This is a genomic window from Burkholderia paludis (assembly GCF_000732615.1).
In the GTDB taxonomy this organism is placed as follows: Bacteria; Pseudomonadota; Gammaproteobacteria; order Burkholderiales; family Burkholderiaceae; genus Burkholderia; species Burkholderia paludis.
Genome location: NZ_JPGL01000028.1, coordinates 1 through 111,177 on the forward strand (window position 1 = coordinate 1; position 111,177 = coordinate 111,177).

115 protein-coding genes, 5 tRNA genes, 1 rRNA gene and 1 riboswitch are annotated in these 111,177 nt (G+C 64.7%); of the genes, 11 read left to right on the forward strand and 110 right to left on the reverse strand.

The annotated features are described in order from the left end of the window. Positions 1 to 380: 380 nt before the first annotated feature. The 8 genes from GQ56_RS0118530 to GQ56_RS0118565 form a co-directional block, all read right to left on the reverse strand. Entirely contained in the window at positions 381 to 1,565 is a 1,185-nt protein-coding gene (locus tag GQ56_RS0118530) for a tyrosine-type recombinase/integrase (RefSeq protein ID WP_031400073.1), read from the reverse strand. Between the two features lie 196 nt (positions 1,566 to 1,761). After that, positions 1,762 to 1,837, reverse strand: a tRNA-Thr gene (locus GQ56_RS0118535). A gap of 19 nt (positions 1,838 to 1,856) precedes the next feature. Continuing rightward, positions 1,857 to 2,381 carry a ClpXP protease specificity-enhancing factor gene (locus GQ56_RS0118540; RefSeq protein WP_031400074.1) on the reverse strand — a complete coding sequence of 175 codons (525 nt, stop codon included), beginning with the start codon at positions 2,379 to 2,381 and terminating at the stop codon, positions 1,857 to 1,859. A gap of 71 nt (positions 2,382 to 2,452) precedes the next feature. Then, positions 2,453 to 3,064 (reverse strand): glutathione S-transferase N-terminal domain-containing protein, encoded by a 612-nt coding sequence (locus tag GQ56_RS0118545; RefSeq protein WP_006400565.1) that lies wholly within the window; start codon positions 3,062 to 3,064, stop codon positions 2,453 to 2,455. A gap of 93 nt (positions 3,065 to 3,157) precedes the next feature. Beyond that, positions 3,158 to 3,916, reverse strand: a complete 759-nt coding sequence (locus GQ56_RS0118550) for a cytochrome c1 (protein ID WP_031400075.1) — start codon at positions 3,914 to 3,916, stop codon at positions 3,158 to 3,160. A gap of 21 nt (positions 3,917 to 3,937) precedes the next feature. Next, a complete protein-coding gene (locus tag GQ56_RS0118555) occupies positions 3,938 to 5,320 on the reverse strand; it encodes a cytochrome b (protein WP_152601784.1) in 1,383 nt (460 codons plus the stop codon). Then, complete coding sequence (petA, locus tag GQ56_RS0118560; RefSeq protein ID WP_031400077.1) at positions 5,317 to 5,937, reverse strand: ubiquinol-cytochrome c reductase iron-sulfur subunit; 621 nt, start codon at positions 5,935 to 5,937, stop codon at positions 5,317 to 5,319. Before petA ends, GQ56_RS0118555 begins: the two co-directional genes overlap by 4 nt. 218 nt (positions 5,938 to 6,155) lie before the next feature. After that, complete coding sequence (locus tag GQ56_RS0118565) at positions 6,156 to 6,902, reverse strand: Nif3-like dinuclear metal center hexameric protein (protein WP_031400078.1); 747 nt, start codon at positions 6,900 to 6,902, stop codon at positions 6,156 to 6,158. A gap of 21 nt (positions 6,903 to 6,923) precedes the next feature. Between GQ56_RS0118565 and GQ56_RS0118570 the strand changes: the two genes are divergently transcribed. After that, the gene (locus GQ56_RS0118570) at positions 6,924 to 8,129 is read left to right on the forward strand and encodes a Do family serine endopeptidase (RefSeq protein ID WP_031400079.1); all 1,206 of its coding nucleotides are present in this window, start codon (positions 6,924 to 6,926) and stop codon (positions 8,127 to 8,129) included. A 190-nt stretch (positions 8,130 to 8,319) separates the two neighbouring features. Here GQ56_RS0118570 and tatC read toward each other — a convergent pair whose 3' ends face one another. From tatC to GQ56_RS0118715, 29 genes are all read right to left on the reverse strand, one after another. Further along, the gene (gene tatC / locus GQ56_RS0118575) at positions 8,320 to 9,108 is read right to left on the reverse strand and encodes a twin-arginine translocase subunit TatC (RefSeq protein WP_031400080.1); all 789 of its coding nucleotides are present in this window, start codon (positions 9,106 to 9,108) and stop codon (positions 8,320 to 8,322) included. Between the two features lie 41 nt (positions 9,109 to 9,149). Beyond that, entirely contained in the window at positions 9,150 to 9,680 is a 531-nt protein-coding gene (gene tatB / locus GQ56_RS0118580) for a Sec-independent protein translocase protein TatB (RefSeq protein ID WP_031400081.1), read from the reverse strand. Between the two features lie 26 nt (positions 9,681 to 9,706). Further along, positions 9,707 to 9,943: a Sec-independent protein translocase subunit TatA gene (gene tatA, locus GQ56_RS0118585; RefSeq protein WP_031400082.1), complete on the reverse strand. Its 237-nt coding sequence runs from the start codon at positions 9,941 to 9,943 to the stop codon at positions 9,707 to 9,709. Between the two features lie 93 nt (positions 9,944 to 10,036). After that, positions 10,037 to 10,402 (reverse strand): histidine triad nucleotide-binding protein, encoded by a 366-nt coding sequence (locus GQ56_RS0118590; RefSeq protein WP_031400083.1) that lies wholly within the window; start codon positions 10,400 to 10,402, stop codon positions 10,037 to 10,039. 31 nt (positions 10,403 to 10,433) lie between these two features. After that, complete coding sequence (locus tag GQ56_RS0118595; RefSeq protein WP_031400084.1) at positions 10,434 to 10,826, reverse strand: DUF4870 family protein; 393 nt, start codon at positions 10,824 to 10,826, stop codon at positions 10,434 to 10,436. A 71-nt stretch (positions 10,827 to 10,897) separates the two neighbouring features. Then, positions 10,898 to 11,263: a phosphoribosyl-ATP diphosphatase gene (locus tag GQ56_RS0118600; RefSeq protein WP_006485344.1), complete on the reverse strand. Its 366-nt coding sequence runs from the start codon at positions 11,261 to 11,263 to the stop codon at positions 10,898 to 10,900. Beyond that, positions 11,260 to 11,676: a phosphoribosyl-AMP cyclohydrolase gene (gene hisI, locus GQ56_RS0118605; RefSeq protein WP_031400085.1), complete on the reverse strand. Its 417-nt coding sequence runs from the start codon at positions 11,674 to 11,676 to the stop codon at positions 11,260 to 11,262. The genes GQ56_RS0118600 and hisI overlap by 4 nt, the downstream gene beginning before the upstream one ends. Next, entirely contained in the window at positions 11,676 to 12,449 is a 774-nt protein-coding gene (gene hisF / locus GQ56_RS0118610; protein WP_031400086.1) for an imidazole glycerol phosphate synthase subunit HisF, read from the reverse strand. The genes hisI and hisF overlap by 1 nt, the downstream gene beginning before the upstream one ends. A 109-nt stretch (positions 12,450 to 12,558) precedes the next feature. Next, the gene (gene hisA, locus GQ56_RS0118615; RefSeq protein WP_031400087.1) at positions 12,559 to 13,314 is read right to left on the reverse strand and encodes a 1-(5-phosphoribosyl)-5-[(5-phosphoribosylamino)methylideneamino]imidazole-4-carboxamide isomerase; all 756 of its coding nucleotides are present in this window, start codon (positions 13,312 to 13,314) and stop codon (positions 12,559 to 12,561) included. Between the two features lie 163 nt (positions 13,315 to 13,477). Next, the gene (gene hisH, locus GQ56_RS0118620) at positions 13,478 to 14,119 is read right to left on the reverse strand and encodes an imidazole glycerol phosphate synthase subunit HisH (protein ID WP_031400088.1); all 642 of its coding nucleotides are present in this window, start codon (positions 14,117 to 14,119) and stop codon (positions 13,478 to 13,480) included. Next, complete coding sequence (locus tag GQ56_RS0118625; RefSeq protein WP_031400089.1) at positions 14,116 to 14,736, reverse strand: YchE family NAAT transporter; 621 nt, start codon at positions 14,734 to 14,736, stop codon at positions 14,116 to 14,118. The genes hisH and GQ56_RS0118625 overlap by 4 nt, the downstream gene beginning before the upstream one ends. A gap of 63 nt (positions 14,737 to 14,799) precedes the next feature. After that, the gene (gene hisB / locus GQ56_RS0118630; protein ID WP_006477126.1) at positions 14,800 to 15,387 is read right to left on the reverse strand and encodes an imidazoleglycerol-phosphate dehydratase HisB; all 588 of its coding nucleotides are present in this window, start codon (positions 15,385 to 15,387) and stop codon (positions 14,800 to 14,802) included. 64 nt (positions 15,388 to 15,451) lie between these two features. Next, positions 15,452 to 16,525 (reverse strand): histidinol-phosphate transaminase, encoded by a 1,074-nt coding sequence (hisC, locus tag GQ56_RS0118635; protein WP_031400090.1) that lies wholly within the window; start codon positions 16,523 to 16,525, stop codon positions 15,452 to 15,454. A gap of 138 nt (positions 16,526 to 16,663) precedes the next feature. Then, complete coding sequence (gene hisD, locus GQ56_RS0118640; protein ID WP_031400091.1) at positions 16,664 to 17,980, reverse strand: histidinol dehydrogenase; 1,317 nt, start codon at positions 17,978 to 17,980, stop codon at positions 16,664 to 16,666. A 24-nt stretch (positions 17,981 to 18,004) separates the two neighbouring features. Further along, entirely contained in the window at positions 18,005 to 18,658 is a 654-nt protein-coding gene (hisG, locus tag GQ56_RS0118645) for an ATP phosphoribosyltransferase (protein WP_031400092.1), read from the reverse strand. Beyond that, on the reverse strand, positions 18,655 to 20,004 hold the full coding sequence (gene murA / locus GQ56_RS0118650) for a UDP-N-acetylglucosamine 1-carboxyvinyltransferase (RefSeq protein WP_031400093.1): 1,350 nt from the start codon (positions 20,002 to 20,004) through the stop codon (positions 18,655 to 18,657). Before murA ends, hisG begins: the two co-directional genes overlap by 4 nt. A 14-nt stretch (positions 20,005 to 20,018) precedes the next feature. Continuing rightward, positions 20,019 to 20,258, reverse strand: coding sequence for a BolA family protein (locus tag GQ56_RS0118655; RefSeq protein ID WP_006477131.1), 240 nt, complete (start codon positions 20,256 to 20,258; stop codon positions 20,019 to 20,021). Between the two features lie 56 nt (positions 20,259 to 20,314). Beyond that, a complete protein-coding gene (locus GQ56_RS0118660; protein ID WP_235212710.1) occupies positions 20,315 to 21,154 on the reverse strand; it encodes an ABC transporter permease in 840 nt (279 codons plus the stop codon). Beyond that, positions 21,151 to 22,077 carry an ABC transporter ATP-binding protein gene (locus tag GQ56_RS0118665; RefSeq protein WP_031400095.1) on the reverse strand — a complete coding sequence of 309 codons (927 nt, stop codon included), beginning with the start codon at positions 22,075 to 22,077 and terminating at the stop codon, positions 21,151 to 21,153. The genes GQ56_RS0118660 and GQ56_RS0118665 overlap by 4 nt, the downstream gene beginning before the upstream one ends. A gap of 192 nt (positions 22,078 to 22,269) precedes the next feature. After that, positions 22,270 to 22,545: an STAS domain-containing protein gene (locus GQ56_RS0118670; protein WP_031400096.1), complete on the reverse strand. Its 276-nt coding sequence runs from the start codon at positions 22,543 to 22,545 to the stop codon at positions 22,270 to 22,272. After that, positions 22,542 to 23,171, reverse strand: coding sequence for an MlaC/ttg2D family ABC transporter substrate-binding protein (locus tag GQ56_RS0118675; protein ID WP_031400097.1), 630 nt, complete (start codon positions 23,169 to 23,171; stop codon positions 22,542 to 22,544). Before GQ56_RS0118675 ends, GQ56_RS0118670 begins: the two co-directional genes overlap by 4 nt. 111 nt (positions 23,172 to 23,282) lie before the next feature. After that, the gene (locus GQ56_RS0118680) at positions 23,283 to 24,194 is read right to left on the reverse strand and encodes an MlaA family lipoprotein (RefSeq protein ID WP_031400098.1); all 912 of its coding nucleotides are present in this window, start codon (positions 24,192 to 24,194) and stop codon (positions 23,283 to 23,285) included. A 31-nt stretch (positions 24,195 to 24,225) separates the two neighbouring features. Next, positions 24,226 to 24,786, reverse strand: a complete 561-nt coding sequence (mlaD, locus tag GQ56_RS0118685; RefSeq protein WP_043301490.1) for an outer membrane lipid asymmetry maintenance protein MlaD — start codon at positions 24,784 to 24,786, stop codon at positions 24,226 to 24,228. Between the two features lie 30 nt (positions 24,787 to 24,816). Next, on the reverse strand, positions 24,817 to 25,584 hold the full coding sequence (gene mlaE / locus GQ56_RS0118690) for a lipid asymmetry maintenance ABC transporter permease subunit MlaE (protein WP_031400100.1): 768 nt from the start codon (positions 25,582 to 25,584) through the stop codon (positions 24,817 to 24,819). Continuing rightward, positions 25,581 to 26,402 carry an ABC transporter ATP-binding protein gene (locus tag GQ56_RS0118695; protein WP_031400101.1) on the reverse strand — a complete coding sequence of 274 codons (822 nt, stop codon included), beginning with the start codon at positions 26,400 to 26,402 and terminating at the stop codon, positions 25,581 to 25,583. The genes mlaE and GQ56_RS0118695 overlap by 4 nt, the downstream gene beginning before the upstream one ends. 84 nt (positions 26,403 to 26,486) lie before the next feature. Next, positions 26,487 to 27,611: a thiamine phosphate synthase gene (thiE, locus tag GQ56_RS40380; RefSeq protein ID WP_043301486.1), complete on the reverse strand. Its 1,125-nt coding sequence runs from the start codon at positions 27,609 to 27,611 to the stop codon at positions 26,487 to 26,489. Beyond that, positions 27,608 to 28,423, reverse strand: a complete 816-nt coding sequence (locus GQ56_RS0118705; RefSeq protein WP_031400103.1) for a thiazole synthase — start codon at positions 28,421 to 28,423, stop codon at positions 27,608 to 27,610. Before GQ56_RS0118705 ends, thiE begins: the two co-directional genes overlap by 4 nt. A gap of 38 nt (positions 28,424 to 28,461) precedes the next feature. Continuing rightward, positions 28,462 to 28,659, reverse strand: a complete 198-nt coding sequence (thiS, locus tag GQ56_RS0118710) for a sulfur carrier protein ThiS (RefSeq protein WP_031400104.1) — start codon at positions 28,657 to 28,659, stop codon at positions 28,462 to 28,464. Between the two features lie 32 nt (positions 28,660 to 28,691). Continuing rightward, positions 28,692 to 29,828 carry an FAD-dependent oxidoreductase gene (locus GQ56_RS0118715; protein ID WP_031400105.1) on the reverse strand — a complete coding sequence of 379 codons (1,137 nt, stop codon included), beginning with the start codon at positions 29,826 to 29,828 and terminating at the stop codon, positions 28,692 to 28,694. Between the two features lie 225 nt (positions 29,829 to 30,053). Then, a riboswitch (TPP riboswitch) is annotated at positions 30,054 to 30,177 on the reverse strand. Between the two features lie 270 nt (positions 30,178 to 30,447). Here GQ56_RS0118715 and GQ56_RS0118720 point away from each other — a divergent pair. The 4 genes from GQ56_RS0118720 (at position 30,448) to GQ56_RS0118735 (ending at position 35,747) form a co-directional block, all read left to right on the forward strand. Next, positions 30,448 to 32,217 carry an ABC transporter ATP-binding protein/permease gene (locus tag GQ56_RS0118720; RefSeq protein WP_031400106.1) on the forward strand — a complete coding sequence of 590 codons (1,770 nt, stop codon included), beginning with the start codon at positions 30,448 to 30,450 and terminating at the stop codon, positions 32,215 to 32,217. Beyond that, on the forward strand, positions 32,214 to 32,990 hold the full coding sequence (locus GQ56_RS0118725) for an SDR family NAD(P)-dependent oxidoreductase (RefSeq protein ID WP_031400107.1): 777 nt from the start codon (positions 32,214 to 32,216) through the stop codon (positions 32,988 to 32,990). The genes GQ56_RS0118720 and GQ56_RS0118725 overlap by 4 nt, the downstream gene beginning before the upstream one ends. A 134-nt stretch (positions 32,991 to 33,124) precedes the next feature. After that, on the forward strand, positions 33,125 to 34,387 hold the full coding sequence (locus GQ56_RS0118730) for an MFS transporter (protein WP_031400108.1): 1,263 nt from the start codon (positions 33,125 to 33,127) through the stop codon (positions 34,385 to 34,387). A 25-nt stretch (positions 34,388 to 34,412) separates the two neighbouring features. Continuing rightward, positions 34,413 to 35,747, forward strand: coding sequence for a D-amino acid dehydrogenase (locus GQ56_RS0118735; protein WP_031400109.1), 1,335 nt, complete (start codon positions 34,413 to 34,415; stop codon positions 35,745 to 35,747). A gap of 82 nt (positions 35,748 to 35,829) precedes the next feature. Here GQ56_RS0118735 and thpR read toward each other — a convergent pair whose 3' ends face one another. Together thpR and GQ56_RS0118745 are read right to left on the reverse strand one after the other, a co-directional pair. Further along, positions 35,830 to 36,396 carry an RNA 2',3'-cyclic phosphodiesterase gene (thpR, locus tag GQ56_RS0118740; protein ID WP_031400110.1) on the reverse strand — a complete coding sequence of 189 codons (567 nt, stop codon included), beginning with the start codon at positions 36,394 to 36,396 and terminating at the stop codon, positions 35,830 to 35,832. Further along, positions 36,393 to 37,883, reverse strand: a complete 1,491-nt coding sequence (locus GQ56_RS0118745) for an alanine/glycine:cation symporter family protein (protein ID WP_031400111.1) — start codon at positions 37,881 to 37,883, stop codon at positions 36,393 to 36,395. The genes thpR and GQ56_RS0118745 overlap by 4 nt, the downstream gene beginning before the upstream one ends. 313 nt (positions 37,884 to 38,196) lie before the next feature. On the opposite strand from GQ56_RS0118745, the gene GQ56_RS0118750 reads away from it, so the two are divergent. Continuing rightward, positions 38,197 to 38,613: a hypothetical protein gene (locus tag GQ56_RS0118750; RefSeq protein ID WP_235212711.1), complete on the forward strand. Its 417-nt coding sequence runs from the start codon at positions 38,197 to 38,199 to the stop codon at positions 38,611 to 38,613. A gap of 85 nt (positions 38,614 to 38,698) precedes the next feature. On the opposite strand, the gene GQ56_RS0118755 is transcribed toward GQ56_RS0118750, so the two are convergent. The 3 genes from GQ56_RS0118755 to GQ56_RS0118765 form a co-directional block, all read right to left on the reverse strand. After that, positions 38,699 to 40,165, reverse strand: coding sequence for a glutamate synthase subunit beta (locus tag GQ56_RS0118755; RefSeq protein WP_031400113.1), 1,467 nt, complete (start codon positions 40,163 to 40,165; stop codon positions 38,699 to 38,701). An 85-nt stretch (positions 40,166 to 40,250) separates the two neighbouring features. Beyond that, on the reverse strand, positions 40,251 to 44,954 hold the full coding sequence (locus GQ56_RS0118760; protein WP_031400114.1) for a glutamate synthase-related protein: 4,704 nt from the start codon (positions 44,952 to 44,954) through the stop codon (positions 40,251 to 40,253). A 288-nt stretch (positions 44,955 to 45,242) separates the two neighbouring features. Continuing rightward, complete coding sequence (locus tag GQ56_RS0118765; protein ID WP_006477151.1) at positions 45,243 to 45,956, reverse strand: transposase; 714 nt, start codon at positions 45,954 to 45,956, stop codon at positions 45,243 to 45,245. A 193-nt stretch (positions 45,957 to 46,149) separates the two neighbouring features. Here GQ56_RS0118765 and GQ56_RS0118770 point away from each other — a divergent pair, with 193 nt between their 5' ends. Beyond that, a complete protein-coding gene (locus GQ56_RS0118770; RefSeq protein ID WP_031400115.1) occupies positions 46,150 to 46,881 on the forward strand; it encodes an OmpW/AlkL family protein in 732 nt (243 codons plus the stop codon). A gap of 209 nt (positions 46,882 to 47,090) precedes the next feature. Here GQ56_RS0118770 and ugpQ read toward each other — a convergent pair whose 3' ends face one another. From ugpQ to GQ56_RS0118830, 12 genes are all read right to left on the reverse strand, one after another. Beyond that, positions 47,091 to 47,861, reverse strand: coding sequence for a glycerophosphodiester phosphodiesterase (gene ugpQ, locus GQ56_RS0118775; protein ID WP_031400116.1), 771 nt, complete (start codon positions 47,859 to 47,861; stop codon positions 47,091 to 47,093). Positions 47,862 to 47,889: 28 nt separating this feature from the next. Beyond that, the gene (locus tag GQ56_RS0118780; RefSeq protein WP_031400117.1) at positions 47,890 to 48,975 is read right to left on the reverse strand and encodes a sn-glycerol-3-phosphate import ATP-binding protein UgpC; all 1,086 of its coding nucleotides are present in this window, start codon (positions 48,973 to 48,975) and stop codon (positions 47,890 to 47,892) included. Positions 48,976 to 49,007: 32 nt separating this feature from the next. Further along, positions 49,008 to 49,853, reverse strand: coding sequence for a sn-glycerol-3-phosphate ABC transporter permease UgpE (gene ugpE, locus GQ56_RS0118785; RefSeq protein ID WP_031400118.1), 846 nt, complete (start codon positions 49,851 to 49,853; stop codon positions 49,008 to 49,010). Next, a complete protein-coding gene (ugpA, locus tag GQ56_RS0118790; protein WP_031400119.1) occupies positions 49,850 to 50,734 on the reverse strand; it encodes a sn-glycerol-3-phosphate ABC transporter permease UgpA in 885 nt (294 codons plus the stop codon). The genes ugpE and ugpA overlap by 4 nt, the downstream gene beginning before the upstream one ends. A 96-nt stretch (positions 50,735 to 50,830) precedes the next feature. Continuing rightward, positions 50,831 to 52,165, reverse strand: coding sequence for a sn-glycerol-3-phosphate ABC transporter substrate-binding protein UgpB (gene ugpB, locus GQ56_RS0118795; protein WP_031400120.1), 1,335 nt, complete (start codon positions 52,163 to 52,165; stop codon positions 50,831 to 50,833). 90 nt (positions 52,166 to 52,255) lie between these two features. Next, a complete protein-coding gene (locus GQ56_RS0118800; protein ID WP_031400121.1) occupies positions 52,256 to 53,464 on the reverse strand; it encodes a deoxyguanosinetriphosphate triphosphohydrolase in 1,209 nt (402 codons plus the stop codon). A gap of 41 nt (positions 53,465 to 53,505) precedes the next feature. Continuing rightward, positions 53,506 to 54,585 (reverse strand): 3-dehydroquinate synthase, encoded by a 1,080-nt coding sequence (gene aroB, locus GQ56_RS0118805; RefSeq protein ID WP_031400122.1) that lies wholly within the window; start codon positions 54,583 to 54,585, stop codon positions 53,506 to 53,508. Continuing rightward, positions 54,582 to 55,136, reverse strand: coding sequence for a shikimate kinase (locus tag GQ56_RS0118810; RefSeq protein ID WP_031400123.1), 555 nt, complete (start codon positions 55,134 to 55,136; stop codon positions 54,582 to 54,584). Before GQ56_RS0118810 ends, aroB begins: the two co-directional genes overlap by 4 nt. Before the next feature lie 40 nt (positions 55,137 to 55,176). After that, complete coding sequence (gene pilQ / locus GQ56_RS0118815; protein ID WP_031400124.1) at positions 55,177 to 56,808, reverse strand: type IV pilus secretin PilQ; 1,632 nt, start codon at positions 56,806 to 56,808, stop codon at positions 55,177 to 55,179. Further along, positions 56,805 to 57,674, reverse strand: coding sequence for a hypothetical protein (locus tag GQ56_RS0118820; protein WP_031400125.1), 870 nt, complete (start codon positions 57,672 to 57,674; stop codon positions 56,805 to 56,807). The genes pilQ and GQ56_RS0118820 overlap by 4 nt, the downstream gene beginning before the upstream one ends. Then, positions 57,671 to 58,279: a hypothetical protein gene (locus GQ56_RS0118825; RefSeq protein ID WP_031400126.1), complete on the reverse strand. Its 609-nt coding sequence runs from the start codon at positions 58,277 to 58,279 to the stop codon at positions 57,671 to 57,673. The genes GQ56_RS0118820 and GQ56_RS0118825 overlap by 4 nt, the downstream gene beginning before the upstream one ends. Then, complete coding sequence (locus GQ56_RS0118830; RefSeq protein WP_031400127.1) at positions 58,276 to 59,199, reverse strand: type IV pilus biogenesis protein PilM; 924 nt, start codon at positions 59,197 to 59,199, stop codon at positions 58,276 to 58,278. Before GQ56_RS0118830 ends, GQ56_RS0118825 begins: the two co-directional genes overlap by 4 nt. Before the next feature lie 225 nt (positions 59,200 to 59,424). Here GQ56_RS0118830 and GQ56_RS0118835 point away from each other — a divergent pair, with 225 nt between their 5' ends. Continuing rightward, positions 59,425 to 61,812, forward strand: coding sequence for a penicillin-binding protein 1A (locus tag GQ56_RS0118835; RefSeq protein ID WP_152601785.1), 2,388 nt, complete (start codon positions 59,425 to 59,427; stop codon positions 61,810 to 61,812). A 79-nt stretch (positions 61,813 to 61,891) separates the two neighbouring features. Here GQ56_RS0118835 and cyaY read toward each other — a convergent pair whose 3' ends face one another. Next, positions 61,892 to 62,218, reverse strand: coding sequence for an iron donor protein CyaY (gene cyaY, locus GQ56_RS0118840; RefSeq protein WP_031400129.1), 327 nt, complete (start codon positions 62,216 to 62,218; stop codon positions 61,892 to 61,894). Positions 62,219 to 62,254: 36 nt separating this feature from the next. On the opposite strand from cyaY, the gene lptM reads away from it, so the two are divergent. Then, entirely contained in the window at positions 62,255 to 62,533 is a 279-nt protein-coding gene (lptM, locus tag GQ56_RS41475; RefSeq protein ID WP_034198886.1) for an LPS translocon maturation chaperone LptM, read from the forward strand. Between the two features lie 72 nt (positions 62,534 to 62,605). Here lptM and msrQ read toward each other — a convergent pair whose 3' ends face one another. The 5 genes from msrQ to GQ56_RS0118870 form a co-directional block, all read right to left on the reverse strand. Next, positions 62,606 to 63,292 carry a protein-methionine-sulfoxide reductase heme-binding subunit MsrQ gene (gene msrQ / locus GQ56_RS0118850; protein ID WP_031400131.1) on the reverse strand — a complete coding sequence of 229 codons (687 nt, stop codon included), beginning with the start codon at positions 63,290 to 63,292 and terminating at the stop codon, positions 62,606 to 62,608. A gap of 20 nt (positions 63,293 to 63,312) precedes the next feature. Continuing rightward, positions 63,313 to 64,308 carry a protein-methionine-sulfoxide reductase catalytic subunit MsrP gene (gene msrP / locus GQ56_RS0118855; RefSeq protein WP_031400132.1) on the reverse strand — a complete coding sequence of 332 codons (996 nt, stop codon included), beginning with the start codon at positions 64,306 to 64,308 and terminating at the stop codon, positions 63,313 to 63,315. 159 nt (positions 64,309 to 64,467) lie between these two features. Further along, a complete protein-coding gene (ccsB, locus tag GQ56_RS0118860; protein ID WP_031400133.1) occupies positions 64,468 to 65,658 on the reverse strand; it encodes a c-type cytochrome biogenesis protein CcsB in 1,191 nt (396 codons plus the stop codon). 4 nt (positions 65,659 to 65,662) lie between these two features. Beyond that, positions 65,663 to 67,879: a cytochrome c biogenesis protein ResB gene (locus GQ56_RS0118865; protein ID WP_031400134.1), complete on the reverse strand. Its 2,217-nt coding sequence runs from the start codon at positions 67,877 to 67,879 to the stop codon at positions 65,663 to 65,665. 122 nt (positions 67,880 to 68,001) lie between these two features. Next, positions 68,002 to 68,655 (reverse strand): c-type cytochrome, encoded by a 654-nt coding sequence (locus tag GQ56_RS0118870; RefSeq protein ID WP_031400135.1) that lies wholly within the window; start codon positions 68,653 to 68,655, stop codon positions 68,002 to 68,004. Positions 68,656 to 68,869: 214 nt separating this feature from the next. Here GQ56_RS0118870 and yihA point away from each other — a divergent pair, with 214 nt between their 5' ends. Both yihA and hemB read left to right on the forward strand, forming a co-directional pair. Further along, positions 68,870 to 69,529 carry a ribosome biogenesis GTP-binding protein YihA/YsxC gene (gene yihA, locus GQ56_RS0118875; RefSeq protein WP_031400136.1) on the forward strand — a complete coding sequence of 220 codons (660 nt, stop codon included), beginning with the start codon at positions 68,870 to 68,872 and terminating at the stop codon, positions 69,527 to 69,529. A 253-nt stretch (positions 69,530 to 69,782) separates the two neighbouring features. After that, a complete protein-coding gene (hemB, locus tag GQ56_RS0118880; RefSeq protein WP_031400137.1) occupies positions 69,783 to 70,781 on the forward strand; it encodes a porphobilinogen synthase in 999 nt (332 codons plus the stop codon). A 154-nt stretch (positions 70,782 to 70,935) separates the two neighbouring features. Here the strand turns inward: hemB and dsbD are convergent, their stop codons facing one another. From dsbD to rrf, 50 genes are all read right to left on the reverse strand, one after another. Next, positions 70,936 to 72,789: a protein-disulfide reductase DsbD gene (gene dsbD, locus GQ56_RS0118885; protein ID WP_031400138.1), complete on the reverse strand. Its 1,854-nt coding sequence runs from the start codon at positions 72,787 to 72,789 to the stop codon at positions 70,936 to 70,938. Beyond that, the gene (gene cutA, locus GQ56_RS0118890; RefSeq protein WP_031400139.1) at positions 72,782 to 73,108 is read right to left on the reverse strand and encodes a divalent-cation tolerance protein CutA; all 327 of its coding nucleotides are present in this window, start codon (positions 73,106 to 73,108) and stop codon (positions 72,782 to 72,784) included. The genes dsbD and cutA overlap by 8 nt, the downstream gene beginning before the upstream one ends. 201 nt (positions 73,109 to 73,309) lie before the next feature. Continuing rightward, the gene (rplQ, locus tag GQ56_RS0118895) at positions 73,310 to 73,705 is read right to left on the reverse strand and encodes a 50S ribosomal protein L17 (RefSeq protein ID WP_006477175.1); all 396 of its coding nucleotides are present in this window, start codon (positions 73,703 to 73,705) and stop codon (positions 73,310 to 73,312) included. 137 nt (positions 73,706 to 73,842) lie between these two features. Continuing rightward, positions 73,843 to 74,820 carry a DNA-directed RNA polymerase subunit alpha gene (locus GQ56_RS0118900; RefSeq protein ID WP_006477176.1) on the reverse strand — a complete coding sequence of 326 codons (978 nt, stop codon included), beginning with the start codon at positions 74,818 to 74,820 and terminating at the stop codon, positions 73,843 to 73,845. Between the two features lie 124 nt (positions 74,821 to 74,944). Next, on the reverse strand, positions 74,945 to 75,568 hold the full coding sequence (gene rpsD, locus GQ56_RS0118905) for a 30S ribosomal protein S4 (protein WP_011350679.1): 624 nt from the start codon (positions 75,566 to 75,568) through the stop codon (positions 74,945 to 74,947). Positions 75,569 to 75,722: 154 nt separating this feature from the next. Beyond that, positions 75,723 to 76,124: a 30S ribosomal protein S11 gene (rpsK, locus tag GQ56_RS0118910; RefSeq protein WP_004197937.1), complete on the reverse strand. Its 402-nt coding sequence runs from the start codon at positions 76,122 to 76,124 to the stop codon at positions 75,723 to 75,725. 28 nt (positions 76,125 to 76,152) lie between these two features. Beyond that, positions 76,153 to 76,518 (reverse strand): 30S ribosomal protein S13, encoded by a 366-nt coding sequence (gene rpsM / locus GQ56_RS0118915; RefSeq protein ID WP_006400641.1) that lies wholly within the window; start codon positions 76,516 to 76,518, stop codon positions 76,153 to 76,155. A gap of 38 nt (positions 76,519 to 76,556) precedes the next feature. Next, on the reverse strand, positions 76,557 to 76,673 hold the full coding sequence (gene rpmJ, locus GQ56_RS0118920) for a 50S ribosomal protein L36 (RefSeq protein WP_004199844.1): 117 nt from the start codon (positions 76,671 to 76,673) through the stop codon (positions 76,557 to 76,559). A gap of 20 nt (positions 76,674 to 76,693) precedes the next feature. Continuing rightward, a complete protein-coding gene (gene infA / locus GQ56_RS0118925; RefSeq protein ID WP_004521905.1) occupies positions 76,694 to 76,912 on the reverse strand; it encodes a translation initiation factor IF-1 in 219 nt (72 codons plus the stop codon). 8 nt (positions 76,913 to 76,920) lie between these two features. Continuing rightward, on the reverse strand, positions 76,921 to 78,270 hold the full coding sequence (gene secY / locus GQ56_RS0118930; RefSeq protein ID WP_031400140.1) for a preprotein translocase subunit SecY: 1,350 nt from the start codon (positions 78,268 to 78,270) through the stop codon (positions 76,921 to 76,923). 42 nt (positions 78,271 to 78,312) lie between these two features. Continuing rightward, on the reverse strand, positions 78,313 to 78,747 hold the full coding sequence (rplO, locus tag GQ56_RS0118935) for a 50S ribosomal protein L15 (RefSeq protein WP_006482880.1): 435 nt from the start codon (positions 78,745 to 78,747) through the stop codon (positions 78,313 to 78,315). A gap of 26 nt (positions 78,748 to 78,773) precedes the next feature. Next, on the reverse strand, positions 78,774 to 78,956 hold the full coding sequence (gene rpmD, locus GQ56_RS0118940; RefSeq protein ID WP_006400644.1) for a 50S ribosomal protein L30: 183 nt from the start codon (positions 78,954 to 78,956) through the stop codon (positions 78,774 to 78,776). 15 nt (positions 78,957 to 78,971) lie between these two features. Further along, positions 78,972 to 79,490: a 30S ribosomal protein S5 gene (rpsE, locus tag GQ56_RS0118945; protein WP_006482895.1), complete on the reverse strand. Its 519-nt coding sequence runs from the start codon at positions 79,488 to 79,490 to the stop codon at positions 78,972 to 78,974. A 14-nt stretch (positions 79,491 to 79,504) separates the two neighbouring features. Further along, positions 79,505 to 79,870: a 50S ribosomal protein L18 gene (gene rplR / locus GQ56_RS0118950; protein ID WP_006477183.1), complete on the reverse strand. Its 366-nt coding sequence runs from the start codon at positions 79,868 to 79,870 to the stop codon at positions 79,505 to 79,507. A 12-nt stretch (positions 79,871 to 79,882) separates the two neighbouring features. After that, complete coding sequence (gene rplF / locus GQ56_RS0118955; protein WP_031400141.1) at positions 79,883 to 80,413, reverse strand: 50S ribosomal protein L6; 531 nt, start codon at positions 80,411 to 80,413, stop codon at positions 79,883 to 79,885. An 18-nt stretch (positions 80,414 to 80,431) separates the two neighbouring features. Then, on the reverse strand, positions 80,432 to 80,827 hold the full coding sequence (gene rpsH, locus GQ56_RS0118960) for a 30S ribosomal protein S8 (RefSeq protein WP_009687199.1): 396 nt from the start codon (positions 80,825 to 80,827) through the stop codon (positions 80,432 to 80,434). 14 nt (positions 80,828 to 80,841) lie between these two features. After that, positions 80,842 to 81,147: a 30S ribosomal protein S14 gene (gene rpsN, locus GQ56_RS0118965; RefSeq protein WP_006482884.1), complete on the reverse strand. Its 306-nt coding sequence runs from the start codon at positions 81,145 to 81,147 to the stop codon at positions 80,842 to 80,844. A 7-nt stretch (positions 81,148 to 81,154) separates the two neighbouring features. Further along, on the reverse strand, positions 81,155 to 81,694 hold the full coding sequence (gene rplE / locus GQ56_RS0118970; RefSeq protein ID WP_006482882.1) for a 50S ribosomal protein L5: 540 nt from the start codon (positions 81,692 to 81,694) through the stop codon (positions 81,155 to 81,157). A gap of 16 nt (positions 81,695 to 81,710) precedes the next feature. Then, on the reverse strand, positions 81,711 to 82,019 hold the full coding sequence (gene rplX / locus GQ56_RS0118975; protein ID WP_006477187.1) for a 50S ribosomal protein L24: 309 nt from the start codon (positions 82,017 to 82,019) through the stop codon (positions 81,711 to 81,713). Between the two features lie 9 nt (positions 82,020 to 82,028). Continuing rightward, positions 82,029 to 82,397 carry a 50S ribosomal protein L14 gene (gene rplN / locus GQ56_RS0118980; protein ID WP_013696372.1) on the reverse strand — a complete coding sequence of 123 codons (369 nt, stop codon included), beginning with the start codon at positions 82,395 to 82,397 and terminating at the stop codon, positions 82,029 to 82,031. A 309-nt stretch (positions 82,398 to 82,706) separates the two neighbouring features. Then, positions 82,707 to 82,979, reverse strand: coding sequence for a 30S ribosomal protein S17 (rpsQ, locus tag GQ56_RS0118985; protein WP_006752928.1), 273 nt, complete (start codon positions 82,977 to 82,979; stop codon positions 82,707 to 82,709). Continuing rightward, positions 82,976 to 83,170, reverse strand: a complete 195-nt coding sequence (gene rpmC / locus GQ56_RS0118990; protein WP_006400652.1) for a 50S ribosomal protein L29 — start codon at positions 83,168 to 83,170, stop codon at positions 82,976 to 82,978. Before rpmC ends, rpsQ begins: the two co-directional genes overlap by 4 nt. Before the next feature lie 9 nt (positions 83,171 to 83,179). After that, a complete protein-coding gene (rplP, locus tag GQ56_RS0118995; protein WP_006752927.1) occupies positions 83,180 to 83,596 on the reverse strand; it encodes a 50S ribosomal protein L16 in 417 nt (138 codons plus the stop codon). A 2-nt stretch (positions 83,597 to 83,598) separates the two neighbouring features. Then, positions 83,599 to 84,399, reverse strand: coding sequence for a 30S ribosomal protein S3 (gene rpsC, locus GQ56_RS0119000; protein WP_006482899.1), 801 nt, complete (start codon positions 84,397 to 84,399; stop codon positions 83,599 to 83,601). A gap of 11 nt (positions 84,400 to 84,410) precedes the next feature. Then, a complete protein-coding gene (rplV, locus tag GQ56_RS0119005) occupies positions 84,411 to 84,740 on the reverse strand; it encodes a 50S ribosomal protein L22 (RefSeq protein WP_004199272.1) in 330 nt (109 codons plus the stop codon). Positions 84,741 to 84,752: 12 nt separating this feature from the next. Next, on the reverse strand, positions 84,753 to 85,028 hold the full coding sequence (rpsS, locus tag GQ56_RS0119010) for a 30S ribosomal protein S19 (protein ID WP_004199273.1): 276 nt from the start codon (positions 85,026 to 85,028) through the stop codon (positions 84,753 to 84,755). Positions 85,029 to 85,038: 10 nt separating this feature from the next. Next, complete coding sequence (gene rplB, locus GQ56_RS0119015) at positions 85,039 to 85,866, reverse strand: 50S ribosomal protein L2 (RefSeq protein ID WP_006482900.1); 828 nt, start codon at positions 85,864 to 85,866, stop codon at positions 85,039 to 85,041. Positions 85,867 to 85,868: 2 nt separating this feature from the next. Further along, positions 85,869 to 86,183, reverse strand: coding sequence for a 50S ribosomal protein L23 (gene rplW, locus GQ56_RS0119020; protein WP_004199275.1), 315 nt, complete (start codon positions 86,181 to 86,183; stop codon positions 85,869 to 85,871). Next, a complete protein-coding gene (rplD, locus tag GQ56_RS0119025; protein ID WP_011350675.1) occupies positions 86,180 to 86,800 on the reverse strand; it encodes a 50S ribosomal protein L4 in 621 nt (206 codons plus the stop codon). The genes rplW and rplD overlap by 4 nt, the downstream gene beginning before the upstream one ends. Then, positions 86,800 to 87,450, reverse strand: a complete 651-nt coding sequence (gene rplC / locus GQ56_RS0119030; RefSeq protein ID WP_006482922.1) for a 50S ribosomal protein L3 — start codon at positions 87,448 to 87,450, stop codon at positions 86,800 to 86,802. Before rplC ends, rplD begins: the two co-directional genes overlap by 1 nt. Before the next feature lie 178 nt (positions 87,451 to 87,628). Then, complete coding sequence (gene rpsJ / locus GQ56_RS0119035; RefSeq protein ID WP_004199280.1) at positions 87,629 to 87,940, reverse strand: 30S ribosomal protein S10; 312 nt, start codon at positions 87,938 to 87,940, stop codon at positions 87,629 to 87,631. 295 nt (positions 87,941 to 88,235) lie between these two features. Beyond that, positions 88,236 to 89,426 carry an elongation factor Tu gene (gene tuf / locus GQ56_RS0119040; protein WP_017333531.1) on the reverse strand — a complete coding sequence of 397 codons (1,191 nt, stop codon included), beginning with the start codon at positions 89,424 to 89,426 and terminating at the stop codon, positions 88,236 to 88,238. Between the two features lie 39 nt (positions 89,427 to 89,465). Further along, complete coding sequence (gene fusA / locus GQ56_RS0119045; RefSeq protein WP_031400142.1) at positions 89,466 to 91,568, reverse strand: elongation factor G; 2,103 nt, start codon at positions 91,566 to 91,568, stop codon at positions 89,466 to 89,468. A 123-nt stretch (positions 91,569 to 91,691) separates the two neighbouring features. Next, positions 91,692 to 92,162 (reverse strand): 30S ribosomal protein S7, encoded by a 471-nt coding sequence (gene rpsG, locus GQ56_RS0119050; RefSeq protein WP_006477195.1) that lies wholly within the window; start codon positions 92,160 to 92,162, stop codon positions 91,692 to 91,694. Positions 92,163 to 92,334: 172 nt separating this feature from the next. Beyond that, positions 92,335 to 92,715, reverse strand: coding sequence for a 30S ribosomal protein S12 (gene rpsL / locus GQ56_RS0119055; protein WP_006400662.1), 381 nt, complete (start codon positions 92,713 to 92,715; stop codon positions 92,335 to 92,337). A gap of 227 nt (positions 92,716 to 92,942) precedes the next feature. Then, positions 92,943 to 94,790 (reverse strand): DNA helicase RecQ, encoded by a 1,848-nt coding sequence (recQ, locus tag GQ56_RS0119060; RefSeq protein WP_031400143.1) that lies wholly within the window; start codon positions 94,788 to 94,790, stop codon positions 92,943 to 92,945. 315 nt (positions 94,791 to 95,105) lie between these two features. Continuing rightward, positions 95,106 to 99,353, reverse strand: coding sequence for a DNA-directed RNA polymerase subunit beta' (gene rpoC / locus GQ56_RS0119065; RefSeq protein ID WP_031400144.1), 4,248 nt, complete (start codon positions 99,351 to 99,353; stop codon positions 95,106 to 95,108). 21 nt (positions 99,354 to 99,374) lie between these two features. Further along, positions 99,375 to 103,481 (reverse strand): DNA-directed RNA polymerase subunit beta, encoded by a 4,107-nt coding sequence (rpoB, locus tag GQ56_RS0119070; RefSeq protein WP_031400145.1) that lies wholly within the window; start codon positions 103,479 to 103,481, stop codon positions 99,375 to 99,377. Between the two features lie 377 nt (positions 103,482 to 103,858). Continuing rightward, on the reverse strand, positions 103,859 to 104,233 hold the full coding sequence (rplL, locus tag GQ56_RS0119075) for a 50S ribosomal protein L7/L12 (RefSeq protein ID WP_006477198.1): 375 nt from the start codon (positions 104,231 to 104,233) through the stop codon (positions 103,859 to 103,861). A gap of 63 nt (positions 104,234 to 104,296) precedes the next feature. Then, positions 104,297 to 104,794 (reverse strand): 50S ribosomal protein L10, encoded by a 498-nt coding sequence (gene rplJ, locus GQ56_RS0119080; RefSeq protein WP_031400146.1) that lies wholly within the window; start codon positions 104,792 to 104,794, stop codon positions 104,297 to 104,299. Between the two features lie 295 nt (positions 104,795 to 105,089). Further along, positions 105,090 to 105,788, reverse strand: coding sequence for a 50S ribosomal protein L1 (gene rplA, locus GQ56_RS0119085; RefSeq protein WP_006482906.1), 699 nt, complete (start codon positions 105,786 to 105,788; stop codon positions 105,090 to 105,092). Further along, a complete protein-coding gene (gene rplK / locus GQ56_RS0119090; RefSeq protein WP_006477201.1) occupies positions 105,789 to 106,220 on the reverse strand; it encodes a 50S ribosomal protein L11 in 432 nt (143 codons plus the stop codon). A gap of 141 nt (positions 106,221 to 106,361) precedes the next feature. Beyond that, positions 106,362 to 106,919 (reverse strand): transcription termination/antitermination protein NusG, encoded by a 558-nt coding sequence (gene nusG, locus GQ56_RS0119095; RefSeq protein ID WP_006400672.1) that lies wholly within the window; start codon positions 106,917 to 106,919, stop codon positions 106,362 to 106,364. A gap of 1 nt (position 106,920) precedes the next feature. Then, positions 106,921 to 107,301, reverse strand: coding sequence for a preprotein translocase subunit SecE (secE, locus tag GQ56_RS0119100; RefSeq protein WP_031400147.1), 381 nt, complete (start codon positions 107,299 to 107,301; stop codon positions 106,921 to 106,923). A 43-nt stretch (positions 107,302 to 107,344) separates the two neighbouring features. Then, positions 107,345 to 107,420, reverse strand: a tRNA-Trp gene (locus tag GQ56_RS0119105). Positions 107,421 to 107,479: 59 nt separating this feature from the next. Continuing rightward, positions 107,480 to 108,670 carry an elongation factor Tu gene (tuf, locus tag GQ56_RS0119110; protein ID WP_017333531.1) on the reverse strand — a complete coding sequence of 397 codons (1,191 nt, stop codon included), beginning with the start codon at positions 108,668 to 108,670 and terminating at the stop codon, positions 107,480 to 107,482. A 66-nt stretch (positions 108,671 to 108,736) separates the two neighbouring features. Next, a tRNA-Thr gene (locus GQ56_RS0119115) sits at positions 108,737 to 108,811 on the reverse strand. A 24-nt stretch (positions 108,812 to 108,835) separates the two neighbouring features. Next, a tRNA-Gly gene (locus GQ56_RS0119120) sits at positions 108,836 to 108,909 on the reverse strand. 42 nt (positions 108,910 to 108,951) lie between these two features. After that, positions 108,952 to 109,037 (reverse strand) — tRNA-Tyr (locus tag GQ56_RS0119125). Positions 109,038 to 111,049: 2,012 nt separating this feature from the next. Then, positions 111,050 to 111,162, reverse strand: a 5S ribosomal RNA gene (gene rrf / locus GQ56_RS0119130). Between the last annotated feature and the right edge of the window lie 15 nt (positions 111,163 to 111,177).

Consider the following 111,177-nt stretch of genomic DNA (forward strand, 5'->3'; position numbering starts at 1 on the left):
TAGCCCTGGTCGAGCACCAGACACGCGGCTTGCTGTTTGAACTCCGGGGAAAACGTACGACGTCGCTTGGTCATTAGACACCTCTTCATGGCGAGCATTCTCGCCTAAATCAGTGTCCGGGTTCATTAGACCACTACATTTTCCGGCACCGGTACAAAAGCTCCAGCAATCGCTTGGACCAAGTCTCGGCAGTCAATCGGATCACCATCGGGTAAATCAACAACGGTGGCGGCGTGCATCCATCCTCCTCAAGGTCTGTGCTCGAACACCTATTACATCGGACGAAAGCTCGCGATCTTGAGCCTGCCGCGAAGTCCAGGTGTCGACCGGTGTTAGCGCCAGCACCCGTTACGATTTGTGCGGCCTAGAATTTGATGGCATCAGCGTGCCTTAAGTTTTTCCAGATAATCGGCCCATCTCTGCATCATGGCCTTCCGTTCTTTGATGAACTTTGTCCGGTTGTAAGCCTTCCCAAGTGTGTCGGGAACAGCATGCGCAAGCTGATGCTCGATTACTTCGGGCTTCTGCTCCAACTCCTCGTGCAAGATCGTTCGTGCCATCGCCCGAAAGCCGTGACCGGTAATTTCCGTCCGAGTGTCATAGCCCAGACGCCGAAGAGCCGCATTGATAGCGGCATCGCTCATTGGACGCTGGGTCGAACGTGCCCCCGGAAATACGTAACGACCGTTGCCTGTCAGCGCGTGAAGCTCTCGCAGAATCTGAACAGCCTGGGTTGCGAGCGGAACCAGATGCTCGGTCTTGGTCTTCGTAACAAGGTATCTCCACTCACCCTTATCGAGATCGAACTGAGTCCACTCGGCCTTGCGGAGCTCACCGGGCCGAGTGAATAGCAAAGGGGCAAGCCTCAGCGCACACAGGACGGGAAACGTACCGGAAAAACCATCGAATGCCCGAAGCATGGCACCGACTTTCGCCGGCTCTGTAATCGAAGCGAAATGCGTGGTCTGCGCCGGAGGAATGGCATTGACCAAGTCGCGAGCCGGATCAAACTTACAATAACCTTCCTTGATCCCATAACGGAATGCGCGACTGATTTCGCCACGAACCTTGTGAGCGGTAAAACGGGCACCACGGCTATCGATCCGCTTGAGGACCGCCAAGACTTCGGGTGCGTCGATCTCCGCTACCGGCCGCTTCCCGAGCCAAGGAAAAACATCCTTCTCGAAGCGAGCCTTGGTCTTCGCCATCGACCCGGCCGTAACATACGGCTTGAGTTCATCCATCCAGCCAAGCGCAACCATCTCGAAGGAATTGGTCGCCGCAAGGAGCGCTGCCCGCTTATCAGCTTTCTTCACCTCACCGGGATCGACGCCTGCCGCAAGCTTTTTCCGAGCGTCTTCACGCTTCTCGCGAGCAGCAGCCAGCGGCACATCTGGGTACACGCCCAAGGCCAGCCGCTTCTCCTTGCCCAAGAAGCGGTATTTGAGCCGCCAATACTTCCCGCCAGACGGTGAAACCTCAAGGTACATGCCGCCCCCATCCGCAAGGCGGTAGGGCTTTTCACGGGGAGCGGCTTTGCGAATCGCGACGTCGGTCAACGGCATAAGGCATCTACCTTACAGCGCTAGGGGGCACTTTTCCCGGGGGCATTTACCGAATTTCAGAGATTCCCCCGGTGGTGCCCCCACATGCCCCCGGATTCAGGCGGGCACCGTTGGACAGCATCGGAATAAAAAAACCCGCGAAGCCTTATGCTATCACGGGTTTCAGGATTTCCAAGGACGCCCTTGGATAGGTAATTGGTGCCGGCTGCAGGACTCGAACCCGCCACCTGATGATTACAAATCAACTGCTCTACCAGATGAGCTAAGCCGGCGTAAGCCCGAGATTCTACCTCATTTCACGATCTTGAGGCGAGGCCTGCTACCACCTTTCGAACCGTCGCCATCGCCGTCGGTTTTCGGCGGTTCGTCGGCGCCTTCGGAAGGCTCCTCGTTCGCGCCGCTGTCGGCAACCGGCGTCAACGCGGCAGGCAACTCGTCACGCTGCGCGTCATCCGCCGGCGCGTCCTCGTCGAACGCACCCGAATCCGCGCCCTCGCCCGCCACCGCATCGACCTGGAATGCCATGCCCTGCCCGTTCTCGCGTGCATAGATCGCGAGCACATTGGCAACCGGAATCTCGATCTTGTGCGCCTTCCCGGAGAACCGGGCCGTGAACTCGATCCACTCGTTGCCCATCTGCAACTGGCTCGTCGCCTCGAAGCTGATGTTGAGCACGATCTCGCCGTCCCGCACGAACTGACGCGGCACGCGCGTCGAGTTGTCGACTCTCACCGCGATATGCGGCGTGTAACCGTTATCGGTGCACCATTCGTACAGTGCGCGCAGCAGATAAGGCTTCGTTGAAATCTCTTGCATCACAATCCTCGAACCCGGAGCGGGGGCGCGGCGCACCGCGCCGCCCTCTCCGTCATGCCCTCATTGCATCATCAACGACGCATGACCTTTTCGGACGGCGTCAGCGCTTCGATGTAGGCCGGACGGCTGAAAATCCGTTCAGCGTACTTCATCAGCGGCGCGGCGTTCTTCGACAGCTCGATGCCGTAGTGATCCAGACGCCACAGCAGCGGCGCGATCGCGACGTCGAGCATCGAGAATTCCTCGCCGAGCATGTACTTGTTCTTCACGAAGATCGGCGCGAGCTGCGTCAGGCGATCGCGAATCGCAAGGCGTGCCTTCTCGTGGTTCTTCTCCGCAGCCTTGCCCTTCTCGTTCTCGAGCGTGCTGACGTGGACGAACAGTTCCTTCTCGAAGTTGAGCAGGAACAGGCGCGCACGTGCGCGTTGCACGGGGTCGGCCGGCATCAGTTGCGGATGCGGGAAGCGCTCGTCGATGTACTCGTTGATGATGTTCGATTCGTACAGGATCAGGTCGCGCTCGACCAGAATCGGCACCTGACCGTACGGGTTCATCACCGAAATGTCTTCCGGCTTGTTGAACAGGTCGACGTCACGGATTTCGAAATCCATGCCCTTCTCGAACAGCACCAGCCGGCAACGCTGGGAGAACGGGCAAGTTGTGCCGGAATACAGAACCATCATGTTTGCGTTTCCTCAAAAAAGCCGAGGGCCGGCACGCGGCGAAACCCCTTTCGGGACTCCGCCTTGCGCCGGCCCCACGCCGGTCAGGCGTGTTTACTTGATATCTTTCCAGTACGCGGCATTGAGCCGCCAGGCCAGGAAAGTCAGGACACCGAGAAAGATCAGCACCCACACGCCGAGGCGTTTGCGGGTCTGCTGGGCCGGCTCGGACATCCACGTCATATAGGCCACCAGGTCGGCAACCGCAGCATCATAATCCGGCGACGACAGCGTCCCCGGCGTGACCTGCTGGAAGCCGACGAGCGTGTGGACCTTCTCGCCCGTCTCCTCGTCCGTCTTGTCTTCGAATTTGGCGATGCGCTGCCCCTGCAGCTGCCACAGTACATGGGGCATGCCGACGTTCTCGAACACCGCGTTGTTCCAGCCGGTCGGCCGCGTATCGTCGCGGTAGAAACTCCGCAGATACGTATACAGCCAGTCGCGGCCGCGCGCCCGCTCCTCGACCGACAGGTCGGGCGGCGAGGTGCCGAGCCAGTTCTTCGCGTCTTCGGGCCGCATCGCGACGGACATCGTGTTCCCGACCTTGTCGGTCGTGAACAGGAGATTCGTTTCGATCTCCTTCGGGGATATGCCCAGATCCGTCAGACGGTTGTAGCGCATCAGGTTCGCGCTGTGGCAGTTCAGGCAATAGTTTACAAACAATTGCGCGCCGTGTTGAAGCGAAACGAGATTTTCCGTGTTATCGGGCGCCCGGTCGAGCGGAAAATTACCTTCCGCCCGAACCGCCGGCGCCGCCAGCAGCGCACACGCGGTCGCACCGATCAGCGCGAGCGTCGAAAGCAGTTTCTTCATGTCGTTCTCTCCTCGCTCACGTTAATGGGGCTTGAAGCGCACCCGCTCCGGCGGCTGCTTGAACGTGCCAAGCGGCGTCCAGACGGGCATGCCGAGGAAGAACGCGAAGTAGATCAGCGCGCAGCCCTGCGCGATCAGCGTCGCGGCCGGCGATGGCGGCCGTGTGCCGAGGAACGCGAGGGTCAGGAACGCCGCGACGAAGATCCCGAGGAACACCTTGTGGAACAGCGGCCGGTAGCGGATCGACTTCACCGGGCTGCGGTCGAGCCACGGCAGGAAGAACAGCGTGATCACCGCCGAGCCCATCACGACGACGCCCCAGAACTTCGATTCCGTCAGGTACATGAACACGACGATCGCCGCGGCCAGCACCGGCAGCCCGGCCTTCCACTTGCCGCGCGCACGGATCAGCGCGAGCACGCCAAGCAGCGCGATCACGATCATCAGCACGATCTTGAACGGGTCGGTGGTTGCCCGCAGCATCGCGTAGAACGCGGTGAAGTACCAGACCGGCGCGATCTCCGGCGGCGTCTGCAGCGGGTTCGCCGGGACGAAGTTGTTCGCCTCGAGGAAGTAGCCGCCCATCTCCGGCGAGAAGAACACGATCAGCGCGAACACCATCAGGAACACGCACACACCGAGGAAATCGTGCACCGAGTAATACGGATGGAACGGAATGCCGTCGAGCGGAATGCCGTTCTCGTCCTTTTTCGCCTTGATCTCGATGCCGTCCGGGTTGTTCGAGCCCACTTCGTGCAGCGCGACGAGGTGCGCGACCACGAGGCCGACCAGCACGAGCGGAATCGCGATCACGTGGAACGCGAAGAAGCGGTTCAGCGTGACGTCGGACACGACGTAGTCGCCGCGGATCCAAAGCGACAGGTCGGGGCCGACGAACGGGATCGCCGAGAACAGGTTCACGATCACCTGCGCGCCCCAGAACGACATCTGGCCCCACGGCAGCAGGTAGCCGAAGAACGCCTCGGCCATCAGGCACAGGAAGATCGCGCAGCCGAAGATCCACACGAGCTCGCGCGGCTTGCGGTACGACCCGTACAGCAGCCCGCGGAACATGTGCAGATAGACGACCACGAAGAACATCGATGCACCGGTGGAGTGCATGTAGCGGATCAGCCAGCCCCACGACACCTCGCGCATGATGTACTCGACCGACGCGAACGCGAGCGTCGAGTCGGGCTTGTAGTTCATCGTCAGGAAGATGCCGGTGACGATCTGGTTGACGAGCACCAGGAGCGCGAGGGAGCCGAAGAAGTACCAGAAGTTGAAGTTCTTCGGCGCGTAGTACTCGGAAACGTGCTTTTTCCAGGTGGACGTGAGCGGGAAGCGCTGATCGATCCAGCCGGTGAGACCTGTCGTGGAGACTTCCTTGTTATCGGCCATCACGCTTCTCCTTTCTCGTCCTTGCCGATCACGAGGGTCGTCGCCGACGTGAACATGTAGGGCGGGATGTCGAGATTCTGAGGCGCCGGCTTGTTCTTGAACACACGGCCGGCGAGGTCGTAGGTCGAACCGTGGCACGGGCACAGGAAACCGCCCGGCCAGTCGTCCGGCAGGTTCGGCTGCGGACCCGGCGTGAAGCGCTGGCTTGGCGTGCAGCCGAGGTGCGTACACACGGCCATCACGACGAGGATGTTCTTGCGATCGGCCCGCGAGCGATATTCGTTCGCGCAATACGCGGGCAACGGCATCGAATACGGGGATTTCGTGGTGGGGTCGGCCACTTCCTTGTCGGCCTTGACCACGTCGGACAGCATGTCGTCGGTGCGGTTCAGGATCCACACCGGCTTGCCTCGCCACGGCACGGTCACCATCTCGCCGGGCTTCAGGCCGCTGATGTCGACCTCGATCGGCGCACCGGCCGCTTTCGCTTTCGCGGACGGCGCAAGCGACGCCGCGAAAGGTATGACGGTGGCGACGCCTCCTACGCCACCTGCTACGGATGTCGCAATCAGCCAGGTACGGCGGCCGCTGTCGACGCGTTTCTCTTCCTTGTCTCGCATCTCACGCCCCACTTCTGAGTTGGATTTTCCGTCACGACTTTCCATTCCGCCGCTAGTTTGCTCGAATGGAGTCGCCATTTACAAGGCCCGGAGATGAAAATCCGTTCGAAGTGATTGATAGTCAAGGGTTTTCCCCCACTATCGGAGCGATTAAATCATTTCTCTTTTAAGCATTCGCTACATTTCAGAATGTCGATGCACCGCCGCAATTCCGGCGGTCAGACCGGATTATGGATATCGATAAAAAGGTGTTCGATATCGAATTCCTCGGACAAGTGGGCGCCCAGCGCCTGGATTCCGTAGCGTTCGGTCGCATGGTGCCCTGCCGCAACGAACGCGACGCCGCTCTCGGCTGCCGTGTGCGTCACGTATTCCGACACCTCGCCGGTCAGGAACACGTCGGCGCCGGCATCGATCGCCGCGTCGAAATAGCTTTGCGCGGCGCCCGTGCACCATGCGACGCGGCGCAGCTGCATGTCCACGTCGCCGAGCACGAGCGGCGTGCGGCCGAGCGTGCGCTCGACCTTTGCGACGAAATGCTCGAGCGTGACGGGCATCGGCAGCGTCGCCATCCAGCCGAGATCGCCTTCGCCGAAACGCTGCTCGCCGATCAGCCCGAGCCGCTCGCCGAGCTGCGCGTTGTTGCCGAACTCGGGATGCGCGTCGAGCGGCAGGTGGAACGCGAACAGGTTCAGGTCGTTCGCGAGCAGCAGCTTGAGCCGCTGGTACTTGCGGCCGGTGATCTGCGGGGCCTCGTTGCGCCAGAAATAGCCGTGGTGAACGAGCACGGCATCGGCCCCCCATTCGAGCGCGGCTTCGAGAAATGCGACCGACGCAGTCACGCCGGTGGCGATCTTCTCGATCTTGCGGCGCCCCTCGACCTGGAGGCCGTTCGGGCAATAGTCCTTGAAGCGGGCGGTTTCAAGGGTATTGTTCAAGTACAATTCAAGTTCGATCCGATCCATATAAACCTCTAATCCATTCAGATGCTTAGACGCTTCTGGCTGTTCTTCGCGCAGGCGGTTACGGTACTGCTCGCGCTGATGTTCATCGTCGTGACGCTCAAGCCGCAATGGCTGCAACGGCAAGGACAGCTCGGCAAGCAGCTCGCCACGCCGATCGTTGCGCTGCGGGAAGTCGCGCCGGGCATCGGCGGCGCGCCGGCGACCACGTCGTACGCCGAAGCCGCGCAGAAGGCGATGCCGGCCGTCGTCAACGTGTTCTCCAGCAAGGACGGCTCGCTGCCGCCCGATCCGCGCGCGAAAGATCCGCTGTTCCGCTACTTCTTCGGCGACCGCAATGCCCGCAAGCAGCAGGACGAGCCGGCCGCCAACCTGGGCTCGGGCGTTATCGTGAGCCCTGAAGGTTACATTCTAACGAACCAGCACGTCGTGGATGGCGCCGACCAGATCGAAGTCGCGCTCGCCGACGGCCGTACGGCCACCGCGAAGGTGATCGGCAGCGATCCCGAGACGGATCTCGCGGTGCTGAAGATCAACATGACGAACCTGCCGACGATCACGCTCGGCCGTTCCGACCAGTCGCGGGTCGGCGACGTCGTGCTCGCGATCGGCAACCCGTTCGGCGTCGGCCAGACGGTCACGATGGGGATCATCAGCGCGCTCGGCCGCAACCACCTCGGCATCAACACGTTCGAGAACTTCATCCAGACCGACGCGCCGATCAACCCCGGCAACTCGGGCGGCGCGCTGGTCGACGTGAACGGCAACCTGCTCGGCATCAACACGGCCATCTATTCGCGCTCGGGCGGCTCGCTCGGCATCGGCTTCGCGATTCCCGTGTCGACCGCGCGCACGGTGCTGGAAAGCATCATCACGACCGGCTCGGTCACGCGCGGCTGGATCGGCGTCGAACCGCAGGACGTCACGCCGGAGATCGCCGAGTCGTTCGGGCTGTCGCAGAAATCGGGCGCGATCGTCGCCGGCGTGCTGCAGGGCGGTCCGGCCGACAAGGCCGGCATCAAGCCGGGCGACATCCTGGTCACGGTCAACGGCGAGGAAATCACCGATACGACGAAGCTGCTGAACACGGTCGCGCAGATCAAGCCGGGCACGCCGACCAAGGTGCACGTGGTGCGCAAGGGCCGGGAGTTCGACGTGAATGTCGTGATCGGCAAGCGTCCGCCGCCGCCGAAGCAGACGCTCGACGACCAGGACAGCGACACCGAATGACGTCCGGGGCGTGCGGCCCGCGCCGCACGCAGCCGGAAAAGAAAAAGGGCAGCCGGCGGCTGCCCTTTTGCATTGCATCCAAGCCCTCGCGTTGCCGGAGCGACGGCCCTCGCCGCCCATGTTCCGGCCGGCAACGCCGCCGGGCCCGGCTGGAAGGCCAACCGCGGCACGCGGCCGCGGCGCGCTGCGGTCAATGTGCGGCTTCGCCGTTCCCCGCTTCGCCTTCGTCGGCCGGCTTCTTCGGCACGAAGAACCGCGCGGCCAGGATCCCGGCCTCGTACAGCACGATCAGCGGCAACGCGAGCATCAGTTGCGAGAACACGTCCGGCGGCGTGACGACCGCCGCGACGACGAACGCGCCGACGATCACGTACGGCCGGATTTCCTTCAGCTTCTTCACCGTCAGCACGCCCATCCGGACGAGCAGCACGACGATGATCGGCACCTCGAACGTGACCCCGAACGCGATGAACATCCCGAGCACGAAGCTCAGGTAATTGTCGATGTCGGTCGTCATCTCGGCGCCGAGCGGCGCGTTGTAGTGCGCCATCACGCGGAAGATCGTCGGGAACACGAGGAAGTACGCGAATGCCATCCCGCACAGGAACAGGAAGTAGCTGCTGCCGACCAGCGGCACGACGAGCTTCTTCTCGTGCTGGTACAGGCCCGGCGCGACGAACGCCCAGATCTGGTACAGCACGACCGGCAGCGCGATCACGAGCGCGACGAGCATCGTGACCTTCATCGGTACGAAGAACGAGCCGGTCACGTCCGTCACGATCATCTTGCCGTCCTTCGGCAGGTTCTCCATCAGCGGCCGCGCGAGCAGCCGGAAGATGTCGGGCGCCCAGTAGACGAGCCCGACGAACACGACGATCACGGCCAGCCCCGCGCGAATGATGCGATCGCGAAGCTCGACGAGATGGGAAATGAAAGTTTCTTCCGGGGCGTCGCCCGGGTTCTGCTGGGGGTCGCTCACACCGGCCCTCGGTAGGATTGACGAGCGAGCATGCGCTCGGCTCAGAAGAAGCGCGTCGGCCGGCGCAGGCTGGCCGGCTGGTGGCGCGCGACACGCGCGGCGCCCGACTGCACGTGCGTGCGGCGGGTGGTCGCGCGCTTGTACCAGACAGGCGTCGCCGCCTGCTTCACACGCCAGTTGCGGCGCTTCGACGCGAGCGCGGCGGGACTGCCGCGCCAGGACGGCGCCGCGGGCATGCCGGAACCATCGGAGCCGGCGGCGCCTGCCGCTTCGTCAAGGCCGCCGACCGCGGAATGCCACGTGTCGCTCAGTTCCTTCTCGTGCTCGCGCAGGTTGTCGTGAATCGTCGTCTCGACATTGCGCGCGGCCGCCTCGAAATCGGTCTTCATCGTCCGCAATGCGTCGAGTTCGATTTCGCGCGAGACCTCGGCCTTCACGTCGTTGATGTACCGCTGCGCGCGGCCGAACAGCGCGCCTGCCGTACGCGCGACGCGCGGCAGGCGCTCGGGGCCGAGCACGACGAGTGCGACGACGCCGATCAGCGCCATCTTCGAAAGACCGAGATCCAGCATCGCAAATGCCTGTCAGCGTGCCGGCGTTACGCCTTGTTCGAATCGGAACGCGTCGTGTCCTTCGCGTTGACGTCGACCGAGCCCGAGCCCGAGCGCGGCAGCTGCTGCGCATCCGCCGGGGCCTCGCCGTCCTTCATGCCGTCCTTGAAACCCTTTACGGCGCTGCCGAGATCGTTGCCGATGTTGCGCAGCTTCTTCGTACCGAAAACCAGCGCGACAATCAGCAGCACGATCAGCCAGTGCCAAATGCTCAATCCACCCATGATGAAACCTCTCCTCAACCACACCGCCACGCGGCGCAAATCGCCGGCAACGCGCCGGCTTCGACTATCGATGCGGGGATACGCCCCGCGTCGTCAACCCATCCGCTGCCAGGGGCGCGGACCGGCCAGGATATGCGCGTGCAGGTGGTAGACCTCCTGCCCGCCGCCGGGGCCCGTGTTGATCACCGTACGGAAACCGGTTTCGCCCCCCGTATACGCGACGCCCAATTGCTCGGCGAGACGCGAGACGAGCAGCATCAGCCGGCCGAGCATCGGCGCATCGGCCTCGCCCGCCGCCGACAGCGTCGGCAGGTGCCGGCGCGGAATCACGAGCACGTGCGTCTCGGCCGCCGGGCGGATGTCGCGGAACGCGACGAATTCATCGTCCTCGTGCACCTTCGTGCTCGGGATCTCGCCTGCCGCGATCTTGCAGAACAGACAATTCGGATCGTGACTCATGTTGCTCCTGCGAAACGCTCGCGCGCGGCCGTCAGAACCACGCCTTGGGATCGAGCGCCTTGTTGTCGTTCAGGTACAGCCAACCCTTGATGATACGGTACAGCGTCCAGATCCATGTGACAAACATCACTGCGAATCCGATCACCACGAACGCCAGCGCGAACCCTATCACGTACGCGAAAAACGCGCGCCAGAACGTGCGGATCTGCCATTCGAAGTGAGCCGCGTACGGCGTGCCGGCCACATCGTCGCGCTTCACGTAGTTGATGATGATCGCGATGATGCCCGTGATGCCGCCCGTCAGCCAATGGAACGCATAGAGGCCATAGAGCACGTGAGTCAGCGTGCGCAGCCCGTTCAGGCGTTCGGCGTCCGCCGCCCCCGGCACCGCAGGCGTCGGAAACTGGTTCGACGTATCGTTCATGATGCTACCCCCGTTAGATGACAATTCTTACAGCTTACCGCACTGTCGCCACCGCAGCGGGCCGCTGCATGTCACCCGCCGTTTTCCTCGCGCTCGCGGCGCTTGCGCAGCGCCTTTTCCTCGATGCCCGACAGCCCTTCGCGACGCTCGAGCTCGGCGATCACGTCGGCCGGGCTCAGGTCGAAGTGCGACAGCATCACGAGGCAGTGGAACCACAGGTCGGCCACCTCGCCGACGAGCGCGGTCGGCGCGCCGCCCTGGCGCACGTCCTTCGCGGCCAGTACGACCTCCGTCGCCTCTTCGCCGATCTTCTTCAGCACCGCGTCGTCGCCCTTGTGGAACAGGCGCGACACGTACGATTGGTCGGGGTCGCCGCCCTTGCGGCTATCGATCACGGCGGCGAGGCGCAGCAGCGTGTCTTCGGTCGATTGCGTCATTTGTAGATGTGTTCGGGATCTTTCAGCACCGGCTCGACCGCGACCCAGTCGCCGTTGTCGACGGTGCCTTCGAATTTCTGGAAGAAGCACGAATGCCGGCCGGTGTGGCATGCGATGCCCGACACCTGCTCGACCTTCAGCAGCACGACGTCCTCGTCGCAGTCGAGCCGCACCTCGTGCACGTGCTGCACGTGGCCCGACTCCTCGCCCTTGAACCACAGGCGCTTGCGCGAACGCGAATAGTAGACCGCGCGCTGCGTCTCGATCGTCTTCGCCAGCGCCTCGCGGTTCATCCACGCGAACATCAGCACGTCGTTCGTCGCCGCTTCCTGCGCGATCACCGGCACGAGGCCGTTGTCGTCCCAGCGGACCTTGTCGAGCCACGCGGGCAGGGATGTCGTTTCGGTATTCATCACAGCCTCACCGGGATGCCCTGGCCGGCCATGAAGCGTTTCGCCTCGCCGACCGTATGCTCGCCGTAGTGGAAGATGCTCGCGGCCAGCACCGCATCGGCGCGGCCGTCCTTGATGCCGTCGGCCAGGTGCTGCAGCGAGCCGACGCCGCCGGAAGCGATCACCGGCACCGGCACCGCGTCCGACACGCCGCGCGTGAGCGCGAGGTCGAAACCCGACTTCGTGCCGTCGCGGTCCATGCTGGTGAGCAGGATCTCGCCCGCGCCGAGTTCGGCCATCCTGCGCGCCCATTCGATCGCGTCGAGGCCCGTGTTCTTGCGGCCGCCGTGCGTGAAGACTTCCCAGCGCGGCGTCTCGCCGTCGGCCGACACGCGCTTCGCGTCGATCGCGACGACGATGCACTGCGAGCCGTACTTGTCGGCCGCGTCGCGCACGAGTTGCGGGTTCGCAACCGCCGACGAATTCATGCTGACCTTGTCCGCGCCCGCGTTCAGCAGGCGCCGCACGTCCTCGACGGCGCGCACGCCACCGCCGACGGTCAGCGGAATGAACACCTGCGACGCCACGGCTTCGATGATCGGCAGGATCAGGTCGCGCTGGTCGGACGTCGCGGTGATGTCGAGGAACGTCAGTTCGTCGGCGCCCTGCTCGTCGTAGCGGCGCGCGATTTCGACGGGGTCGCCCGCGTCGCGCAGCTCGACGAAGTTGACGCCCTTGACGACACGCCCGGCAGTCACGTCCAGGCAGGGGATGATGCGTTTAGCTAGAGCCATGATGTTGCGCCAAATGCCGCGCTGGGACGGCCGGTTGCGGAAGCCTCGCGCGAGGCTCCCGGTCGGAGCCGCCGCCTGCGGGCGGCCCCGGCGAACGGGACAAGCGCGCTTACGCGTTGTCGAGTTCGCCGTTCAGTTCGTCCGCGCGCTTTTGCGCGGCCGCGAAATCGAGATCGCCGGAGTAGATCGCACGGCCGCAGATCACGCCTTCGACGCCGTGCTCTTCCACTTCGCACAGGTTCTCGATGTCCGTGAGGTTCGACAGGCCGCCGCTGGCGATCACCGGGATGCCGACCGCCTGTGCGAGCTTCACGGTCGCCTCGATGTTGATGCCCTGCAGCATCCCGTCGCGGCCGATGTCCGTGTAGACGATCGATTCGACGCCGTAGTCCTCGAACTTCCGCGCGAGATCGATCACTTCGTGGCCGGTCAGCTTGCTCCAGCCGTCGGTCGCGACCTTGCCGTCCTTCGCGTCCAGCCCGACGATGATGCTGCCGGCGAACGCGGTGCACGCGTCCTGCAGGAAGCCCGGGTCCTTCACGGCCGCGGTGCCGATGATGACGTAGGACAGGCCCGCGTCGAGGTATTTCTCGATCGTCTCGAGGCTGCGGATGCCGCCGCCGAGCTGTACGGGGATTTCATCGCCGACCTCTTCGAGGATCGCCTCGATCGCCTCGAGATTCTTCGGCTTGCCGGCGAACGCGCCGTTCAGGTCGACGAGATGGAGCCGCCGGGCGCCGAGATCGACCCACTTGCGGGCCATCGCCGCCGGGTCCTCGGAAAAAATCGTGGCCTGGTCCATATCGCCCTGTTTGAGGCGCACACACTGACCGTCTTTGAGATCGATGGCCGGAATCAGCAACATAGCTATCGGGTGTCGTCGTGGAAAAAGAAAAGAATCCGGCGCGTACCGGCCAATCCGGTACCGCGCCGTCTCGCTAGTTTAGTACAACTCTTTCGGCGCTTTGGCGTGCCAGCACCGTGCGACAGGCCTCTGCGGCCCGCCGATTGTGGCACGCCCGCGACATTTACGGCTTCCAGTGTACGAAGTTGCGATACAGACGCAACCCGACCTCCGCGCTTTTCTCGGGGTGGAATTGGGTCGCGAAGAGGTTATCCCGCGCGACCGCGGACGTAAACGGTGCACCGTACGCCGTTTCGCCCACCGTATGCGCCGGGTTGTCCGGGCGTACGTAATAGCTGTGCACGAAGTAGAAATACGCGTCGTCGGGCACGCCGTCCCACAGCGGGTGCGGCTGCAACTGGCGCACGCGGTTCCAGCCCATCTGCGGCACCTTGAAGCGCGAGCCGTCGTCCTGCAGGCGGCCGTCGAGCTCGAAGCGCACGACCTTGCCGGGCAGCAGGCCGAGGCCCTTCGTGTCGCCCTCCGCGCTCCAGTCGAACAGCATCTGCTCGCCGACGCATACGCCGAGCAGCGGCTTCGTGCGCGACGCCTCGAGCACGGCCTCCTGCAGGCCCGATTCGCCCAGGCAGCGCATGCAGTCGGGCATCGCGCCCTGGCCGGGCAGCACGACACGGTCGGCCGCGCGGATCGCGGCCGGCGTGTCGACGATCGCCACGTCGGCGGCCGGTTCGGCCTTCTTGAGCGCCTGCGCGACCGAGCGCAGGTTGCCCATCCCATAATCCACAATCGCAATCGAAGTTTTCATCTCAGTGCAGGCAGTAGCGCCCTCAGTCCATTGACGATGAATTCCACCGCCAGCGCCGACAGCATCAGACCCATCAGCCGCGTGGCGATGTTGATGCCCGTGCGGCCGATCCAGTTCGCGATCGGCTCGGCGAGCCGCATCGCAACGAAACACAGCAAAGCCAGGGCCGCGCCGATCGCGACCAGCCCGACCCGGTCATACCAGTGACGCGCGTTCGCCGCATAGATGATCACCGTGCTGATCGAGCCGGGGCCCGTCAGCAGCGGAATCGCCAGCGGCACGACCGCGATGTTGTCCTTCAGCTCGGCCTCGTGGCGCTCCTCCGGCGTCGATCGCGTGTTGCCGATCTGCGCGTTCAGCATGTTGATCGCCATCAGCAGCATGATGATCCCGCCGCCCACTTCGAGCGAGCCGACCGAAATGCCGAAGAAGTCGATGATCTGCTGCCCGAGCAGCGCCGTCACCGTCATCACGCAGAACACCGACACCGACGCGATCCGGATCGTGCGGCGCCGCTCGGCGTCCGTCTGCTGCGCCGTCAGGCTCAGGAAGAACGGCACCGCGCCGATCGGGTTGATCAGCGCCAGCAGCGAAATGAACGATTTGAGCAGATCCATCGCAAGCCGGCGCCGCGCGCCGAAGCCGTCAGGTTGTCCTTGGCGTGCCGCCCGTGCGGAAGGTCAGAGGCTGCCTTTCGTCGACGGGATCTGCCCCGCCGCACGCTCGTCGAGCTCCACCGCCGCGCGCAGTGCCCGGCCGAAGGCCTTGAACACCGTCTCGAGCTGATGGTGCGCGTTGATCCCGCGCAGGTTGTCGATATGCAGCGTGACGCCCGCGTGGTTCACGAAACCGCGGAAGAACTCGATCGACAGGTCGACGTCGAACGTGCCGATCCGCGCGCGCGTGAACGGCACGTGGAATTCGAGGCCCGGCCGGCCCGAGAAGTCGATCACGACGCGCGACAGCGCCTCGTCGAGCGGCACGTACGAATGGCCGTAGCGGCGGATGCCCTTGCGGTCGCCGATCGCCTTCGCGACGGCCTGCCCGAGCGTGATGCCGACATCCTCGACCGTGTGGTGGTCGTCGATATGGGTATCGCCATGCGCTTCGACCTCGAGATCGACCAGACCGTGTCGCGCGATCTGGTCGAGCATATGGTCGAGAAACGGCACGCCGGTAGCCAGCTTCTGCTGGCCCGTACCGTCGAGATCGAGCTTCACACGGATCTGCGTTTCGCTGGTATTGCGAACGACTTCCGCCACACGCATGGCAATTCCTTGACTGGGTCGATGTAAATGGGGATTGATCGTACGCGCTGCGGCGCCGGCTGGATCAACCGGGCAGCGCGAGTTTCAAAGCCGCCAGCAGGCGCGCGTTTTCGTCGGGAGCACCGACGGTCAGCCGCACGCATTCCGCCAGCAACGGATGCATTTTACTCACGTTTTTGACCAAAACCCGCTCGGTGAGCAGCGCATCGAACACGGCGGCCGCATCCGGCACGCGCACCAGCAGGAAATTGCCGGCGCTCGGAAACACCGTCGTGCCCGGCAGCGCAGCCACGGCCTGCGCAAGCCGAGTGCGCTCCGCGCGCAGATCGGCGGCCTGCGCGTCGAGCACGTCGAGGCGGTCGAGCAGGAAATCCGCGGTGGCCTGGGTCAGCACGTTGATGTTGTACGGCGGGCGCACCTTGTCGAATTCGTTCAGCCACGCGGGCAAGCCGACGAGATAGCCGAGGCGGATGCCCGCGAGGCCCAGCTTCGACACCGTGCGCATCACGACGACGTTGTCGAACTCGGCGGCGCGCGGCAGCCACGAACGCTCGGCGAACGGCTGATACGCCTCGTCGATCACGATCAGGCTGTGGCGCGCGGCGGCAACGATCCGTTCGACGTCGGCGTCGTCGTACAGCGTGCCGGTCGGGTTGTTCGGATACGCGAGATAGACGATCGCCGGCCGGTGCTCGGCGATCGCCGCGAGCATCGCATCGACGTCGAGCGTCAGGTCGGCCTTCAGCGGCACGCCGATGAATTCGAGCTGCGCGAGCTTCGCCGACAGTTCGTACATCACGAAACCCGGCACCGGCGCGAGCACCTTCGCACCCGGCTTCGCGCAGGCGACCGAGATCAGGCTGATGATCTCGTCCGAACCGTTGCCGAGCAGCACGTCGCATGCGGCCGGTACGCCCATCGCGTGGCGCAGCTTGTCGAGCAGCGCGGCCGGGCGCGGCGCCGGGTAGCGGTTCAGCGCGACCTGCGCGAGCCGCTCGCCGAGCGCCGCGGCGAGCGGCTCGGGCAGCGGATACGGGTTCTCCATCGCGTCGAGCTTCACGAAGCCGCTCGCGTCGGGCACCGGGTAGCTCGTCATCGCGAGCACGTCGCGGCGGATGATGTCTTGTGGCGTCGTCATGGTCTCAAGCCGGCGTGCATCGCGCCGGCGTCAAATGGTCGGCAAGGCGGCGGACGCCGCCCTGCGCGTGTGTCCGGCTTCGGGGGGAGCCGGCCGGCGCCGGCGCATGCGCGCCCGCCCCGGCCCTGCGCGGCACGATCAGCCCTTCATCCGGAACTCGGCGCTCTTCGCATGCGCCTGCAGCCCCTCGCCGTACGCGAGCTCGGACGCGATCTCGCCGAGCGTCTGCGCACCTTCCGCGCTGACCTCGATCACGCTCGAGCGCTTGATGAAGTCGTACACGCCGAGCGGCGACGAGAAGCGCGCGGTGCGCGAGGTCGGCAGCACGTGGTTCGGCCCCGCGCAGTAGTCGCCGAGGCTCTCGCTCGTGTAGCGGCCGAGGAAGATCGCGCCCGCGTGGCGGATCTGCTGGCCCCACTGCTGAGGCTCCAGCGCGGAAATCTCGAGGTGTTCCGGCGCGATGTCGTTCGCGATCCGGCAGGCCTCGGCCATGTCGCGCACCTTGATCAGCGCGCCGCGGCCTTCGAGCGACGCGCGAATCACGTCCCGGCGCGGCATCGACGGCAGCAGCTCGTCGATCGCCTTTGCGACGCGCTCGAGGAACGCGCCGTCCGGGCACAGCAGGATCGACTGCGCGAGCTCGTCGTGCTCGGCCTGCGAGAACAGGTCCATCGCGACCCAGTTCGGATCGGTCGTGCCGTCGCACAGCACGAGGATTTCCGACGGCCCGGCGATCATGTCGATGCCGACCGTGCCGAACACGCGGCGCTTCGCCGACGCGACGTACGCATTGCCCGGGCCGCAGATCTTGTCGACGGCCGGCACCGTCGCCGTGCCGTACGCGAGCGCGCCGACCGCCTGCGCGCCGCCGATCGTGAACACGCGATCGACGCCGCCGAGCAGCGCCGCGGCGAGCACGAGGTCGTTCTTCACGCCGTCCGGCGTCGGCACCACCATCACGATCTCGCCGACGCCCGCGACCCGCGCGGGAATCGCGTTCATCAGCACCGACGACGGATAGGCGGCCTTGCCGCCCGGCACGTACAGGCCGACGCGGTCGAGCGGCGTGATCTTCTGGCCGAGCACCGTGCCGTCCGCTTCCGTGTACTGCCAGCTGTGCGTGCCGCACTCGATCTTCTGCTTCTCGTGATACGCGCGCACCCGTGCGGCGGCCGCTTCCAGCGCCGCGCGCGCCTTCGGCGCGAGGCCGTCGAGCGCCGTCTGCAGCGCGTCCTGCGGCAGTTCGAGCGCGGCGACGCTGCCCGCGCTCAGCCGGTCGAAGCGGTTCGTGTATTCGAGCACCGCGGCGTCGCCGCGCGACTTCACGTCGGCGAGGATCTGCGCGACCGATTGCTCGATCGCCGCATCCTCGCTCGCCTCGAATGCGAGCAGCGCGCGCAGTTCGGCGCCGAAGCCTTCGCTCGTCGAATCGAGCTTGCGGATGGTGATGGACATGGGAGTTCCGTTACGGTGATGCGCTCAACCGCCATTCTGCGACGCGCGTTCGAACGCGTCGAGGATCGGCTTGAGCGCCGTGCGCTTCAACTTCAGCGCAGCCTGGTTCACGACGAGGCGCGACGAGATCGCCATGATCTCCTCGACCTCGACCAGATTGTTCGCCTTCAGCGTGCCGCCCGAGCTGACGAGGTCGACGATCGCGTCGGCCAGCCCGACCAGCGGCGCGAGCTCCATCGAGCCGTACAGCTTGATCAGGTCGACGTGCACGCCCTTCGCGGCAAAATGCTCGCGCGCCGTCTCGACGTACTTCGTCGCGACGCGCAGGCGTGCGCCCTGGCGCACCGCGCTCGCGTAGTCGAAGCCGGCCGGCACGGCCACCGACATCCGGCAGCGCGCAATGTTCAGGTCGATCGGCTGATACAGGCCCGAGCCGCCGTGCTCGACCAGCACGTCCTTGCCGGCCACGCCGAAGTCGGCCGCGCCGTACTCCACGTAGGTCGGCACGTCGCTCGCGCGCACGATGATCACGCGCAGGTTCGGGTCGGTCGTCGGCAGGATCAGCTTGCGCGACGTTTCAGGATCCTCGGCCACCTGCACGCCGGCCGCGGCCAGCAGCGGCAGGGTTTCCTCGAAGATCCGGCCCTTCGACAGGGCGAGGGTCAGCGGCGCGCTCATGCGTGGCTCCCGGAAAGGCGGCGCACGTTCGCGCCGACAGCGGTCAGTTTGGCTTCCATGCGGTCGTAGCCGCGGTCCAGGTGATAGATGCGGTCGACCAGCGTTTCGCCCTCGGCACGCAGCCCGGCGATCACGAGGCTCGCCGACGCGCGCAGGTCGGTCGCCATCACGTTCGCGCCCGACAGTTTCTCGACGCCCGTCACGAGCGCCGTATTGCCGTCGATCGTGATGTTCGCGCCGAGCCGGTTCAGTTCCTGCACGTGCATGAAGCGGTTCTCGAAAATGGTTTCGACGACCTGCGCGGTGCCCGTCGCGACCGTATTGAGGGCCATGAACTGCGCCTGCATGTCGGTAGGGAACGCCGGGTATTCCGACGTGCGGATCGTCACGGCCGACGGCCGGCGGTCCATCTTCACGCGCAGCCAGCTGTCGCCTTCCTCGATCGACGCGCCGGCCTCCCGGAGCTTGTCGATCACCGCGTCGAGGATGTGCGGGCGCACGCCCGTCAGCGTCACGTCGCCGCCGGCCGCCGCGACCGCGCACAGGAACGTGCCGGCCTCGATCCGGTCGGGGATCACCGAGTGGCGCGCGCCGTGCAGCCGCTCGACGCCCTGGATCACCAGGCGATCGGTGCCGATGCCGTCGATTTTCGCGCCCATCGCGACCAGCAAGTGTGCGAGATCGCTCACTTCCGGCTCGCGCGCGGCGTTTTCGATCACCGTCTCGCCGTCGGCCAGCGTCGCGGCCATCAGCAGGTTTTCGGTGCCCGTCACCGTGATCATGTCGGTCACGATGCGCGCGCCTTTCAGGCGCTTCGCGCGCGCTTCGATGAAGCCGTGCTCGATGCTGATCTCGGCGCCCATCGCCTGCAGGCCCTTGATGTGCTGGTCGACCGGACGCGCGCCGATCGCGCAGCCGCCCGGCAGCGACACCTTCGCCTCGCCGAAGCGCGCGAGCAGCGGCCCGAGCACGAGGATCGACGCACGCATCGTCTTCACGAGCTCGTACGGCGCCACGAGGTTGTCGACGCGCGACGCGTCGAGCCGCACGCGGCAGCCTTCCGTCTCGCTCGCCACGCCCATCTGGTTCAGCACCTTCAGCGTGGTGCGCACGTCCTTCAGGTTCGGCACGTTGTCGAGCTCGACCGGATCGGCGCTGAGCAGCCCCGCGCACAGAATCGGCAGCGCGGCGTTCTTCGCGCCCGACACGACGATCTCGCCCGACAGGCGGCGACCGCCCTCGATCACGAGCTTGTCCGTCCCGTGGCCATGCGCTTCCCCGTTGGCGGCCGGGTGTGCCGTGGCGACGCTCTGGACGGCGTCGCGCTCGTTGACGGTGACTTGCACTCAGTGATTTCCGGTTATGCGTTCTGCCATTCGGCGGGCGTCAGCGTCTTCATGCTGAGCGCGTGAATTTCCTGCTTCATGCGATCGCCGAGCGCCGCATAGACGAGCTGGTGCCGCTGGATCGGCCGCTTGCCCTCGAAGGCCGCCGACACGATCGTCGCGAAGAAATGCTGGCCGTCGCCCTCGACTTCCAGATGCGTGCAGGCGAGACCGCCTGCGATGTATTGCTTGACCTGTTCGGGAGTCGGCAACATGGTGTAAGGCTCCTGTCGGCGCGCGCCGCCCCCGGGGGCGGCACTGCCTGTCGATATCAATGACGCAGTTTGTAGCCGGTCGCGAGCAGCCGCATCGCGATCACCGCGAGCAGCATGAAGAAACCGGTAACGATCGCGAGGCTCGCGAACGGGTTGATGTCGGACGCGCCGAAGAACCCGAAACGGAAGCCGTCGATCATGTAGAAAAACGGGTTGAGACGCGAAATCTCGCGCCACACGGGCGGCAGCGAGTGCGTCGAATAAAACACGCCGGACAGGAACGTCAGCGGCATGATCAGGAAGTTCTGGAACGCGGCCAGCTGGTCGAACTTCTCGGCCCAGATCCCGGCGATCAGGCCGAGCGTGCCGAGAATTGCCGAGCCGAGCAGCGCGAACGCAATGATGAACAACGGCGCCGCGAAGTGCATCGGGACAAACCAGATCGTCACGACGAACACACCCGTGCCGACCGCGAGCCCGCGCGCCACGGAGGCGAGCACGTACGCGCCGAAGATGTCGCGGTACGACAGCGGCGGCAGCAGCATGAACACGAGGTTGCCGGTGATCTTCGACTGGATCAGCGACGACGAGCTGTTCGCGAACGCGTTCTGCAGCACGCTCATCATCACGAGGCCCGGTACGAGGAAGCTCACGTACTCGACGCCCGGATACACTTCGACGCGGCCCGACAGCGCATGGCCGAAGATCGTCAGATACAGCAGCGCCGTGACGATCGGCGCGAGCACCGTCTGGAACGACACCTTCCAGAACCGCAGCAGTTCCTTGTACAGCAGCGTCCGAAACCCGCTTCCCGGCACTCGCCGGGCCGTACCGGGAATGCCTGGCGCGCCCTCGGGGGGCAGCGAACGCAGCGCGCGTGGGGATTCCTGTTTCATGCCAGACCCTCGATCACCTCGGCTCCGTTCATCACCTGGACGAACACGTCCTCGAGGTCGGCCTTGCGGACCTCGATCTCGTCGAATGTGCAGCCTGCCGCGCGGCATTGCGCGAGGATGCGTTCGACCTCGTCGTAACTCGCAAGACGCAGCAGGTGCTCGCCGGGCGCGCGGGCGGCCGGGTCGGACTCCAGCCCGCGCAGCTCGGCCGGCAGCGCGCCGGTCGCGAAGCGCAGGTAAAGCTGCAGCCCCGCGAAGCGGCGCAGCAGCGCGTCGGTGCGGTCGAGCGCGACCACCTCGCCACGGCGCAGCATCGCGATCCGATCGCACAGCGACTCGGCTTCCTCGAGGTAATGGGTGGTCAGCACGATCGTGTGGCCCTCGCGATTCAGGCGCGAGATGAATTTCCACAGCGTCTGGCGCAGTTCGACGTCGACGCCGGCGGTCGGCTCGTCGAGCACGATCACGGGCGGCCGGTGCACGAGCGCCTGCGCGACGAGCACGCGGCGCTTCATCCCGCCCGACAGCGCGCGCATGTTCGCGTCGGCTTTCTCGGTGAGGTCGAGATTGGCCATCACTTCGTCGATCCAGTCGTCGTTGCGGCGCAGCCCGAAATAGCCGGACTGGATCCGCAGCGTCTCGCGCACGGTGAAAAACGGGTCGAACACGAGTTCCTGCGGCACGACGCCAAGTGCGCGACGCGCGCCGCGGAAGTCCTTGAAGACGTCGTGGCCGCGCACCGAGATACTGCCTTCGTCGGCCCGGGCGAGCCCGGCGAGGATGCTGATGAGCGTGGTCTTGCCTGCGCCGTTGGGGCCGAGCAGACCGAAAAACTCGCCTTCCTCGACCGACAGGCTGACGCCCTTGAGCGCCTGAAGCGACTTGTAGCGCTTCTTGACGTGACGGATTTCTATGGCTGACATGACTGTGCGCGACACCGGGGCCGCGACGCCTATTCTGTGCTTGCTACGAAAGAAAACGAGGGCCGGATACCGTCTGGCTGCCCGGCAAAACGCTTGATTATAGGGCAAACCGGCTGGTGGAGCCGGCGCCGGAGGCGCGCGGCGTGAAGCTTGCGCGCGTCGGCTGGCGCGGCAGGCTCCGGTCGGACAGGGTCAATGTCGCCCGGTGCCGTCGATGAGGGCGTCGACGCCATAGGCGCGCGCGAGGCTGGCGAGCTTCGAGGGAAGATTGAGGATGTCGAGGGTCGCGCCGCGCGCTTGCGCGGCCCGTTGCCATGCGAGCAGCACGGCGAGCGCGGACGAGTCGAACTGCGTCAGCGCCGCGCAATCGACGGCGGTCGCGCCCGCGCCGATGCGCGCGAGACCGTCCGCGAGCGCGGCCTTCGCGCTCGCGACGGTCAGCGAGGTGCCGGCGTCGAAGCCGCTCACGACGCTTGCTTGCCGGCGGCAAGTTGCTGGTTGCGCTGCGTGAGGAACTGGATCAGGCCGTCCACGCCGCTTTGCTGGATCTTCTCGTTGAACTGCTGCTGGTACGTCTGGATCAGCCACGCGCCGAGCACGTTCAGGTCATACACCTTCCAGCCGTTCGCCGACTTGTACAGGCGATAGTCGATCTGGACCGGCTGGCCGTTGTTCATCGCGACCGTCTTGACCACCACGTCCGTATCGGCCGGATCGGCGCGGAACGGCGGGTACTGGATCTGCTGGTCCGGCTTCAGCTGGGCCAGCGCACCCGAATACGTACGGATCAGCAGCAGCTTGAACTGCTCCTGCACCTGTTGCTGCTGCTCGGCCGTCGCGGTGCGCCAGTTGCGGCCCATCGCGAGCTGCGTGGTGCGGCGGAAATCGGTGTACGGCAGGATGTCCCTGTTGACGATCGAGATGATGCGGTTGGTGTCGCCCTGCTTGATCGTCTGCTGCTTGACTTCGTCGAGGACCTGCTGCGTGGCCGTCTTGATCAGCGCCTGCGGGGTCGACTGGTCGACTTGCGCTTGAGCCACGCCGCCGAACGAGAACAGCGCCGCGAAAACGGGGACCAGGAACAGTTTTTTCATCATAGTGACCTGCATGAATGAGTCGATGCGGAGATTGGAGCAGGTAGCTTACGCGTTAGTTCGCGTACGCCACCGACTGAATCGTTTCCGGCTGTAACGAGTGTTATCGGGTCAGAACCTGATGCTCGGCAAGCGGATCCCGCCCGGCGACGGCGGCGCCACCTGCATCGGCGGCACGCTCGTCTCGCTGGCCGGGTTCGGCGCCGCGGCGGCGGAAGCGGCCGCCGGCGCGGCGGCGCCCGCCTTGCCGGATGCAGCCGTCGCCGGTGCCGCGCCGTCGTCCGGCAGATCGTACTTCGGCAGCGCATCGCTGCTCGACGTCGCGCCGGCTTCGCCGCGCGCGTTGCTGATCAGCATCTGGCGGCGCTGCAGGTACGCGTTGCGCACGAACGAATACTTGTCGAGCGCGGCGGCATCCAGCACGTCGCCCGCACCCAGCAGGTTCGAGCGCGTGTTGACGAGGTTCACGCCGAACAGGCCCCAGCTCACGCCGTCCGGCTTCACATACGTCAGCGGATTGCCGACGTAGTCGACGCCCAGGCCGGCCGTATCGCGCAGCGTGCTCGGGCCGAGCAGCGGCAGCACCAGGTACGGGCCCGACGGCACGCCGTAGCGGCCCATCGTGATCCCGAAGTCGGCCGTATGCTTCGGCAGCTTCGCGATGGTCGCGACGTCGAACAGGCCGCCGACGCCGAACACCGTGTTGATCACGACGCGCATGATGTCGCCGACGCCGTCCGCGATCCGCAGCTGCACGATGTTGTTGGCCGCGACGTACACGTCGCCGATGTTCGAGAAGAAGTTCGTCACGCTGTCGCGCACCGGCTGCGGCACCACGTACTGGTAGCCCTTCGCGACCGGCTTCAGCGCGTACGTGTCGACCGTGTCGTTGAACTTGTACATCGTCCGGTTGAAGCCTTCGAGCGGATCGCCCTTGGTCGGCGTCTGCACGGTCGCGCAGCCGCTCAACGCGGCGACTGCCGCTACCGCCAGCGCGGCGTGCCTGATGCGGATCGTCTGCATGTTCATTACCCTCTTGCGTTCTCTCGTGTGGTTATTGGGCTGCCGAAGCGGGCGCGGCGGCCACGGCCGACGCCGGAGCCGGTGCAGCCGGTGCAGCCGGTGCAGCCGGTGCGCCGGCTGCCGGCTTCGCGCCGCCCGCATCGGCGGCCTTGCTGTACAGGAACTGGCCGATCAGGTTTTCGAGCACGATCGCCGATTGCGTCATCGTGATCGTATCGCCCGCCTTCAGCATTTCCGTGTCACCGCCCGGCTCGAGGCCGATGTACTGTTCGCCGAGCAGGCCCGACGTCAGGATCTTCGCCGACGAATCCTTCGGGAACGGGTACTGGCCGTCGATATCGATCGTCACCAGCGCCTGGTAGGTGTTCGTGTCGAACCCGATCGTCTTCACGCGGCCGACCACGACACCCGCGCTCTTCACGGCCGCGCGCGGCTTCAGCCCGCCGATATTGTCGAATTTCATCTTCACCGAATAGGTCGGCTGAAACGACAGCGAGCTCATGTTGCCGACCTTCAGCGCCAGGAACAGCACCGCAAGGAAGCCCACCACCACGAACAGGCCGACCCAGAAGTCGAGAGCAGTCTTTTTCATCGTCATCCCAAAATTTGGCTTGGCTGAGGCTTAGCTGAACATCAGCGCGGTCAGCAGGAAATCGAGGCCGAGTACGGCGAGCGAGGCGAACACGACCGTCTTGGTCGTCGCGCGCGACACGCCTTCGGGCGTGGGCTTCGCTTCATACCCCTGAAACAGCGCAATGAAGGTCACGGCGAACCCGAACACGATGCTCTTCAGCACGCCGTTGCCGACGTCGGCCCAGACCTGGACCCCGCCCTGCATCTGCGACCAGAACGCGCCCGGATCGACGCCGATCAGCACGACGCCGACGAAGTACCCGCCGAGCACGCCGACCGCGTTGAAGATCGCGGCGAGCAGCGGCATCGCGATGATGCCCGCCCACATGCGCGGCGCGATCACGTTCTTGATCGGGTCGACCGCCATCATCTCGAGCGCGGTGAGCTGCTCGCCGGCTTTCATCAGGCCGATCTCGGCCGTGAGCGACGTCCCCGCGCGGCCCGCGAACAGCAGCGCCGTGACGACCGGCCCGAGCTCGCGCACCAGCGACAGCGCGACCAGCAGGCCGAGCGCCTGCTCGGAGCCGTAGCGGTTCAGCGTGTAATACCCCTGCAGGCCGAGCACGAAGCCCACGAACAGCCCCGACACGGCAATGATCACGAACGAATAGTTGCCGAGGAAGTGGATCTGCTTCGTGACGAGCCGCGGCCGGCGCAGCAGCGGGAAGAATTCCAGCACGAGACGCACGAACAGCCGCGAGCCGTAGCCCGCGCGCTCGAGGCCGCCGATGACGTAACGTCCGATCGCGCTGATCATGCGCGCCCTCCGCCGAGCCCGAAATCCGCTGCAAGTGGCGGGCTCGTGTAATGAAATTTGAACGGGCCGTCCGGCGCGCCGTCGATGAACTGCCGCACGCTCGGATCGGTCGACGCCCGCAGCTCGTCGGGCGTGCCCTGCGCGAGCACGCCGCCGTTGGCCAGGAAATACACGTAGTCGGCGATCGCGAACGACTCGGGCACGTCGTGCGTGACGAGGATCGACGTGGCGCCCAGCGCCTGGTTCAGCGTGCGGATCAGGTTCGCGGTGATGCCGAGCGAGATCGGATCGAGGCCCGCGAACGGCTCGTCGTACATGATGAGCTGCGGATCGAGCGCGATCGCGCGCGCGAGCGCGATGCGGCGTGCCATCCCGCCCGACACCTCCGACGGCATCAGGTCCCGCGCGCCGCGCAGCCCGACCGCGTTGAGCTTCATCAGCACGAGGTCGCGGATCAGGTCTTCGGGCAGGTCGGTATGCTCGCGCAACGAGAACGCGACGTTCTCGAACACCGACATGTCGGTGAACAACGCGCCGAACTGGAACAGCATGCCCATCTTGCGGCGCAGCGCGTACAGGCCGTCGCGCGTTTGCGCGCCGACATCGGCGCCGTCGAACAGCACCTGGCCGCGGCGCGCACGCACGAGGCCGCCGATCAGGCGCAGCACGGTCGTCTTGCCGCAACCCGACCCGCCCATGACCGCGACGACCTGCCCACGCCCGAAGCGCAGGTTCAGGTCGGACAGGACGAGGCGGTCGCCGTAGCCAAAGTCGACGTCGCGAAGTTCCAGCAGGGTCTCGGTAGGAGTGGGGCTCACGGAGCTGGCAGTCCTTTTACGCAGAACGCCGAATTATAGGGCCTGCCTTGGAATGATGTCGTGACGCCGTTTCGGACCCCGCGGTCAATGATTGTCAAATGGTCCGAAAAAACAGCGCTGCAACGCTGCAATTGCCGCCCGGTAATCGCTCGCGCCCGTGATCGCGCTGACCACCGCCACGCTGCCGACGCCCGTCGCCAGCACGGCCGGCAGCGCGTCGAGCCCCACCCCGCCGATCGCGACAAGCGGCGCCTGCGTGCCCGCGAAGCGCGCGTAGCGGGCAATCCGGGCGAGGCCCTGCGGCGGCGCGGCGACCGCCTTGGTCGCGGTCGCGAACACGGGACCGAGCGCGAGGTAGCTCGGGCGCGCGTGCAATGCCCGCAACATTTCGTAATAACCATGGCTCGAAAGTCCGAGCCGCAAGCCCGCGCGCGCAATCGCGGCCAGATCGGCCGTTTCGAGGTCTTCCTGGCCCAGATGAACGCCGTACGCGCCTTCATCTGCAGCGATCTGCCAATGATCGTTGATGAACACGCGCGCATCGGGATAGCGGCGCCCGGCCGCGACCGCCCGTGCGATTTCCCGGCGCAACGCGTCCGGCGGCGCGCCTTTCACGCGCAGCTGCACGGTCCGCGCGCCGCAATCGAGCACGCGCTCGACCCATTCGGCGTCCGGCACGACCGGATAGAGGCCGAGTTGCGCCGGGCACGGCGCGAACGCCGGTTCGGGGGCGGCCGGCAAGCCGGCGGCGCGCGGGAACCGCGCGGCGTCGACCGGCCACGCATCGGCGGCCCGCGCCTCGTCGCCGTCGCGCCACGCCAGCGCGAGCACCAGCGCGTCGACCGGCGCGAAACCGCAATCCAGAAACGCGGCGAGCGCCGCGATCCAGTCGTCCGCAAGCGGATGCGCGGCTTCGAGCGCGTAGCGCGCGCCCGCCGCGTGCAGCACCGCGCCCCGCTCGTCGAATTCGATCGCAACCGCATCCGGCGCCGCGGGCCGCGAAACGGCCGACGCACGCGCCCGCGCGTCGTGATCGCCCGCCGACACGATCAGCACGTCGCCTTGGGCCGGCGCGCCCGGCACCGCCACGCAGAGCCGCCACGGCGCCGCACCGCCCGGCCAGTCGCCAAGCCGCGCGCGAATCTGCTCGGCCGCTTCGGCCAGTTCGTCGGCCGGCGGCCAGAATGCATCGGCGAAGCGCGCGCTCATGCACCACCTCCGTCCTGGTGCCAGAACGGCATCCCGACGACCGGCGTGCTCGCGTGCGCGGTCTCGCGCGTGTCCATCGGGCCGGCGAGATACGCGGCGCGGCCGGCCTCGACGCCCTGCGCAAATGCGCGCGCCATGATCTCGGGGTGGGTGGCCTGCGAGACTGCCGTATTCAGCAGCACGCCGTCGAAACCCCACTCCATCACCTGGCACGCGTGCGACGGCACGCCGAGCCCCGCGTCGATGATCAGCGGCACGTCGGGCAGCCGCTCGCGCAGCACGCGCAGGCCGTACGGATTCACGACCCCCTTGCCCGTGCCGATCGGCGCGCCCCACGGCATCAGCGCCTCGCAGCCGACGTCGAGCAGGCGCCGGCCGATCACCAGATCCTCGGTGCAGTAAGGCAGCACCTTGAAACCGTCCTTGACCAGCAGCGTGGCGGCTTCGATCAGCCCGATCGGGTCGGGCTGCAGCGTGTAGTCGTCGCCGATCAGTTCGAGCTTGATCCAGTCGGTGCCGAACACCTCCCGCGCCATGTGCGCGGTCGTCACGGCTTCGGCGACGGTCTGGCAGCCGGCCGTGTTCGGCAGCAACGGCACCGCGTGGCGCTTGAGCAGGTCGAAGAAACCGGCCTCCGCCGTGCCGCCCGTCATCTGGCGGCGCAGCGCGACCGTCACCATCCCGGGGCGCGACGCCTCGATCGAATCGGACAGCGACTGCAGCGACGGATAGCGCGACGTGCCGATCAGCACGCGGCTTGCGAAGGTTTCGCCGTACAGCGTCAGCGCGTCGGCGGAGAGGGGGGACGTCATGTCGTTTTCCTGGAAGAGCGGGGACGAACCGGCGGCGCTCAGCCGCCCGCGACGGGGTGCACCACGTCGAGCTTGTCGCCCGCCGCGAGCGCGCGCGCCGCATGCTGCGTGCGCGCGACGAAGTTGCCGTTCAGCGCGACCGCGTACGGCGGACGCGCGCCGTACGCGACGAGCGCGTCCGCCACCGTCGCGCCGTCGGGCAACGTCAGGGTCTGTTGGTTGATCTGGATATCCATGAGGCTTCGTCGGAATCGTGTGGCGGCGCGCGTCAGGCTGGCTGGCGCGCGTCGTCGCGGTGATGAAGGAGCGTCGGCCAGCGCGCGGCGTCGCGCCACGCGGCGAATGCGTCGGCGTCGCCGAACGCACCGCCGAGCGCGGCCTCGGCGAGCGCGGCCGCCGCGTGCGCGACTTCCGGCGCGATCATGAAGCCGTGCCGGTACAGGCCGTTGACGGCGAGCGTCGACGCGCCGTCCCAGATCACCGCCGGGCGATGATCGGGCAGCGTCGGCCGGCACTGCGCATTGAGTTCGAGGATGCGCGCCTCGCCGAATGCCGGGTGCACGGAGAATGCCGCGCTCAGCAGTTCGAGCGCGGAGCGCACGCTGACGGGCGACATGTCCTCGCCCTCCACCTCGGTTGCGCCGATCACATAGAGATCGTCCTGCTTCGGCGCGATGTACAGCGGATAGCGCGGATGCAGCAGCCGCACGGGCCGCGTGAGCCCGATGCCGGGCGCATGCACGCGCGCGACTTCGCCGCGGATTCCGCGCAGCGCCGGCAGCGCGGGTTTCGCGCCGAGCCCGCGGCAATCGATCGTGAAATGCGCGGCGGGCAGGTGCGCGTCGTCGATCGCGACGTGCCAGTGCAGCTCGACGCCGCGCTCGGCAAGGCCGGCCGCGAGCGCCCGCAGCGCCTGCCGGTTGTCGAGCTGGCCTTCGCGCGGCAGCAGCAGGCCGCGCGCGAAGCGGCCGGCGAGCGCCGGCTCGGCCGCGTCGACTTGCGCGCCGGCGAGCGACACGAAGCCGCCGTCGAACAGGTCGGCCGGCGCGTTCGCGCGCACGCGCCGCTCGAACAGCGGCGCCTCCCCGCGGTCGGCGTGGTGCCAGACGACGAGCGTGCCGTGATGCTGGAAGAAGACGGGCTCGGGCAGTTCCGCGAGCCACTGCGGCCAGCGCGCGAGCGACGCGACGCCGAGCTCGGTGATCAGCAGCTCCGCGCTCGCCGCTTCCGCGAGCGGCGCGAGCATCGCGGCCGCGATCCACGCGGCCGACTGTTCGCCGTCCGGGCCGCCGCGTTCGTAGAGCGCGACGCGATGCCCGCCGCCCGCAAGCCGCCACGCGACCAGACGACCGACGAGGCCGCCGCCGAGCACCGCGAAATCGGGCCGGGAATCCAGGGCGTTCATCGTGCGCCCTCCACGCGAGCGCGCGCGACGAACGTCGATACGCACGCGCCGCCGCGAGCGAACACGCCCGGCATCGGGCCGGGAGACATGCAAAAGACTGAAGATTGTGCGGTCATCATTCCTTCCGTAACGCGCAATGCGCGTACCCAAAAGGACGAAACCGGCAGCATAGGCCGGCCGGGCGGGACTCGGGCGCTGACCATGTGGGATGGCAGCCAGCGCGGCCCGGCGGGATCAGAAACTTCCCTCGCCGGTATTACCCGGATCGGGTGCGAAGGGTCTTTCTCAGCCTCGCCGCGCTACCCGGAACATCTGCCGGCCGCGCCACGAAGCACCCCTGTTTCGTCGTCGGCCATTAGACCATAAAAGCGGAAAGCGCCGCAAACTGTCCCCCTTGCGGCAAATTCGCCGCCGCGCCGCGCCGCTCTGGCACAATGCCCGCAGGCCGGCCGCGCAAGCGGCCGGTTGCCGCGTCACCGCCGGCCCTTAAGTGCCGTTTAAGACGCGCGGGCGACCATCCGGACACCCGCCGTCAGTCGGCGCCGCGTCCCGGCATGCCGTATCGCGGCGCGCGCCCGGCTTCGCCCGGCCCGCGCGCCGGCTACTCATCAGGAAGCACATGACCCAATCGATCGATCCCGTCCGCTCCGCCTCCGACGCGCCGCAGGACGAGCGCCCGATATCCGCGTGGAGCCTCATCAAGCCCTACTGGATATCGTCCGAATGGAAAATCGCGTGGGGCCTGATGGTCGCGATCATCGCGATCAACCTCTGCGTGGTCTGGATCAACGTCCGGCTGAACAAGTGGAACGCGGAGTTCTACAACGCGCTGCAGTCGAAGGACGTCCACGACTTCCCGAACCTGCTGATGCAGTTCTCGGCGCTCGCATTCGCCTTCATCATCCTCGCCGTGTACGGCCGCTACCTGCGGCAGATGCTCGGCTTCCGCTGGCGCCAGTGGCTCACCGACCGCTTCCTCGGCCAGTGGCTCGGCGATCGCGCGTTCTACCGGATCGAGCGCGACCGGCTCGCCGACAACCCCGACCAGCGGATCACCGACGATCTCCAGTCGTTCGCGACGACCACGCTCGCGCTGTCGCTCGACCTGCTGTCGACGGTCGTCACGCTCGTGTCGTTCATCACGATCCTGTGGTCGCTCGCCGGCGCGCTGACGTTCACGCTCGGCGCGACGCCGATCTCGATTCCGGGCTACATGGTATGGGCGGCCGCGCTGTACGCGGTGGTCGGCTCGCTGATCATCCAGAAGGTCGGCCATCCGCTCGTGTCGATCAACTACCAGCAGCAGCGCGTCGAGGCCGATTTCCGCTTCGGGCTGATCCGCGTGCGCGAAAACGCCGAGCAGATCGCGTTCTACGACGGCGAGAAAACCGAGACCGGCAACGCGCAAAACCTCTTCATGCGCATCCGCGACAACTGGTGGCGCGTGATGAAGTACACGAAACGGCTCACGTTCGTGCTGAGCTTCTACGGGCAGATCGCGATCATCTTCCCGCTCGTCGTCGCCGCGCCGCGCTACTTCGCCGGTGCGTTCTCGTTCGGCGTGCTGATGCAGATCTCGTCCGCGTTCGGCACCGTCAGCGATTCGTTCTCGTGGTTCATCAACAGCTACTCGACCCTCGTGGAATGGCGCGCCACCGTCAACCGTCTGCGCGAATTCAAGCGCGTGATGGGCACGTCGCACCTGAGGGAAAGCCTGTCGCCCGCGACCGAGCACGGCGGCATCAACCTGCACTACGTCGACGCCGCGAAGCTGTCGACGTCGTCGCTGAAGCTCGCGCTGCCGAACGGCAACGCGCTCGCGAACATCGGCAGCGTCACGATCGAGCCCGGCTCGCGCTGGCTCGTGATCGGCAAATCGGGTTCCGGCAAGAGCACGTTCATGCGCGCGCTCGCGGGCCTGTGGCCGTTCGGCGACGGCGCGATCGACGCGCCAGTCGGCGCGCGGATGATGTTCGTGCCGCAGACGAGCTACCTGCCGATCGGCACGCTGAAGGCCGCGCTCACCTACCCGGCGACGCCCGACGCATTCAGCGACGAAGCCTGCCGCGACGCACTGCGCGCGTGCCGCCTCGAGGATTACGTCGAGCGCCTCGACGAGTCCGCCCACTGGACCCGCGTGCTGTCGCCGGGCGAGCAGCAGCGTCTTGCCGGCGCGCGCGTGCTGCTGCACAAGCCCGACTTCCTGTTCCTCGACGAAGCCACCAGCGCGCTCGACGCCGACAACGAAGCCCGCCTCTACCACCTGTTCGCCGAGCGGCTGCCCAGGGCCGCGATCGTCAGCATCGCGCACCGCGAATCGCTGGCCGCGTTCCACGGCGGCACGATCAACGTCGAACGCATCAACGACGACGACAAGGTCGCCGCGTGAGCGCACGCGCCGCGCCCCCCGTGCGGATCGCGCTGATCACCGGCGCCGGCTCGGGGATCGGCGCGGCGCTCGCGCGACGGCTCGCGGCGCCCGGCGTCGCGCTTGCGCTGCATGCGCGCGGCGCGGACGATGCCGCACGGGCCCGGCTCGCCGAAGTCGAGCGCGCGTGCACGGCGGCCGGCGCGGCATGCATCGCGCTTACCGGCGATCTCGCCGAGCCGGGCGTCGCCGCCTCGCTCGTCGACGCCGCCGCCGCCCGCTTCGGCGGGCTCGATCATCTCGTCGCCAACGCGGGCTTCGCCGCACGGCAGACCTTTTCCAGCCTTGCCGCCGACACGCTCGCGTCCGCGTTCGCGGCCATGCCCGGCGCGTTTTCCGCGCTCGCGGGCCGTGCGCGGCCGCTGCTCGAAGCGTCGGTCGCGCCGCGGATCGTCGCGGTCAGCTCGTTCGTCGCGCACCGCTATCGCGCCGATGCGCCGTTCGCGGCCACCGCCGCCGCAAAGGCCGCGCTCGAGTCGCTCGTGCGCTCCGCGGCCGCCGAATTCGCCGGGCACGGCATCACCGTCAACGCGGTCGCACCGGGTTTCACGCGCAAGGACCACGGGCCGAGCGCCGGCAACGCCGCCGCGTGGGCGCAGGCCGAACAGGCGACGCCGCTCGGCCGGATCGCCGAGCCCGACGACGTCGCCGCGCTGATCGCGTTCCTGCTGTCGGACGCCGCGCGGCAGATCACCGGTCAGATCGTCCACGTCGACGGCGGCCTGACGCTCTGACGCGGCGCCGCCCGCCCCCGCTCCTCATATTCCCGGGCGAATCCGCATCGGCTTTTTGGCCAGCGGCCTCGCGACCGTAAAATGACTGCCGCACGGCGGCGCGCCAGGGGACGAGACAAGAGGGGGCAGCAAGCATGCAGGCATTCCAGTGGTTCACCGAATTGTCGACGCGCGAGCGCCGGACGCTGTTTGCCGGATTCGGCGGCTACGCGGTCGATGCGTTCGACTTCATGATCTACTCGTTCCTGATTCCGACGCTGATCGCCGCCTGGGGCATGACGAAGAGCGAGGCCGGGATGATCGCGACGAGCTCGCTGATCTCGTCCGCCATCGGCGGCTGGGTCGCCGGGATCCTCGCCGACCGCTACGGCCGCGTGCGCGTGCTGCAGTGGACGATCGCGACGTTCGCGCTATTCACCTGCCTGTCCGGCTTCACGCATTCGTTCTGGCAGCTCCTCGCGACGCGCACGCTGCAGGGGTTCGGCTTCGGCGGCGAATGGTCGGTCGTGACGATCATGATGGCCGAGACGATCCGCTCGCCCGAGCATCGCGCGAAGGCCGTCGGCACCGTGCAGAGCAGCTGGTCGTTCGGCTGGGCCGCGGCCGCGATCCTGTACTGGGCGTTCTTCGCGCTGCTGCCCGAGCAGGTCGCGTGGCGCGCATGCTTCTGGATCGGCATCGCACCCGCGCTGTGGATCCTCTACATCCGCCGCAACGTGACGGACCCCGACATCTACACGGCCACCCGCCGCGCGCGCGACGAAGGCCGCGTATCGGGCCACTTCCTCGAGATCTTCTCGCCGCCGCACCTGCGCGCGACGCTGTTCGGCAGCGCGCTGTGCACCGGGATGCTCGGCGGCTACTACGCGATCACGACGTGGCTGCCCACCTACCTCAAGACCGTCCGGCACCTGTCGGTGTTCAATACCAGCAGCTATCTCGTCGTGCTGATCGTCGGCTCGTTCGTCGGCTACGTGGTCGGCGCGATCCTGTCCGACCGGCTCGGCCGCCGTGCATCGTTCATCCTGTTCGCGATCGGCTCGTTCTCGCTCGGCATGACGTACACGATGCTCCCGATCACCGATACCGCGATGCTGCTGCTCGGCTTCCCGCTCGGCATCGTCGTGCAGGGGATCTTCGCGGGCGTAGGCGCCTATCTGTCCGAACTGTATCCGGGCCCGATCCGCGGTTCGGGCCAGGGCTTCTGCTACAACCTCGGCCGCGGGCTCGGCTCGTTCTTCCCGATCCTCGTGGGCTCGCTGTCGCAATCGATGTCGCTCGTGAAGGCGATCGGCCTCGTCGCGGGGGGCGGCTACCTGCTCGTGATCGTCGCCGCGCTCGTGCTGCCGGAAACGCGCGGCAAGTCGCTCGCCGACGCGCCGGCCGTCGCGTCGTGAACGCCCGCGTCGCTCCGGACACCGCATGCACGTGATCGTTCTCGGCGCCGGCGTGATCGGCGTCACCACCGCCTGGCATCTGCGCGAAGCAGGCTGCGACGTTACCGTGATCGAACGCGAGGCCGACGTCGCACAGGCGACGAGCTTCGGCAACGCGGGCGTGATCGCGCCCGGCTACGTGACGCCGTGGGCCGCGCCCGGGATGCCCGGCAAGATCCTCAAGTACCTGTTCAGGCCCGCTTCGCCGCTGATCTTCCGGCCGACGCTCGACGCCGCGCAGTGGCGCTGGATCGCGCGCTGGCTGCGCGAATGCGAATTCGAGCGGTTCCGCGTGAACAAGCAGCGGATGCAGCGCATCGCGTATTACAGCCGCGCGTGCCTGCACGCGTTTCGCGACCGGCATCCGTTCGACTACGGCGCGAGCCGCGGCTACCTGCAACTGCTGCGCGGCGCGTTCGACGTCGAGATGGCGCAGCCCGCGCTGAACGTGCTGCGCGACGCCGGCATCGCGTTCCGTGAACTCGACGCGGCCGGCTGCGCGGCGGTCGAACCGGGCTTGGGCTGGGCGCGGCAGGCGCCCGTCGGCGGCATCTACCTGCCCGACGACGAAGCCGGCGATTGCGCACGCTTTACACGGGAACTGCGGACGCTGTGCGAAGCGAACGGCGTGACGTTCCGCTTTCGCACTGAAGTGCAGGCGCTCGATGTTGCAGCAGGCCAGGTGCGCGGCATGAGGATCGTCGGTAACGACGACGAGGATGGCGATACGCTGGGTCGGGCCCGTCCGGATCCGCGCGCATCGAGCGCCGAAGGCAAGCAACGCGACACGCGGCTCGTCGCCGACGCGATCGTCGTTGCGCTCGGCGTCGACAGTGCCGGCCTGTTGCGGCCGCACGGCATCGACGTGCCGCTGTATCCGGTGAAGGGTTACTCGGCGACGCTCACGGTCGTCGACGACGAAAAGGCGCCGCGCGCCGCACTGATGGACGAATCGCTGAAGACGGCGATCACGCGATTCGGCCCGACGCTGCGCGTCGCGGGTACGGCGGAACTCGGCAACCGCCACGCGACGCTGCGCCGGCAGGCGCTCGACACGCTGATGAAGGTGCTCGACGACTGGTTCCCGCATGCGGCCGATCGCGCGTCGGCGCGCTTCTGGGCCGGCCGCCGGCCGATGACGCCCGACGGGCCGCCGCTGCTCGGCGCGAGCGGGATCGACGGGCTCTGGCTCAACGTCGGCCACGGCTCGACAGGCTGGGCGATGTCGATGGGTTCGGGCAAGGTGCTGGCGGATCTCGTCACGGGGCGCACGCCGGAAATCGACCTGTCGGGCCTCACGCTCACACGCTACGGCCGGTAGGCCGTACGCCGCCAACGCCGTCTGCGACGTGCCGGCGCGATACGCGCGGCGCCCGGCCATCGCGATGCGGCGCGCGCGCCGCTCACCGCGCCGCCGGGTCGTCCGCCGGGCCGATCGGCGCCGACACGATCGGCCGATGCGACACACCCTCTTGCGACAGCCGGCTTTCAAACAGCGTCAGCGCTTCGATGCGTACCGCGACCGGTCGCCCGGTCGCACCGCCGTGCGCGGGCTGGCCGACCGCGTCGCACGGCAGCCGCGCGAGCGTCACGTGCGGCCGGAACGGCCGCCGGTCGGCCGGTACGCCGAGTTCGTCCAGCAGCGCTCCCAGCTCGACGTTCAGCGCCACGCATGCGGGTTCGGCCGCGAGCTCCGCGACGATCAGCCTCGCGCGCGGCAGGCTCGGCCACCACGCAATCCGCTCGACCGGCAGCACCGGCAGCGCGTAGGCAGCCGCAAGCGCGGGCAGGCGCGCGGCCAGCGCATCGCAACGATCCCGCTCGATCGCGCCGATGAATGCGAGCGTCATATGCAACTGCGCGGGCGGCGTGCGCCGCGCCCCGCGGGTGACCGGCAACGCGTGCAGCGCGTCGCGCGAGGCCGCATCGGGCATCAGCGCGACGAACGCACGGAGCCGGTCGCCGTTCACGACTCGCGCGCCGCGGCGCGCGGCACGCCCGCCGCGTCGCCCGAAACCGGGCGCTGCGGCAGCGGGCCGTGCTCGCCCCACACGTCGGCCGGCAGCACGCGCGCGAGTTCCGGGATCGTATTGCGCGTGAACACCGGATCGGCGACGCCGGCCGCGCGCTGGCGGCGATAGTCGGCCCACGCGGCGTGCGCATACTTGCCGAGCGCGAGGATCGCGATCAGGTTGATGATCGCCATCAGCCCCATGCTCGTATCGGCCATCGCCCACACGAGCGGCAGTTGCCCGACGCTGCCGAACATCACCATGCCGAGCACCGCGATCCGGAACAGCGGCAGCACGCCGCGCCGCTTCGTGATGAATTCGACGTTGCCTTCCGCATACGCGTAGTTGCCGATCACCGACGAAAACGCGAGGAAGAAGATCGCAACGGCCATGTAGATGCCGCCCCAGTCGCCGACGTGGCTCGAGATCGCGCGCTGCGTGAGCGCCGCGCCTTCCATGCCCGTGCCGATTTCGTACTGGCCCGACAGCAGGATCACGAATGCGGTCGCGCTGCAGATCACGATCGTGTCGACGAACACGCCGAGCATCTGGATCAGCCCCTGCGTGACGGGGTGCCGCGTGCTGGCCGTCGCGGCCGCGTTCGGCGCACTGCCCATCCCAGCCTCGTTCGAGAACAGCCCGCGCTTCACGCCGATCGCGATCGCCTGGCTGACCGCATAGCCGGTCAGGCCGCCCGCCGCCTGCTCGAAGCCGAACGCGCTCTTCACGATCAGCGCGATCACGCCCGGCACCAGCGTGATGTGCGTCGCGACCGCGTAGACCGCCAGCGCGAGATAGCCGATCGCCATCAGCGGCACGATCACCTGCGCGACCGTCGCGATGCGGCGGATTCCGCCGAAGATGATCGGTGCGGAAAGCAGCACGAGGCCGAGACCGACCGTCTCGCGGCTCCAGCCGAACGACGTATGGAATGCGTCGGCGATCGCGTTGGACTGCACCGCGTTGAACACGAAGCCGAACGCGAGGATCAGCGACAGCGAGAACAGCACGCCGAAGCCGCGCGAACGCAGCCCCGTCTGGATGTAGTACGCAGGGCCGCCGCGAAAGCTGCCGTCCGGATGGGACACCTTGAAGATCTGTGCGAGCGTTGCCTCGACGAACGCGGACGACATCCCGACCAGCGCGGTCATCCACATCCAGAAGATCGCGCCCGGCCCGCCGACCGTCAGCGCGACCGCGACGCCGGCGATGTTGCCGGTGCCGACGCGGCTCGCGAGCCCGGTCGCGAACGCCTGGAACGACGAGATGCTGCCCGGCTCGCCCTTGCTGCCGACCAGTTTCATGCTGAGGAACAGCGCCTTCAACTGGATCATCCGGAACCGCAACGTGAACCACGCGCCGACGCCAAGCAGCAGCGCGATCAGCACGTAGTTCCACAACACGCCGTTGACGGCGTCGATCAGCCCTTGCACGAATGCTTCCATCCGGTTTCCTTGTAAATAGGGTCAGTCACATGCGGCCACCGCGAATGCGGCCCGAGGGGCGACATGATATGACAGTTTTCAAGGATTATTACAAAACGAAAGAAATAGAGATGCTGAAAAATCGCACCCGAATGACATCAGGTTAGACGACGCTTCGCGAAAATGCGGGACACCGGCGCGACGACACGATCTCGTCGCCCGCAGGTTCGCATCCGCTCGGCGGGACAATCCGGACGTCGAAATGACTTCGGATGCCGCTCGCCCGAGACCGGACCGGACACGGCCCGGACTACCCGAACAGGACACGAGCGGAATGCAGTTTCGCCAACCAGAGACGCATCAGCACGTGCCCATGATCCCGACCCTCGCTCGCTACGCCATCCGTGCCGCACTGATCCTCGTCACGGCGGCCGCCGCGCTCTTCCTGCTGCTGCTTGCCGCGATCGTGATTGCCCGATACGAACCCGACAGCGGCTACTGCCCCGACGCGCCAATCGCGGAGCTTGAAGCGAAAATCCTCGCGTTCGCCAGGGAGCAACGCATGGAGCTGAATGGCGCCGAATTCGTCGGCATACCGCGCTACCGCGCCGACAAGCACGGCTGGTGGGCATTCGATCTGAAGTCGCACGACGAAAACTACGTCGCAACGATCGATTGCGACGGCCGCATCACCGGCTTCGGGACGATCCGGAAACTGTCGTTCGATCCGCCGCCACGGTCGGCGCAATGACCTCGCCCGCCCGGCCAGCCATAAAAAAAACCGGGCGCCCTTTCGGACGCCCGGTTCTCATCGAAACCCGCTCGCGGTATTCAGCTCAGCGCGGCAGGTTCGAATGCCCCATCAGGTACGCATCGACCGAGCGTGCGCACTGGCGGCCTTCGCGGATCGCCCACACCACCAGCGACTGGCCGCGGCGCATGTCGCCCGCCGCGAACACCTTGTCGACCGACGTGTAGTACGAGCGATCGCCTTCGGTCGCCGCACGCGCGTTGCCGCGCGCGTCCTTCGCGACGCCGAACGCCTCGAGCACCGGCGCGGCCGGCTGCGTGAAGCCCATCGCGAGCAGGACGAGATCGGCCTTCAGTTCGAACTCGGAGTCCGGCACTTCCTGCATCTTGCCGTCCTTCCACTCGACGCGTGCGGCGATCAGCTTCTCGACCTTGCCGTTCTTGCCTTCGAGGCGCTTCGTCGCGACCGCCCAGTCGCGCTCGCAGCCTTCCTCGTGCGACGACGACGTGCGCAGCTTGATCGGCCAGTACGGCCACACGAGCGGCTTGTTTTCCTCTTCCGGCGGCTGCGGCAGCAGTTCGAACTGCGTGACCTGCTTCGCGCCGTGGCGGTTCGACGTGCCGACGCAGTCCGAACCCGTATCGCCGCCGCCGATCACGATCACGTGCTTGCCCTTCGCGAGCAGCTGGTCGACGAGCTTGTCGCCCGCGTTCACGCGGTTCTGCTGCGGCAGGAAGTCCATCGCGTAGTGCACGCCCGCGAGTTCGCGGCCCGGCACCGGCAGGTCGCGCGGCGTTTCCGAACCGCCCGCGATCACGACCGCGTCGAACTCCTCCTTCAGCGTGTCCGGCGAGATGGTTTCCTTCGCGAGGCTGCCGATCGACTCGGGCAGCGGCTCCTTGCCGATGAACACGCTGGTGCGGAACGTCACGCCTTCCGCTTCCATCTGGCGCATGCGGCGGTCGATCAGCCACTTCTCGAGCTTGAAGTCGGGAATCCCGTAACGCAGCAGGCCGCCGACGCGGTCGTTCTTCTCGAACACCGTCACGTCGTGGCCCGCGCGCGCGAGCTGCTGCGCGGCGGCGAGGCCCGCGGGGCCCGAACCGACGACCGCGACCTTCTTGCCCGTCTTGTGCTCGGCCGGCAGCGGCTTTACCCAGCCTTCCGCCCAGGCCTTGTCGATGATCGCGTGCTCGATCGACTTGATGCCGACCGGATCGTCGTTGATCCCGAGCGTGCACGCCGCTTCGCACGGCGCCGGGCAGATGCGGCCCGTGAATTCCGGGAAGTTGTTGGTCGAATGCAGGACTTCGATCGCCTGCTGCCAGTCCTGGCGGTAAACGAGATCGTTGAAATCCGGGATGATGTTGTTGACCGGGCAGCCGTTGTTGCAGAACGGGATGCCGCAATCCATGCAGCGCGCGCCCTGGACCTTCGCGTCCGCGTCGGCCAGTGCCGCGACGAATTCCTTGTAGTGCTTCACGCGCGTGAGCGGTGCTTCGTACGCCTCGTGGCGGCGTTCGAACTCCAGAAAACCGGTTGCCTTGCCCATAAGGTGCTCTTCTGTTCGGTGTATCGGGTGGGGGAGCCGCGCACGGCCGTCAGGCGTGCGCGGCATTCGCTATGTCGTTCGTCGCTCAGGCGGCCAGCACTTCCTTCGCCGCCTTCTTCGCACCGATCTCGCCCAGCGCGCGCTTGTATTCGTGCGGGAACACCTTCACGAACTGGCGGCGCGCCGCATCCCAGTTTTCCAGCAGCGACTTCGCGCGCGGCGAACCCGTGAACTGGAAATGACGCTCGACGAGCCCCTTGAGCAGCGCTTCGTCCGTCGTGCCTGCGTGCCAGAGCGCGCGGTCGACCGTACGCTCCTGCTCGGCCTGCTGCAGCACCGGATCGAGCGCGACCATCGACTTGTTGCACTTCGCCGCGAACGTGCCGTCCGGGTCGTAGATATACGCGACGCCGCCCGACATGCCGGCCGCGAAGTTGCGCCCCGTCTCGCCGAGCACGACGACCGTGCCGCCCGTCATGTATTCGCAACCGTGATCGCCCGTGCCTTCGACGACCGCCGTCGCACCCGAGTTGCGCACGCAGAAGCGCTCGCCCGCGACGCCGCGGAAGAACGATTCGCCTTCGATCGCGCCGTACATCACCGTGTTGCCGCAGATGATGTTTTCCTCGGACTTGCCGCGGAAGTCGTTGGTCGGGCGGATGATGATCCGGCCGCCCGACAGGCCCTTGCCGACGTAGTCGTTGCCGTCGCCGACGAGGTCGAGCGTCACGCCCTTCGCGAGGAACGCGCCGAAGCTCTGGCCCGCCGTGCCCTTCAGCTGGATGTGCACCGCGTCGTCGGCCAGGCCGTCGTGGCCGTGCTTCTTCGCGATCACGCCCGACAGCATCGCGCCGACCGTGCGGTTCACGTTCCGCACCGGCTGGATGAACGACACGTGCTCGCCGCTCTCGATCGAGGCCTTCGCCTTCTCGATCAGCACGTGGTCGAGCGCGCGCTCGAGGCCGTGATCCTGCACGTCGACGTGACGCGGCGCGACCTCCTCGCACTCTTCCGGCTGGTAGAACACGCGCGAGAAGTCGAGGCCCTTCGCCTTCCAGTGCTCGATGCCCTTGCGCGTATCGAGCAGATCGGCGCGGCCGATCAGGTCCTCGAACTTCGAGACGCCGAGCTGGGCCATGATCTCGCGCACTTCCTCGGCGACGAAGAAGAAGTAGTTCACGACGTGCTCGGGCTGTCCCTTGAACTTCGCGCGCAGCACCGGATCCTGCGTCGCGACGCCGACCGGGCAGGTGTTCAGGTGGCACTTGCGCATCATGATGCAGCCCTCGACGACGAGCGGCGCCGTCGCGAAACCGAATTCGTCCGCGCCGAGCAGCGCGCCGATCACGACGTCGCGGCCCGTCTTCATCTGGCCGTCGGCCTGCACGCGGATGCGGCCGCGCAGGCGGTTCAGCACCAGCGTCTGCTGCGTTTCGGCGAGGCCCAGTTCCCACGGCGTGCCTGCGTGCTTGACCGACGACAGCGGCGAGGCGCCCGTGCCGCCGTCATGGCCGGCGATCACGACGTGATCGGCCTTCGCCTTCGCGACACCGGCCGCGACCGTGCCGACGCCCACTTCCGACACGAGCTTCACCGAGATGCTCGCGCTCGGGTTCACGTTCTTCAGGTCGTGGATCAGCTGCGCCAGATCCTCGATCGAGTAGATGTCGTGGTGCGGCGGCGGCGAGATCAGGCCGACCCCCGGCACCGAATAACGCAGCTTGCCGATGTACTCGGACACCTTGTGACCCGGCAGCTGGCCGCCTTCACCCGGCTTCGCGCCCTGCGCCATCTTGATCTGGATCTGGTCGGCCGACGCGAGGTACTCGGCGGTGACGCCGAAGCGGCCCGACGCGACCTGCTTGATCTTCGAGCGCAGCGAATCGCCGTCCTTCAGCGCGATGTCGCTGACGATCTCGTCGCCGATCACCGACTTCAGCGTCTCGCCCGACTTGATCGGAATGCCGCGCAGTTCGTTGCGGTAGCGCTTCTCGTCCTCGCCGCCTTCGCCGGTGTTCGACTTGCCGCCGATCCGGTTCATCGCGATCGCGAGCGTCGCATGCGCTTCGGTGCTGATCGAACCGAGCGACATCGCGCCGGTCGCAAAGCGCTTGACGATGTCCTTCGCCGATTCGACGTCGTCGATCGGAATCGCCCTGGTCGGCTCGACCTTGAACTCGAACAGGCCGCGGAACGTCATGTGACGCTTGGTCTGGTCGTTGATCAGGTGCGCGTATTCCTTGTACGTCTGGTACGAGTTGCTGCGCGTCGCGTGCTGCAGCTTCGCGATCGAATCCGGCGTCCACATGTGGTCTTCGCCACGCACGCGGTACGCGTACTCGCCGCCCGCGTCGAGCATGTCGCGCAGGACCGGGTTGTCGCCGAACGCGTCGCGGTGCAGGCGAATCGCCTCTTCCGCGACTTCGAACAGGCCGATGCCGCCGACCTTCGACGCGGTGCCCTTGAAGTACTTCTCGACGAGGTCGCTCGACAGGCCGAGCGCTTCGAAGATCTGCGCGCCCGTGTACGACATGTACGTCGAGATGCCCATCTTCGACATCACCTTCTGCAGGCCCTTGCCGACCGCCTTCGTGAAGTTGTAGACGGCCTTCTCCGGCGACAGGTCGCCCGGCAGGCCCTCGGCCATCTTCGCGAGCGTTTCCATCGCGAGGTACGGGTGCACGGCTTCGGCGCCATAGCCCGCGAGCAGCGCGAAATGGTGCGTTTCACGCGCGGAGCCGGTCTCGACGACCAGGCCCGTGCTCGTGCGCAGCCCTTGCTGGACGAGGTGCGTGTGGATCGCCGACGTGGCGAGCAGCGCCGGAATCGCGACGTGCTCGGCGTCCGTCTTGCGGTCCGACACGATCAGCATGTTGAAGCCCGACTTCACCGCGTCGACGGCTTCCGCGCACAGCGACGCGAGACGCGCCTCGATGCCTTCCTTGCCCCAGGCGACCGGGTAGCAGATGTTCAGTTCGTACGCGCTGAACTTGCCGCCCGTGTACTGGTCGATCGCGCGGATCTTCGCGATGTCCTTGAAGTCGAGCACCGGCTGCGACACTTCGAGACGCATCGGCGGGTTGATGTTGTTCGTGTCGAGCAGGTTCGGCTTCGGCCCGATGAACGACACGAGCGACATGACCATGTTCTCGCGGATCGGGTCGATCGGCGGGTTCGTGACCTGCGCGAACAGCTGCTTGAAGTAGTGATAGAGCGTCTTGTTCTTGTTCGACATCACCGCGAGCGGCGAGTCGTTGCCCATCGAGCCGACGGCTTCCTCACCCTGCTGCGCCATCGGCGCCATCAGGAACTTCAGATCTTCCTGCGTATAGCCGAACGCCTGCTGGCGGTCGAGCAGCGCGGCGCCCTGCGTGCGGCCGGCCGCGACTTCCTCGGCCTTCGGCTCGATCTCGTCCAGCTTGATGCGCACCGCGTCGATCCAGCTCTTGTACGGCTTCGCGTTCGCGAGGTTGTCCTTCAGTTCCTTGTCGTCGATGATGCGGCCGTGCTCCATGTCGATCAGGAACATCTTGCCCGGCTGCAGGCGCCACTTCTTGACGATCTTCGATTCGGGGATCAGCAGCGTGCCGGCTTCCGACGCCATGATGACGAGGTCGTCGTCGGTCACGATGTAGCGCGCCGGACGCAGGCCGTTACGGTCGAGCGTCGCGCCGATCTGGCGGCCGTCGGTGAACGCGATCGCGGCCGGGCCGTCCCACGGCTCCATCATCGCGGCGTGGTATTCGTAGAACGCGCGGCGGTTCTCGTCCATCAGCGTGTGCTGTTCCCACGCTTCCGGGATCATCATCATCACCGCGTGCACGAGCGGGTAGCCGGCCATCACCAGCAGTTCGAGACAGTTGTCGAACGATGCGGTGTCCGACTGACCCGGATAGATCAGCGGCCACAGCTTCGGCAGGTCGTCGGCGAGCACGTGCGACGCGATCGCGCCGGTACGCGCGTTCAGCCAGTTCACGTTGCCCTTCACGGTGTTGATCTCGCCGTTGTGCGCGATCATCCGGTACGGGTGAGCCAGTTCCCACGCCGGGAACGTGTTGGTCGAGAATCGCTGGTGCACGAGCGCCAGCGCCGACACGACGCGCGTGTCCTGCAGGTCGCGGTAATACACGCCGACCTGGCCCGCGAGCAGCAGCCCCTTGTAGACGATCGTACGCGCCGACATCGACGGCACGAAGTATTCCTTGCCGTGCTTGAGCTTCAGCGCCTGGATGCGGTGGCTCGCCGTCTTGCGGATCACGTACAGCTTCCGCTCGAGCGCGTCGGTCACCATGATGTCCTTGCCGCGGCCGATGAAGATCTGGCGGATCAGCGGCTCGCTCGCCTTCACGGTCGGCGAAATCGGCATCGCATGGTCGACCGGCACGTCGCGCCAGCCGAGCACGACCTGGCCTTCGGCCTTCACCGTCCGCTCGAGCTCCTGCTCGCACGCGAGGCGCGACGCATTTTCCTTCGGCAGGAAGATCATCCCGACCCCATATTCGCCGGCGGGCGGCAGCATCACGCCCTGCTTCGCCATTTCCTCGCGATAGAACGCGTCCGGAATCTGGATCAGGATGCCCGCGCCGTCGCCCATCAGCGGATCGGCGCCGACCGCGCCACGGTGATCGAGGTTCTCGAGGATCTTCAGACCCTGCTGAATGATCTCGTGGCTCTTCTTGCCCTTGATGTGAGCGACGAAGCCGACGCCGCAGGCGTCGTGTTCGTTTTGCGGGTCATACAGACCTTGTGCGGCGGGCACCGCGGCGAGCGGCTGCTGATGGTCGTTCATGGGGACACCGTCGTAAAGGGGGCCTGGAGGCCGTTGAACCATTTTCTTGTTGCCGTCGATCCCGCTCCCGACGGGAAACGGCGCGGCCGACAGTGGTCGGGCATGCTTCGCCCGGGCCACCGGAATTCGGAATATACGCGACGAATCAAAGGAATAGCAACAAAAACCGCTTGATTGATCCCCAATTAAACGGATGCATCGATCTGGTGCCGTTTTATTGGGGCCGCATCATTTTGGTGCAAAAAGAAGCGGCGCCCGCAGCGCCGCCTCCTGTACCGCCGTCCCGTGTTACTGCTGGATCGGCGGCGTGTTTTCACGCACCTTTCTGGGGCGTCCGCGCGGCAGCGGCGACACGCGCCGGTTCGCGGTGCGCGCCGCCCATTCGCGGTAGTTCTCGCCGCCGAGCACCCAGCCCTTGAGCGTCGCCTGCTGCAGCTGGTCCGCCTGCCGCTCGTCGAGCGGCTGCTCGCACAGCTCCTTGTACGCGCGCTGGCGGTCGAACGGCGTATTGCCGAGCGCCCAGTAGAGCGGATGGTCGGTAATCAGGCTGTCGACGGTGAGCCCGACGTGATGCCGGTAGCTCGACCAGCGATAGGCCTCGGGCGTCGCCACGAGCTGCGCGCGCACCGGGCTCATCTCGACCACCCGGCTCGCGAGCAGGAAATAGCGCTCGCCTTCGATCACGGTCGCGCGATAGCGGCCTTCCCACAGGGTGCCGCGCCGCGAATAGCGTCGGTTGAAATGCGCGACATAGCGGCGGCCGACGGCCTGCATCGCCTTCGGCAGGCTCGCTTCGTCGCTCGGCGTGACGAGCAGTTGCACCTGGCGCGGCAGCAGCACGTAGGCGTGTACCGACAGGTGGTGATCGCGTGCGGCGGCCTTCAGGCAATCGATGAAGAGTTCGTAGTCCTGGTCGTCGACGAACGCGGGTTGCTGATCCAGGCCGCGCAGTATCACGTGCTGCGGCTGGTCGGGAACGTAGAGTCGTGCTAACCGTGCCATGCTGAATGTCCGTTTGAACGCGTTAGGAAATACCCGGAGGTCCGAAAATGCGCACCTGCGTAGAATGCCTGTCCTGGCAAGGCGCGGAAGCGTACGGTCGTACTAATCCTAGGGTGAAAACTCTAACTTACGAGCTTGTTTGGTTTTAAACGCAGTCGTCATAATGAGCACGCCTTAGATCGGAGGAGACACAATGAAACGAAAACTGGCCATTACGGGGGTCGCGGCGCTCGCTTTCACGTTGGCGGGCGGCACGGCTCACGCACAATCCGCGGGTAGCTTCTACGTCAGCACCGGCTGGCTGCACCTTGCACCGCAAGACAGCAGCGACCCGCTGTTCCTGTACGGCGTAGGCGGCACGCCCATCAACCAATCGATTCCCAACACCGGTGCCGGCATCAGCGACGCCGACACGATCGCGCTGGCGACCGGTTACTTCCTGACCGACCACATCGCCACCGAGTTCATCGCCGGCATTCCGCCGAAGTTCGACATCACCGGCAAGGGCCAGTTCTCAAGTTTCGGCACGCTCGGCCGCGCGTACCAGTGGAGCCCCGCGCTCCTCCTCAAGTATTACTTCAACGACGCCAACGCGAAGTTCCGTCCGTATGTCGGCGTCGGCGCGACGTATATCTGGTTCACCGGCGCGAAGATCACGAACGGCGCGTTCGAGAACGGCGCGCTCGGCGGCCCGACCAGCGCCACGACCAGCAACCAGTGGGCGCCCGTGTTCAACGCCGGTTTCACGTACAACTTCACGAAGCACTGGTTTGCCGGCTTCTCGATGTCGTACATCCCGGTCGGCGTGACCGCGACCTTCACGACGGCCAAGCGGACCCAGGTCGGCACGCTGACCGAGACGTCGAAGGCGCGTATCTCGCTGAATCCGATCGTGACCTACCTGAACGTCGGCTACCGCTTCTAAGCGTAGTCGAATATTTGGGGAATGGTTAATCCCGCTGCAATTTGTAGCGGAATTTTCCTGGCGTAATGTCTCCACGATGCAAAACGCCCCGGCGGGAATCCCGCCGGGGCGTCGCTTTTTCGCGTCAGACTCGATCCCGGCCAAGGCGTCTCGGGACCCGGGGGAGGCCGCCAGGGCCTCTTCACGCCGATAACGGGCTTGTGCAGGCCCTAGACGATGTCGATGTCGTCCAGTGCGTCCGGGCCGATCAGGTCGATGCGGTCCGTACAGACCGCGTCGACGCCCCAGCGGGCGAGTTCGCGCGCCCGCCCGAGGTCGTTGACCGTGTAAGCCAGGATGCGCAGCCCGGCCGCCTTGATCGCGCGCACGAGCGGCTCGTCGAGCCGTTTGTGGTCTGCATGCAACGATACGCAGCCGAGCGCCCCGACGACCTGCGCATGCCAGTCGTCCGGCACGGCTTCGTACAGCATGCCGCGCGGCAGCGCGGGCACGGTCGCCCGCGCCTGCTGCAGCGCGTCGAACGAAAACGACGACAGCAGCGGCGGAACCTCGACATCGCGCCAGTACGCCGCAGCATCGGCCGCCACGCGCTGCCCGGTCTCGCGCTCGCGCCCCGGGCACGGCTTGATCTCGACGTTCGCGGCCAGCCCGTGCGCAATGCAGCGCGCCGCCGCGGCCTCGAGCGTCGGCATCCGCTCGCCCGCGAAGCGCGCGTCGAGCCACGCGCCCGCGTCGAGCGCGGCCAGCGCCTCATAGCGCATGCCTGCCGCCGCGCCGTGGCCGTTCGACGTCCGGTCGACGGTATCGTCGTGCAGCAGGAACGTCACGTCGTCGGCCGACAGCTTCGCGTCGAACTCGACCATCCGGTGGCCGCGGCGCGCGCCCTCGTCGAGGGCGGCGAGCGTATTCTCCGGCGCGAGCGCGCCGCCGCCGCGATGGGCGACGACACGCGGGTAAGGCCAGTCGGGACGGGTTGTCATCGTCGGTCTCTCGGCAGGTGCGGAAGGTTCAGCCGGCACGCTTGCCGGTCTCGGGATCGAAGAAATGCAGCCGGTGCGCCGGCAGCGCCGCCGCCAGCGCCGTGCCGCGCGCCGGACGGTCCGCATGCGGCAGGCGCACCGCGACGTCGTGATTGCCCCAGCGGCCATGCGCGAGATTGTCCGCGCCGAGCAGTTCGCACGAATCGACCGGCAGCGTCGCCTGCGCGACGCCCGGCTGCGGCGTCATGTGCTCCGGCCGCACGCCGAGCACCCAGTCGCGGCCGGTGGCGATCTCCGTGCCGATGCCGGGCGCGCCGGCAACCGGCAGCGCGGGGCCGCCGCCCGCGACCGTAAACGTCGCGCCGTCTTCCGACAGCCGGCCATGCATCAGGTTCATCGCCGGCGAGCCGATGAAACCCGCGACGAACACCGTCGCCGGCTTCTCGTACACGTCGACCGGCGCGCCGATCTGCTCCGCGTAGCCGCGATTCATCACGATCACGCGCTGCGCGAGCGTCATCGCCTCGATCTGGTCATGCGTCACGTAAACGCTCGTCGTCGCGAGCCGCGCATGCAGCCGCTGGATCTCGAGGCGCATCTGCACGCGCAGCTTCGCGTCGAGGTTCGACAGCGGCTCGTCGAACAGGAACACCGACGGCTCGCGCACGATCGCGCGCCCCATCGCGACGCGCTGCCGCTGGCCGCCCGACAGCTCGCGCGGCCGCCGCGCCAGCAGCGGCTCGAGTTCGAGAATCTTCGCGGCCGCGGCGACCCGCGACTCGATCGTCGCACGCTCGATCCCGCGGATCTTCAGTCCATAGCCCATGTTCTGCGCGACCGTCATGTGCGGATACAGCGCATAGTTCTGGAACACCATCGCGATGTCGCGATCCTTCGGCTCCAGCGCGTTCACGACGCGCTCGCCGATCGCGATCTCGCCGTCCGTCACCGTCTCGAGCCCCGCGATCATCCGCAGCAACGTCGATTTGCCGCAGCCCGACGGGCCGACCAGCACGATGAATTCGCCGTCGGCAATCTCCACGTCGATGCCATGCAGCACGTGCTGCTTGCCGTCGTAGGATTTCCTGACGCCTTTCAAGCTCAGCGCAGCCATTCTTGGTCTTTCTCCCGGTTGCCGTCCGTTGTTCACTTCTCGGAATCGACGAGGCCGCGCACGAACCAGCGCTGCATCGCCAGCACGACGACGAGCGGCGGAACCATCGCCAGCAGCGTCGCCGCCATCACGTATTGCCATTCGGTCGCGGCGTCGCCGCTCGCGATCATCGTCTTGATGCCCACCACCGCCGTCGACAGCGACGCCTCCGTCGTGATCAGGATCGGCCACAGATACTGGTTCCAGCCGTAGATGAAGGTGATCACGAACAGCGCCGCGATGCTCGTCTTCGACAACGGCAGCACGACGTCCCAGAAAAACCGCAGCGGCCCGGCGCCGTCGATGCGCGCGGCGTCCATCAGCTCGTCCGGCAGCGTCATGAAGAACTGGCGGAACAGGAACGTCGCGGTCGCCGACGCGATCAGCGGCAACGTGAGCCCCGCGTAGGTGTTGGTCAGGTGCAGCGTCGACACGACCTGCACGGTCGGAAAGATCCGCACCTCGACCGGCAGCATCAGCGTGACGAAGATCAGCCAGAACGCGGTGTTGCGGAACGGGAAGCGGAAATAGACGATCGCGTAGGCGGACAGGATCGACACCGCGATCTTGCCGACCGAGATCCCGAGCGCCATCGCGAAGCTGTTCACGAGCAGCAGGCCGAACGGCGCCGTCGTGGCGCCGCTGCCGTGCCCCCAGATGTACGCGACGTTCTCGAACAGGTGCGTGCTCGGCACGAGCGACAGCGGCACCGTCAACACTTCCTGCGCGTTCATCGTCGCCGCGCAGAACGCGACGTAGACGGGAAACAGGACCAGCACCGCGCCGGCGATCAGCACCGCGTGGCAGAACAGGTCGAAACCCTTGCGATTTTCGATCATGCGTATTGCACCCTGCGTTCGACGAAGCGGAACTGGATCACCGTGAGCCCGACGACGATGATCATCAGCACGACCGACTGCGCGCCCGAACTGCCGATATCGAGCCCCTGGAAACCTTCCGCAAAGATCTTGTAGATGAGCGTCTTCGTGCTTTGCGCCGGGCCGCCGCCGGTGGCCGCGTCGATCACCGGGAACGTGTCGAAGAACGCGTAGACGAGGTTCACGACCAGCAGGAAGAAGCTCGTCGGCGACAGCAGCGGCAGCACGATGTTGAAGAAGCGCCGCACCGGCCCCGCGCCGTCGATCGCCGCCGCCTCGATCAGCGAGCGCGGGATCGCCTGCAGGCCCGCATAGAAGAACAGGAAGTTGTAGCTCACCTGCTTCCACACCGACGCGAGCACGACCAGGAACATCGCCTGCCCGCCGTTCAGCGCGTGATTCCACACGATGCCGCCCTTCGCGAGCGCGTACGTGATCAGGCCGATGCTCGGGTTGAACAGGAATGCCCACAGCACGGCCGCGATCGTCGGCGCGACCGCATACGGCCAGATCAGCAGCGTACGGTACACGCGCGCGCCGCGGATCACGCGGTCGGCGCACGCGGCCAGCAGCAGCGACACGACGAGCCCGCTCACCGTGACGAGCGAACTGAACACGAGCGTCGTGCGGAACGAATCGAGATATAGCGGATCGGCGAACAGGTGCGTGAAGTTCGCGAAGCCGACGAATTCGCTCGAGGTGCCGAACGCGTCCTGCATCTGCGTCGACTGCCACAGCGCGACGCCGGCCGGCCACAGGAAGAACACGGCGGTGATCGCGAGCTGCGGCGCGATCAGCAGGTACGGCACCAGGCTCGTACCGAAGCGGGAACGGGATTGCATCGCGGATATCCGGTCAGGCAAAACGGAAAGGAAACCGCGCCGCCGGCCGGCACGCGCCCAGGCGCGGCACGGCCGGCGGCACGCAGCGATGCGCGCTCAGCCGCCCGACTTCTCGAAGCGGCGCAGCAGTTCGTCGCCGCGCGAGGCCGCCGAATCGAGCGCGTCCTTCGGCGACTTCTTCTGCGCCCAGACTTGCTCGAATTCCTCGTCGACGATCGTGCGGATCTGCGGCATGTTGCCCAGGCGCAGCCCCTTCGTGTAAGGCAGCGGCGGCTTGTTCAGCATCTGCTTGATCGCGGTTTCCGCGCTCGGGTTCTTCGCATAGAAGCCCTGCTGGCGCGTGAGGTCGTACGCGGCGGTCGTCACCGGCAGGTAGCCGGTGTCCTGGTGCCACTTCGCGGCGACGGCCGGCGAGGCCAGGTACGCGAGGAATTTCGCGACGCCCTTGTAGGTCGCCGGATCCTTGCCGGCCAGCACCCACAGGCTCGCGCCGCCGATGATCGCGTTCTGCGGCGCGCCCTTCACGTTCGCGTCGTACGGCAGCATGCCCGTGCCGAAGCTGAATTTCGCGAACTTCTGCAGGTTCGCGAGCGCGCCCGACGACGTCGTCATGATCCCGCAGTCGCCGCTGTAGAACTTCGCCGACGCTTCGTCCTTGCGGCCCGCGTACGTGAACGTGCCGTCCTTCGCCATCTGCTGCAGGAACGCGACGTGGGCGATCTGGTGCGGCTTGTTGAATTCGAGCACGGCGTCGGTGCCGTCAAAGCCGTTGTTGCGGCTCGCGAACGGCAGCGCTTGCCATGCGCTGTAATTCTCGAGCTGGATCCAGCCCTGCCAGCCGGTCGTGAAGCCGCACGCCATCCCCGACTTGCGCAGCTTCTCGGCATCGGCCTGCACGTCGGCCCAGGTCTTCGGCGGCTGGTTCGGATCGAGGCCGGCCTTCTTGAACGCGTCCTTGTTGTAGTACAGCACCGGCGTCGAGCTGTTGAACGGCATCGACACGAGGTGGCCCGTCTTCGCATCGCTGTAGTAGCTCGCGATGGTCGGCACGAACGCCTTCTCGTCGAGCGGCACGCCGGCCTGCTTGAACACGTCGTAGACGGGCACGACGGCCTTCTTCGCCTGCATCATCGTGGCCGTGCCGACTTCGTAGACCTGCAGGATCGCCGGCGCGTTACCGCTGCGATAGGCGGCGATGCCTGCCGCGAGGGCCTGGTCGTAGGTGCCCTTGTAGACCGGCACGATCTTGTAGTCGCTCTGCGACGCATTGAACTGGTCGGCGATCGCATTGACCCGCTCGCCGAGCGCGGCCTCCATCGCATGCCAGAACTGGATTTCCGTCGCGGCGAACGCCACGTGCTGCGCGCCGAACAGCAGCGCGCCGCCGAGCGCGATCGAGCGAACCAGGGTCCCCGCAGGCTTCTTCTTCATCGACCTCTCTCCTATGAAAACGTTACCAACCGCGTCTGCAACATTCCTGTCGCCATTGAACCGGCGAAGTCTAGTGATCGTTTGTGACAGTCAGTTGTCGCTGATGACGAACAGGCGCTGATATTCCTTCAGCGCGAAGCGGTCGGTCATGCCGGCGATGTAGTGCGCGACGAGGCGCGGCTGCTGCGCGGCGTCGTCGGACTGGTAGGGCGGCGGCAGCAGGCGCGGATCGTCGATGAACGCGTCGAACAGCCCGGTGACGACGCGCTGCGCCTTGCTCGCCATGCGCATCACCTTGTAGTGGCGATAGAGGTTCTTGAAGAGGAAACGCTTGAGGGCGGCCGCCTGCGCGGCGACCGTTTCGCTGTGCGACACGAGCGGCGGCGCGGCGCGCACGTCGTCGAGCGACGCGGGCGCGACGCGCGCGAGGTTGCGCGTCGTCTCGTCGATCAGGTCGACGATCAGCGTGTTGATGATGCGCCGCACCGTCTCGTGCACGAGACGGCGTCCTTCGAGGTGCGGGAATTCGGCGAGCGCCGCCTCGTAGTGGCGCTGCCACAGCTCGACTTCCGCGAGCTGCGCGATCGTGATCAGGCCCGAGCGCAGGCCGTCGTCGACATCGTGGTTGTTGTAGGCGATTTCGTCGGCGATGTTCGCGAGCTGCGCCTCGAGCGACGGCTGGCGCCCCTGCAGGAAACGCTCGCCGAGCGGGCCGAGCTTGCGCGCATTCTCGCGTGAACAGTGTTTCAGGATACCTTCGCGCGTCTCGAAGCACAGGTTCAGCCCGTTGAACGCGCCGTAATGCTCCTCGAGCTCGTCGACGACCGCGAGGCTCTGCAGGTTGTGCTCGAAACCGCCGTGCTCGCGCATGCATGCATTCAGCGCGTCCTGCCCGGCATGGCCGAACGGCGTATGGCCGAGATCGTGCGCGAGCGAGATCGCCTCGACGAGATCCTCGTTCAGGCGCAGGTTGCGCGCGACCGAGCGAGCGATCTGCGCGACTTCGAGACTGTGCGTGAGACGCGTGCGGAACAGGTCGCCTTCGTGATTGACGAAAACCTGCGTCTTGTATTCGAGCCGGCGAAACGCGGTCGAATGGACGATGCGGTCGCGGTCGCGCTGGAATTCGGTGCGCGCCGCCGGCGGCGTTTCCGGATGGCGGCGGCCACGCGACTGCAATGCGTGCGCGGCATACGGAGCGAGATGAGCTTCCAGCGCCGCCAGCGTCGGCGGCTCGGCCACCGGCGCGGCGGATGCGAGGATGGCTTCGGGCAGTGTACTGCTGGATGTCTCGCTCACGTCTCCTCCAGGTTGGGGGCGCCGGGGCGTCCGGGCCGCCGTTAGCGGGTTGTCTGCGCCAGTGTAGCGAACACGGCCTCGTCCGGCGCCTGTGTGATCAACGTATCGCCGAATCGCTTCAACAGGATGAACTTGATCGCGCCTGCCTCGGCCTTCTTGTCGACCCGCATCAGGTCCATGTAGCGGTCATCGCCGAGCGTGGGCCCGCGGGTCGGCAGGTGCGCGGCCGCGATCACCGCGTCGAGGCGCTGCCGCGACGCTTCGTCGAGCAGGCCGAGCCGCACCGACAGATCGCCCGCCATCACCATCCCGCAGCCGACCGCCTCGCCGTGCAGCCACTCGCCGTAGCCGAGCCCGGCCTCGATCGCATGGCCGAACGTGTGGCCGAAATTCAGGATGGCGCGCAGGCCGCCTTCGCGCTCGTCGGCGGCAACCACGCTCGCCTTGATCTCGCACGAGCGCTTCACGGCGTGCGCGAGCGCGGCCGGTTCGCGACGGTTCAGCGCATCGACGTTCGCCTCGATCCAGTCGAAGAATGCCGCATCGGCGATCGCACCGGTCTTGATGACCTCGGCGACGCCTGCGGCCAGCTCGCGGTCGGGCAGCGTCGTCAGCGCGCCGATGTCCGCGATCACGGCCTGCGGCTGGTAGAACGCGCCGATCATGTTCTTGCCGAACGGGTGGTTGATGCCCGTCTTGCCGCCGACCGACGAATCGACCTGCGACAGCAGCGTCGTCGGCACCTGGATGAACGGCACGCCGCGCATGTAGCACGCGGCGGCAAAGCCCGTCATGTCGCCGATCACGCCGCCGCCGAGTGCGACGAGCGTGGTCTTGCGGTCGGCGCGCCCGGTCAGCAGCCCGTCGAAGATCAGATTCAGCGTTTCCCAGTTCTTGTACGCTTCGCCGTCCGGCAGCACGACCGTCGACACGTGCTTGCCGAGCGGCGCGAGCGCCGCGCGCAGCGTGTCGCCGTACAGCGGATCGACCGTCGTGTTCGTGACGATCGTGACGGACGAACCCTTGATGTGCGGCGCGAACAGCTCGGCGCGGCCGATCAGGCCGGCGCCAATGTGAATCGGGTAGGCGCGGTCGCCCAGGTCGACGTTGACAGTAATCATGCTTGTAGCGGCTTGGCAATGACGCCCGCCAGTTCGAGTTGCATCAGCACCATGTTGACGAGACCGTTGACCGACGGACGGCCGGTCTCGATGACGAAATCCGCGCATTCGCGGTACAGCGGGTCGCGCACTTCATACAGCGCCTCGAGACGCCCCTTCGGGTCGTCGGTCTGCAGCAGCGGGCGGTTCTTGTCCTTGCGGGTGCGTAACCAGAGATCGTGTGGATTGGCGCGCAGATAAACGACGATGCCGTGATTTTTCAGGAAATCGCGATTTTCCGGGCGCAGCACCGCTCCGCCGCCCGTCGCGAGCACGATGTTCTCGCGCTGCGTGAGTTCGGCGATCACCTGCGTTTCGCGATCGCGAAACCCGCCCTCGCCCTCCATCTCGAAGATCACCGGGATGCGCGCGCCCGTGCGGGCCTCGATTTCGTGGTCGGAGTCGAAGAACGTCCTGTCGAGACGACGCGCGACCGCGCGGCCCACGGTGGTCTTACCCGCTCCCATAAGGCCGACGAAAAATACGTTTGCATGTGGGTCCCGCGCTTGCAACGGCTTCCTCTGCTTCAATCTTGCTGGTGTGTGGCGCAGCTTACTGGCAAAGCGGCTGCCTTGTCGAGCCTGCGCCGGCGGCTTCCGGCCCCGTTATTTCGGTATTCACGTCGCCCGCGCTGCCCGCATCGCAGCGCGCATCGACAATGGTCGGCGTAATGAAGACGACCAGTTCGTTGCGCTGGTCGCGCTGCGCGCGGTGCCGGAAAAGCGCGCCCAGAAACGGTATTTTGCCCAAGAGCGGCACGCGCGTCACATCGTTCCGGGTCAGTTGTTCATAGATCCCGCCGATCGCGACCGTCCCGCCGTTCTCGACCTCGACGCGCGTCTGCACGTGCTTCGTATGAATCGCCGGGCCGGCCGCCGTCGGTTCGCCGACGCTGTCCTTGGTCACGTCCAGGTCGAGCACGACGCGCCCGTCGGGCGTAATTTGCGGCTCGACCTCGAGCTTGAGCGTCGCGCGGCGGAACTGCACGCCGCTCACGCCGTTGCCGACCTTGGCCTGGTACGGCAACTCGGAGCCCTGCTCGACGATCGCCTTGATGCGGTCGGCCGTGACCACGCGCGGACGCGAAACGATCTGGCCCCGCCCCTGCGCCTCGAGCGCGCTCAGTTCGACGTCGAGTACGCGGCTGAGCGGGGCGGCGAACAGTGTGAAGCCGGCGGTCGCCGCCTCGAAACCGCCGAGCGGCCGCGCAGCAAGGTCGAGCGCGTTGCGCGGGCCGGTCGCGGGCGTGGCACCGTCGCCCGCCGACGGCTGCCCCTGCGCACGCAGCGCGACGCGCGCACCTAGGTTGCGCGAGAAACCCTGTTCGCCCTCCACGATGCGGGCCTCGATCCGGACTTGCCGCGACGGCCGGTCGATCGCGTCGATCAGGCTCGCGATCTGGACGAGACGCGGCGCGAGATCGGTAACGAACAGCAGGTTCATGCGCGGATCGGCCGCCGCCGCGCCCCGCTTGGACAGCAGACGCTGGCCGGTCGCGCCCGCCAGCAGCCGCTGCACGTCCTGCGCGCGCGGATAGTGCAGCGCGAACGTGCGGCTCGCGAGCGGCTCCAGGTCGGCGGCCCGCGCATGCATGTCGAAGCGCTCGCGTTCGCGTGCGGCCAGCTCGGCCGCCGGTGTGATCCAGATCACGTTGCCGCGTCGGGACATCGCAAGCCCGTGCGTATCGAGCAGCGTGTCGAAGGCATCGCGCCAGCGGACATTGTTCAGACGCAACGTGACGGTGCCGCGCACCTGCTCGCCGACGACGATGCTGAGCCCCGTGAACCGTGCGAACGCGTCGAACGCGGCCGCGAGCCCGGCTCCCTGCAAATGCAGCGAGATGCGCCGCTCGTCGTCGGCATCGCCCGGTTGCCGTGCCGCGGGATCGCTCATCCGCGCCGGGGGCGCCAGCGGGATCGGCGGCCCCTCCAGCCCTGACGCCGGGGTGGCAGCTTCCGCCTGCCGAGCCGCACGCCCCGCCTGGTCGAACGGCAGCGGGCCAGCCTCAGCCGGCGCCATGCCGTCCGCGCCGTCCACCATGCGTTGCGGCAACGGCAGGCCCGGCACCGGCGTCTCCATCGACGCGACGGGCCAGTCTGCCGGCAACGGCGGCAACGCGGCGCTCGCACCGGCCGCCGTCAATCCTGCCCAGACGACAAGCGCCCGACCCCGATGCCTGATCATGGCCGTCCTCCTTCGCCCAGGACGATCCGGTAGGCGCCGTCGGCCATCGCCAGCGTCACGGCTGCGGAATCGACCCGCATCACGCGCGCGATCCCGAGCGCTTCGCCGGGCACCACGGCCACATACGTGCCAGCGCCGTCGTCGAACAGTGCGAGACCGGCACGCGCGTCGCGAATCGTGCCGGCCAGGCGGGTAGCCGCCCCCGCGTCTCCGGACGCCACGGCCCAGCCGAACGGATCGGCATCGGGCGCGGCAGCCAGAACCTGCGCCTCGCCACCCATGAACGTTGCCGCTTGCAACCCGGGAAACACGTCGACGGATATTTCCACGCGCGCGGACTGCGTGCCGCGTTCGACGCGCAACGCAGACGGCACCGCCAATACCGGAAAGCGCGCCAGCCCGCCGACCACGCTCAGCAACGCGCGAAAGCCGCCATCCGCGACGATGCGCACCGTGCGCCGGCGGCTGTCCGGTGCAGCACCGTCGGCGCGTTGCGGTTCGAGCGATACGCCGTGCAGCCCGCCCGAAGCAGCGAGGTCGGCCAGTTCCAGCATCAGTTCGGCCCACTCCGGCACCCGCGGCAAACTGTCGTCCCGCGATGGCTCCGGATGCAGGTCGCGCCGCCGCGCCGCGGCTTCGATTACCCGCTGCGCGTCGGCGGCACGGGCCTGCGCCGCCGCCAACAGTGCGCGACCATGCGCGAGCCCGCTCCAGTCGGCGGCATTCGCCAGATGAATGCCGCCCGCCAGCACGGCCGAGAATGCGGCCACACAGCCTGCGATGTGCGCCGCCTGCGGCGACATTCGCCGCAAGCCGCCCCACCATGCGGCGCCGTGCGGCGTGGCCCGATCCATGAGCGCCGTCATGCGCCGCCTCCCGATACAGCCCGCGACTGCGTTGCGTCCTGCCAATGCAGATGGACCGAAAACTTGAACGGCATCCCGTCCGTGCTCGCCCCGGCACCCGACGCAGGCTTCAACGCATCGATATCGATCCGCCAGTCGTGCTGCTCACGTGCGATCCCCGCGAGCCATCTCGCGGCCGCACGGTAACTCGCGGCACGGATATCGAGCACCGCACCGGCCGACGTCGTACGCAGCGCGTCGAGCCGGACGGTGCCGTCGCGCACCCGGGCCAGTGCCGCCAGCAAACCGGCAGCGCGCCGGTAAGGCAGGGCAAGCGCGGCTGCCTGCGCATCGCGCTGGGCCGCGACGGCCACCGCTTCGACGGCGCGCGTCGCGGCGCCCACCTGCGGATGCAACTGCCGCAGCCGCGCCTCCACGCCCGCACGCTCGGCATCCACACGCCACCTCGACCACGTGGCCGCGCCCGTCCACAGGCCGACGCCCAGCGCGCCGAGCAGAATCGCCCCGCCGCATTGCGCAGCCCGACGACGTCGGGATGCCTGCGCCAGCCGCTCGCGGTACGGCAGCAGGTTGAAACCGCCCGCCCCCACACGATCCGCCGTCATTCCCACACCCCGCGCAACGCCAGCCCGAAGGCAACGGCGAATGCAGGGCCGCCCGGCACCCCGACCGGCGAACACGGCGGCCCGTCCCGCCCTGCGCATTCGAAGGGCACCGCGATCGTGCCGAGCACGTCGCCGATCTCGGCGACGGACGTACCCAGGCGGGCAATGCACCGCTCGTCCCCCGCCACGAGTACGCAACGCACGGCCCCCAGCGCTCTCTGGCGCAATGCGTCGGAGAACGCCCCCGGAACGGTACCGGACAGCGTCAGCACCGGCACGGCCAACGGGCCGTCGATGCGCCATCCATGTACCCCCGAGTCATGGAACCAGAGCGCCGCGCAGGCGCCCTGCGCGGCGGGCTCGAAGTGCGCGGCATAGCGCAATGCACGCAGCGCGGCGGCCGACTCGCCGTCGACCACCGTCAGGTCGACACCGGCCTGGGCGGCCACGTCGATCCGCCGTTCGAGCAGCGCCAGCGGTGCCACGGCAATCTCGATCTCGCCGGACCGTGTGGCGCCGTCGTGCCGCCAGTCGAACGCCAGGCTGTCCGGCGCCAGCCCCGAGATCCGCTCGGCCGCCTGCCGTGCCGCGTCCTGGACGTCGTCTCGCCCGGCCAGATCGAGCGTCGCGGTGCGCATCTCGTCGTCGTGCAACGCCATCACGCCGCGTGCGTCGCACCGTACGTCGGCCGCCGACAGCCGCGACACCGCTGCCGACAGCGCACGCGCGACCGCCGCCCAGCGCGCGTCTTCCGGCCCGCCCGCCAACCCGACCGGCTCCCGGTCGAGCCCCTCGATGCACACATCCGCGCCCCGGCCGCGCCGGCCCAGCACGACCACCCTCACCTCGTCCGCGCCGACGTCGATACCCGTCGACCGGTGCCTGCCCCGCGCAAACCGTGCCACCCATCGTCCCGCCATGCCGCCTCCCGAGATCGTCGCGGCCCATGCCGCGTGTCCGAGACCTGATTCTGCAAAGCGGTGGGCGCGGCCGACAGTCGGCCGAACGGCCAGCATCCGCTCGCGGCGAACCCGCGAGGGCTATGCTGGAAGCACGCCGGCCCGCCGCTTTGCGACAGGCGCGCCCCGTGTCAGGAGCGGCCTTACCGGGCAGCTATAATCGCGGGACTGTTTTCCGGTATGCCTATGCAATCCACGACTCCTACGTCCCCGCCTCCTGCCCCGGAGCCGAAGAAGCGGCCCTGGTGGCAAAAAGTCCTGCTCGGCCTCGCCGCGACATGCGTGGCCCTCGTCGTGGCCGGCGGCCTCGTGCTCGGCTACGCGCTCGTCGTCGCCTGGCCGAACATGCCGTCGCTCGATGCGCTGACCGACTATCGCCCGAAGGTGCCGCTGCGCATCTATACGTCCGATCACGTCCTGATCGGCGAATTCGGCGAGGAGCGCCGCGACGTCGTTCATTTCAAGGACGTGCCCGACTCGCTGAAGAAGGCGATCCTGGCGATCGAGGACGCGCGCTTCTACGATCACGGCGGCGTCGACCTCACCGGCATCGTCCGCGCCGGCTTCGTCGCGCTGACGAACGGCCACGCGTCGCAGGGCGCCAGCACGATCACGATGCAGGTCGCGCGCAACTTCTTCCTGTCGAGCGAGAAGACCTACACGCGCAAGATCTACGAGATGCTGCTCGCCTACCGGATCGAGCGCGCGCTGACGAAGGATCAGATTCTCGAGGTCTACATGAATCAGATCTATCTCGGCCAGCGCGCCTACGGGTTTGCGAGTGCCGCGCGGGTCTACTTCGACAAGGACCTGAAGGACATCACGCTGGCCGAGGCGGCAATGCTCGCGGGGCTGCCGAAGGCGCCGTCCGCGTATAACCCGGTCGTCAATCCGAAGCGTGCGAAGGTGCGCCAGGAATACATCCTGCAGCGAATGCTCGAGCTGAACTTCATCTCGCGCGAACAGTACGACGAAGCCGTCGCGCAGCCGCTCGTCGTCAAGGGTCCGAGCCGCGATTTCAGCGTGCACGCCGAGTACGTCGCGGAAATGGTCCGCCAGATGATGTACGCGCAGTACCGCGAGGAGACCTACACGCGCGGCTTCAACGTCGTCACGACCGTCGACTCCGCGGACCAGCAGGTCGCGTACACCGCGCTGCGCAAGGGCATCATGGATTACGAGCGCCGCCACGGCTATCGCGGGCCGGAAGGCTTCATCGAGCTGCCGGCCGGCGCCGACGACCGCGAACAGGCGATCGACGACGCGCTGCTCGAGCACCCCGACAACGGCGAATTGATTGCCGCGGTCGTCACGGCCGCGAGCCCGCGCCAGATCACGGTCGCGTTCATCGACGGCAGCACGGCGACGATCGAAGGCGACAACCTGCGATTCGCGTCGGGCGCGCTGTCGACCAATGCGCAGCCCAACCGCCGCATCCGCCCCGGCGCGATCGTCCGCGTCGTGAAGAACGACACCGGCAACTGGTCGATCACGCAGTTGCCGCAGGTCGAAGGCGCGTTCCTGTCGATCGTCCCGCAGGACGGCGCGATCCGTTCGCTCGTCGGCGGCTTCGACTACAACAAGAACAAGTTCAACCACGTCACGCAGGCGTGGCGGCAGCCGGGTTCGTCGTTCAAGCCGTTCATCTACTCGGCGTCGCTCGACAAGGGCCTCGGGCCGGCAACCGTGATCAACGACGGCCCGCTGTATTTCAGCGCCGCCGAAACGGGCGGCCAGCCGTGGGAGCCGAAGAACTACGGCGGCGGCTTCGAAGGCCCGATGTCGATGCGTACCGCGCTGCAGCGTTCGCGCAACCTCGTGTCGATCCGGATCCTGAACCACATCGGCACGAAGTACGCGCAGCAATACATCACGCGCTTCGGCTTCGACGCCGAACGCCATCCGGCCTACCTGCCGATGGCACTCGGCGCCGGCCAGGTCACGCCGCTGCAGATGGCCGGCGCGTACTCGGTGTTCGCGAACGGCGGCTATCGCGTCAATCCGTACCTGATCGCCGAAGTCACCGATCCGAACGGTGCCGTCGTCGCGCGCGCACAGCCGCTCGTCGCCGAGCAGAACGCACCGCGCGCGATCGACGCGCGCAACGCGTATGTGATGAACAGCCTGCTGCAAAGCGTCGCGCAGCGCGGCACGGGTGCACGGACCAACGTGCTGAAGCGCACCGATCTCGCGGGCAAGACCGGTACGACGAACGACTCGCACGACGCATGGTTCGCCGGCTACCAGCACACGCTCGCCGCGATCGCATGGATCGGCTACGACAACCCGCGCAGCCTCGGCGATCGCGAAACGGGCGGCGGCCTGTCGCTGCCGGTCTGGATCGACTACATGAGCGCCGCGCTGAAGGGCGTGCCCGAGTTCAAGCCGACGGTGCCGGACGGCGTCGAATCGCTCGGCGGCGAGTTGTACTTCACCGAGTTCACGCCGGGCCACGGCTTCGTATCGACGGTCGGCGTGCCGCAGGCACCCGCCGCACAGGACGTCGACGCCACCGTACCGCACGTCGACGAGCAGGAAAAGCAGGACATCATGAACCTGTTCCAGGCCCACTGACCGGCGGCCCGGACCAACAAAAAGCGCCCCGCGGGGCGCTTTTTGTTTTGGACGACGCGTCGGGGCCGGGCCCCGGACGTCACTCGGCGAACGTGATCGGCAGGCCTGCCTGCTGCGTCGCGTATTCGCTGAGCGCCGAGAAGAACTCGGTGCCCGTGCGCGAATCGCGCCACGCGCCGTCGATGAAACGATAGTGGAATCCGCCCGCCTTCGCGGCGATCCACACTTCCTTCATCGGCGGCTGCAGGTTGACGATGATCTTCGAGCCGTTTTCGAACGTCAGCGTGAGGACGCTGCCGTTGCGCTCCAGATCGATGTCGTGGTCGCCGTCGTTCGCGGCGTCGACGGTACGCTCGACGGCCGCCAGGACGGCCTCGGCACGGGTCAGGTATTCGGTATCGGACATGCTAAACTCTATCGGTTCAATTGTTCAGGGACGATCATGCGAGTCGTTTTCCGGATGAGCGCGATTGTAGCGGCTTTGGCGATTCTTGCCGGCTGCGGTCAAAGCGGCGCGCTCTATCTGCCCACCGTGCCTCCGCTGCCCAAGCCACTCCAGCAGCCGGACACGCCGCCGTCGGACGTGAAACCGACCGACGACAGCGCATCGACCGACAGTGTGCCCGATTCGTCCGGCACGCCGCTCACGCTGTCGCCCGAATTGTCGAGCGGCAACGCGCCCGTCCCCGCACCGGCATCGAGCCCGGCCGCCACGAAGTAACCGCACGGCGCGGCTTGCGAAACAAGGCGATGACTTCCCGGTCGTCGCCTTTTGTTTTTTCGGGCCGCGGCGTCACGCGCGCACGCGCCGCCATCCCCATGCGATCAGCCGCCAGCCGAGCAGCACGGCGACGATCGTGGCGTAGAGCTTCGGCTGCGCGAGATTGTGCTTGCCGGCCCGCATCCACCAGAAGTGCAGCACGCCGAACAGCACGATCGCGTAGATCGCGCTGTGCAGCGTCGCCCAGTGACGGCCGAGGCGGCGCACCATCGCGCGCGGCGACGTCACGGCGAGCGGAATCAGCAGCACGAACGCGGCAAAGCCGACCGTGATGAACGGGCGCTTGCCGACGTCCTTCAGGATCGCGACGACGTCGAACCACTTGTCGAACCACAGATAGGTCGTGAAGTGCAGCGTCACGTAAAAGAACGCAAACAATCCGATCATCCGGCGAAAGCGCAGCAGTGCGGCAACGCCCGTCATGCGCCGGAGCGGCGTGACGGCGAGCGTCACGCAAAGCATCACGAGCGTCCAGAGGCCGGTCGAACGCGTGATGAATTCGATCGGATTCGCGCCGAGCCGGTCGGTCAGCCCGAACAGCACGAGACGCGCGAGCGGATACAGGCCGGCCGCGAACGCCAGCACCTTGGCCGGCGCGAGCCAGCGCGGCGCGGCGGAACGGATCGCCCCGGCCCGCGCGGCACTGGCGGCCGCACCTGCGCCGGCCGCCCGTGCCTGCGTCAATGTCGAAGGAGGCATGTCGTTTCTCGTCATCGCGGTCAGAAGTTCCGCTTCAGGTCCATGCCCTGATACATCGACGCGACCAGGTCGCCGTAGCCGTTGAACATCAGCGTCTTGCGCTTCGGCGTGAAGAAGCCGTCCTCGCCGATGCGCCGCTCGGTCGCCTGGCTCCAGCGCGGATGATCGACATTCGGGTTCACGTTCGAATAGAAGCCGTACTCGTTCGATGCGTAGGTGTTCCAGCTCGTCTTCGGCTGCTTGTCGACGAAGCGGATCTTCACGAGCGACTTCGCGCTCTTGAAGCCGTACTTCCAGGGCACGACGATCCGCACCGGCGCGCCGTTCTGGTTCGGCAGCACCTGCCCGTAGACGCCCATCGTCAGCAGCGTCAGCGGATGCATCGCCTCGTCCATCCGCAGCCCTTCCGAGTACGGCCAGTCGAGCACGGGGGTCGAGAGGCCCGGCATCTGCGACGGATCGGCCAGCGTGATGAACTGCACGTATTTCGCGTTGCCGGTCGGCTGCACGCGCTTGATCAGTTCGGACAACGGGACGCCGATCCACGGGATCACCATCGACCACCCCTCGACGCAGCGCAGCCGGTACACGCGCTCCTCGAGCGGCGCGAGCTTCAGCAGTTCGTCGAGATCGAACACCTTCGGGTGCTGCACCTCGCCCTCGACGCTCACGCGCCACGGGCGCGGCCGCAGCGTACCGGCATTCTGGGCGGGGTCGCTCTTGTCGGTGCCGAATTCGTAGAAGTTGTTGTAGGACGTGATGTCCTTGAACGGCGTCACCTTGTCGGCCGCGACGAACTTCGGATTCGTTTTCGCCGCGAGCTTCGCGGCCCGCGCGTCGGAGGACGCATACGCGGCGAAGGCCGTGCCGCTGGCGCCGAGCAACCCGCCCGCCGCGGCGAGGCCGGCCGCCTGCAGGATGCGCCGGCGGTTCTCGAATATTTCGCGCGGCGTGATTTCGTCGAGTGCGATATCGCCGCCGGTCAGGACGTTCCGTTCAGGTCGTTTGATCCACATCGTGCTGCTCCTCCTGCATGCGCGGCGCACATGCGTCATCGGCGTTCGACCCGCCCCATCTTGCGCCGTTCGACGCCCGGATCGCCCGCCCGTTACAAAAGAAAACCGCCGGGCACGCAGTGCACCGGCGGTCTTGTAGTCGGACGAGCGGCGGAAATCTTACAGCTTGCCGTAGCTATGCAGCCCGGACAGGAACATGTTGACGCCGAGGAACGCGAACGTCGTCACCAGCAGGCCGGTGAGCGCCCACCATGCGGCAACCGCGCCACGCAGGCCCTTCATCAAGCGCATGTGCAGCCATGCCGCGTAGTTCAGCCACACGATCAGCGCCCAGGTTTCCTTCGGGTCCCAGCTCCAGTAGCCGCCCCATGCCTCGGCCGCCCACAGCGCGCCGAGAATCGTCGCGATCGTGAAGAACGCAAAACCGACCGCGATCGACTTGTACATCACGTCGTCGAGCACCTCGAGCGTCGGCAGGCGATCCGCGAGCACGCCGCGCTCCTTCATCAGGTAGGCGACCGACACCATCGCCGACAGCGCAAAGCTGCCGTAGCCGATGAAGTTCGCCGGCACGTGGATCTTCATCCACCAGCTCTGCAGCGCCGGCACGAGCGGCTGGATCTGCTGCGCATCGCGCGCGACCGAGTACCACATCAGGAAGCCGACCGCCGCGCTGATGACCAGCAGCACGAACGCGCCGAGCGAGCGCGTGCCGTAGTGACCTTCGTAGTACAGATAGAGCAGCGCGGTGATCAGGCTGAACAGCACGAACACTTCATAGAGGTTCGACACGGGGATATGCCCGACGTCCGCACCGATCAGGTAGGACTCGTACCAGCGCACCATCAGCCCCGTGAAGCCCATCAGCACGGCGACCCACGTGAGCTTCTGGCCGATCGCGGCGCCCGTCTCCGAGCGCGCGAGCAAGCCGATCCAGTAGAAGATAGTCGCGAGCACGAACAGCGCGCTCATCCACAGGATCGCCGACTGGCTCGACAGGAAGTACTTGAGGAAGAACGCCGAATCCGCTCGCGCGAGATCGCCCTGGTAGATCTGGATCGACAGCAGCGCCAGCACGGCGATCGACGCCATCATCAGGCGCGCCGGTTTCCAGCGCCAGCCGAGCGTGACCAGCGCCGGCACGGTGCCGATCAACACTACCTTGTCGTAGTAATTCATGTGCCCGTTGTAGTGCACGAGCGCATAGCCCGCGCCCGCCACGAGCGCCAGTGCGAACAGCCAGTCGAGCAGCGACAGGCGCGCGAGGAACGGACGGTCGTCGAACAGCGGCGCCACGGCCGGAGCCTGGGCCGACGCCCGACGGGAAGAGGAAACTTGCGTGAGATCCATGATGTTACCGGGTGGAATTCTCGGATTCGGAACCGCCGCCGGCAGGCGGGCGGGCCGTCGATGCCGTGCCGGCAGGCGCGGCATCGCGAGGGGCGGCGCGCAAGGCGACGCCGGCCGCGTCGCGCGTCTGCACGAATTCTTTCTCGAAATCGAAGGTCTTGCGGGCCGTGGACATGGCCATCACCACGTCGACGCCCGAACCGGCGTCCTTCAGCCAGAACCAGAGGCGCCGCTCTCGCACGTAGAACATCGAGAAGATACCGGCGACCAGCAGCAGGCTGCCAAGATACACCAGATTCTTGCCGGGTGCGCGCGTCAACTGAAATACCGAAGCTTGCACCTGCTTGAATGAATCAAGCTGCAAATAGACGGGCGATCCATACAGGAAGCTGTCGGATAGCGCATTGATCGCGTTCTGCACGAAGCGGATCGTGTCGGCGCCCTGCTGCGCGGCCGGCTCGCCGGCCCGCTCGCGCGCGATCTGCCACACCTCCCACATCGAGCCCTCGAGCATCCGCAGCAACAGGCTCGCGGCCTTCTCCTGCTCGGCCTTCGGCACCGAGCGGTCGATGAACGTCGCCACGGCCTGGAAGCCGCCGATCGGCTCGCCGTCGGCGCCGCGCCCGACGCTGTCGTCGCTCGCCGCAAAAAGGGTCAGCACCTTCGACGCGCTGTCCTGCAGGCGGCTGCGCAGCGACGCATCGGTGCCGGGCAGCGAACGCTGCGCGAAGCGCGCGGCGGCTTCGGCGCGCACGGCCGGATCCTCGAGCGCGGCGCGCAGGCGCATCCATTCGCCGATCGAATCCTGGCTGTCGGCCGGAATCCGCATGTAGCGGAACGGATCGTTCGGGCTCGCCCGCACGCCGGCGAGGAACACGCGCTCGCCGTTCATGTCGACGGGCAGCATGTAGTTGTTGAATTCGCGCGCCTGGCCGTCCTTGCCGCGGATCTTGTACTGCACGGACGGGCCGATGTTGTGCAGCTGCGTCGGCTTCGAGGTCTTCGCGCCGGAGCCGAGCCGTTCGTCGAACACCTCCTTCAGCGACTCCGTCTTCGCGACGCCGCGCACGTCCGGCTTGCCGTTCGCGTCGGCCATGTTCTCGACGTTGATCGCGCGGAAATCGGAGAACTCGATCGTGTCGCCGTCGGCGCCCGGCATCTGCAGCGGCGCCGAACTGCCGATCGTACCCTGCACGGGGAAGGTCTTCGCGTTGCCGCCCGTCATCGGGTAGGCCGTCATCTGCATCTGCGAACCGCCGTCCTGGAAGCTCGACTGGTAGATCGACACGCCCTTGTACGTGAACGGCTTGTTGACTTCGACGCGCGCCGGGATCTTCTGGCCCGTCTCGCGATCGATCACGACGATGTCGCTCGCGAACAGCTTCGGCATGCCCGTCGTGTAGTAGTCGACGATGAACTTGTTGAGCTGGATCGAGAACGGCAGGTCCTGGATCAGCGAGCCGCTCGGCTGGTTCAGGATCGCGGTCGACACGAACTGGCCCTCGGGCACCCAGGCATAGCCGCGGAACGTCGGGTTCGACGCGGACAGGCGATGGTCGGGCGAGATCTCGCTGATCGTCGCGCTCGTGTTGACCGGGCTCTTGCCGAAGATCAGCATCTGGAATTTGATCGGCAGGTTGCTGTCGAGCAGGCCGCCGATACAGATCACGACGATCGCCAGGTGCGCGGAGATGTAGCCCCACTTGGTCATCGCGCCGCGCTTCGCGGAGATCAGCGTCGCGTCGCCGGTTTCACGCACGACGTGCTTGTAGCCGGCCTTCGCGACGAACGTGGCGAGCGTCGCCGCGACGGTCACACGCGTGCCGGACGCCGTGTATTCGGCCTTGTGGTGGAATGCGCGCAGGCTGCCTTCGCGGACCTTGTCCTTCCAGCTCTTCGCATCGGCGAGCATCTTCGGCGCGTTGCGGATCACGCACAGCGAGATCGACACGACGAGGAAGATCAGGATCAGCATGAACCACCACGCGCTGTACACGCTGTACAGGCCGAGCGAGCGGAAGATGTCCGCCCAGAACGGCCCGAACTGGTTCACGTAGTTCGGATACGGGTCGTCCTGGGTCAGGACCGTGCCGATGATGCTGGCAATCGACAGCACCACCAGCAGCGCAATCGCGAAACGCATCGAGCTCAGCAGCTCGACCGCGCGCCTCGACGCACCCTGACCCGACTTCGACTGCAACCCCGACGTGGTAACGCTCATTCACACTCCGACTGACAACAAAAAAGGGCAAGGCGGCCGCAACGACGCGGCGCCCCACCCTTTTCTTGTTCTGACTCCGGTTGCCCTTCGGGCGCCCGGTCATTCCATTCGCGGCTGACCGCTCAACGCAGGCCCGCGATGTAATCCGCGACGGCCTTGATCTCGTTGTCCGACAGCCGCGTCGCGATCTGATGCATCGCCTCGTTGTTGTTGCGCGCGCCGGTACCCTGCTGGAACGCGGCCAACTGCGCGACCGTGTAATCGGCCCACTGCCCCGACAGACGCGGATACTGGACCGGAATCCCCTGCCCCGTCGGCCCGTGGCAGCTCGCGCAGGCGGGGACGCCCTTCTCCGCGATGCCGCCGCGATAGATCTTCTGGCCGATCGGCACCGTCGCCGCATCGCGGGCGGTGCCGAGCTTCGTCGTCTGCGACCCGTAATACGCGGCGACGTTGCGCATGTCGTCCGCGCTCAGCGCGCTCGCGAATCCGACCATCACCGCGTTGGTACGCGCCGGCCCCTTCGCGCCCGACTGCGTCTTGAAGTCGTTCAACTGCTTGACCAGATACTCGGGGTGCTGGCCGGCAAGCTTCGGAAAACTGCCCGACGCGCTATTGCCGTCGGCGCCGTGACACGACGCGCAGACCTGCCCGGCAATCGCCTTGCCGCGATCGAGATCCGGTTTTGCCGCCTCCGCCGCGTTTGCCTCCGCCACGAAACCTACGAACCCTGCTGCAACCTGAAGCACCATCAGAGACTTGCACAGTCGATTCATTCGCACACCCTGTTTCGTCTTGTGGGAATTTGAGGTTCTGCAAAAAACGACGGCGTTCAGTCTACCGCAGAAGCCACATAAAAGCGCGAGGCAGGCGCCCGGTGGCCTTCGGCAAAACCGCCGTATTGTACAATATCGTGCTGAAAGCTCCCGCGCCTATCGGGGCTACCCCGCCTCCACCACGCGGCTCGTGCCGCCCGTCCTTCCGGTTCCCATGGCCTTTCTGCTCCATCAAGCCCGCTTCTACACGACCGTCAACCATCTGCGCGACCTGCCGCCGACGGTGCAGCCGGAAATCGCGTTCGCGGGCCGCTCGAACGCCGGCAAATCGACGGCGATCAACGTGCTGTGCAACCAGAAACGGCTGGCCTTCGCGTCGAAGACGCCCGGCCGCACGCAGCACATCAACTACTTCTCCGTCGGCCCGGCCGCCGAGCCCGTCGCGAATCTCGTCGACCTGCCCGGCTACGGCTACGCCGAAGTGCCCGGCGCCGCGAAGGCGCACTGGGAAATGCTGCTGTCGTCCTACCTCGCGACGCGCTCGCAGCTCTGCGGCCTGATCCTGATGATGGATTCGCGCCGCCCGCTGACCGATCTCGATCGCCGCATGATCGAGTGGTTCGTGCCGACCGGCAAGCCGATCCACACGCTGCTGACGAAGTGCGACAAATTGACGCGGCAGGAAAGCATCAATGCGCTGCGGACCGCCCAAAAGGGGCTCGATGCGTATCGCGACCAGGGTGTCCAGGGCAAGCTGACGGTCCAGCTGTTCTCCGCGCTGAAGCGCACGGGGCTCGACGAGGCGCACGAGCTGATCGAGAGCTGGGTGCGGCCGTCCGCCGCCGACGAAAAAAGCGAGCCTGTTGCACAATGAGCGGGCAGCGCGCGGCCGGGATCGGCGGCGCGCACCTGACGGCGCCTGCGGATTCGGCCGGCTCAAAAAAAACCCCGCCGTTGAACGGCGGGTCAAACAGCCTAATCGAAAAACGACAGGCACCCGCTCAGGGAGGAGAAGCGGGGAGCTGCACGCAACGCGTACCGCTCGATCGCTATCATATACCAACGCTCTCAAAAATGACCTAAGGGTTCCGTAAGGTCCTTACTGCCCTGATTTCTGCCCAATCGCCATGAGCTTCCATCCGCTTCATCGTCCGCGCCGGATGCGCCGCGACGACTTCTCCCGGCGCCTGATGCGCGAAAACCGCCTGACCACCGACGACCTGATCTATCCGGTGTTCGTCGTCGAAGGCGCCAACGAACGCCAGCCGGTGCCGTCGATGCCCGGCGTCGAGCGCGTGTCCGTCGATCTGCTGATGCACGTCGCCGAGCAATGCGTCGAACTCGGCGTGCCCGTGCTGTCGCTGTTCCCGGCCATCGAGCCATCGCTGAAAACGCCCGACGGCCGCGAAGCGGCCAATCCGGAAGGCCTGATCCCCCGTGCGGTGCGCGAGCTGAAGAAGCGCTTCCCCGAGCTCGGCGTGCTGACCGACGTCGCACTCGATCCGTACACGAGCCACGGCCAGGACGGCGTGCTCGACGAGTTGGGCTACGTGATCAACGACGATACGATCGAGATCCTGGTCGACCAGGCGCGTACGCAGGCGGAAGCCGGCGTCGACATCGTCGCGCCGTCGGACATGATGGACGGCCGCATCGGCGCGATCCGCGAAATGCTGGAAAGCGACGGCCACGTCCACACGCGCATCATGGCCTATTCGGCCAAGTTCGCGTCGGCGTTCTACGGCCCGTTCCGCGACGCCGTCGGCTCGGCGTCCAATCTGGGCAAGGGCAACAAGATGACCTACCAGATGGATCCGGCGAACAGCGACGAAGCGTTGCGCGAGGTGCGCCTCGACATCGACGAAGGCGCCGACATGGTGATGGTCAAGCCCGGCATGCCGTATCTCGACATCGTGCGCCGCGTGAAGGACGAGTTCCGCTTCCCGACCTACGTGTACCAGGTAAGCGGCGAATACGCGATGCTGAAGGCGGCTGCGATGAACGGCTGGCTCGACCACGACAAGGTCGTGCTCGAATCGCTGCTCGCGTTCAAGCGCGCGGGCGCCGACGGCGTACTCACGTACTTCGCGCTCGACGCCGCGCGCCTGCTGAAAGCGCAGCGCTGATTACCCGCCGGCGGGCGGAAACACAAACGGCGGGACACTTCGGTGTCCCGCCGTTTTTTGTTTGCCGTCGCTCGATTCCGCCCGTCCAGCCGGATATCGGCTCATGCCGCACGCGCGCCCCGGCTCGCTGCCGTCGCTTGCCCGGCGGGTGCCGTCATGCCGTCGGAACGGCGGCCCGGTCGAGACTGCGCAGAAAGGTCTCGGCGGCCTGGTAGCCGACCACGCGCCCGATCTCGTTGCCGCTGCGATCGAAGAAGATGATGCCCGGCGGCCCGAACAGGTTGAAGCGCTTCAGCAGGGCCTGGTCGTCCGGGTTGTTCGCGGTGACGTCGGCGCGCACAAGGTGCAGCTGCGCGAGCCGCGCCTGCACGCGCGCATCGCTAAACGTCAGATGCTCCATCTCCTTGCAGCTCACGCACCAGTCGGCGTAGAAGTCGAGCATCACGGGCTGGCCCGACGTCTTCAGCAGCGCGTCGAGTTCTCCGCTGGAGCGCACCGACGCGAACGCCGGGCCGTCCTGTGCGGCAGCCGCACCGGCCGATGCCGCAGCACCGCCCGACGCCACCGTACGCGCCGCGAGCACGGCCAGCGGCTTGACGGGATCGGTCGACCCCGCGGCAAGGCCAACGAGCAGCGTCGCCGCCCAGATTGCGAGCGCGGCGCCGAGGCCTCGGCCCAGGCGCCGCCAGATCGATGCGGCGCCGGCATTCGGCGTGAACAGCCCGAGCGCCGCGGCCGCGATCAGCAGCCACAACGCGGCGAGCACCATCTTCAGCCCGCCCGCGAGCACCGGCCAGACGATCCACAGAGCGGCCGCGAGCAGCACGATGCCGAAGAACACCTTCACGCCGTCCATCCACGCGCCCGCGCGCGGCAGCACCGTCCCGGCACCGACGCCGACGACGAGCAGCGGCACGCCGAGCCCCAGCCCCATCGCGAACAGCGCGGCCCCGCCGAGCAGCGCATTGCCGGTGTGCGCGATGAACGCGAGCACCGCGAACAGCGGCGCCGTCATGCAGGCGCCGACGACCAGCGCCGACAGCGCACCCATCGCCGCGACCGCGATGAAATGGCCGCCCTGGCGTGCGCTCGACGCCTCGGCCGCGCCATTCTGCCAGCGTGCGGGCAGCGCGAGGTCCTTGCCCGAAATCAGCGACACGGCAAACGCGGTCAGCAGCACGCCGAATGCGCCGAGCACCCACGGATTCTGCAGCCACGCGCCGAGGCTCTGGCCGACCAGCGCCGCGGCGATGCCGAGCACCGTGTAGACCAGCGCCATGCCGACCACATAGGTGAGCGACAGCGCGAAGCCGCGCGCATGCGTCGCGCGCGTGCCCTGGCCGATGATGATCGCGGACACGATCGGAATCATCGGATACGAACACGGCAGGAGGCTCAGCACGACGCCGGCGACGAAATACAGTGCGACGATCGTGAAAAAACCATGCCCTTCGAGCAGCGACTGCGCGAAATCGGCGCTCGTGACCTTGTCGAACCAGCTGCCCGCGGCCGCCGCGTCGCCCGACGACGGTGCCGCTGCGCCCAATGCGGCGCCATCGACCTTCACGACGTGCTCGGCCGGCGGATAGCAGATGCCCTCGTCGGCGCACCCCTGCGACGTCACGGCGAGCTCGAACGGCCCCGATGCCTGCTTGACCGGTACGTGCACGACGACTTCGTCACGATAGGTCTCGACGTCCTTCTGGAACGTCTGGTCGAACTTCACGTGACCCGCCGGGAATTGCGGCTCGCCGAGCGTCGCCTGCCCGCTCTTCACCGCGAACGCAAATCGCTCGCGGTACAGGTAGTAGCCGTTGGCCACCTTGAAGCGGACGTCCACCTGCCCAGGCGATTCGCTCGCACTGAACTTGAACGCCACCGACGGATCGAGGAAATCGTCGGCCGCCCGGGCAACCGACAGGCCGCCCAATACGAACACGAACGAAAACAGGACTGCGATGAGCCGCAGCGCGCGCGCACGCACGGAAAGCGCCATACCGTTAAACATGAAATAGACGTTGAGTTTCGCTGGTCACCCACTGACCGTACGCAGCCGAAGCCGTCGCCTGCCAGGAGACGATTTCGGGCGTCTCGTATGGATGATGCGCGAGAATAAATCGCTCCAGTTCGAGCGCCCGCACGGGGCTCGTCTTGAACAGCAACTGGATCTCGTCGGCCGTTTCGACCTTGCCCTGCCAGTGATAGCGCGACCTGATCGCGCCGAGCTCCGACACGCAAGCGGCAAGCCGCGCGTCGAGCGCGCCGTCGGAAAGGGCCGCTGCCGTCGCCGCATCGGGTACCGTCGTCAGCATCAGCACCACTATCATCCGCGCCCTCCTGGCTGGTCTATCGGCTCCTGCCGACACGGGTGGCCACCTGGGGCACGCGCCGGCTGCCCCGTATCGTAGCGCAGCACGCACAACGCTGCCGGCACCGCCCCGCGACAATCGATCGCAGCCGGCACCTCGAAAACAAAAAGGGCCAAGCAATTGCTCGGCCCCTTTCAGATACTGCTGCGTACCGGAAGCTTACTCGGCTTCTTGCACGTTTTCCGTTTCGTCGACTTCCGGACGATCGAGCAGCTCGACCAGTGCCATCGGTGCGTTGTCGCCGACGCGGAAGCCGAACTTCAGCACGCGCAGGTAGCCGCCCGGACGGTTCGCGAAACGCGGACCGAGCACGTCGAACAGCTTCGCCACCGAGTCACGATCGCGCAGGCGGTTGAACGCCAGGCGACGGTTTGCCAGCGACGGCTTCTTGCCGAGCGTGATCAGCGGCTCGACGACTTTACGGAGTTCCTTCGCCTTCGGCAGCGTCGTCTTGATGACTTCGTGCTCGATCAGCGAGTTGGACATGTTACGGAGCATAGCCAGACGGTGGCTGCTCGTGCGGTTCAGTTTCCGCAGACCATGACGATGGCGCATTTCAGTTTCCTTGATTCAAAGTTTTGATCCAGCTCTTCTATCGCACCTCGACGGGTGCACGGGCCGGTAGCGAAAAAAGCAAGATGCGGATTTTAAAGGAAAATCCGCATCTTTGCCAACTACTGCAACAACCGGGCTTACTTGTCGAGACCAGCCGGCGGCCAGTTTTCGAGCTTCATGCCCAGCGTGAGACCGCGCGAAGCGAGTACTTCCTTGATCTCGTTGAGCGACTTGCGACCGAGGTTCGGCGTCTTCAGCAGCTCGTTTTCCGTGCGCTGGATCAGGTCGCCGATGTAGTAGATGTTCTCGGCCTTCAGGCAGTTCGCCGAACGAACCGTCAGCTCGAGATCGTCCACCGGACGCAGCAGGATCGGATCGATCTGCGGTGCACGCGACGGCGCTTCGGCTGCCGTTTCCGTGCCTTCCAGCGCCGCGAACACCGACAGCTGGTCGACCAGGATGCGGGCCGATTGACGGATCGCCTCTTCCGGCGTGATCACGCCGCTCGTTTCGATGTTCATCACGAGCTTGTCGAGGTCGGTACGCTGTTCGACACGTGCGCTTTCGACCGCGTAGCTCACGCGGCGAACCGGCGAGAACGATGCGTCGAGGACGATGCGGCCGATGATCTTGGCCGTGTCTTCGCCGTAGCGACGGACGTTGCCGGGCACGTAGCCGCGACCCTTTTCGATCTTGATCTGAACGTCGAGCTTGCCGCCCTTCGACAGGTGCGCAATCACGTGATTCGGGTTGATGACTTCGCAATCGTGAGCCAGCTCGATATCGCCGGCCGTGACAACGCCTTCACCTTCCTTGCGCAGCGTAACCGTCACTTCGTCACGGTTATGCAGCTTGAACACCACGCCCTTCAGGTTCAGCAGCAGGTTGACGACGTCTTCCTGCACGCCATCCAGCGTCGAGTACTCGTGCACCACGCCTGCGATCGTGACTTCGGTCGGCGCGTAGCCGACCATCGACGACAGCAGCACGCGGCGAAGCGCATTGCCCAAGGTATGGCCGTAACCGCGTTCGAACGGTTCCATGACCACCCTCGCGTGGTTCTCGCCCAGCGATTCCACGGCGATGATCTTGGGTTTCAGCAAACTGGTTTGCATGGGCTTTCCTTTTCAATACCCTCGGCTCGTTACACCGATAAGGCTGACCGGTAACAACCAGAAAATAAACAGCCGAGGCCCCTCCTTGCGCAACGCAATCGGGGTACCTCGGCCGTCAATCGGATTAACGCGAATACAATTCGACGATCAGGCTTTCGTTGATGTCGCCTGCGATTTCAGCGCGTTCCGGCATTTGCTTGAACGTGCCTTCGAACTTCTTCGCATCGACTGCAACCCAGCTCGGCATGCCGCCTTGCTCGGCCAGCGACAGCGCTTCGACGATACGCGCTTGCTTCTTCGCCTTTTCGCGAATCGCGACGACGTCACCCGACTTCACTTGCTGCGACGGGACGTTCGCGACGACGCCATTCACCGTGATCGACTTGTGGCTCACCAGCTGACGCGCTTCAGCGCGGGTCGAGCCGAAGCCCATGCGATACACGACGTTGTCGAGGCGCGACTCGAGCAGTTGCAGCAGGTTTTCACCCGTGTTGCCCTTGCGGCGGTCGGCTTCAGCGAAGTAGCGGCGGAACTGACGCTCCAGCACGCCGTAGATACGCTTGACCTTCTGCTTTTCGCGCAGCTGCGTACCATAGTCGGACGTACGTGCGCCCGAGGTACGGCCGTGCTGACCCGGCTTGCTGTCGAGCTTGCACTTGTCGGCGAGCGAGCGGCGCGCGCTCTTCAGGAACAGGTCGGTGCCTTCACGGCGGGACAGCTTGGCTTTGGGGCCGATATAACGTGCCACTTTGCATTCCTTTATCAATCAGTCACGCGGATCGAAATCCGCGCTAGTCCGCTCCCTTTGGGGCGAACGGTGGGCTTAGTCAATCAAAAAAGCAACGCCCGTCGACGCTACGCGGCGACAGGCAATGTGCCAGCACGAACGTGCCAGCACACCTTTAGATACGACGACGCTTCGGCGGGCGGCAGCCGTTGTGCGGAATCGGGGTGACGTCCGAAATCGCGGTGATCTTGATGCCGAGGCCGTGCAGTGCGCGCACTGCCGACTCGCGACCCGGGCCCGGGCCCTTGATCCGCACTTCCAGATTCTTCACGCCGTATTCCATCGCGACGCGGCCAGCCGACTCGGCTGCGACCTGGGCAGCGAACGGCGTCGATTTGCGCGAGCCCTTGAAGCCCTGACCGCCCGACGTCGCCCATGCCAGTGCGTTGCCTTGGCGATCGGTGATCGTGATGATCGTGTTGTTGAACGACGCGTGAACGTGAACCACGCCTTCAGCGACGTTCTTCTTAACCTTCTTGCGAACGCGTTGCGCCGCGGTGTTCGAAGCCTTAGCCATTACGTTTTCCTGTAACTGTCAGTTCCGCTTACTTCTTCAGCGCTTGCGCTGCACGACGCGGACCCTTGCGAGTACGTGCGTTCGTACGCGTACGCTGACCGCGCATCGGCAGGCCCTTGCGATGACGAACGCCACGGTAGCAACCGAGGTCCATCAGGCGCTTGATGTTCATCGTCACTTCACGGCGCAGATCGCCTTCGACGACAAACTTGCCCACTTCTTCACGCAGCTTTTCCAAGTCTGCGTCGGTCAGGTCCTTGACCTTCTTCGAAAAATCGACGCCAGCTGCCACGCAGATGCTGCGCGAACGGGTGCGGCCGATACCAAAGATAGCCGTCAGGCCAATCTCGGTATGCTGGTGATTCGGGATGTTAACCCCTGCGATACGAGCCATTGTTTTTCCTCAAACAAAAAGCGCAAACAAACGCGCGGTCAGCCTTGGCGCTGCTTGTGGCGCGGATCCGAGCTGCAGATCACGCGAACGACGCCTTTGCGCTTGATGATCTTGCAATTGCGGCAAATGCGCTTAACCGATGCCATCACTTTCATGATAATACCCTTTTTTCAAATCACTTCGCCCGGAACACGATCCGCGCACGAGACAGATCGTAAGGCGTCAATTCAACCGTCACCTTGTCGCCCGGGAGAATGCGGATGTAGTGCATCCGCATCTTTCCGGAGATATGCCCCAACACGACATGGCCGTTTTCCAGCTTCACACGGAAGGTCGCATTCGGGAGGTTTTCGATCACCTCACCTTGCATCTGGATTACATCGTCTTTGGCCATAGTCCTTTTTAACGCATTGGGATGTTGCCGCCCTTGAAGTTGGCCTTCTTGAGCAGTGACTCATACTGTTGCGACATAACGTACGACTGCACCTGCGCCATAAAGTCCATCGTGACGACGACAATGATCAGCAGCGACGTTCCACCAAAATAAAACGGCACGTTCCAGCGCAGCACCAGGAATTCCGGCAGCAGACACACAAAGACGATGTAGATCGCACCGGCCAGCGTCAGACGCGTGAGGATGCGGTCGATATATCGTGCGGTCTGATCGCCCGGACGGATGCCCGGAACAAACGCGCCGCTCTTCTTCAGGTTGTCCGCGGTTTCCCTGCTGTTGAACACCAATGCGGTGTAGAAGAAGCAGAAAAACACGATCGCCAGCGTGTACAGCAGCACGTAGACCGGCTGGCCCGGCTTCAGCGCTTCCGCAACGTTATGCAACGTATTGGAAATCCAGCTTCCCGACGGCTGACCGGTACTGAACCAGCCGAGAATCGTTGCCGGGAACAGAATGATCGACGACGCGAAGATCGGCGGAATCACGCCCGACATGTTCAGCTTCAACGGCAGGTGCGACGACTGCCCGCCGTAGATCTTGTTGCCGACCTGGCGCTTCGCGTAGTTCACGAGGATCTTGCGCTGACCGCGTTCGATGAACACGACCAGGTAAGTCACCGCGGCAATCAGAACGACGATGATGATCGCCGAGAACGGCCCCATCGAACCCGTTTTCACCAGTTCGAGCAACCCACCCACGGCATTCGGGAACCCTGCTGCGATCCCGCCGAAGATGATGATCGAGATACCGTTGCCCAGACCGCGCTCGGTAATCTGCTCGCCAAGCCACATCAGGAACATCGTACCGGTTACCAGCGTCACGACCGTGGTCAGGCGGAACAGCATGCCGGGATCGGTGACGAGGCCCGGCTGGTTTTCCAGCGCAGCCGCGATACCGAACGCCTGGAAGGTCGCGAGCACCACGGTGAAATACCGCGTGTACTGCGTGATCTTCCGTTGCCCTGCCTGCCCTTCCTTCTTCAGCGCCTCGAGCTGCGGCGAGACGATCGCCAACAACTGCATGATGATCGACGCCGAAATGTACGGCATGATCCCCAGCGCAAAGATCGTGAAGCGGGAAAGCGCGCCACCCGAGAACATGTTGAACATGCCCAGGATGCCGCCCGCCTGGCTCTGGAACAGCTTCGCCAGTTGATCCGGATCGATGCCCGGCACGGGAATGTGCGCGCCGATGCGATAGACGATCAGCGCCAGGAGCAGGAACATCGCTCGCCGGCGCAGATCGCCGAATTTCGCCGTGCTTCGACCGGGTTTTGCAAGACTCGGGCTGTTAGCCAAGTACCTTCTCCGATGAATGCAAGTGACGACGCGCTACGCGTGTCACTCGGCGAACGAACCGCCAGCCGCTTCGATCGCAGCGCGCGCACCCTTGGTGGCACCGAGACCCTTCACGACGATCTTGCGCTTCAGTTCGCCCGTCGCGATGATCTTTGCGCTCTTCGTCAGCTCGCCGACCAGGCCGGCTTGCTTCAGTGCGAGCAGATCGATTTCATCGACCGGCAGCTTCTCGAGGTCGCCCAGGCGCACTTCACCGACGAATTCCTTCGTCAGCGACGTGAAGCCGCGCTTCGGCAGACGACGTTGCAGCGGCATCTGACCGCCTTCGAAACCGACTTTGTGGAAGCCGCCCGAACGCGATTTCTGACCCTTGTGACCACGGCCAGCCGTCTTGCCGAGGCCCGAACCGATGCCACGGCCGACGCGACGCTTGGCGTGCTTGGCGCCAGCTGCCGGCTTCAGGTTATTCAATTCCATATCAACTCCTTGATCCGTAGCGCCGCTTACGCGATGACCTTAACGAGGTACGAGACCTTGTTGATCATGCCGCGGACCGCCGGCGTGTCCTGGAGCTCGCTAACCGAGTTGAGTCGGCGCAGGCCCAGACCACGCACGGTCGCACGGTGCGATTCGCGGGTCCCGATCAGGCTCTTAACGAGCTGAACCTTGACAGTTTTTTCAGACATGGTGACCACCCGGGCTTAGCCCAAAATTTCTTCGACGGACTTGCCGCGCTTCGCCGCGATGTCTGCCGGGGTGGACTGCTTGCGCAGACCGTCCAGCGTGGCGCGAACGAGGTTGTACGGGTTCGTCGAACCGTGGCTCTTCGCCACGACGTTCTGAACGCCCATCACGTCGAACACTGCGCGCATCGGGCCGCCGGCGATCACGCCCGTACCTGCCTTCGCCGGAGCGAGGAGGACGGCCGATGCGCCGTGCTTGCCGTGCACTTCGTGTTGCAGCGTGCCGTTCTTGAGCGGCACCTTGAACATGTTGCGGCGAGCTTGTTCCATTGCCTTCTGGACAGCGACCGGCACTTCCTTCGCCTTGCCCTTGCCCATACCGATGCGGCCATCGCCGTCGCCAACCACGGTCAGTGCGGCGAAGCCGAGAATACGGCCACCCTTCACGACCTTGGTCACGCGGTTGACCGAAATCATCTTTTCACGAAGGCCGTCGTCGCGCTCGTCAGCCTGAACTTTCGCTTGCATCTTTGCCATGACGAATTCCTTCCTTAGAACTTGAGCCCAGCTTCGCGAGCTGCCTCAGCCAGCGCCTTGACGCGGCCGTGGTAGCGGAAGCCCGAGCGGTCGAAGGCGACGGATTCGATGCCGGCAGCCTTTGCCTTCTCGGCAATACGCTTGCCGATCAGCGTCGCGGCATTAACGTTGCCGCCCTTGCCCGACTTGTCGGCCAGTTCTGCGCGCACTTCTGCTTCGAGCGTCGACGCGCTGGCGAGCACCTTGGTGCCGCAGGGCGAGAACACTTGAGCGTAGATGTGCGTGTTCGTGCGATGCACGGCGAGACGCGCGACCTGCAGCTCAGCGATCTTGATACGCGTCTGGCGAGCGCGGCGCAGGCGAGATTGAGTCTTATCCATGATTGCGCACCCTTACTTCTTCTTCGTTTCTTTGAGGATCACAACCTCGTCGGCATAGCGCACGCCCTTGCCCTTGTAGGGCTCCGGCGGACGGTAACCGCGGACTTCCGCAGCCACTTGACCGACTTGTTGCTTGTTGATCCCCTTGATCACGATTTCGGTTTGCGTCGGGGTTTCAGCCTTGACGCCTTCCGGCATCTGGTGCACCACCGGGTGCGAGAAACCCAGCGACAGGTTCAGCTTGTCGCCTTGCGCTTGTGCACGATAACCGACGCCAACCAGCGTCAGCTTGCGCTCGAAACCCTTGGTCACGCCGTGCACGGCATTCGCGATGATCGCGCGCATCGTGCCCGACAGTGCATTTGCTTCGCGGCTTTCGTTCACCGGCGACAGGTTCAGCGTGCCGTCGTTGTTCGCCACGTTCACGAGCGGATTGATCGCTTGCGTGATGGTGCCCAGCGGGCCCTTGACGATGATTGCACCGTCGGCCAGCTTGACTTCCGCGCCTTGCAGCGCGATCGGGCTCTTACCTACTCGAGACATGTTTCTCTCTCCTCGGCTTTAAGCGACGTAGCAGATGACTTCGCCGCCGACGCCGGTAGCGCGCGCCTTGCGGTCGGTCATCACGCCCTTCGGCGTCGACACGATTGCCACGCCGAGGCCGTTCATGACCTGCGGAATGTCGTTACGACCGCGGTACACGCGCAGGCCAGGCTTCGACACGCGCTCGAGGCGTTCGATAACCGGACGGCCGGCGTAGTACTTCAGCGCGATGTTCAGTTCTGCCTTCGCGCCTTCGCTCTTCACCGCGAAATCGTCGATATAACCTTCGTCCTTCAGGACTTGCGCGATTGCAACCTTGACCTTCGACGAGGGCATCGCGACCGATACCTTCTCGACCATCTGCGCGTTGCGGATGCGAGTCAGCATATCGGCGATAGGATCACTCATGCTCATTTACGTTTCTCCTATTACCAGCTCGCCTTGGTCAGGCCAGGAATCTCGCCACGGAATGCGATTTCACGAATCTTGTTACGCGCGAGGCCGAATTTGCGGAACGTGCCACGCGGACGGCCCGTGATCGCGCAGCGGTTACGCTGGCGGGTCGGGTTTGCGTTGCGGGGCAGTTGCTGCAGCTCCAGGCGTGCTTCGTAGCGCTCTTCTTCCGACTTGCTTTGGTCTTCGACGATCGCCTTCAGCGCTTCGCGCTTAGCTGCGAACTTCGCGACCAGGCGGGCGCGCTTCTTTTCACGTTCGATCAGTGCCAGTTTAGCCACGGTAACCTCAGTTTCTGAACGGGAACTTGAAGCTGGCGAGCAGAGCCTTTGCTTCGTCGTCGGTCTTCGCAGTCGTCGTGATGCTGATGTTCAGCCCACGCAGTGCGTCGATCTTGTCGTAATCGATTTCGGGGAAAATGATCTGCTCTTTCACACCGATGTTGTAGTTGCCACGGCCATCGAAAGCACGACCCGACACACCGCGGAAGTCACGCACGCGGGGCAGGGCGACCGTCACGAAACGGTCGAGGAATTCGTACATTGCACGGCCACGCAGCGTCACCATCGCGCCGATCGGGTAACCCTGGCGGATCTTGAAGCCTGCGATTGCCTTGCGCGCCTTCGTGACGACCGGCTTCTGGCCGGCGATCTTCGTGAGGTCGCCAACGGCGTTCTCGATGATCTTCTTGTCAGCGATCGCTTCGCCAAGACCCATGTTCAGCGTGATCTTGGTGATGCGCGGCACTTCCATGACCGACTTGTAACCGAACTTCTCGATCAGGCCGGGCACAACCTTTTCTTTGTAAAACTCTTGAAAACGAGCCATTTTTTACTCCGCTGCGTCAGGCGCTCAGTACGGCACCGGTCGTCTTCAGGAAGCGAACCTTCTTGCCTTCCTCGACCTTGATGCCAACACGCGACGCCTTGCCATTCGCGTCGACCAGTGCGACGTTCGAAATATGCAGGGGCATCGTCTTCGCTTCCACACCGCCCGTCGTACCCTTCATCGGGTTCGGCTTCACATGCTTCTTGACGAGGTTGATACCTTCAACCGTCACATGCTCAGCACCGACAGCCAGCACGACGCCGCGCTTGCCCTTGTCCTTGCCGGTGACAACGATAACTTCGTCACCCTTGCGAATCTTGTTCATCGCGACTCCTTACAGCACTTCCGGCGCCAGCGAAACGATCTTCATGAATCGTTCGCTACGCAGCTCACGCGTCACCGGCCCGAAGATACGGGTGCCGATCGGCTCGAGCTTGTTATTCAAAAGCACAGCGGCGTTGCCGTCGAACTTGATCAGCGAGCCGTCTTGACGGCGGACGCCCTTGGCGGTGCGGACCACCACGGCGTTGTAAATTTCGCCTTTCTTCACGCGCCCGCGCGGCGTTGCCTCTTTGACGGTCACCTTGATGATGTCGCCAATGCTGGCATAACGACGCTTCGAGCCGCCGAGCACCTTGATGCACATGACTTCACGTGCACCCGTGTTGTCGGCTACTTCGAGCCGAGATTCGGTCTGGATCATGGTTTGTCTTTCCCAACTTAATCCGGATGCACCACCATGATGCATACGGTCAGTCTTGGTCCCGTCAGCCAATCGGCTGCTTGGGTTGGAACAGCAGCGACGGCAAACGAAACCCGCCATCGCAATTCGGTGAATCTTTCGGACAGGCTGGCGCCAGTCCGCTTCCCCCACCAACTTCGCCCGCGACGGGGCTCCCATAAAGAGGGAAGACCAGGATTATAACAAATAATCCTGGCCACGCAAGCAAAAACTTTGCGATTTCAAGCACTTCGCGGAGAAGTGCCCGTTACTGCCTACTGCACTGCCCGCTTAGATGACGCGAGCTGCTTCGACGAGGCGCGACACCGTCCAGGCCTTCGTCTTCGAAACAGGACGAGTTTCCTGGATTTCGACGAGATCGCCTTCGTTGCAGGTGTTCGCTTCATCGTGCGCGTGGTACTTCTTCGAGCGCACGACATACTTGCCGTAGATCGGGTGCTTGACGCGGTGCTCGATCAGCACGGTGACGGTCTTGTCCATCTTGTTGCTGACGACCCGACCGACCAGCGTCCGCTTCAGCGAGGTTTTCACGCTATCGTTCATTTCTGGTTCGCCTTCTGAGTCATGACGGTCCGCACACGTGCGATGTCGCGACGAACCTTCTTCAGCTGGCTCGTGTTCGTGAGCTGCTGGGTCGCGAGTTGCATGCGCAGGCCGAATTGCGCCTTCAGCAGGTCCGCCAGCTCCTTGTTGAGCGCGGCCTGGTCTTTCTGGAGAAGTTCGGAAGCCTTCATGTTTTCTCCTTAGGCGCCGAGCTGGCGCACGATGAATGCCGTCTTCAGCGGCAGCTTGGCTGCAGCCAGACGGAACGCTTCGCGTGCCAGTTCTTCGGTTACGCCGTCCATTTCATAGAGCATCTTGCCCGGCTGAATCTCCGCGACGTAGTACTCCGGGTTACCCTTACCGTTACCCATACGCACTTCGGCCGGCTTCTGCGAAATCGGCTTGTCCGGGAAGATCCGGATCCAGATGCGGCCGCCACGCTTGATGTGACGCGTCATTGCACGACGCGCCGCTTCAATCTGGCGTGCGGTCAAACGACCGCGACCGATCGCCTTCAGGCCGAAGTCACCGAACGACACTGCGTTGCCGCGCGTCGCCTTGCCGGTGTTACGACCCTTCTGCTCTTTACGATACTTCCTGCGTTTCGGTTGCAGCATCGTTATTCTCCAGTCTTGCCGTCTTCGGGCTTGCCGGCGCCACGGCGCGGTGCGCCACGACGAGCACCCGGAGCGCCGCCTTCGCCGTCACGGCGCGGACGACGGTCGCCCGGACGCGCATTGCGACGCGGACGCTTGTCTTCGGCTACTTCTTCCACCACCGGTGCGTCGTTGCGGCCGAGCGTGTCGCCCTTGTAGACCCACACCTTGACGCCGATGATCCCGTAGGTCGTCTTCGCTTCCGAGGTTGCGTAGTCGATATCAGCACGCAGCGTGTGAAGGGGCACGCGACCTTCGCGATACCACTCCGTACGAGCGATTTCGATACCGTTCAGACGGCCCGCGCTCATGATCTTGATGCCCTGGGCACCCAGACGCATCGCGTTCTGCATCGCACGCTTCATCGCGCGACGGAACATGATCCGGCGCTCGAGCTGTTGCGTGATCGAGTCAGCGATCAGCTGAGCATCGGTTTCCGGCTTGCGGATCTCTTCGATGTTGACGTGAACCGGCACGCCCATGCGGCGTTGCAGTTCCGTCTTCAGCTGTTCGATATCCTCGCCCTTCTTGCCGATGACCACACCCGGACGCGAGCTGTAAATCGTGATGCGCGCGTTCTTCGCCGGACGCTCGATGACGACCCGACCGACCGAAGCGTTCTTCAGCTTCTTCTTCAGGTATTCACGAACACCGATGTCTTCCTGAAGCATCGCCGCGAAATTGTTGTTGTTCGCGTACCAACGCGAAGCCCAATTGCGGCTGACAGCCAGGCGGAAGCCAGTCGGATGAATTTTCTGTCCCATCGTATGGCTCCTTAATTCCCGACCGTCACAGTGATGTGACAGGATTGCTTCTCGATGCGGTTACCGCGGCCCTTGGCGCGCGCGGTGAAACGCTTGAGCGATGCAGCCTTGTCGACGTAGATGCTCTTGATCTTGAGCTCGTCGATATCGGCGCCTTCGTTGTGCTCCGCATTCGCGATTGCCGACAGCACAACCTTCTTCACGATGCCAGCCGCTTTCTTCGGCGAGAACGTCAGAACGTTCAGCGCCTTGTCGACCGGCAAACCGCGGATCTGGTCAGCCACAAGGCGCGTTTTTTGCGCCGAGATGCGGGCACCGCGATGAATTGCTTTCACTTCCATCTTGATTGCCCCTTATTTCTTGGCCTTCTTGTCGGCCGCGTGACCCTTGAACGTACGGGTCAGTGCGAACTCGCCAAGCTTGTGGCCGACCATGTTTTCCGAGATGTACACCGGAACGTGTTGACGGCCGTTATGAACGGCGATCGTCAGGCCGATGAAATCCGGCAGAATCGTCGAGCGACGCGACCAGGTCTTGATCGGCTTTTTGTCGCGCGAAGCTGCAGCCGCCTCAACTTTCTTCAGCAAATGGGCGTCGCAGAACGGACCTTTTTTTACAGAACGTGCCATTGCCTACTCCTTAACGCTTGTGACGGCGCTGGACGATCATCGTCGTCGTGCGCTTGTTGCTACGGGTGCGATAACCCTTAGCCGGCGTACCCCACGGGCTAACCGGATCGCGACCTGCAGCCGTCTTGCCCTCACCACCACCGTGCGGGTGATCAACCGGGTTCATCGCAACGCCACGCACCGTCGGGCGGATACCGCGCCAGCGGTTCGCGCCAGCCTTGCCGATCTGGCGCAGGCTATGCTCTTCGTTGCCGACTTCACCGATCGTTGCACGGCACTCGATGTGCACGCGGCGGATTTCGCCCGAACGCAGACGAACCTGCGCGTAGACGCCTTCACGTGCGAGCAGCATGGCCGACGTGCCAGCCGAACGCGCCATTTGCGCGCCCTTGCCCGGCAGCATCTCGATGCAGTGGATCGTCGTACCGACCGGAATGTTGCGGATCGGCAGCGTGTTGCCTGCACGGATCGGCGCTTCCGAACCCGACATCAGCTGTTGGCCGACGGTCAGGCCCTTCGGGGCGATGATGTAGCGGCGTTCGCCGTCTGCGTAGAGCACCAGCGCGATGTTCGCGCTACGGTTCGGGTCGTACTCGAGACGCTCGACCTTTGCCGGAATGCCATCCTTCGTGCGACGGAAATCGACGATACGATAGTGCTGCTTGTGACCACCACCCTTGTGACGCGTGGTGATACGGCCGTTGTTGTTACGGCCGGCGGTCGAGCTCTGCGAGTCGAGCAGTGCCGCGAACGGCTTGCCCTGGTGCAGGTTCTTGTTGACCACCTTGACCATCGCGCGGCGACCCGGCGAAGTCGGTTTAACTTTAACGATTGCCATGATTACTTGGCCTCCGCTTCAAAGTTGATTTCCTGGCCGGGCTTCAGGCAGACATACGCCTTCTTCACGTCCTTGCGGCGGCCCATCGAACGGCCAAAGCGCTTTTGCTTGCCCTTCTGAACCAGCACGTTGACGGAATCAACTTCAACCTTGAACAGCAGCTCGACAGCCGCCTTCACTTCCTGCTTCGTGGCATCCGGTGCGACTTCGAACACGACTTGCTCGTTCTTGTCGGCAACCAGCGTCGCCTTTTCCGAGATCACCGGTGCGAGCAGGACCTGCATCAAACGATGATCGTTCTTGCGAATCTCGCTCATGACAGCAACTCCTCGATCTGGGCGACCGCAGCCTTCGTGACCAGCACTTTCTTGAAGTAGATCAGCGACAGCGGGTCAGCGTAGCGCGGCTCGACAATTGCCACGTGCGGCAGGTTGCGCGATGCCAGGTACAGGTTTTCGTCAACCGTGTCGGTGATGATCAGCACGGAGTCGAGACCCATGGTCTTGAATTTTTCGGCCAGCAGCTTGGTCTTCGGCGCTTCGAGGATGATGTCCTCGACAACCGACAGACGGCCTTCACGGGCCAGCTGCGAGAAGATCGAGCAGAGACCTGCGCGATGCATCTTCTTGTTGACCTTGTGCGAGAAGTTCTCTTCCGGCGAATTCGGGAAGATACGACCACCGCCACGCCACAACGGGCTCGACGACATACCGGCACGAGCACGGCCCGTACCCTTCTGGCGCCACGGCTTCTTGGTCGTGTGCTTGACTTGCTCACGGTCCTTCTGTGCGCGGTTACCCTGGCGAGCATTCGCCTGGTAAGCGACGACGACCTGGTGGATCAGCGCTTCGTTGTAGTCACGACCGAACACGACGTCCGATGCGTTGACCACTGCACCTTCCTGACCATTTTCGTTCAGGAGCTTGAGTTCCATTATTTCGCCCCCTTGGTCTTGACGGCCGGCGTCACGAAGACCTTGCCGCCCTTCGCGCCCGGAATCGCACCCTTCACGAGCAGCAGCTTGCGCTCTGCGTCGATACGAGCGATTTCGAGGTTCTGCACCGTCACCGTCACGTCACCCATGTGACCCGTCATGCGTTTACCCGGGAAAACACGACCCGGATCCTGCGCCATACCGATCGAGCCCGGCACGTTGTGCGAGCGCGAGTTACCGTGCGTGGCACGGCCGGAGGAGAAGTTGTAACGCTTGATCGTACCGGCGTAGCCCTTACCGATCGACACGCCTTGCACGTCGACCTTCTGGCCCACTTCGAAAAGATCTGCACCGACCACGGCGCCATTCGACAGCTCGGCTGCCTTGGCCGCGTCAATGCGGAATTCCTTGAGGATTTCACCGGCTTCGACACCGGCTTTGGCGAGATGACCTGCCAGCGGCTTCGTCACGCGCGATGCGCGGCGGGAGCCGAATGCAACCTGCACGGCCGTGTAGCCGTCGGTTTCAACAGTCTTGATCTGCGTCACGCGGTTGTCCGACACGTCCAGCACGGTGACGGGAATCGAATCCCCTTCCGCCGTGAAGATACGGGTCATGCCAACCTTGCGACCTACGAGTCCAAGGCTCATCATTTTCTCCATTCCCGACTGCGATTGGTCGGGGCTGATTTACAAAATGCCGGGCACGCAAGGCCCAACTTTTTTACGCGAATACGCGAAAAGCCAAGCAGTATAGCCCGACCTCGCGATTTCCGCAAGCAATACAAAGACTTAGCGCCACCCGACAGGCCGGTTGGCGCCGAAAGCCTTACTGCAGCTTGATTTCCACGTCGACGCCAGCCGGCAGGTCGAGCTTCATCAGCGCGTCAACCGTCTTGTCGGTCGGATCGACGATGTCCATCAGGCGCTGGTGGGTGCGGATTTCGAGCTGATCGCGCGACGTCTTGTTGACGTGCGGCGAACGCAGGATGTCAAAACGCTGAATGCGCGTCGGCAGCGGCACCGGGCCACGGACGATTGCGCCAGTCCGCTTCGCGGTATCGACGATCTCGGCTGCCGATTGATCGATCAGACGATAGTCGAAAGCCTTCAGGCGAATGCGGATTTTCTGTTGCTGCATGACGATTCCTTGAAAAGAGCGAGGCGATCTTGCATCGCCGGACACCAAAAGAACGTGAAACATGACGCCTGCGGGGAGCGAGACATCAGGTTCCGGACAGTACTTCCACTGCTAAGCCCGCGATTCTACACGAAATTCTGGAGCGATGGTGCGAGTTTGTCGTCCCGCTTGCCGTCGCACGCAGCGCACCGAAAAAACAAAACCGGGTGCCAGCGCAAGCTGGACACCCGGTTTCGACGGTACAACCGCATACCGCGGAATCGCGGACCCCGTCGGGATCCGCGGATCGTCGATGTTACTCGATGATCTTGGCGACGACGCCGGCGCCGACCGTACGGCCGCCTTCGCGGATTGCGAAGCGCAGACCTTCTTCCATCGCGATCGGAGCGATCAGCTTCACCGTGATCGACACGTTGTCGCCCGGCATCACCATTTCCTTGTCCTTCGGCAGCTCGATCGAGCCCGTCACGTCCGTCGTACGGAAGTAGAACTGCGGACGGTAGTTGTTGAAGAACGGCGTGTGACGGCCGCCTTCGTCCTTGCTCAGCACGTACACTTCAGCGGTGAAGTGCGTGTGCGGCGTGATCGAACCCGGCTTCGCCAGAACCTGGCCACGCTCCACGTCTTCACGCTTCGTGCCGCGCAGCAGGATACCAACGTTGTCGCCCGCTTGACCTTGGTCCAGCAGCTTGCGGAACATTTCCACGCCCGTGCAGGTCGTCTTCACCGTCGGCTTGATACCGACGATTTCGATTTCCTCGCCGACCTTGACGATGCCGCGCTCGACGCGACCCGTCACCACCGTGCCACGACCCGAGATCGAGAACACGTCTTCCACCGGCATCAGGAATGCGCCGTCAACTGCGCGCTCCGGCGTCGGGATGTACGTGTCCAGCGCGTCTGCCAGGTTCATGATCGCCACTTCGCCCAGCTCGCCCGTGTCGCCTTCCAGCGCCAGCTTGGCCGAACCCTTCACGATCGGCGTGTCGTCGCCCGGGAAGTCGTACTTCGACAGGAGTTCGCGAACTTCCATCTCGACCAGCTCGAGCAGTTCAGCGTCGTCCACCATGTCGCACTTGTTCAGGAACACGATGATGTACGGAACGCCAACCTGACGCGCCAGCAGGATGTGCTCACGCGTTTGCGGCATCGGGCCGTCTGCTGCCGAGCAAACCAGGATCGCGCCGTCCATCTGCGCTGCGCCCGTGATCATGTTCTTCACATAGTCAGCGTGGCCCGGGCAGTCGACGTGTGCGTAGTGGCGGTTAGCCGTTTCGTACTCGACGTGTGCCGTGTTGATCGTGATGCCGCGCGCCTTTTCTTCCGGTGCCGCGTCGATCTGGTCGTATGCCTTCGCTTCGCCGCCGAACTTCTTCGTCAGAACCGTCGTGATCGCTGCCGTCAGCGTCGTCTTGCCGTGGTCAACGTGACCAATCGTACCAACGTTCACGTGCGGCTTGGTCCGCTCGAATTTACCTTTTGCCATGATTCTCTTCTTTCAAAAATAATCGATTGTGATAGCGAATTACTTCGACTTCGCGCTGATGATCGCTTCTGCAACGTTCTTCGGAGCTTCAGCGTAGTGCTTGAACTCCATCGTGTACGTTGCGCGACCTTGCGTGAGCGAACGCAGCGACGTGGAATAGCCGAACATTTCCGACAGCGGCACTTCGGCGCGCACGATCTTGCCGCCGCCCACCATGTCGTCCATGCCCTGGATAATGCCGCGACGACCCGACAGGTCACCCATCACGTTACCCATGAAGTCTTCCGGCGTTTCCACTTCAACGGCCATCATCGGCTCGAGCAGAACCGGATCCGCGCGGCGCATTGCTTCCTTGAACGCCATCGAACCAGCCATGCGGAACGCATTTTCGTTCGAGTCGACGTCGTGGTACGAACCGAACGTCAGCGTGACCTTCACGTCGACGACCGGGAAGCCTGCCAGCACACCGCTCTTCAGCGTTTCCTGGATACCCTTGTCAACCGACGGAATGTATTCACGCGGAATCACGCCGCCCTTGATCGCGTCGATGAACTCGTAGCCCTTGCCCAGTTCGCTGCGCTCGAGCGTGATGACCGCATGGCCGTACTGACCGCGACCGCCCGACTGCTTGACGAACTTGCCTTCGACGTCCGCGGCCGACTTGCGGATCGTTTCGCGGTAAGCAACCTGCGGCTTGCCGACGGTCGCTTCCACGCCGAATTCACGCTTCATCCGGTCAACCAGAATTTCGAGGTGGAGCTCGCCCATGCCCGAAATGATCGTTTGACCCGATTCTTCGTCGGTCTGCACGCGGAACGACGGATCTTCCTGTGCCAGACGGTTCAGCGCCAGGCCCATCTTTTCCTGGTCAGCCTTGGTCTTCGGCTCGACAGCCTGCGAAATCACCGGCTCCGGGAACACCATGCGCTCGAGCACGATCGGATGTGCCGGATCGCACAGCGTATCGCCGGTGGTCGCTTCCTTCAGGCCGACCGCGGCAGCGATGTCGCCCGCACGGACTTCCTTGATTTCTTCACGCTGGTTCGCGTGCATCTGCAGAATACGGCCGAGGCGTTCCTTCTTGCCCTTGGTCGCATTGAGCAGCGTGTCGCCCGAATTGACGACGCCCGAGTAGACGCGGAAGAAGATCAGCTGGCCGACGAACGGGTCGGTCATGATCTTGAACGCGAGCGACGAGAACTTCTCGTCGTCGGAAGCACGACGCTCCGTCTTCTCGCCGTTTTCGAGTTCGCCCGTAACCGGCGGAATGTCGACCGGCGACGGCAGGAAGTCGATCACGGCGTCGAGCATACGCTGCACGCCCTTGTTCTTGAACGCGGTACCGCACAGCATCGGCTGGATTTCGCACGCGATCGTACGGTCACGCAGACCCTTCACGATCTCGTCTTCCGTCAGCGAACCTGCTTCCAGGTACTTGTTCATCAGGTCTTCGCTCGACTCGGCAGCGGCTTCGACCATCTTTTCACGCCACTCGTTGCACGTGTCGGCGAGTTCCGCCGGGATGTCGACGTAGTCGAACTTCGTGCCTTGCGACGCTTCGTCCCAAATGATCGCCTTCATCTTGATCAGATCGACGACGCCCTTGAAGCCTTCTTCCGCACCGATCGGCACCACGACCGGAACCGGGTTCGCCTTCAGGCGCAGACGGAGCTGGTCGTAGACCTTGAAGAAGTTCGCGCCGGTACGGTCCATCTTGTTGACGAACGCGAGACGCGGCACCTTGTACTTGTTCGCCTGGCGCCACACCGTTTCCGACTGCGGCTGCACGCCGCCCACTGCGCAGTACACCATGCACGCGCCGTCGAGCACGCGCATCGAACGCTCCACTTCGATCGTGAAGTCGACGTGGCCCGGGGTGTCGATGATGTTGATGCGGTGTTCCGGATAGTTGCCGCCCATGCCCTTCCAGAAGGCCGTGGTAGCAGCGGACGTGATCGTGATGCCACGCTCCTGTTCCTGCTCCATCCAGTCCATCGTGGCTGCGCCGTCGTGGACTTCACCGATCTTGTGGTTCACACCGGTGTAAAACAGAATGCGCTCGGTCGTCGTCGTTTTGCCGGCGTCGATGTGAGCGCTAATACCGATATTGCGGTAGCGCTCGATAGGAGTCTTGCGAGCCACTTTGATCCTCTACTGGGATGACACGATGCAGCCCTGCTGCATCGTGCTTCAACACAAACGGGCGAGGCGCCTGAAAAGCGCACCCGCCCGGAATTTATTTCCGCAAACAGCCCAGCCAGGCGCTTAGAAACGGAAATGCGAGAACGCGCGGTTGGCTTCTGCCATGCGGTGAACTTCGTCGCGCTTCTTCATCGCGCCGCCACGGCCTTCGGCCGCTTCGGAGAGTTCACCTGCCAGGCGCAGGGCCATCGACTTCTCGCTACGCTTCTTCGCAGCCTCACGCAGCCAGCGCATCGCCAATGCCATACGACGCGACGGGCGCACTTCGACCGGAACTTGATAGTTGGCACCACCAACGCGGCGGCTCTTCACTTCGACCACCGGCTTCACGTTGTTGAGCGCAACCGTGAACACTTCCAGCGGGTCCTTGCCACCCTTGGTCTGGATTTGTTCGAATGCGCCATAAACGATGCGCTCTGCGACCGACTTCTTGCCGGACAGCATCAGCATGTTCATGAACTTGGCAACATCAACGTTACCGAACTTCGGATCCGGCAACACTTCCCGCTTGGGGACTTCGCGACGACGCGGCATGATTCTTCCTTTACTTGTTCAGTTGGAGCTGGTTCCAGCTCCGCGGCCACCAACAAACCCGATCACATCTTCACGACTAACCAGCTTGGCCGGGTGACCACTTACTCGACAGCACCGGCAATCCGGCACTCCCGCCTTGACCGCCCTGCGGCGATCCCTGATCAAAAACTGCTTACTTGGCAGCCTTTGCACGCTTCGCGCCGTACTTCGAGCGCGCTTGCTTACGGTCCTTGACGCCCTGGGTATCCAGCGAGCCGCGAACCATGTGGTAACGCACACCCGGCAAGTCCTTCACACGGCCGCCGCGGATCAGCACAACCGAGTGTTCCTGCAGGTTGTGGCCTTCACCGCCGATGTACGAAATCACTTCGAAGCCGTTCGTCAGACGAACCTTGGCGACCTTACGGAGTGCCGAGTTCGGCTTCTTCGGCGTCGTCGTGTACACACGGGTGCACACGCCGCGACGCTGGGGGCAGTCCTGCAGGGCCGGGCTCTTGCTCTTCGTCGTTTCCGACTGACGGCCTTTGCGAACCAGTTGGTTGATGGTTGGCATTGTTTATTCCTGAAATTGAACAAAATCTGCGCATCGATTTCGGGCAAAGCGAGAATCGGCGCACAGTTGACTTCCGAACCGGCGAAACGGGCGCGAACTTTCGAATGCGACTCGGCCCACCGAATACCGGAACCCAGCATGATATTCCGGAAATACCAACTAAGTCAACGGCTTGCGTGATTCGCCGGCCGGACGCGCGGTTTACCGGAAGGGTCGGAACGCCTGTGTCAGGCCGACTCGACGACGTCGATGATCTCGTCGCCGAAGCGCTCCAGCTTGCGCACCCCCATGCCGGGGATATGGCGCAGGTCGTCGATCGACTCCGGCGCGTTGCGTGCGATCTCGGCGAGCGTCGCGTCGTGGAAGATCACGTAGGCCGGCACGCCGTCCGTCTTCGCGGTTTCCGCGCGCCACGCGCGCAGCGCATCCCACCGGGCGCGCTCGCGCGCGCCCATGCCGGCCGTCGGATCGACGCGCGTACCGCTGCGGCTCGACGACTGGCGCGTGCGCTGCGGCTTCACGTAGCGACGCAGCGTGACCTTCTCCTCGTTCTTCAGCACGGGCTTCGCGGCTTCGGTCAGCACGAGCGCGCCGAAGCCGCCATGATCGACGGCCAGATAGCCGTACGCGACGAGCTGCCGGAAAATCGCGCGCCACTCGGGTTCCGACAGCGACGCGCCGATCCCGAACGTCGTCAGCTGGTCGTGGCCGCGTTGCAACACCTTCTCGGTGCGCCCGCCGCGCAGGATCTCGATCAGGTGGCTCGAGCCGAAATTGAAGCCGCTTGCGCGCTGTGCGCGGAACACGCAGGACAGCGCCATCTGCGCCTCACGCGTCGCATCCCACGAATCAGGCGGCTCGAGGCACGTGTCGCAGTTGCCGCACGGCTTGCTCTCCTCGCCGAAGTAGTTCAGCAGCCGCACGCGGCGGCACGAGATCGTCTCGCACAGCCCGAGCAGCGCGTCCAGCTTCGACGTCTGGACGCGCTTGTGCGCGTCGTCCGCATCGGACTCGTCGATCATCTTGCGCTGCTGGACGACATCGCCGAGGCCGTACGCCATCCACGCATTCGCGGGCATCCCGTCACGACCGGCGCGGCCCGTTTCCTGGTAGTAGCCTTCGACGCTCTTCGGCAAATCCAGGTGCGCGACGAAGCGCACGTCGGGTTTGTCGATGCCCATGCCGAACGCAATCGTCGCGCACATCACGATGCCTTCCTCGCGCTGGAACATTTCCTGGTGCTTCTGCCGCACCTCGAACTCCATCCCGGCGTGATACGGCAGCGCGCGCACGCCCTGCGCCTTCAGCCACTCGGCCGTTTCCTCGACCTTGCGGCGCGACAGGCAATACACGACACCCGCATCGGTCGTACCGTCGGCATTCGTGTGTTCGGCGCGGATGAAGTCGAGCAGCTGCGAACGTGCGTTGTCCTTCTCGACGATCCGGTAGCGGATGTTCGGGCGATCGAAGCTCGACACGAACACGCGTGCGTCGTCTAGCGCTAGGCGATGGATGATCTCGTCGCGCGTGATCGCGTCGGCCGTGGCGGTCAGCGCGATGCGCGGCACCGACGGGAACCGCTCGTGCAGCACCGACAGCTGAATGTATTCCGGGCGGAAATCGTGCCCCCATTGCGACACGCAGTGCGCTTCGTCGATCGCGAACAGGCCGATCTTCGCGCGCTCGAGCAGGTCGAGGAAGCGCCCCGTCATCAGCCGTTCGGGCGCCACGTACAGCAGGTCGATTTCGCCTTCGCGCAGCGCGCGCTCGGTTGCCGCCGCCTCGGCGCCCGACAGCGTCGAATTCAGGTAGGCCGCACGCACGCCGACTTCGCTCAACGCAGCGACCTGGTCCTGCATCAGCGCGATCAGCGGCGACACGACGATGCCGGCGCCCTGCCCGGCCTCGCGGCGCAGCAGCGCCGGGATCTGGTAGCACAGCGACTTGCCGCCGCCGGTCGGCATCAGCACGAGACAATCGCCGCCGCCGGCGACGTGCTCGACGATCTCACCCTGCTGGCCGCGAAAAGCGGGATAACCAAATACTTCGTCGAGGATTTCGAGGGCGCGGGACATGAAAGAGGACAGGGACGGCTGGACGATGACCGCAATTTTAACAACCCGCTCGCGCAACGCGTGGCGAATCGTGCGGTTTGGCCGATCGGCCAGGGTTCGTTCGCGCGCATGACGTGCCTGCAACGGCCTCGCTGCATGTGATTGCGATGCCTGCGGCGGCACGTGCGGCCAGGCGACGCATCGCTCGCAAGCGGCCTCGGCCGGCACTGCGCAAGCGCGTCATGCGCGTGAACGACGGATAAAAAAAACCGCCCGGCAGAACCGGGCGGTTTCGGTGACAGCGTGGTGAGGCGAGGCGGCTCGCGCCGCCCGCGCTTACTCGGCTGCCGGGTGCTGTTGCGGCTCTTCCGCGGCAGGCGCGCTCGGCGTGCCGAAGTCGAATGCTTCTTCCGCTGCGATCTGGTCGAAACGCTCGCGATCCGACGATTCCTTCGCCTTGCGTGCCTTGTGGAACGCGAGACCCGTACCGGCCGGAATCAGACGGCCGACGATCACGTTTTCCTTCAGGCCGCGCAGATCGTCGCGCTTGCCCATGATCGCCGCTTCGGTCAGCACGCGGGTCGTTTCCTGGAACGATGCCGCGGAGATGAACGAGTCGGTCGACAGCGATGCCTTCGTGATACCGAGCAGCACGTTGTCGTACGAAGCCGGACGCTTGTCCTCGGCGATCATGCGATCGTTCTCGTCCAGCATGTCGGAACGCTCGACCTGTTCGCCCGGGATGAAGCGCGTATCGCCGTTGTCGGTGATCTGCACACGACGCAGCATCTGGCGAACGATCACCTCGATGTGCTTGTCGTTGATCTTCACGCCCTGCAGACGATACACGTCCTGCACTTCGTCGACGATGTAGCGCGACAGCGCCTCGATACCCTGCAGACGCAGGATGTCGTGCGGATCGGCCGGACCGTCCACGATCATTTCGCCCTTGTTGACGACCTGGGCATCGTGAACCAGAACCTGCTTTTCCTTCGCGATCAGGAACTCGTGCTGGTTGCCCTCGAGATCCGTGATGACGAGACGCTGCTTGCCCTTCGTGTCCTTACCGAACGACGTCGTACCGGTGACTTCCGCGAGAATGCCGGCATCCTTCGGCGAACGCGCTTCGAACAGTTCCGCCACCCGCGGCAGACCGCCGGTAATGTCACGCGTCTTCTGCGCTTCCGTCGGGATACGTGCGAGCACTTCACCGACCTGCACCTGCTGACCATCCTTCACGGTGATCAGTGCGCCGACCTGGAAGCCGATCTGCACTGCGTGCTCCGTGCCCGGAATCTTCACTTCGTCGCCGTTCGCGTCGAGCAGCTTGACCTGCGGACGCACGCTCTTCGAAGCCTGCGAACCACGACGCTTCACGTCGATCACGACCAGCGTCGACAGGCCGGTCACGTCGTCGATCTGCTTCGCGACGGTCACGCCTTCCTCGACGTTCTCGAACTTCACCGTACCACCGTACTCGGTGATGATCGGACGCGTCAGCGGATCCCAGGTGGCGAGCTGCGTGCCAGCCTTGATCGTCACACCGTCGAGCTGCAGCAGCGTCGCGCCGTACGGCACTTTGTGACGCTCGCGCTCGCGACCGAAATCGTCGGTGATCATCGCTTCGCCCGAACGGGAAATGACGATCTGCTCGCCCTTCGCGTTCGTGACGTAACGCATCGTCGCCGTGAAGCGCACGATACCGTTGCTCTTCGCTTCGACCGACGAGGCCACTGCCGCACGCGATGCCGCACCACCGATGTGGAACGTACGCATCGTCAGCTGCGTGCCCGGTTCGCCGATCGACTGTGCCGCGATCACGCCGACTGCTTCGCCGACGTTCACGAGCGAGCCGCGGCCAAGGTCACGGCCGTAGCAGGCTGCACACAGGCCGTAGCGCGTTTCGCAGGTCAGCGGCGTGCGCACGCGCACTTCGTCGATGCCCAGACGTTCGATTTCCTCGACCGCCGTTTCATCGAGCAGCGTGCCCGATTCGTACACCGTTTCCTGCGTTTCCGGGTTCACGACGTCCGCGACCGCAACGCGGCCGAGGATACGGTCACGCAGCGCTTCGACGACTTCACCGCCTTCGACCAGGGCCTTCATCGCCACGCCGTTCGACGTGCCGCAATCGTCTTCCACCACGACCAGATCCTGCGTGACGTCGACGAGACGACGCGTCAGGTAACCCGAGTTCGCGGTCTTCAGTGCCGTATCAGCCAGACCCTTACGTGCACCGTGGGTCGAGATGAAGTACTGCAACACGTTCAGACCTTCGCGGAAGTTCGCGGTAATCGGCGTCTCGATAATCGAGCCGTCCGGCTTCGCCATCAGGCCGCGCATACCGGCCAGCTGACGAATCTGAACCGCCGAACCCCGGGCGCCCGAGTCGGCCATCATGTAGATCGAGTTGAACGATTCCTGGCGCGTTTCCTTGCCGTCGCGGTCCGTCACCGGCTCCGTCGACAGCTGCTCCATCATCGCCTTGCCGACCGCTTCCGACGTTGCCGACCAGATGTCGACCACGTTGTTGTAGCGTTCCTGCGCGGTGACGAGACCCGACATGTACTGGCGGTCGTACTCCTTCACCTTCTTCGCGGCGTCGCCGACGATCGTTTCCTTCTGCGGCGGCACGAGCATGTCGTCCACGCAGATCGAAATGCCGGCGCGCGTCGCGAGACGGAAACCCGACTGCATCAGCTGGTCGGCGAACACCACCGTCGCGCGCAGACCGCACTTGCGGAACGCCGTGTTGATCAGGCGCGAGATTTCCTTCTTCTTCAGCGGCTTGTTCAGCACCGAGAACGGCAGGCCGTGCGGCAGGATCTCCGACAGGATCGCGCGGCCGACGGTCGTCGCGTACAGCGAGATCTTCGGCACGAATTCCGGCGCGCCTTCCGACGTGTCCTCGTTGCGGACCATTTCGGTGATCCGCACGTTGACGCGCGAGGCCAGCTCGACTTCCTTGTTCTCGTACGCGCGGATCGCTTCCGACACGCCCGTGAACGACAGGCCTTCGCCCTTGCCGTTGATCGCTTCGCGGGTCGCGTAGTACAGACCCAGCACGATATCCTGCGACGGCACGATCGACGGATCGCCGTTGGCCGGGAACAGCACGTTGTTCGACGCAAGCATCAGCGTGCGCGCTTCCATCTGCGCTTCGAGCGACAGCGGCACGTGAACGGCCATCTGGTCACCGTCGAAGTCGGCGTTGAACGCCGCGCAGACGAGCGGGTGCAGCTGGATTGCCTTGCCTTCGATCAGCACGGGCTCGAACGCCTGGATACCGAGACGGTGCAGCGTCGGCGCACGGTTCAGCATCACCGGGTGCTCGCGGATCACCTCTTCGAGGATGTCCCACACCACCGGCGTCTGGTTCTCGACTTCCTTCTTCGCCGCCTTGATGGTCGTCGCGACGCCCATCACTTCCAGCTTGTTGAAGATGAACGGCTTGAACAGCTCGAGCGCCATCAGCTTCGGCAGACCGCACTGGTGCAGCTTCAGCGTCGGGCCGACCACGATGACCGAACGGCCCGAGTAGTCGACGCGCTTGCCCAGCAGGTTCTGACGGAAACGGCCGCCCTTGCCCTTGATCATGTCGGCGAGCGACTTCAGCGGACGCTTGTTCGCGCCCGTCATCGCCTTGCCGCGACGACCGTTGTCGAGCAGCGAGTCGACGGCTTCCTGCAGCATCCGCTTTTCGTTGCGGACGATGATTTCAGGCGCCTTCAGCTCAAGCAGACGCTTCAACCGGTTGTTACGGTTGATCACGCGGCGATACAGGTCGTTCAGGTCCGACGTCGCGAAACGGCCGCCGTCCAGCGGCACGAGCGGACGCAGTTCCGGCGGCAGCACCGGCAGCACTTCGAGGATCATCCACTCGGGCTTGATGCCCGAGCGCTGGAATGCCTCGAGGACCTTCAGGCGCTTCGCGTACTTCTTGATCTTCGCTTCCGAGCCGGTGTTCTTCAGCTCGGTGCGCAGCGTCTCGACCTGCTCGTCGATGTTGATCGCGCGCAGCAGTTCACGCACGCCTTCCGCGCCCATTTCGGCACGGAATTCGTCGCCGTATTCCTCGACCTTGTTGTAGTAATCCTCCTCGGTCATGATCTGCCGCGCCTTCAGCGGCGTCATGCCCGGTTCGATCACCACGTACGCTTCGAAGTACAGCACGCGTTCGATGTCGCGCAGCGTCATGTCGAGCACCATGCCCAGACGCGACGGCAGCGACTTCAGGAACCAGATGTGCGCGACCGGCGAGGCCAGCTCGATGTGGCCCATGCGCTCGCGACGCACCTTCGCCAGCGTCACTTCGACGCCGCACTTCTCGCAGATCACGCCGCGGTGCTTCAGGCGCTTGTACTTGCCGCACAGGCACTCGTAGTCCTTGATCGGCCCGAAGATCTTCGCGCAGAAGAGACCATCACGTTCCGGCTTGAACGTACGGTAGTTGATGGTCTCCGGCTTCTTCACCTCGCCGAACGACCACGAACGGATCTTGTCAGGCGAAGCCAGACCGATCTTGATCGCGTCGAAAACTTCTTCCTGTTGGACTTGCTTGAATAGATCGAGCAGAGCTTTCATTGCTTTCTCTCCGTAGTCCGATTAATTGCGGTCGAGATCGATATCGATACCGAGCGAGCGGATTTCCTTCACGAGCACGTTGAAGGATTCCGGCATGCCTGCATCGATCACGTGATCGCCCTTGACCAGGTTCTCATAGACCTTGGTCCGGCCGTTCACGTCGTCCGACTTCACCGTCAGCATTTCCTGCAGCACGTAGGACGCGCCGTACGCTTCGAGTGCCCACACTTCCATTTCACCGAAACGCTGGCCACCGAACTGCGCCTTACCACCCAGCGGCTGCTGCGTGACGAGCGAGTACGGGCCGGTCGAACGCGCGTGCATCTTGTCGTCGACCAAGTGGTGCAGCTTCAGGTAGTGCATGTAGCCGAGCGTCACGCGACGTTCGAACATTTCACCCGTGCGGCCGTCGTACAGACGGACCTGGTTCTTCGACGGGTTCATGCCGAGCTGTTCAGCGATGTCGTCCGGGAACGCGAGGTCGAGCATCTTGCCCATTTCTTCCTCGGTCGCACCGTCGAACACCGGCGTTGCGAACGGCACGCCTTCGCGCAGGTTCTTCGCGAGTTCGAGGATCTCGTCGTCGGTGAAGCTTTCCAGATCTTCCTGGCGGCCCGAGTCGTTGTAGATCTTCGTCAGGAACACGCGCATTTCCTCGATCTTCGCCTGACGCTGCAGCATTTCGCCGATACGCCAGCCGAGGCCCTTAGCGGCCCAGCCGAGGTGCACTTCCAGAACCTGACCCACGTTCATCCGCGACGGAACGCCCAGCGGGTTCAGCACGACGTCTGCCGGACGGCCGTCGGCCATGTACGGCATGTCTTCGATCGGGACGATCTTCGACACGACACCCTTGTTACCGTGACGGCCTGCCATCTTGTCGCCAGGCTGCAGGCGACGCTTGACCGCGAGGTACACCTTGACCATCTTCAGCACGCCCGGCGGCAGTTCGTCGCCTTGCGTGAGCTTCTTGCGCTTCTCTTCGAACGCGAGGTCGAACTGGTGACGCTTCTCTTCGATCGAGTTCTTGATCGCTTCGAGCTGCGCCGCTGCTTCGTCGTCCGCGAGGCGGATGTCGAACCAGTGGTAGTGGTCGAGGTCTTCCAGGTAAGCCTGGTCGATCTTCGTGCCCTTCGCGAGCTTCTTCGGACCGCCGTTCGCGACCTTGCCCACGAGCATGCGCGCGAGACGCTGGAACGCGTCGCCTTCCACGATGCGCAGCTGGTCGTTCAGGTCGAGACGGTAACGCTTCAGTTCGTCGTCGATGATCTGTTGCGCGCGCTTGTCGCGCTGGATGCCTTCACGCGTGAACACCTGGACGTCGATCACGGTACCGCTCATGCCCGACGGCACGCGCAGCGACGTGTCCTTCACGTCCGAAGCCTTCTCGCCGAAGATCGCGCGCAGCAGCTTCTCTTCCGGCGTCAGCTGGGTCTCGCCCTTCGGCGTGACCTTGCCGACCAGCACGTCGCCCGCTTCGACTTCCGCACCGATGTACACGATGCCCGATTCGTCGAGACGGCCGAGCTGGACTTCCGCCAGGTTCGAGATGTCGCGCGTGATTTCTTCCGGCCCGAGCTTCGTGTCGCGTGCAACGACGTTCAGCTCTTCGATGTGGATCGACGTATAGCGATCGTCCGCAACCACCTTCTCCGAGATCAGGATCGAATCTTCGAAGTTGTAGCCGTTCCACGGCATGAACGCGATCAGCATGTTCTGGCCGAGCGCGAGCTCGCCCAGGTCCGTCGAGGCGCCGTCGGCCAGCACGTCGCCGCGCGAGACCTTGTCGCCCATCTTCACGATCGGACGCTGGTTGATGTTCGTGTTCTGGTTCGAACGCGTGTACTTGATCAGGTTGTAGATGTCGACACCGACTTCACCCGCGACCGCTTCGTCGTCGTTCACGCGAATCACGATACGGCCTGCATCGACATAGTCGACGACGCCGCCGCGGAACGCCTGGACCGTCGTACCCGAGTCGACCGCGCAGGTGCGCTCGATGCCCGTACCGACGACCGGCTTTTCCGGACGCAGACACGGCACGGCCTGACGCTGCATGTTCGAGCCCATCAGTGCACGGTTCGCATCGTCGTGCTCGAGGAACGGGATCAGCGAGGCTGCCACCGACACGATCTGCGACGGCGCGACGTCCATGTACTGGATGCGGTCCGGCGTGACCATCATCGTTTCGCCCGCTTCACGCGACGACACGAGTTCGTCGATCAGCGTGCCGCTCTCGTCGATCGCGGCGTTTGCCTGCGCGATCATGTAGCGGCCTTCCTCGATCGCCGACAGATAGTCGATCTGGTCGGTCACCTTGCTGTCCACGACCTTGCGGTACGGCGTCTCGAGGAAGCCGTATTCGTTCAGGTGCGCGTACAGTGCGAGCGAGTTGATCAGGCCGATGTTCGGACCTTCCGGCGTTTCGATCGGACACACGCGGCCGTAGTGGGTCGGGTGCACGTCGCGGACTTCGAAGCCTGCGCGCTCACGCGTCAGACCGCCCGGGCCCAGTGCGGAAACACGGCGCTTGTGCGTGATTTCCGACAGCGGGTTGGTCTGGTCCATGAACTGCGACAGCTGCGACGAACCGAAGAACTCGCGGATCGCCGACGAAATCGGCTTCGAGTTGATCAGGTCGTGCGGCATCAGGTTTTCGCTTTCGGCCTGGCCGAGGCGTTCCTTGACCGCGCGCTCGACACGCACGAGACCTGCGCGGAACTGGTTTTCCGCCAGTTCGCCGACGCAACGCACGCGACGGTTGCCGAGGTGGTCGATATCGTCCACTTCGCCCTTGCCGTTGCGCAGCTCGACGAGGATCTTGATGGTCGCGAGGATGTCGTCGTCCTGCAGCGTCATCGGGCCGGTGATCTCGTCACGGCTGACGCGGCGGTTGAACTTCATGCGGCCGACCTTCGACAGGTCGTACGCTTCTTCGCTGTAGAACAGACGGTTGAACAATGCCTCGACCGCTTCTTCGGTCGGCGGCTCGCCCGGACGCATCATGCGGTAGATCGCGATGCGCGCGGCCGTCTTGTCGGTCGTTTCGTCGACACGCAGCGTCGACGAAATGTACGGGCCCTGGTCCAGGTCGTTCGTGTAGAGCGTCTGGATGTCCTTGATGCCCGCTTCGCGCAGCTTCTCGAGCACGCTTTCCGTGACTTCGTCGTTCGCGCTCGCGATCACTTCGCCGGTGTCGCCGTCGACGACGTTCTTCGCCAGCACGCGGCCGAGCAGATAGTCTTCCGGCACCGAGATGTACTTGGTCTTCGCGGCTTCGAGGTCGCGAATGTGCTTCGCGTTGATCCGCTTGTCCTTCTGGACGATGACCTTGCCGTCGCGATCCGTGATGTCGAAACGCGCGACTTCACCGCGCAGGCGCTCGGGCACGAACTCGAGTTGCGCGCCTTCGTCCATCAGCGTGAAGTTGTCGAACACGAAGAAGTTCGCGAGGATCTGTTCCGGCGTCAGGCCGATGGCCTTCAGCAGGATCGTGACCGGCATCTTGCGGCGACGGTCGACGCGGAAGTACAGGATGTCCTTCGGGTCGAATTCGAAGTCGAGCCACGAGCCGCGGTACGGAATGATCCGTGCCGAGAACAGCAGCTTGCCCGAGCTGTGCGTCTTGCCCTTGTCGTGTTCGAAGAACACGCCCGGCGAACGGTGCAGCTGCGAGACGATGACACGCTCGGTGCCGTTGATGACGAACGAGCCCGTCGGCGTCATGAGCGGAATTTCGCCCATGTACACTTCCTGCTCCTTCACTTCCTTGACGACCGGCTTGTTCGGCGATTCCTTGTCGAGAATGACGAGGCGGACCTTCGCGCGCAGCGCGGAGCAGTACGTCAGGCCGCGCTGCTGGCATTCCTTGATGTTGAATGCCGGCGCGGACAGCGCATAGCTCACGAACTCGAGGCGCGCGAAGCCGTTGTGCGAAACAATGGGAAATACCGATGTGAAGGCGGCCTGCAAACCTTCAGGCTTGCGTTGCGTCGCCGGCACATCAGCTTGCAGAAACGTGCTGAATGATTCAAGCTGGGTAGCCAGCAAGAACGGAACTTGGTGAACGATGGGGCGCTTCGCGAAACTCTTGCGAATGCGCTTCTTCTCGGTGAAGGAATATTGCATACGATCTCCGAATCACGGCGGGTGCTATCGAGGCGGAATACCTGGACGTTTCAAACCCGAGTGTTCACCGACTGAGACCCGATGGCCGTCCGACGGCTTGAACGAGCCGAGAAGCTTGGTGGTTGGCCGCTACCAACCGCTGGCTGACGGCAGCGGATGCCTGTGTTGCCCGCTACCCGACCAAACTTGCCTTCTGCAGTCGCTTCAGAAGACAAAGAGAACCGCCAATCGTGACCAATGACAACGATCAGGCGGTTTTCTTTGGCTTCTAGGGCCGATTATTCGGGCTCCCGAATGAGTGCCAGAATAACGTCCCCACAAAGCACAAAAAGGCCGGCGGTGAAAATACCGCCAGCCTTCGCACAGCGCGCCGAAACTTACTTGACTTCGACCTTCGCGCCTGCTTCTTCCAGCTTCTTCTTGGCTTCTTCAGCAGCAGCCTTGTCGACGCCTTCCTTGACGGGCTTCGGTGCACCGTCAACCAGGTCCTTCGCTTCCTTCAGGCCCAGGCCCGTCAGTTCGCGAACGGCCTTGATGACCGAAACCTTGTTGGCGCCGGCTTCAGCCAGGACGACCGTGAATTCGGTCTTCTCTTCTGCAGCAGCAGCAGCGCCGCCGCCTGCCGGGCCAGCGACTGCCACTGCAGCTGCCGACACGCCAAACTTCTCTTCGAACGCCTTGACCAGTTCGTTCAGTTCCAGAACGGTCATCCCTTCGACTGCTGCCAGGATGTCTTCTTTTGCGATTGCCATTTGAAATACTCCTAAATTGAATTCGGATACAGCCAGCGATCAGTAACGCTGATGCACGTTCGCTTACGCAGCTTCCGCTTGCTTCTTCTCGGCCAGCGCGGCCAGAGCGCGCGCGAAGCCCGAAACAGGCGATTGCATAACGAACAGCAGCTTCGAGAGCAGTTCTTCGCGGCTCGGGATGCTTGCCAGCGCTTGCACGCCAGCCTTGTCCATCACCTTGCCATCGAACGAACCAGCCTTGATGATCAGCTTGTCATTGCTCTTGCTGAAGTCGTTCACGACCTTAGCAGCGGCAATTGCATCTTCCGAGATGCCGTAGATCAGCGGGCCAGTCATCTGCTCTGCCAGCGGAGCAAACGGCGTACCTTCGACGGCGCGACGCGCCAGCGTGTTCTTCAACACGCGCAGGTAAACCTTTTGCTCACGCGCTTGCGCGCGCAGCTTGGTCAGATCGCCAACCGCAATTCCACGATACTCAGCCAGCACAACGGTCTGGGCCTTCGCGACTTGCGCGGAAACCTCAGCTACGACGGCTTGCTTGTCTTCTCTATTAAGCGGCACGGTTAGCCTCCAGAAACGATACGTTCGGCATGAACCTCACGTACCTCGTTCAACAACGGCGTCCGACCTCGTTAGGAGTATTTCCACCTCACGCCGCGAATCGCTTCACGGCCTGCGGCTTCACCACTGCAAAACTTTTTCGGGTTCGCCATCTGCGTTGGCTTGAATTAAGGGGATCACCCGACTGCTGCGCCCCACCAACGGTCTTTGATAACCGGTTGCTCGCCCTGCTGCACGAACAACCGCCCAAAGCCCATGTAGGCCGCTTCGCGAACGAAGCGGCCCGAATACTTGCTTACTGCGCTGCCAGCGTAGCCTGGTCGACACGCACGCCGACGCCCATCGTGCTCGACAGTGCGATCTTGCGCAGGTACACGCCCTTGCTCGTTGCCGGCTTTGCCTTCTGCAGCGCTTCGATCAGCGCCGACAGGTTCGAACGCAGCGCGGTCGGCTCGAACGATGCACGGCCGATGGTCGCGTGGATGATACCGGCCTTGTCGACACGGAATTGCACCTGACCAGCCTTCGCGTTCTTGACGGCGGTTGCGACGTCCGGCGTGACCGTACCGACCTTCGGGTTCGGCATCAGGCCGCGCGGGCCGAGGATCTGGCCGAGCGTACCGACGATACGCATCGTGTCCGGCGAAGCGATCACGATGTCGAAGTCCATCTGGCCAGCCTTGATCTGCTCTGCCAGGTCTTCCATACCGACGATTTCCGCGCCTGCTGCACGAGCCTGCTCGGCCTTTTCGCCTTGCGCGAACACGGCAACGCGAACCGACTTGCCCGTACCTGCCGGCAGAACGACCGAACCACGAACGACCTGGTCCGACTTCTTCGCATCGATGCCGAGCTGAACAGCAACGTCGATCGACTCGTCGAACTTCGCGCTCGCGCATTCCTTCACGAGGCTCAGTGCGTCTTCGATCGCGTACAGCTTCTGACGATCGACCTTGGCGGCAAATGCCTGACGGCGCTTGGAGATCTTAGCCATTTACACGCCCTCCACAGTGATGCCCATCGAGCGTGCGCTACCAGCGATGGTGCGAACGGCTGCGTCCAGATCAGCTGCCGTAAGGTCCGGCATCTTGGTCTTCGCGATTTCTTCGGCTTGAGCGCGCGTGATCGAACCGACCTTGTCGGTGTGCGGCTTGCTCGAGCCCTTGTCCACCTTCGCCGCCTTCTTGATCAGGACGGTCGCCGGCGGCGTCTTCATCACGAACGTGAAGCTCTTGTCAGCGAATGCCGTGATGACCACCGGCACCGGCAGACCCGGCTCCATGCCTTGAGTCTGCGCGTTGAACGCCTTGCAGAACTCCATGATGTTCAGGCCGCGCTGGCCCAGTGCCGGACCGACCGGCGGCGACGGGTTGGCTTTACCTGCAGGGATCTGCAGCTTGATAAAGCCGATAATCTTCTTTGCCATTTGTGAACCTCATTGGAACGCCGGAGGGGCGTTCGGTGAGTAATAACGCGCTTTCGCCGCTGGCTACTGACGCTCCTCAACGGCCATGACGCGGGCCGTAAGCGCGAAGGTGGGCAGCCGAGGCTGCCCACCGAATCGGGATCAAACTTTTTCGACCTGACCGAATTCGAGTTCGACCGGGGTTGATCGGCCAAAGATGGTGACCGACACACGCACGCGCGATTTTTCGTAGTTGACTTCTTCGACAGTGCCGTTGAAGTCCGTGAACGGGCCTTCCTTGACACGCACCATCTCGCCGACTTCGAACAGGGTCTTCGGGCGTGGCTTTTCGACGCCTTCCTGCATCTGCGACATGATCTTCTCGACTTCCTTCGGGGAAATCGGGGTCGGGCGGTTACGCGCACCGCCGACGAAACCGGTGACCTTCGCGGTGTTCTTCACGAGGTGCCACGTTTCGTCCGTCATTTCCATTTCCACCAGCACGTAGCCGGGGAAGAAACGACGCTCGGTTACAGCCTTGTGGCCGCCCTTGACTTCGACCACTTCTTCGGTCGGAACCAGGATCTGACCGAATTTGTCCTGCATGCCAGCACGTTCAATGCGCTCCTGAAGCGCACGTTGCACGCTCTTCTCCATACCGGAGTAGGCGTGCACGACGTACCAACGCTTTCCGCTCGGGGATGCCGGAGTATCGCTCATATCATTTCCAACCCAGAATCGCCGAGAAAATCACCCATTCGATCGATTTGTCACTCAACCAGAGGAAAATCGCCATCACGAGCACGAAACCGAACACGACGAGTGTGGTTTGCGTTGCTTCCTTGCGGGTGGGCCAAACGACCTTCCGGACTTCCTTGTACGAATCCTTGGCAAATGCGATGAGGCTCTTGCCAGGTGCGGACATCAGCCCGACGGCCACGCCGGCGATGAGACCTACCGCCAACGCGGCACCGCGGACATACCACTGCTGATTACCCAGCCAGAAGAAGCCCACGAATCCGGCCAAGACCAGCAATACGCCCAGGGCCAGCATCAGCTTATCGCCGGAGGTATTTACAGTTTCGACGGATGGATTCGCCATAACACCTTAAAACAAATGCCACGTAGGACACGTGGCTATTTTTTGGCAGGGGCAGAGGGAATCGAACCCCCAACCTTCGGTTTTGGAGACCGACGCTCTGCCAGTTGAGCTATACCCCTAAACCATGCTGGGGCCGGCTGTTGCCAGCCCCAAAACTGTCGATCAACGAATAACTGGCTTACTCGATGATCTTGGCGACGACGCCGGCGCCGACCGTACGGCCGCCTTCGCGGATTGCGAAGCGCAGACCTTCTTCCATCGCGATCGGAGCGATCAGCTTCACCGTGATCGACACGTTGTCGCCCGGCATCACCATTTCCTTGTCCTTCGGCAGCTCGATCGAGCCCGTCACGTCCGTCGTACGGAAGTAGAACTGCGGACGGTAGTTGTTGAAGAACGGCGTGTGACGGCCGCCTTCGTCCTTGCTCAGCACGTACACTTCAGCGGTGAAGTGCGTGTGCGGCGTGATCGAACCCGGCTTCGCCAGAACCTGGCCACGCTCCACGTCTTCACGCTTCGTGCCGCGCAGCAGGATACCAACGTTGTCGCCCGCTTGACCTTGGTCCAGCAGCTTGCGGAACATTTCCACGCCCGTGCAGGTCGTCTTCACCGTCGGCTTGATACCGACGATTTCGATTTCCTCGCCGACCTTGACGATGCCGCGCTCGACGCGACCCGTCACCACCGTGCCACGACCCGAGATCGAGAACACGTCTTCCACCGGCATCAGGAATGCGCCGTCAACTGCGCGCTCCGGCGTCGGGATGTACGTGTCCAGCGCGTCTGCCAGGTTCATGATCGCCACTTCGCCCAGCTCGCCCGTGTCGCCTTCCAGCGCCAGCTTGGCCGAACCCTTCACGATCGGCGTGTCGTCGCCCGGGAAGTCGTACTTCGACAGGAGTTCGCGAACTTCCATCTCGACCAGCTCGAGCAGTTCAGCGTCGTCCACCATGTCGCACTTGTTCAGGAACACGATGATGTACGGAACGCCAACCTGACGCGCCAGCAGGATGTGCTCACGCGTTTGCGGCATCGGGCCGTCTGCTGCCGAGCAAACCAGGATCGCGCCGTCCATCTGCGCTGCGCCCGTGATCATGTTCTTCACATAGTCAGCGTGGCCCGGGCAGTCGACGTGTGCGTAGTGGCGGTTAGCCGTTTCGTACTCGACGTGTGCCGTGTTGATCGTGATGCCGCGCGCCTTTTCTTCCGGTGCCGCGTCGATCTGGTCGTATGCCTTCGCTTCGCCGCCGAACTTCTTCGTCAGAACCGTCGTGATCGCTGCCGTCAGCGTCGTCTTGCCGTGGTCAACGTGACCAATCGTACCAACGTTCACGTGCGGCTTGGTCCGCTCGAATTTACCCTTGGCCATTTTCGACTCCCAAAAGGAATTTCACAGGTTGCGCCGCGCGCAAACAAGACACTGACTTTTTACTGCTGGTGCCCATGGGCAGGATCGAACTGCCGACCTCTCCCTTACCAAGGGAGTGCTCTACCACTGAGCCACATGGGCGCTTAAAGCTTCAACTTAGCGGTCTGGAGCGGGTGAAGGGAATCGAACCCTCGTCGTAAGCTTGGAAGGCTTCTGCTCTACCATTGAGCTACACCCGCACGGGCCACTAACGATTCCTGCCGCTCACTGCGCTGATATTCTGGTGGAGGAGGTTGGATTCGAACCAACGTAGGCGTAAGCCAACAGATTTACAGTCTGCCCCCTTTAGCCACTCGGGCACCCCTCCGTAGAGAACTGACGATTATGGGGGTGCATCGCACACCTGTCAAGCACATCCGGAAGATTATTTGCATTCTCTTCCCGACACCTGCCTTACCGCCGATTCTCGCGTCGCCCGGCTAAGGCGATGCTACTGATCGACACACATCCTCGTCAGACTCCGTTTTCAGCACCGACCTGGATCTTTGCTAAAAACGAAAGACCGCCATCATACGACCTCTTGAGCAGAATGCCAAGCGGGTAGATGCAAAAAATTTTGCAACTTTCGTGCCGGAGGGCTTCGGCGACCCGCTTTTCGATATTGCGAGCCTCCACATTCGATGTCATTGCGCTTCCCGCGGGCAATCTGCGCGGCAAGCTTCCCGTCGCTTTTCTGCGGTAGCGCCGGATACCCGGACAAGGCCTCCCGGCAGGATGCTCTAGCGATGGGACCTTGCCAAGCCAGCTTCAACGACAGACTCGATACCCTCTGGGCTACCGCCCACCTCCAGCCTGGATCCTCATGCGCTCGCCAACCACTGCGAAGGCATTCGACGCTTTGAGTGCCCACACTCTGCCCGACAGATACCTGGGCGCCACTCGAGCATGATCGCGGATATTCCATTCTCCCGCTGCACCGAGCCCTGATGACGTTGCGCCCCAACCATATCGACTACTGCACGTACATGATTGAGGCTGCCCCTTGACGCCGGCTGTCGCGGCTCTTTACGCGGCGCCGCGACTGCGCCGTCGCCGTCGGCCTGCCCTGGATTCGGCCTCCGATGCGCGCGGCCGCCCAGCGACGATAGCGCCCCTTCCTGTCGCCGCTACCAACGGCTATGACGCGCCGCAGGGTGAATCTTGTAGCTCAACCGGTTTCGCCGCACTCCCGCACGCTCTCGGCGACGACAGACATTAACGCCCCAGGCCAACCCCCTTTAGCTCGCCAAGGCTTCGCCGCGAAGGGCTGTGGTCCGCACCCACACTATCGAGTTGCCAGAAGCCATTCGCGGCCTGCGTCGAAGCGACTTAGCGCCGCAAATCCGGCTGGCAAACGTGACGCCACCGAGTGACCTGCGCGACCCCCAACCTCGCTCAGCTGGATACCATTACCTACTAGACCGGACTCCGGGCCAACGCACCTCTCGTCGCGTCCCTCAGACAACAGCGAGCCGATATTCGGCGCATACGCCCGACCCACCGTTCGCTACCTGGTGGTGCCAATGCCCTTTGGAACACCACACACCAGCTTGACCTCTGCGCCCACGCTCCGAGCACTTAGCCGACTACGCCCCCTTTTTCAGCCCGGAACAACTCAAATCGAAATACGCCACGTTAGATGAAAAATCTCGCTTGATAGCAGCACAATGAACTCCATAATGCATTTCCGTCGCTCGCACTTGACTGACATTAACCGTTTGGAATTTGCAACGGGAATTCGACGATCGCCGGATATATCTCACGGGATCCTATGGCCAAGTTGGCGCCCCGGATGACGACTTATACCGCGAGACATGCCTGACGGCGCGAGTGACGATTGGGACTTTTAGCGCGGGACGCCGCTCAATGCGCCGATGATGGAGCGCGATAGCCCCGCTCAAACGTTGGCGATACACGCCGGGCCGTATCCAGCGGCGATCAAATCTAGGGCAGGATGCTGCCAGATAGTCAGCGCGTCGGCTGACCTGGCGGCAATCGCAACAGACGGTGGATGACTTTCTCGATGTCACCCGCAGCCAGTGGCAGTTACCGAGGCTTGGCTGCCGTGTTCGGCGCCGTCGCACTCTCGCTAACCCTCGATGAATCGACGGTAGCTGGGCGTTGGCCCGGGGCCGATCGAGAGGGGTGGAGGGGCGCGCCTCAGAAGATTTCAGCGGTACAGAGCTGCGGGACGATCGGCACGCTATAGATCTGAATGACCTGGCCTACGTCGGCCGGATACGCTGAAGGAAGCACAACGCCCGATCCGGCTTCACTCGCATTTCCGTCGCTCAAATGCAAAAACCCCCGCCTTTCGGGCGGGGGTTCTTGGCTTAGGGAGCCTGACGATTACCTACTTTCACACGGGAATCCGCACTATCATCGGCGTAGAGTCGTTTCACGGTCCTGTTCGGGATGGGAAGGGGTGGGACCGACTCGCTATGGTCATCAGGCAAAGAGGGTTGTTG

What these genes read in the sequence shown, in the direction of transcription:
- GQ56_RS0118530 (WP_031400073.1), bottom strand. Translation starts at nt 1,565, where the DNA reads ATGCCGTTGACCGACGTCGCGATTCGCAAAGCCGCTCCCCGTGAAAAG.
- GQ56_RS0118540 (WP_031400074.1), bottom strand. Translation starts at nt 2,381, where the DNA reads ATGCAAGAGATTTCAACGAAGCCTTATCTGCTGCGCGCACTGTACGAA.
- GQ56_RS0118545 (WP_006400565.1), bottom strand. Translation starts at nt 3,064, where the DNA reads ATGATGGTTCTGTATTCCGGCACAACTTGCCCGTTCTCCCAGCGTTGC.
- GQ56_RS0118550 (WP_031400075.1), bottom strand. Translation starts at nt 3,916, where the DNA reads ATGAAGAAACTGCTTTCGACGCTCGCGCTGATCGGTGCGACCGCGTGT.
- petA (WP_031400077.1), bottom strand. Translation starts at nt 5,937, where the DNA reads ATGCGAGACAAGGAAGAGAAACGCGTCGACAGCGGCCGCCGTACCTGG.
- GQ56_RS0118565 (WP_031400078.1), bottom strand. Translation starts at nt 6,902, where the DNA reads ATGGATCGGATCGAACTTGAATTGTACTTGAACAATACCCTTGAAACC.
- GQ56_RS0118570 (WP_031400079.1), top strand. Translation starts at nt 6,924, where the DNA reads ATGCTTAGACGCTTCTGGCTGTTCTTCGCGCAGGCGGTTACGGTACTG.
- tatB (WP_031400081.1), bottom strand. Translation starts at nt 9,680, where the DNA reads ATGCTGGATCTCGGTCTTTCGAAGATGGCGCTGATCGGCGTCGTCGCA.
- tatA (WP_031400082.1), bottom strand. Translation starts at nt 9,943, where the DNA reads ATGGGTGGATTGAGCATTTGGCACTGGCTGATCGTGCTGCTGATTGTC.
- GQ56_RS0118590 (WP_031400083.1), bottom strand. Translation starts at nt 10,402, where the DNA reads ATGAGTCACGATCCGAATTGTCTGTTCTGCAAGATCGCGGCAGGCGAG.
- GQ56_RS0118595 (WP_031400084.1), bottom strand. Translation starts at nt 10,826, where the DNA reads ATGAACGATACGTCGAACCAGTTTCCGACGCCTGCGGTGCCGGGGGCG.
- GQ56_RS0118600 (WP_006485344.1), bottom strand. Translation starts at nt 11,263, where the DNA reads ATGACGCAATCGACCGAAGACACGCTGCTGCGCCTCGCCGCCGTGATC.
- hisI (WP_031400085.1), bottom strand. Translation starts at nt 11,676, where the DNA reads ATGAATACCGAAACGACATCCCTGCCCGCGTGGCTCGACAAGGTCCGC.
- hisF (WP_031400086.1), bottom strand. Translation starts at nt 12,449, where the DNA reads ATGGCTCTAGCTAAACGCATCATCCCCTGCCTGGACGTGACTGCCGGG.
- hisA (WP_031400087.1), bottom strand. Translation starts at nt 13,314, where the DNA reads ATGTTGCTGATTCCGGCCATCGATCTCAAAGACGGTCAGTGTGTGCGC.
- hisH (WP_031400088.1), bottom strand. Translation starts at nt 14,119, where the DNA reads ATGAAAACTTCGATTGCGATTGTGGATTATGGGATGGGCAACCTGCGC.
- GQ56_RS0118625 (WP_031400089.1), bottom strand. Translation starts at nt 14,736, where the DNA reads ATGGATCTGCTCAAATCGTTCATTTCGCTGCTGGCGCTGATCAACCCG.
- hisB (WP_006477126.1), bottom strand. Translation starts at nt 15,387, where the DNA reads ATGCGTGTGGCGGAAGTCGTTCGCAATACCAGCGAAACGCAGATCCGT.
- hisC (WP_031400090.1), bottom strand. Translation starts at nt 16,525, where the DNA reads ATGACGACGCCACAAGACATCATCCGCCGCGACGTGCTCGCGATGACG.
- hisD (WP_031400091.1), bottom strand. Translation starts at nt 17,980, where the DNA reads ATGTCCATCACCATCCGCAAGCTCGATTCGACGAGCGAAGGCTTCGGC.
- hisG (WP_031400092.1), bottom strand. Translation starts at nt 18,658, where the DNA reads ATGAGCGCGCCGCTGACCCTCGCCCTGTCGAAGGGCCGGATCTTCGAG.
- GQ56_RS0118655 (WP_006477131.1), bottom strand. Translation starts at nt 20,258, where the DNA reads ATGTTGCCGACTCCCGAACAGGTCAAGCAATACATCGCAGGCGGTCTC.
- GQ56_RS0118660 (WP_235212710.1), bottom strand. Translation starts at nt 21,154, where the DNA reads ATGAAACAGGAATCCCCACGCGCGCTGCGTTCGCTGCCCCCCGAGGGC.
- GQ56_RS0118665 (WP_031400095.1), bottom strand. Translation starts at nt 22,077, where the DNA reads ATGTCAGCCATAGAAATCCGTCACGTCAAGAAGCGCTACAAGTCGCTT.
- GQ56_RS0118675 (WP_031400097.1), bottom strand. Translation starts at nt 23,171, where the DNA reads ATGAAAAAACTGTTCCTGGTCCCCGTTTTCGCGGCGCTGTTCTCGTTC.
- GQ56_RS0118680 (WP_031400098.1), bottom strand. Translation starts at nt 24,194, where the DNA reads ATGCAGACGATCCGCATCAGGCACGCCGCGCTGGCGGTAGCGGCAGTC.
- mlaD (WP_043301490.1), bottom strand. Translation starts at nt 24,786, where the DNA reads ATGAAAAAGACTGCTCTCGACTTCTGGGTCGGCCTGTTCGTGGTGGTG.
- mlaE (WP_031400100.1), bottom strand. Translation starts at nt 25,584, where the DNA reads ATGATCAGCGCGATCGGACGTTACGTCATCGGCGGCCTCGAGCGCGCG.
- thiE (WP_043301486.1), bottom strand. Translation starts at nt 27,611, where the DNA reads ATGAGCGCGCGCTTCGCCGATGCATTCTGGCCGCCGGCCGACGAACTG.
- GQ56_RS0118705 (WP_031400103.1), bottom strand. Translation starts at nt 28,423, where the DNA reads ATGACGTCCCCCCTCTCCGCCGACGCGCTGACGCTGTACGGCGAAACC.
- thiS (WP_031400104.1), bottom strand. Translation starts at nt 28,659, where the DNA reads ATGGATATCCAGATCAACCAACAGACCCTGACGTTGCCCGACGGCGCG.
- GQ56_RS0118715 (WP_031400105.1), bottom strand. Translation starts at nt 29,828, where the DNA reads ATGAACGCCCTGGATTCCCGGCCCGATTTCGCGGTGCTCGGCGGCGGC.
- GQ56_RS0118720 (WP_031400106.1), top strand. Translation starts at nt 30,448, where the DNA reads ATGACCCAATCGATCGATCCCGTCCGCTCCGCCTCCGACGCGCCGCAG.
- GQ56_RS0118730 (WP_031400108.1), top strand. Translation starts at nt 33,125, where the DNA reads ATGCAGGCATTCCAGTGGTTCACCGAATTGTCGACGCGCGAGCGCCGG.
- GQ56_RS0118735 (WP_031400109.1), top strand. Translation starts at nt 34,413, where the DNA reads ATGCACGTGATCGTTCTCGGCGCCGGCGTGATCGGCGTCACCACCGCC.
- GQ56_RS0118745 (WP_031400111.1), bottom strand. Translation starts at nt 37,883, where the DNA reads ATGGAAGCATTCGTGCAAGGGCTGATCGACGCCGTCAACGGCGTGTTG.
- GQ56_RS0118750 (WP_235212711.1), top strand. Translation starts at nt 38,197, where the DNA reads ATGCAGTTTCGCCAACCAGAGACGCATCAGCACGTGCCCATGATCCCG.
- GQ56_RS0118755 (WP_031400113.1), bottom strand. Translation starts at nt 40,165, where the DNA reads ATGGGCAAGGCAACCGGTTTTCTGGAGTTCGAACGCCGCCACGAGGCG.
- GQ56_RS0118760 (WP_031400114.1), bottom strand. Translation starts at nt 44,954, where the DNA reads ATGAACGACCATCAGCAGCCGCTCGCCGCGGTGCCCGCCGCACAAGGT.
- GQ56_RS0118765 (WP_006477151.1), bottom strand. Translation starts at nt 45,956, where the DNA reads ATGGCACGGTTAGCACGACTCTACGTTCCCGACCAGCCGCAGCACGTG.
- GQ56_RS0118770 (WP_031400115.1), top strand. Translation starts at nt 46,150, where the DNA reads ATGAAACGAAAACTGGCCATTACGGGGGTCGCGGCGCTCGCTTTCACG.
- ugpQ (WP_031400116.1), bottom strand. Translation starts at nt 47,861, where the DNA reads ATGACAACCCGTCCCGACTGGCCTTACCCGCGTGTCGTCGCCCATCGC.
- GQ56_RS0118780 (WP_031400117.1), bottom strand. Translation starts at nt 48,975, where the DNA reads ATGGCTGCGCTGAGCTTGAAAGGCGTCAGGAAATCCTACGACGGCAAG.
- ugpE (WP_031400118.1), bottom strand. Translation starts at nt 49,853, where the DNA reads ATGATCGAAAATCGCAAGGGTTTCGACCTGTTCTGCCACGCGGTGCTG.
- ugpA (WP_031400119.1), bottom strand. Translation starts at nt 50,734, where the DNA reads ATGCAATCCCGTTCCCGCTTCGGTACGAGCCTGGTGCCGTACCTGCTG.
- ugpB (WP_031400120.1), bottom strand. Translation starts at nt 52,165, where the DNA reads ATGAAGAAGAAGCCTGCGGGGACCCTGGTTCGCTCGATCGCGCTCGGC.
- aroB (WP_031400122.1), bottom strand. Translation starts at nt 54,585, where the DNA reads ATGATTACTGTCAACGTCGACCTGGGCGACCGCGCCTACCCGATTCAC.
- pilQ (WP_031400124.1), bottom strand. Translation starts at nt 56,808, where the DNA reads ATGATCAGGCATCGGGGTCGGGCGCTTGTCGTCTGGGCAGGATTGACG.
- GQ56_RS0118820 (WP_031400125.1), bottom strand. Translation starts at nt 57,674, where the DNA reads ATGACGGCGCTCATGGATCGGGCCACGCCGCACGGCGCCGCATGGTGG.
- GQ56_RS0118825 (WP_031400126.1), bottom strand. Translation starts at nt 58,279, where the DNA reads ATGACGGCGGATCGTGTGGGGGCGGGCGGTTTCAACCTGCTGCCGTAC.
- GQ56_RS0118830 (WP_031400127.1), bottom strand. Translation starts at nt 59,199, where the DNA reads ATGGCGGGACGATGGGTGGCACGGTTTGCGCGGGGCAGGCACCGGTCG.
- GQ56_RS0118835 (WP_152601785.1), top strand. Translation starts at nt 59,425, where the DNA reads ATGCAATCCACGACTCCTACGTCCCCGCCTCCTGCCCCGGAGCCGAAG.
- cyaY (WP_031400129.1), bottom strand. Translation starts at nt 62,218, where the DNA reads ATGTCCGATACCGAATACCTGACCCGTGCCGAGGCCGTCCTGGCGGCC.
- lptM (WP_034198886.1), top strand. Translation starts at nt 62,255, where the DNA reads ATGCGAGTCGTTTTCCGGATGAGCGCGATTGTAGCGGCTTTGGCGATT.
- msrQ (WP_031400131.1), bottom strand. Translation starts at nt 63,292, where the DNA reads ATGCCTCCTTCGACATTGACGCAGGCACGGGCGGCCGGCGCAGGTGCG.
- msrP (WP_031400132.1), bottom strand. Translation starts at nt 64,308, where the DNA reads ATGTGGATCAAACGACCTGAACGGAACGTCCTGACCGGCGGCGATATC.
- ccsB (WP_031400133.1), bottom strand. Translation starts at nt 65,658, where the DNA reads ATGGATCTCACGCAAGTTTCCTCTTCCCGTCGGGCGTCGGCCCAGGCT.
- GQ56_RS0118865 (WP_031400134.1), bottom strand. Translation starts at nt 67,879, where the DNA reads ATGAGCGTTACCACGTCGGGGTTGCAGTCGAAGTCGGGTCAGGGTGCG.
- GQ56_RS0118870 (WP_031400135.1), bottom strand. Translation starts at nt 68,655, where the DNA reads ATGAATCGACTGTGCAAGTCTCTGATGGTGCTTCAGGTTGCAGCAGGG.
- yihA (WP_031400136.1), top strand. Translation starts at nt 68,870, where the DNA reads ATGGCCTTTCTGCTCCATCAAGCCCGCTTCTACACGACCGTCAACCAT.
- hemB (WP_031400137.1), top strand. Translation starts at nt 69,783, where the DNA reads ATGAGCTTCCATCCGCTTCATCGTCCGCGCCGGATGCGCCGCGACGAC.
- dsbD (WP_031400138.1), bottom strand. Translation starts at nt 72,789, where the DNA reads ATGTTTAACGGTATGGCGCTTTCCGTGCGTGCGCGCGCGCTGCGGCTC.
- cutA (WP_031400139.1), bottom strand. Translation starts at nt 73,108, where the DNA reads ATGATAGTGGTGCTGATGCTGACGACGGTACCCGATGCGGCGACGGCA.
- rplQ (WP_006477175.1), bottom strand. Translation starts at nt 73,705, where the DNA reads ATGCGCCATCGTCATGGTCTGCGGAAACTGAACCGCACGAGCAGCCAC.
- GQ56_RS0118900 (WP_006477176.1), bottom strand. Translation starts at nt 74,820, where the DNA reads ATGCAAACCAGTTTGCTGAAACCCAAGATCATCGCCGTGGAATCGCTG.
- rpsK (WP_004197937.1), bottom strand. Translation starts at nt 76,124, where the DNA reads ATGGCTAAGGCTTCGAACACCGCGGCGCAACGCGTTCGCAAGAAGGTT.
- rpsM (WP_006400641.1), bottom strand. Translation starts at nt 76,518, where the DNA reads ATGGCTCGTATCGCAGGGGTTAACATCCCGAATCACCAGCATACCGAG.
- rpmJ (WP_004199844.1), bottom strand. Translation starts at nt 76,673, where the DNA reads ATGAAAGTGATGGCATCGGTTAAGCGCATTTGCCGCAATTGCAAGATC.
- infA (WP_004521905.1), bottom strand. Translation starts at nt 76,912, where the DNA reads ATGGCCAAAGACGATGTAATCCAGATGCAAGGTGAGGTGATCGAAAAC.
- rplO (WP_006482880.1), bottom strand. Translation starts at nt 78,747, where the DNA reads ATGGAATTGAATAACCTGAAGCCGGCAGCTGGCGCCAAGCACGCCAAG.
- rpmD (WP_006400644.1), bottom strand. Translation starts at nt 78,956, where the DNA reads ATGTCTGAAAAAACTGTCAAGGTTCAGCTCGTTAAGAGCCTGATCGGG.
- rpsE (WP_006482895.1), bottom strand. Translation starts at nt 79,490, where the DNA reads ATGGCAAAGATGCAAGCGAAAGTTCAGGCTGACGAGCGCGACGACGGC.
- rplR (WP_006477183.1), bottom strand. Translation starts at nt 79,870, where the DNA reads ATGGATAAGACTCAATCTCGCCTGCGCCGCGCTCGCCAGACGCGTATC.
- rplF (WP_031400141.1), bottom strand. Translation starts at nt 80,413, where the DNA reads ATGTCTCGAGTAGGTAAGAGCCCGATCGCGCTGCAAGGCGCGGAAGTC.
- rpsH (WP_009687199.1), bottom strand. Translation starts at nt 80,827, where the DNA reads ATGAGCATGAGTGATCCTATCGCCGATATGCTGACTCGCATCCGCAAC.
- rplE (WP_006482882.1), bottom strand. Translation starts at nt 81,694, where the DNA reads ATGGCTCGTTTTCAAGAGTTTTACAAAGAAAAGGTTGTGCCCGGCCTG.
- rplX (WP_006477187.1), bottom strand. Translation starts at nt 82,019, where the DNA reads ATGAACAAGATTCGCAAGGGTGACGAAGTTATCGTTGTCACCGGCAAG.
- rplN (WP_013696372.1), bottom strand. Translation starts at nt 82,397, where the DNA reads ATGATCCAGACCGAATCTCGGCTCGAAGTAGCCGACAACACGGGTGCA.
- rpsQ (WP_006752928.1), bottom strand. Translation starts at nt 82,979, where the DNA reads ATGAACGATAGCGTGAAAACCTCGCTGAAGCGGACGCTGGTCGGTCGG.
- rpmC (WP_006400652.1), bottom strand. Translation starts at nt 83,170, where the DNA reads ATGAAGGCTTCCGAACTTCTCCAGAAAGACCAGGCCGCGCTCAACAAG.
- rplP (WP_006752927.1), bottom strand. Translation starts at nt 83,596, where the DNA reads ATGCTGCAACCGAAACGCAGGAAGTATCGTAAAGAGCAGAAGGGTCGT.
- rpsC (WP_006482899.1), bottom strand. Translation starts at nt 84,399, where the DNA reads ATGGGACAGAAAATTCATCCGACTGGCTTCCGCCTGGCTGTCAGCCGC.
- rplV (WP_004199272.1), bottom strand. Translation starts at nt 84,740, where the DNA reads ATGGAAGTGAAAGCAATTCATCGCGGTGCCCGCATCTCGGCGCAAAAA.
- rpsS (WP_004199273.1), bottom strand. Translation starts at nt 85,028, where the DNA reads ATGGCACGTTCTGTAAAAAAAGGTCCGTTCTGCGACGCCCATTTGCTG.
- rplB (WP_006482900.1), bottom strand. Translation starts at nt 85,866, where the DNA reads ATGGCAATCGTTAAAGTTAAACCGACTTCGCCGGGTCGCCGCGCGATG.
- rplW (WP_004199275.1), bottom strand. Translation starts at nt 86,183, where the DNA reads ATGAGCGAGATTCGCAAGAACGATCATCGTTTGATGCAGGTCCTGCTC.
- rplD (WP_011350675.1), bottom strand. Translation starts at nt 86,800, where the DNA reads ATGGAACTCAAGCTCCTGAACGAAAATGGTCAGGAAGGTGCAGTGGTC.
- rplC (WP_006482922.1), bottom strand. Translation starts at nt 87,450, where the DNA reads ATGAGCCTTGGACTCGTAGGTCGCAAGGTTGGCATGACCCGTATCTTC.
- rpsJ (WP_004199280.1), bottom strand. Translation starts at nt 87,940, where the DNA reads ATGCAGCAACAGAAAATCCGCATTCGCCTGAAGGCTTTCGACTATCGT.
- tuf (WP_017333531.1), bottom strand. Translation starts at nt 89,426, where the DNA reads ATGGCAAAAGGTAAATTCGAGCGGACCAAGCCGCACGTGAACGTTGGT.
- rpsG (WP_006477195.1), bottom strand. Translation starts at nt 92,162, where the DNA reads ATGCCGCGTCGTCGCGAAGTCCCCAAGCGGGAAGTGTTGCCGGATCCG.
- rpsL (WP_006400662.1), bottom strand. Translation starts at nt 92,715, where the DNA reads ATGCCAACCATCAACCAACTGGTTCGCAAAGGCCGTCAGTCGGAAACG.
- recQ (WP_031400143.1), bottom strand. Translation starts at nt 94,790, where the DNA reads ATGTCCCGCGCCCTCGAAATCCTCGACGAAGTATTTGGTTATCCCGCT.
- rpoC (WP_031400144.1), bottom strand. Translation starts at nt 99,353, where the DNA reads ATGAAAGCTCTGCTCGATCTATTCAAGCAAGTCCAACAGGAAGAAGTT.
- rpoB (WP_031400145.1), bottom strand. Translation starts at nt 103,481, where the DNA reads ATGCAATATTCCTTCACCGAGAAGAAGCGCATTCGCAAGAGTTTCGCG.
- rplL (WP_006477198.1), bottom strand. Translation starts at nt 104,233, where the DNA reads ATGGCAATCGCAAAAGAAGACATCCTGGCAGCAGTCGAAGGGATGACC.
- rplA (WP_006482906.1), bottom strand. Translation starts at nt 105,788, where the DNA reads ATGGCTAAGATCTCCAAGCGCCGTCAGGCATTTGCCGCCAAGGTCGAT.
- rplK (WP_006477201.1), bottom strand. Translation starts at nt 106,220, where the DNA reads ATGGCAAAGAAGATTATCGGCTTTATCAAGCTGCAGATCCCTGCAGGT.
- nusG (WP_006400672.1), bottom strand. Translation starts at nt 106,919, where the DNA reads ATGAGCGATACTCCGGCATCCCCGAGCGGAAAGCGTTGGTACGTCGTG.
- secE (WP_031400147.1), bottom strand. Translation starts at nt 107,301, where the DNA reads ATGGCGAATCCATCCGTCGAAACTGTAAATACCTCCGGCGATAAGCTG.
- tuf (WP_017333531.1), bottom strand. Translation starts at nt 108,670, where the DNA reads ATGGCCAAGGGTAAATTCGAGCGGACCAAGCCGCACGTGAACGTTGGT.